Origin of the sequence: Neobacillus mesonae (assembly GCF_001636315.1) — a bacterium.
GTDB lineage: Bacteria > Bacillota > Bacilli > Bacillales > Cytobacillaceae > Neobacillus > Neobacillus mesonae.
Map to the genome: position 1 here is coordinate 1,390,076 of NZ_KV440949.1, position 115,343 is coordinate 1,505,418.

A 115,343-nucleotide genomic window follows, 5' to 3' on the forward strand; every position below is an offset into this window, starting at 1 on the left:
GTATACTTTCCATTATAACCGATAACCCATCAATTACTAAGAAAAAAAATATTGGCTTTGGTAATTCTAATAAAAGGAGGTGTTTCATTTGAAAAAAATAGCCATCACCCTAGGCTTATGTGCTATTACAGCGCTGACTGGGTGTCAAAAAAATATGGGCAACAATGATATTTATGAGGAGTCCGGCAATACCATCAATGTTAATAACAAACGGCATGAATTATATCGCGAAGGTGCCGGAGCGGGAGTTCGTAATGTCAGCAATGACTATGGCTTTGTACGTCATCAAAAAAGCCCGATTATGAATGATAATACGACAAATGATCATCGGACAGCGATTGACCGTGAACAATTAGCTCATCTCATTAGCAAATACAGTGTCAATCTCCCCAATGTCCATGATGCCGCCACACTTGTTACCGATAAAGAGGTATTGGTGGCATATGATACAGATTCAAAAGATCGGAATATGACGGCAGACCAGGTAAAAAGAACGGCGATGTCCGTTGTTCCTAGATATTTCCACGTTTATGTTACGGATAATAAGGCTTTAATTCAGGATGTGGAAAATCTCGCCAGCCTTGACTCCACTAATCGTAAAGCTCGAGACCAGGTGAATTATGTCATCAATAAAATGAAAAAATCTCCACAAGGAAACATTGTTAATACCGGCGAAGACGCTAATGGGCTTTCGAAAGAAGACCAAGGTCGTGGAATGACACGATAAACTAAACAAAAAGAAGGAGTTCAGACCCTAAATGGACTGAACTCCTTCTTTTTTTATTTTTATGCTTCCTGAGCACTTTGACTTTGTTCTCCAAGCATCTGCTTGTGTTTGGCAGCGGCATTTACCTGTTCATCAGCATGGTAAGAAGAACGAACAAGCGGACCAGCTTCACAATGGTTAAATCCTTTGCTCATAGCAATTTCCCGCAATTCATTAAATTCTTCCGGGCTGTAATATTTCTGTACCTTTAAGTGTGCTTTCGTTGGCTGTAAGTATTGACCAATGGTCATGATATTAACATGATTTGCCCTTAGGTCATCCATTACCTGAATAATTTCTTCTTTTGTTTCTCCAAGACCAACCATCAAGCTTGATTTGGTTGGAATACTTGGCTCCATTTCTTTGGCACGGCGGAGGAATTCAAGTGAGCGGTCATACTGTGCACGGGCACGAACCCTTGGTGTTAAACTCCTTACTGTTTCAATATTATGATTTAAAATATCCGGTTTTGCATCCATCAGAATTCGAAGGTTTTCTTCCTTTCCTCCCATATCAGAAGGAAGAACCTCAATGCTGGTAAATGGATTTTTACGGCGGATGGCCCGAACAGTTTCAGCAAAAACAGCTGCCCCTCCATCTTTTAAATCATCCCGGGCAACCGCAGTAACCACAACATGTTTAAGATTCATTAATTGAACAGAATCAGCGACTCTTTCCGGCTCTGCCCAGTCTAGTTCCGTTGGCAGTCCGGTTCTAACTGCACAAAAACGGCAAGCACGTGTACAGGTATCTCCAAGGATCATAAAGGTAGCTGTCCGGCGTGCTCCCCAGCATTCATGAATATTAGGACAGCGCGCTTCTTCACAAACCGTATGTAAGTTTTTTTCACGCATTAATTTTTTTAAACCTGTATAGGATTCATTCGTGTTCAATTTTATTTTTAACCAGTCCGGCTTTCTGAGAACTTCTTCCTTTTTGCTCATTTTCGTCCCCCTATTTTTCAAAATTACTGCCTCTGTTGTCACTTTATCATACTGCATCCGGAACGACAAGCAGGCATGTTCTTTTCATGAAGGAGTAAAATTTTCGGCTGAAACTTACCATTTATTAGTGATAATGAAATTTCTTATAATTCATAAACTAAACCTGTACATTAATCGGAAGGAGGATTCCTTTGCGAATTGTTCTATTTATAGGAGCCTTTCTTGTTTGTTTTATGACTGCGGTCCCCCATAGGGAGGTTCATGCCAAAGAAGCTATTCCAAATCCATATCAGGAAAGAATGAGGCTCTATGAAAAAGTTGAAGCAGTGACGCAGATCCCTTGGTATTACTTAGCAGCCATCGACCAATACGAGAGAAATATCCGCCTTGTGCGTCGTGATTTGCCGAAACCGAACGGATTACTCGGGATTTATTTTCGTCCGGAGGTATGGGCGGGGCCGGCGAATCCTAACCCGTCTAAAGAAAACCCAGCAATCATTCAATTTTTTAACGGGATCGGCGTTGATGGAGATGGAGATGGCAAGGCCAGTATAGACAACGATGAGGATGTTCTATATACCATGGCCAATTATCTGCTGTCATACGGTGTTGACCATGAGAATTTAAAAATCGGTTTATGGAATTATTATAAACGCGACCGCACTGTTGGAAGTATTTCCACCTATGCCAAACTCTACCGTCACTTCGGCCGTCTGGATTTAGACAAGAGAGTTTTCCCTGTTCCCCTTTATAGCAACCATAGCTATCGCAGCACGTGGGGGGATAGACGCGGCTGGGGCGGCCGGAGGTCTCATGAAGGAACCGATATTTTTGCGGGATATGGCGTTCCTGTCAGGGCAACTTGTTACGGAGTGGTTGAAATAAAGGGCTGGAATAAATATGGAGGATGGCGAATCGGCATCCGTGATATTAATAACACGTACCATTATTTTGCCCATCTAAGCGGTTTTGCCAAAGATATACATGTCGGACAAGTCGTTGAACCCGGCATGGTAATAGGAGGCGTTGGCAGCTCAGGCTATGGACCGCCGGGAACGTCCGGGAAATTCCCGCCCCACTTGCACTACGGCATGTATAAAGATAACGGAATTTCAGAATGGTCATTCGATCCTTATCCACACTTAGCAAGATGGAAACAGCTTGAACGAATCGAATTAAGAAAGAAAAAATAGTGATGTATATAAAAAGCGGGTGTCAGGCACCATGTGAATTTTTCACATGGTGCCTGACACCCGAGTCTTTCTATTTCTTTTTCGATTTTTTATCTCCTTTTTCGTCTGCTGGAATTTGCACCGATGGTATTAGGCCGCCGCCGCTGTTATAGAATTGTGGAACATCTCCGTATATAAGCGTACTGCCAACAGGAATACTCTGTTTTAACTTTGTAATATCAGTTGCAAACGGTGTGATAATTTGAACAGAGACTTCAATTTCGACTGAAACCTCTATCCATGTATTATTAATTCCCATCTCTTTTGTTTTGATTTTCACATCCGGCTCGACCTCACCAACTGCTTGAAATTTCACTGGGATTTTAGGTCCTAAGTTACCCAACAAGGCGATGTTTGTTGCTCTTCCCAATGGAACGTACCAAAGAATTGCATTATCGGAGGAGCTGTCTTCCGTTTCGATTTCTACATCTGTAAGCTGCTCTAAGGAGGCAAGTTGCCCTTGTTTGGCAGCTCTAATATTTTTTTGAATTTGGGCTGTTGTTTCGGCCAATACCCGGTTAATTAAGTCCGTATTCAATTGTGCATTTTGCCCAGCACCGTTTTTCCCTGCTGACACAATAATGACATCATTGTTGTCTCCAACATTCGTTGTTCGTTTGGTGATGGCCCTATTAATCACAATCGAAGCAATATTGCGCGTTTCAGATTCGGCATAACGCATTAATGTCGGTTTAATCCCTCTATCAACAAGTAATACCCCAATTGCTGTGGACAACAGAAAAAAAACGAATGATAGCAGCATGACATATCGGAATGGCAGCGTTCCTCGCCGCAGACGCTTTTTACGGAATTTAGCCAAGAATCATCACCTCTTCAAGCTATATGTATGCTTTAAAAAGGTGAACTAGCCCAAAAAACTTATTCCTACATTTTTATAAGATAATAAAAAAGCCTGCTAATCGAAGCAAGCTTTTTTAAATCATTCTAAGCAGCGCGTCTCTGCCGATCATCCCTTTATAGATTCCCAATTCTTCTGCCTCTAATGTGACAGACTCAAGCGGTGCTTCCAGCAGCTGCTCAATCGTTCTAACTCCTACTGCCCTGCCGGCAATAATTTTACGATCCTTCAGCTTTTCATTTAATAGTCCCACATCTAACGCACCGCACATAATATAGCCTTTATCACTTGAAACCGCCAGTAACGTTGTTTTAGGAAGCAAAACGGAAACCGCTAGAAACGTGTGGCCGTTTATTTCAATTGGCGATAGATCAATCAAAGGGTTCCACACTCCTTTCCTTATTAACACACTATGTTAATAAAGGAAAAATAGTGTCTTAGGCAAAGGACTAGTTTTCAAGCTTCCACTTTAAAATGTCACGCAGGAATTCAGGAAGAAAATACTTTTTTTCTTTTGCCGGCAATACATCCTTGAAAAAATGTCCAAACGTGAACATATCTGGAAGTGCTAACGTATAGGTCTTACTTTGATCTATTGCCTCGCAGCCCACAAAAATGGTGCCGGAACGGAATTCGATTTGATCATAAACGAAAATCCCCAGAACCGTTCCTCTAAAACCAAGACCTTTAATCTCCCGGTTATGTAGTGTTTCATCCAATGACTCGGTAAGGACTTTTTGTAATTCGTATCCCGTCAATTTGACCACACATGGATTGATGGGATGCGGACAAATCGATAATAAATCATACTCAGTTACTTCTCCTGACAACCGTCCTAAAAGAAGACCGGCATTGATCATCGCGCAATCCGAATCGCACCACTCTCTAACTGCCTGAGATAAAATTTGAGTAAACTTTGTTTCCTTAAATGGATCGCATTCAAGCGGCCTATCCAAGGTGGTCACTTTGTTCTGCATCAGATTTTTGCCGGCATCAAGGTATGTTTGAATCTGTTCTTCCTCGTTTTCCACTGACGGAAGCTGGTCAATTTCATATAAAATTGCCTCTTTGTTTGCAATCTCTTTTTGCCTGTTTACTTCAACCGTAATATGGCCAACATAATAACCAAATTTCCCAGCTGCCCCTAGAAGTGTATGATGAATGAGTTCTCCTTTTTCAAGCATATGATGGGTGTGGGCACCTAGAATAATGTCCAATTCCGGAAATTCCTCCGCCATTCGTTCATCATCCCCCAGCCCCAGATGTGATAGCAAAATCACTATATCTGCCTGTGCTTTTACTTCTTTAATCCACTTTTTCAACTCCAAAAAGGGATCGGTACATTCCCAGCCAAGCAATCCGTATAGATGTGAAAAGTTAGCCGTTAAGCCGATAACGCCAAGCTTTGTTCCTGCTCTAGTCTGATAAATTTTGTACGGCCGGGCCCAGTTTGGAGTTCTGCCATCTTGATGATAAAAATTTGCCACTAGCACATCAAAATGAGCACCATCATACAAATGATTCAACGCCTCATGCGGGAGATTAACTCCTTCATTATTGCCGATCGTAATGGCCGTATATTGGTTTTCATTTAGGAGATGGATATTTTCTCTCCCCATTGTGGCATCTGTTAAGGGATGCCAGCGGTCGATGAAATCGCCGATATCAAAGAGGAACACCTCTCCATCCGTCGCTGTATGCTGTTCTCTTGTTTGTTTTAAAAATTGCTGAATTCTCGGCCAATGTTCTAAATGGCTGTGAATATCATTTGTATGATAAAGATGAATTTTTTCCATATGAACACTACCCTGTAATTCCTTGATAAATAAGCCGGACTGCTACAACTATTAGAATGATCCGGATAATCAGAACAATCGTTTTGCTCTTAAGCTTTGTATTTAAGTATACCCCAACCTTCGCCCCAATCCATGCTCCTGGAATCAATGCCAGTGCATAAAGCCAATTTACATTCCCCAAGGCAATATGAGTAATCGAGCTAAGGACAGAAGTCGGTAGAATCATAAACATTGAGGTCGCGGTTGCCACATGGGGCGGGAAGAAAAATAATAAGATCATTGTCGGGACCATTAATGAGCCTCCGCCGATGCCAAAAATACCTGATAAAAAACCGACAATAAACGAAATAATCACACCTAAGACCGGACTAAAACCATATTCAAAGGTTTTGCCGCTGTTATCCGTGAAGCTTCGGACAATCCCCGTATCCTTTTTAAAAGGTAGCGGCTTTAATTTATCCTTAATGACCATAATAACGGAAACAAACAGAATAAATATACCAAAGTAAATATTAAATGAGTGCAGGTCTAATTTTTCCGTTACCCAGGCCCCTAAAATACTCCCCGGACCACTTCCAATCAGAAAGATTAATCCGCTTTTATAATCGATTGTTTTATGCTTCACATAGGCTAACGTTGATGAGAGGCCTGTAAAAATCATCGTGAACAGCGATGTCCCCACCACTACCTGCGGGGTTAAATGACTGAAGGTAGCCAGTGTCGATAAATAGAGCAAGGCAGGAACAACAATAATTCCTCCCCCCATGCCAATCAGCGAACCTAATGAACTCGCCGCGATTCCAACTAAAATTAAGATAATCCATTCCATATTTTCACCTTCTATAGTCTAAGTTGAGGTTGCATACCGTGACCCGGGGTTCCGCTTGTTAAAATAAATCAAGCTGTCTTGGCGCAAGTCCTTCGTATTCAATACGTAAAAGCTGTATCATTTGCTTTGCATTGTCAGCCGCATCGCCGCCTGAATTATTGTTAAAAAGAAGATATACATCTTTGGTAGATTCGGCTAAAGAATGTATTTGTGATGCCCACTCCTTTAGTTCCTGCTCGTTATAACGGTAAAGGTAGCGGACTTCACGCCAATTCTCTGCATTCCGCTTCTGCCAGCCGTGAACATTCCTTCCATGAAACCGAACGAGCACTTTTTCGGAAGATGTTGTTTCTAGAACTGTCGGAATCGAACCCTCGCCAGATTGAGGCTCATCACAAATACTATGGATCCATTGTTCCTCTTTCATAAAGCTTAAGGTTTGCTGCCGGTACTTCGGTATAAACCATGATTGATGGCGGAACTCGAGCGCACAAGGAATGTCGTTCATTTCCTTCTTACACCATCTTAAATAATTGACATTTTCTTTTCGTAAATCAAACCACGGCGGAAATTGAAACAATACCATTGCTAATTTATTATTCACAATATATGGTTCGAGGGATTCTTTAAATGCCTGAAACATTTCTTGGTTCGATGCAAATAGGATTTCCCCGCGCTGGTGCCCAGTCATCCCTTGATAGGCTTTCACGATAAATTGGAAGGATTCAGGCGTTTCATTGACCCATTTTAAGGCATTTCGCTGCGGCTGAATCGCGTAAAATGCGGTATCCACTTCGACAATTGGAAAATGACCAGCATATTCCTTCAGCTTATCCCGCGATGAAGTTAGATTCGGATATAAGCTATCATGGTCTCCCCATCCTGTAACACCAATGTAGATCAATAAACTCACCTCCATTTATTAATAATAGCATAACCTTTTTTTAAAAAAGGAGTTTTTTACTTATTTAAAAGAGTGTACGACAATTGGAGATGCTTATCCGACAATTAAAAGGGGGTATCCGACAGTTGGAGATGATTGGCCGACAGTTAAAAGCGGGTATCCGACAGTTGGAGATGCTTATCCGACAATTAAAAAGGGGTATCCGACAGTTGGAGATGATTGACCGACAATAGCGGAGCCATCCATACAAAAACCCGCCTGCCGAAAAGCGGCAAGCGGGTTTTTTTTCAAAAATATTAACCAATAGACCCTTCCATTTCGAACTTGATCAATCTGTTCATTTCAACAGCGTATTCCATTGGCAATTCTTTTGTAAATGGCTCGATGAAGCCCATTACGATCATTTCAGTTGCTTCCTGCTCTGAGATACCGCGGCTCATTAGGTAGAAAAGCTGCTCTTCAGAAACCTTTGAAACCTTTGCTTCGTGCTCAAGTGAGATGTTATTATTCAACACTTCGTTGTATGGAATCGTATCTGAAGTAGATTGATTATCCATAATCAACGTATCACATTCGATATTAGAGCGAGCGCCGTCTGCTTTACGGCCAAAATGTACCAAGCCGCGATAGTTTACACTTCCACCATGCTTAGAAATGGACTTCGAAACAATTGTCGAAGATGTGTTAGGTGCTAAATGGATCATTTTAGAACCTGTGTCCTGGACTTGACCTTTACCAGCGATTGCAATTGATAAAGTCATGCCGCGGGCACCTTCACCCTTCAAGATTACAGCTGGATATTTCATCGTTAATTTCGAACCGATGTTACCGTCAACCCATTCCATAGTCGCATTTTCTTCACAGACAGTACGCTTTGTTACAAGGTTGTAAACGTTGTTAGCCCAGTTTTGAATCGTTGTATAACGGCAGTAGCCGCCTTTTTTAACGATGATTTCAACTACCGCACTGTGAAGAGAGTTTGTTGTATAAACTGGTGCTGTACAGCCTTCTACATAGTGTACGCTTGCGCCTTCATCAACGATAATCAATGTTCTTTCAAATTGTCCCATGTTTTCAGAGTTGATTCGGAAATACGCCTGCAATGGAGTATCTACCTTCACACCTGGTGGAACATAGATGAAAGAGCCGCCAGACCATACTGCAGAGTTTAGTGCTGCAAATTTGTTATCAGTAGGCGGGATTACCTTTGCCCAGTGCTCACGGAAAATATCTTCATTTTCTCTTAATGCAGAATCTGTATCCTTAAAGACAATTCCTAACTCTTCAAGGTCTTCCTTCATGTTGTGGTAAACAACCTCAGACTCATACTGAGCGGAAACACCAGCAAGATACTTTTGTTCTGCTTCTGGAATTCCTAATTTATCGAAAGTTGCTTTAATTTCTTCTGGTACTTCATCCCATGATTTCTCAGACTTCTCAGACGGTTTAACATAATAAGTGATTTCGTCAAAGTTAAGCGAGCTTAAATCTCCGCCCCACATTGGCATTGGCTTGCTGTAGAAAATATCAAGAGATTTTAAGCGGAAGTCAAGCATCCACTGAGGTTCATTCTTCATCTTTGAAATCTCTTCAACAATCTCACGTGTTAGACCGCGTTTTGACCGGAATATGGAAACGTCTTTATCGGCAAAACCGTATTTATAATCACCGATTTCAGGCATTTTTTTTGCCATCGTCGTATTCCTCCATTTCATAGTCGAATCAGGAAGGGACCGCAAAAAATCCCTTTCCTGACCGTCTTATTCTTGTTCCCCTTCGTTTAACCCTTTTTCCATCGCTTTCCATGCTAATGTAGCGCATTTAATACGGGCAGGAAATTTCGAAACACCGTGCAATGCCTCGATGTCACCTAAATCAAGGTCTTCATCAACTTCCTTGCCTTGCATCATATCAGAAAAAATCTTGGACAGCTTCAATGCATCTTCCACTTTTTTTCCTTTAATCGCTTGTGTCATCATCGATGCGGATGACATCGAAATGGAACAGCCTTCACCCTCAAAGCGGCAATCCTCAACAATGCCGTCTTTCACTTTAAACGATAACTGAATACGGTCGCCGCAGGTTGGGTTATTCATATTAATCGTATGGCTGCCATCTTCTAAAATACCACGATTACGCGGTTTTTTATAATGGTCCATAATCACTCTTCGGTATAGTGCATCTAAATCTATATTAGAAGACATCGCTGAAATACTCCTTTGTTTTGACAAGCCCTTCAACGAGTTTATCAATATCCTCTTCATTATTGTACAGATAGAAGCTTGCACGAGCCGTTGCCGACTGTTTCAGCCATCTCATAAGGGGCTGAGCGCAATGGTGGCCGGCACGGACAGCAATTCCTTCTGCATCCAAAACGGTTGCCACATCATGTGGATGAACATCTGCTATATTGAACGTAACGAGTCCAGCACGCTTAGCACCATCATGCGGACCATAAATCGAAATGCCTTCAACAGAAGACAATTTATCAAGCGCGTATGCAGCAAGCTTGTGCTCATGCTCGGCAATATTGTCCAAACCGACCTCATTTAAAAAGTCAATCGCGGCGCCGAGGCCAATCGCACCAGCAATAATCGGCGTACCGCCCTCGAATTTCCACGGCAGCTCTTTCCATGTTGATTCGTATAAATGAACGAAATCAATCATTTCACCGCCAAATTCAATCGGCTCCATATTTTCAAGCAAATGCTTTTTGCCATACAGCACACCAATCCCGGTTGGCGCACACATTTTATGACCGGAGAAAGCTAGGAAATCACAATCTAAATCCTGCACATCAATTTTCATGTGCGGCGCACTTTGAGCACCGTCCACAACCATGATGGCACCATGATCGTGTGCAATTTTAGCAATTTCCTTCACAGGATTAATCGAGCCAAGAACATTTGACACCTGCATTACAGAGACAATCTTTGTGTTATCTGTAATCGTTGCACGAACATCATCCAAAGAAATTGTTCCATCTTCTTGCAGTGGAATATACTTCAGCTCAGCACCTGTTCGTTTTGCCACCTGCTGCCACGGTATGATATTACTATGATGCTCCATATAGGTGATAACAATTTCATCACCTTGTTTAAGGTTGGCTGCAGCATAGCTTGCAGCCACCGTATTTAGTGAGGTTGTCGTCCCTCTGGTAAAAATAATTTCTTGAGTTGACTTGGCATTGATAAACTTACGAACCTTTTCCCGTGCACCCTCGTAAGCATCTGTTGCCTTTGTTCCCAGCGTATGAACACCGCGATGAACATTAGAGTTGTATTCGCGGTAGTACTTAATAACCGCTTCGATTACCTGAATTGGCTTTTGTGAAGTAGCGGAGCTGTCCAGGTAAACAAGTGGCTTGCCATTCACTTCCTGGTCTAGTATCGGAAATTGACTGCGAATATCCTGGATATTCATTATCGTACTTTCCTTTCAATAACTTCGGTTAATTGTTTCTTCACTTTTTCAATTGGAAGCTGGTTAACAACCGGTGCAAGGAAACCATGAATGACCAACCGTTCTGCTTCTATTTGCGGAATACCACGGCTCATTAGGTAATATAGCTGAAGCGGATCAACGCGTCCTACTGAGGCAGCGTGCCCAGCCATAACATCGTCCTCTTCAATTAATAGGATTGGGTTCGCATCTCCGCGAGCTTTTTCGCTCAGCATTAGAACGCGAGATGTTTGCTCGGCATCAGATTTAGAAGCCCCATGCTCGATCTTCCCAATTCCATTAAAAATTGTAGTTGCACTTTCTTTTACAACACCGTGGTTTAAGATATTCCCTTGAGAGTGTTTACCAAAATGAACCACTTTCGTTGTAAAGTTTTGTGTTTGGTCGCCACGGCCAACAACAACCATTTTTGTGTCGCCGACTGAACCGTCCCCAAGCAGGTTGGTAGTATTCTCGGAAATCGTATTCCCTTCGTTCATTGAGCCAAGAGCCCAATCAATCTCAGAATCTCTGCCGGCCACACCGCGGCGGTTCACATAAGTGGTGATTCCTTTTGCAAGGTTATCAACAGCACCGTATTGAACACGTGCATTCGTATTAGCTACTACTTCAGTTAAAATATTCGCTAAAGCATTAGACTCTTCCACTGTGGAAATATAGTTTTCAACGTAAGTTAAAGAACTATTGTCATCTGCTACTACGATGACGTGGTTAAACAAATTAGCTTCCGCGTCATCTTGAACAAACACAGCTTGAATTGGTTCAGAGATTTCCACATTTTTTGGTATATAAACGAATACGCCGCCGTTTACAAGTGCCGTATGCAATGCTGTCAGTTTATGTTCATCAGCATTGATGGCCTGCGTCATATAATATTTTTTTAACAGATCGCCATGTTCTCTTGCAGCTGTGAAGATATCTGTGAAGATGATGCCTTTATTCTTCAGATCTTCTGATAAAGTTAAATATGCAGGCGTTTGATTCCGTTGAATATAAAGATTTTGATTGCCAGCCTCAACATCGACTAATGCTTTTACTTCTTCCGGAAGGTCAGCAAGAGACGAATAAGCCTGACTTTTAACTGTATGCTGTTGGAATTGTGTAAAATTCCATTTATCAATTTTAGTTTTTTCCGGTTTTGGCATTGGCAGGTGTTCGAATTGCTCTAATGCCTTCAGACGAAGCTCCGCAAACCAGGCAGGCTCGTTCGTAGCACTCGAAAAAGAGCTGACGAACGCCTTATCAAATGGTAATTTTGTTTCAGTTGTCATCTTAATCCTCCTAACCTAAAACTTAAGCTTCTTGCCCAACTGTTTCATCTTCAATGCCAAGTTCTTGCTTAATCCAGTCATAACCTTCCGCTTCTAAGCGCTGTGCAAGCTCTGGTCCGCCAGATTTCACAATACGGCCTTGCATCATGACATGCACATGGTCAGGAGTAATATAGTCTAACAGACGTTGATAGTGAGTGATAATTAAGCAGCCGAAGTCTTCACCGCGCATTTGGTTAACCCCTTTTGAAACGACCTTCAAGGCATCGATATCAAGACCAGAGTCAATTTCGTCCAAAATGGCGATCTTTGGTTCAAGCATCATTAATTGAAGAATTTCATTGCGCTTTTTCTCCCCGCCTGAGAAGCCTTCATTTAAGTAACGCTGCGCCATATCTAAATCCATTTCAAGGAATTCCATTTGCTTATCCATTTGACGGATAAATTTCATTAATGAAATTTCATTTCCCTCGCCGCGGCGGGCATTGATAGCCGAACGCAGGAAGTCAGCATTTGTCACACCATTGATTTCACTTGGATATTGCATTGCTAAAAATAGACCAGCTTGAGCGCGCTCATCTACTTCCATTTCTAATACATCTTGGTCATCTAAAGTGATACTTCCGCTTGTCACTTCATATTTTGGATGTCCCATAATAGCAGAAGATAAAGTTGACTTACCAGTTCCGTTTGGACCCATGATGGCATGAATTTCGCCGCCTTTAATTTCGAGGTTAACACCTTTTAAGATTTCTTTCCCCTCAATTGCAACATGTAGGTCCTTAATTGTTAAAGTTGATCCAGCCATATTTATACCTCCGAAAATATTTTGTATCTTGCAGACCATGAAGATCTGTACCCTTCATTCTCATTTTATTCTCATTACAATCTTATAACATATGAAAAGTATTAGCAACCTTTATGCAGTAATAACTAAAACGGCATTTTCACTGGAACTATGCCAAATGAGAATGAGGGAATATTATTTCATGAAAATTCCGAAAAGAATTATGTAAAAATAACTCGATTAAAATATTACTCTTTTTTTCGCACAAATTCCATGGGTATTCAAAATCTATTTTTTGCCAGATAATCTATTTTCATGTAACAAAAAAGTAAAAGTATAGAAGCTTCCAGCTGCTTTAATCAGATAAAAAAAGAAAGCCAGTTCATCGACTGACTTTCTTTGATGTACATGCTTATTTTGTAGGGGCAGGTACGACTGCACCTTTGTATTTCTCAAGAATAAAGTCTTGAATTTCTTTCGATTGAAGAACTTCAACAAGTGCTTTAATCGCAGGCTTGTTTTCATCCCCTTTGCGAACCGCAATGATGTTTACATATGGAGATTCTTTATCTTCAATTGCAATTGAATCTTTTACAGGGTTCAAACCGGCATCGATTGCGTAGTTAGAGTTGATTAACACGGCATCGCCTTCACCGTTATTAAAGATTTGCGGCAGCAGCTTTGCTTCATAGTTCGCATCAAATTTAAGTTTTTTAGGGTTTTCAACAACATCTTTAATTTCTGCTTTCGTTTTATCAATGCCGTCCTTTAATTTGATTAAGCCTTCTTTTTCAAGCAATGATAAAAGACGGCCGTGGTCTGCTACTGAGTTACTCATAATCAAGTGTGCACCTTTAGGAAGGTCACTTAGTTTTTTATATTTTTTTGAATAAATCCCGATTGGTTCGATATGGATACCGCCAGCATTAACAAAGTCATAGCCAAATTCTTTGATTTGTGAATTTAAGTATGGGATGTGCTGGAAGTAGTTTGCATCTAATTCTTTTGAAGCAAGAGCCTTATTTGGAAAAACATAATCGGTAAATGTTTTGATTTCTAAATCAATACCTTTTTCCTTCAAAATTGGTTTTGCTTTCTCCAAAATTTCAGCATGTGGTACAGGTGATGCTCCAACAACCAATTTTGTCGTTTCTGCAGTTTTGTCCCCATTTTTTCCTTCTGATTTTTGTTCGGATTTTTTTTCAGAAGTACCGCAGGCTGCCAATGCAAGTACAAGTGCAAATGCTAAAAGACTTCCTAGTATTTTTTTCATTTTTCCCTATCTCCTTTTTATCGTTTATCTAATTTTGAAGTGATTAAATCACCAATAAACTGGATCACAAATACGATGATGAGAATAATAACGGTTGCCACTACTGTTACGTCATTTTGATTTCGCTGAAATCCGTAGTTATACGCAAGATTTCCTAATCCTCCGGCTCCAATTGCCCCAGCCATTGCTGTATAACCTACAAGCGCGATGGCTGTTACTGTAATTCCAGAAATCAGAGCTGGCATTGATTCTGGGAGAAGTACTTTCCAGATAATTGTACCCGTTGATGCTCCCATCGATTTTGCCGCTTCAATAACACCCTTGTCAATTTCCCGTAAGCCTATTTCCACCATTCTCGCATAGAACGGAGCTGCTCCAATGATAAGTGCCGGCAGCGCTGCTTTTTCACCAATCATTGTCCCAAGGAGAAACATCGTGAATGGGATTAATAATACAATCAATATAATAAACGGAATCGAACGGAAAATATTAACGATGGCGCTGATTACCGTGTTTATCGGTTTATTTTCCCATAAATTATCTTTTGAAGTTAGGAACAGCAGCATACCAAGGATAATTCCTAGAATAAAGGTTACGATTACTGATATCCCTGTCATGTAGAGGGTTTGGCTGGTAGCCTCCCACATCACTTGCCAATCAACGTTTGGAAAATATTTAGCCATTTGAAACCACCTCCACTCCTACCTGCTGAGAACGAATAAAATCGACCGCATTGTTTACTTCCTGCTCGTCCCCATCGATATGGATGAAAAGTGTTCCGTATGAGCCGCTTTGTGTTTGCGAGATTTTCCCCTGCAAAATATTGACGCTGACATCTGAATGACGAATTAAGTTTGTAATCAGCGGTTGTTCAGCAGAGTCACCAATAAAGGTTAACTGCACAATCTGGCCCGACTTATATTGTTTAAGTAAATGCTCAACGGTTTCCTTTGTCTCCTCCGGCTCTGTTACCTGCTGGACAAACCGTTTCGTGATTGGCTGCTGCGGATTTCGGAACACCTCTAAAACTGGTCCAATCTCCACTACTTTACCGCCTTCCATAACCGCAACTCGGTGGCAAATTTTTCGAATGACGTGCATTTCGTGAGTAATCAACACAATGGTTAAACCGAGCCGTTTATTGATATCCACTAATAAGTCCAAAATAGAATCGGTTGTTTGCGGGTCAAGCGCTGAAGTCGCCTCATCACAGAGTAGAACCTTTGGATTATTGGCAAGCGCTCTAGCAATCCCGACACGCTGCTTTTGCCCGCCGCTTAGCTGCGATGGATAGGCATTTTCTCTGCCCTCAAGGCCGACAAGCTTAATCAATTCATCGACGCGTTTTTTTCTTTCCGGTCCTTTTACACCGGCAATCTCCAACGGAAAGGCGATATTTTCACTGACTGTCCTGGACCATAATAGGTTAAAGTGTTGAAAAATCATGCTGATTTCCTGACGTGCTTTCCTAAGTTCCCGGCCTTTGATTTTGGAAATGTCCCGGCCTGCCACCGTAACGGATCCTTCCGTCGGCAGCTCAAGACCATTTAACATACGGATCAACGTACTTTTCCCGGCACCGCTATAGCCAATTACTCCGAAAATTTCACCCTCATTAATTTCCAAATTAACATCATCCACGGCTTTTAACTGTCCCTGCTTGGATGGAAATATTTTTCGGACTTTTTTGATTGAAATCATCATATCACCTGCTTTTTATCCCTAATAAATATAGGGGTTGATTTTTTCTAAGGAAAGATTCTAGCTTTACGATTGGACTTGATTTTAAGCCCTTATTTTTCTATTAAAAATGCCTTTCTGCACAGGCAGAAAGGCATAAAGAATCAAACCTTTCTCCCATCTTTCAAAGCAATCGCTTTGTGTGAATTGGCACCATTTCAAATAAATTGACGGTTGCCGGGCTTCATCGGGCACATCCCTCCACCTCTCTTGATAAGAGCTTATAAGCATTCCTATATTCATTTAAGAAAGTACTATTTTTAAAATACAACTGAAATCGTAACACGGATAATAGTAAGTGTCAATGAATTTCTCTCACAATGGCCCGGTTAATTTTTAGGCGTTTGCTTTTAAAGAAGTTAAGCCGGTTGCCGCTTCAATTGCATCCTCGAGGTCCTCGATCAGATCATCCACATTTTCAATCCCAATGGACAGGCGGATCAAGTCCTCAGATACACCAGCTGCCTTTAACCCCTCTGCATCCAATTGCTGGTGGGTTGTGCTTGCCGGGTGAATAATTAAGCTCTTGGCATCGCCAACGTTAGCAACATGGGCCCAGATTTTAATGGAATCTATTAGTTTAGCCCCAGCTTCTTTACCGCCTTTAATCCCAAACACTACCATTGAACCGGCACCTTTTGGCAGATACTTCTTCGCAAGCTCGTAGTCAGGGTGCGAAGGATGCCCCGGATACGTAACCCACTCCACCGCAGGGTGATTTGTTAAATATTCTACAACCTTTTGAGTGTTTGCGACATGCTCCTTCATCCGTACATGAAGGGTTTCAAGTCCAAGGACGAATTGGAAAGCATTTTGCGGACTTAATGCCGGCCCAAGATCTCGTAACAGCTGAACGCGAGCTTTTACGATGTATGCCGCTGCTCCAATTGCTTCTGCATAAACCAGGTCATGGTAGCTGGCATCCGGTGTTGTGAAGCCCGGGAATCTTGATGAATTCCAATCGAACTTACCGCCGTCTACAATAATCCCGCCAGTTGTCGTTCCGTTGCCCAGCAGCCACTTCGTTGCAGAGTGGACTACAATATCAGCGCCATATTCAATCGGGCGGCAAAGATATGGTGTCGCAAAAGTATTATCTATAATTAATGGTACACCTGACTCATGGGCAATATCAGCGACCTTTTCAATATCAAGCACAGCCAAGCTTGGGTTTCCAATCGTCTCGGCAAAAACCGCTTTTGTTTTTTCCGTAATCGCAGCGCGGAAATTTTCCGGGTCTTTCGGGTCAACAAACTTTACATTGATGCCGTATTTAGGAAGCGTTACGGCAAATAAATTATAGGTTCCTCCGTAAAGGTTTGAGGCAGAGACAATTTCATCTCCAGCTTCTGCAATATTTAAAATGGCCAGTGTAATTGCCGACATGCCACTTGCCACCGCAAGTGCCCCAAGGCCGCCTTCAAGCAGGGCAACCCTTTCTTCAAACACAGTTGTTGTTGGGTTATGAATCCTAGTGTAAATATAACCAGGCTCGGCTAATGCAAATAGATTTGCCGCATGCTCCGTGTTTTTGAATTGGTATGCATTATTTTGATAAATCGGCACAGCACGCGCACCCGTTACCGGATCCGGTGACAAACCTCCATGAACACTCAATGTTTCAAAACGGTACTTCTTTTGATTCTCAGCCATTACACTCGCTCCTTTTGTCACAATTCTTCTAAAAGAAAGAGGCCCTTTCCTAAGAAGAGGGCCACGCTCTTCTTATCTTCCAGAGCATGCGCCCTGCTGGATGTGGCACCGTGTATAAAACCGGTTGCCGGGCATCATAGGGCCAGTTCCCTCCGCCGCTCTTGATAAGAACCTTTATTGAATTGTTGGTATTTATTGAATATTTAAAAGTATCATACACCTCGTTCAATTCCGAGTCAATAGCTTTGATTAAATTATTTTTTCTAAATAATCATCTGGTCTGGTCAGGTAAAAAATGGATTCAAGTAATAGCGTTGTCCTAAGCGGTGCGAACACCTCTAAACGGCCGGTCCGCTCCAGCATTCGCAATTTTTCCTTTCCTTCTAAAAGAAGCTTGAAAGAATCTTTGGTTCCAGAAATTTTAAATCTTGAAAGTTGATTTACTGCGTCAGGCTTTATAAATATTTCCCCATTATGGAAAACCAGTACAGCCGTTTGATCGTTTACTGCGAGATGGAGCTGCAAGTCTGTCTTCCGAATAAGCGGGAGGACATGGGCCTGATGTTCCAATGCTCGAACGAATTTGCTAAGTATCTCAATCATGATCATCACTCCGGTTCAATACTGAATTATTTAACTAATTCAGTATTGAACACGGAAATCCTTTTAGAATCCCTCGACGTTTTCCGCTGATTTCCCGAGAAATATGTCGGTTTTTAGATAAACTTGGATTTGAAAGAGGGTAAGGGGGGTTTGTATAGCACCAAATTCCACTCATTTGAACGAAAAAGTGTAATTTCCAACTGTAACCGGAGCTATTAACTTATCTTGGCGACACTCTGCCCCTTTTCCTTAAATCCTTTGAAAACGATTAAGAAATAGATAGATCCAATTAAGTATAGCCCGGCAGTAATGGTAAATACGTAGGCGTAGCCCCAGTACGAGCCGTATTGAACTACAATGCCGGTAGAAACAGGTCCCATCAACGCCCAGCCAAGATTAAACACCATCTGGTTAATGGAATTGGCCAGCCCCTTCATCGAATCGTTAACCTTTGACATCATTAACGACATTTGAATCGGGTTTCCGGCATTCATCAACGCCTGGCGGAACAGGAAACCAATGGCCGCCAGCCATATATGGTTCGTATAGGCGGTAAGCAGCAGGAACGGCAGGGAAGCTAGCTGCAGATAAACAACCGCTTTGACCTCGCCTAATCTTTTAACCACAAGCGGCCCAATGAACATCGCTAATGCTGTCGCAGCCTGCCCGAGTGAAATAATAAAGCCGATGGAAGTCGTTGACGCGCTGAACCGGTCCGCAAAGTACAGATTTAAATATGGAATAACCAGCCCCGCTCCAAAGCCAATCAGCATTTGGGCAATCGCAAATAACACAATCAGCTTCATCCCATCGTTTTGCCATTTAAACGAGACTTTCTGGGCTGCTTTTTCTACTTTTTTCGGAATCTCTTGAAATTTCGTTGTCGGGATGATCCCGGATAAATAAATCAGTGCGCCAATCATCAATGAATAGCGAATGCTGTGAAGGTCGCTAACAACAAGTGAAAATAGATCAGTCAACAGTCCCCCAAGCAGGCTGCCTATCACATTAGCTGCTGTCATCGAGGCAAAATGCAGGCTGAACAAATTAACACGCTGCTCCGCCGTTGAATTTTCAGCAAGCCAAGGAATTCCCGACACTTGGAGAAAAGCCATTGTAAGGCCGCTGGTAAAGGCTAGGGAAATTAACATACTCTGGTCGGCAAAAATACTTCTAAAAAAGAGAATCATGCCCGAAACAGCAATCCCGTAAAAGATAACCCGCTTCCTTCCAAACCGGTCACTCACCAAGCCCGCTGGCACTAAAATGATCGCTGTCGCCAGCGAGGTCATGGCAATAACCTGTCCGTTGACCGCTTCCGTGTATCCCAGCTTACGTATGTAAAAGTTGTAAATGACCATAAATATACCTAAGCCTATTTGCGTAAGGATGTTGGCCATGAAACTTAATTTAACATTTCGGTTATATGTACGAAACTGAACCGCCAAATTATGATAAAAGGCCATCGTTGTTTCTCCTTCAGGTATTTCGAATCCCTAAACATCATAATCCGGAGGGGACATTTTGTAAATATAGAAATTTTTAATTTTTCTATTGTTCATGAATTGTATAAAAATTATGCGGCCTGGAAGGGGGATTGTTTATTAAAATAGTATTGTGCTGCGTAAACGAAAGGATGTGGAGAAATGAGAAGTAAGCTGCGGATACCGCCAATCAACTTAATCAGTTTAAGGTCATTAAATGCCAGAATGATTTTAGCAGAACTAGAACGATGGAATTATAACGGGCTAGAAAAAGGCTTTGAAGGTGAACTGCCATTTGACTTATTGACGGACAAGCTTCAAAGCGACTGTATCGTTTTAAAAGGGCTGTTGCTGGAAGTAGGTGGAAGTGAATTCCAAATCGACACCACCGTAATTTTTCAGGGAATCATTTATCTTTACGATGTGAAAAATTATGAGGGCGACTATTACTATGAAGATGGCAAGCTGTATCGCATAAAGGGAAATATCGTTAAAGATTCGCTTTCACAGTTAAAAAGGTGTGAATCTTTGTTTATTAAATTGCTACAAGAACTTGGATTTGATGTTCGTGTTGAGGCCAGCCTAGTCTTCATCAACCCCGAGTTTACCCTCATGCAAGCAATTATCCAATTGTATACCCGACCCAAGTGAATCGTCTTATAAAAAAATTGGACAAGTTCCATTCAAAATTAAATAAGTCTCATGAGTGGCTCGCCCAGCAATTAATTTCACTTCATAAACCAGTGTCCTCAAATATGAAGCTTCCTTCTTATGAGTTTAATAAGATGTAAAAAAGGATGATTTGTGCAGTGTGTCTTACGCTTGAGACGGAAGAGGACGGGCAATTCATCGTTTGTAAAAAATGCGGGCATCGCGAACCGGTTGAATCCGCTGTGCTCCGACATGTGCGGGAATTGCAGCTGTTGTTTCCAGAGATGAAAATAACAACTGTTTTAGTTCACAAATCGTGTAAAGTTGTAAAATCCAAGAAAAGGATTCGGCGGATTTTGGTGAAGAATTGTAGGTCGGTGGGGAAGACAACATACAGATATTTTATATATTGAATTAATTACGTGGTTTAGGGTTCAGTTTTTTGAATAATGCTGAACCCTTTTATTATGGGGATTTTTCTTTTTACAATAGACTGACTTTTTTATCCTCTGCTGGTAATAGGGAACGGTTCTTTTTACTGTTTCACCCTTTTTTCATCTTCAACGGGCAATTGAAACCTTCTCTTTTTACCGTCTCGCCCTTTTTTCTTCTCCCGCGGGCATTAGAAACCTTTTCTTTTTACCGTTTCTCGCTTTTTCTATCCTCAACGGGCAATTGAAACCTTTTCTTTTTACCGTCTCGCCCTTTTTCATCTCCCGCGGGCAATTGAAACCTTCTCTTTTTACCGTCTCGCCCTTTTTTCCTTTCCCGCAGGCATTAGAAAACCATCTTCAGTTATACCTTTTAGCGCCATCTTCTCGAAAAAAAGCTTAACATCCCCTTTTAAACAAAAAAACAGATACCCCATCTCAGGCATCTGTTCCCATCAATTCCACCTTAATTTCCCCTAAAAGATACGGCACGGAATGGAAAGCATAGATTGTTTTAACCACTTGACCGTCGCGAACTAAAAGTAAACAAGGCACGCTTTCAATCGCAAACCTCTCGGCGAGATCCGGGTAGTAGTTCAAATCCATCTTCCCCATTTCAAGGTCAACCAAGTTTTCAACCACCTGCAGCATTTTTCCGGCAAGCTGGCAGGTGCCGCATAGCGGGGTAAAAAAATACACTAAACCCGTTCTGCCTTTTTCTATAAATAAAGTTAAATCACTTCGATTCCATTCGTTCATAAAACATTATCCCATTTCTAAAAACTCTGTGTGGACATCAATATTTGCACCTATTAAAACTGTCGCTAAATGGTGCACCGGGGCTGTCGCGACTTCGCGATACATCCGGTCTATATATAAATGCTCAGCATTTGGAAATTCACGTTTAAACAGCTTACGCAGTCTTTCACCGGCTTCATCTGCGTCAACAAGGATATATACATCCTTATCGTCCAAGAACTCGATCCATTCATCCAATTTTGTATGGCTGATGGTCCCGTTTGTGCAAATGATTTCCACCGGTTCCTTCACAATCTTTTTCACCTTATTTTTGTCCGATTTTCCCTCGACAATAAGAACTTTGTCAACATACGAATTCATCATCCATCACCTGATAGTAGTGGTTTACTGTTAACATATTCTAATGACTTAAAGAGTGCTTATGCTATGTATGTTAACAATATCATTATTGTCATTTTTAAAATAGTTTTTTGCTTACAAGCTAGTTTTCCCATTAAATACGGAGTTATCGTGGAAATTTCCCCCATAGAAAAAGCACCCGCAATACCAGAGGGTGCTTTCCATATCAAAAACTAGAATTAGTCTTCTTGTGTCATTTGATCATATTGTTCAGCAGTCATTAGCTCATCAAGCTCGCTGCTGTTTGATAATTCAACTACAATCATCCATGCCTTTTCGTATGGAGACTCGTTGACAAATTCTGGGCTGTCATTTAAGTCCTCGTTTACTTCCACAACTTTACCGCTTACAGGAGCGTAAAGTTCGGAAACTGTTTTAACAGATTCAACGCTGCCGAATGGCTCGTTCAATGTTACTTCATCGCCAACTTCTGGAAGCTCAACGAAAACGATGTCTCCAAGCTCAGATTGTGCGAAGTGAGTAATCCCTACGCGGACTTTTTCTCCTTCCACTTTTACCCATTCATGTTCTTCAGAGTAACGCAATTCCTTTGGTGTAGTCATAGCTAACAATCCCTCCATGTTTTTTCTAAAATCTATCATCGATTGTGATCGATTTCCCAAGTAAGTAAAGCCGGCTGGCTTATTTCAGCCACATTTTCTCATACTCTTCTTCTTTAAAGCCTACTGTGACATGTTCCCCGTCGGTTAATACCGGGCGTTTGATCAACATGCCATCGGATGCAAGCAGGTCAAGAAGTTCGGCTTCATCAGCAGTCTTGATTTTATCCTTGAGGCCTAATTCACGATATTTCTGACCGCTTGTATTAAAAAGCTTTTTCAATTCTAAACCGCTGTTTCGGTACAGCTTTTCCAATTCCTCACGAGACGGAGGATTATCGACAATATGTATAGCTTCATAAGAAAGATCGTGGGCATCCAGCCATTTCTTTGCATTTCGACATGTGCCGCATTTTGGATACCAATAAAACGTCAGAGACATCCATTTCACGCCCCTTTTTTTTTAAATAGTGCCACAGGACCTTCAATTGAATATTACCATATTCTTTTTCAAATTCCTAACGGTCAATAAATTATTCCAACAAACAATTTCGACATATTTCGTAAAAAATCCTTCTAGTTCAAAAAAATTTTAAAAATAATTAGGGCCCCCTCAAAGAACAGAGGAGACCCGTACTAAAAACCCTTAAACTACATAGCGTTCCGCTTCAATAAGAACGTCAGCTGCTTCGCGTTTTTTCGCGATTACATTAATTGGCGTGTGGCGCGTGAATTTGCGTAGCGATGACAGCATCATCCGCAGCATGTCGCCTTTTTCGACCGCAACCAGTGTCTCTTTGGCAATTGCTTCAATATGATTGAATGCTTCTTGACAGAAGATTTGTGTGTAGAGAAGCTTCTGGTTAGTCTTTTCAACGCCGGCTGCGGCAATTGCTTTTTCCGTACGTAATACAACGGATTCCATTGCGTATACGTCTGAGATAATATCGGCAATATTTGCTAACACTTCCTGCTCTCTTTCAAGGGCTTTGCCATATTTTTGTGCTGCTAAACCGGCTGCCAATAAGGCGATTTTCTTCGCGTTTCTGACAAGATATTTTTCTTGTGCCAATGGTTCATCACCAGGTTCTTCCGGCATCAGCATCATTAATTCCTCTTGGAGCTGAAGCGCTTTTTGGAATAATGGCAGCTCGCCCTTCATTGCTTTTTTCACAAGCGTTCCTGGAACCAGTAAACGGTTGATTTCGTTTGTACCTTCAAAAATCCGGTTAATACGGGAGTCGCGGTACGCTCTTTCAATTGGATATTCCTGCATAAAGCCGTAGCCGCCGTGTATTTGAACACCCTCATCAACGACATAATCGAGCACTTCACTTGCAAAGAATTTATTTAACGAACATTCAATGGCATATTCCGCAACAGAATTCGCCACCTTCTTAATGTCTTTCGCATCTTCAATGGAAAGCTGGCCTTGGTTGTCTTCATACAAACCAACTGTACGGTAAACCGAGCTTTCTGCCGCATAAATTTTTGACGCCATCGTTCCAAATTTTTCTTTTGTTAGATTGAATTGAGAAATAGGTGTTTTAAATTGCTGGCGGCCGTTTGCATATTTAACGGTCATTTCCAATGCACTCTTGGAACCTCCGACAGCGCCGACCGCAAGCTTATAACGGCCGATATTTAAAATATTGAAGGCAATAACATGTCCTCTGCCATATTCACCAAGCAGGTTTTCAACCGGAACTGGAACGTCTTCTAAAATTAACGTGCGAGTAGATGAGCTCTTGATTCCCATTTTCTTTTCTTCGGCACCAGTGGAAACGCCTTGGAAGTCTCTTTCCACGATAAATGCAGTGAAATGCTCGCCGTCAATCTTTGCATAAACCACAAACACATCGGCAAAGCCGGCGTTGGTGATCCACTGTTTTTCACCATTAAGGATATAATGTGTGCCTTCTGCATTTAATTTAGCTGTTGTTCTTGCGCCAAGAGCATCGGAACCTGAACCTGGCTCGGTTAAGGCATAAGCGGCAATTTTTTCACCTGAAGCAAGGGCGGGTAAATACTTTTTCTTTTGCCCCTCATTTCCAAATAAAACGATTGGCAGTGAGCCGATCCCAACGTGTGCACCATGTGAAAGTGAGAAACCGCCAGCTTTCGCCATTTTTTCAGTTAAAAGCGATGAGGTGATTTTATCCAAGCCTAAGCCGTCATATTCTTCAGGCACGTCAGCTGCCAACAGCCCAAGCTCGCCGGCTTGCTTTAATAGCTTTACAGTCCGGTCAAACTCATGTTTTTCTAAGTATTCCAGCTGCGGCAGCACTTCTTTTTCAATAAAATCATCGGCTGTTTTGGCAATCATTAAATGCTCTTCGTTAAAATCCTCCGGTGTTAGCACTTGATTAAAAGAAATATCTTCAATTAAAAAGCTCCCGCCTTTTACGATTTTTTTAGTTTCTGTCATAAAAAATTCCTCCTAATCTTTTTTCAGGGATGGGGCTTAAACTACATCCCCGAAATCATTTATTTAAAGTAATTCAAACACGCCGGCAGCACCCATGCCGCCGCCAATACACATTGTAACAACGCCAAATTGTTCGTTTCTGCGCTTTAATTCATGAATAAGTGTTAAAGTCAGCTTTGCTCCGGAACAGCCAAGCGGGTGGCCAAGTGCAATGGCTCCCCCGTTGACGTTCACCTTATCCTCATCAAGCCCAAGCTCGCGAATCACTTGGATAGATTGCGATGCGAAGGCCTCGTTTAGTTCAAATAGATTGATATCCGATAATTCAAGACCGGCAAGCTTCAATGCCTTTGGTACCGCTACAACCGGACCTACCCCCATAATTTGAGGTGGAACGCCGCCAACGGCAAATGACCTAAATTTGGCGAGTGGCTTCAGCCCAAGCGCTTCCGCTTTTTCACGATCCATCACCATTACGGCAGCCGCACCGTCACTTGTTTGCGAAGAGTTGCCCGCCGTTACGGTGCCTGACACCGAAAATGCCGGGCGAAGTTTCGCTAGCGTTTCAAGATTTGTATCCGGACGGACACCTTCGTCTTGGGTAAATTGAATCGTTTTTTCGACCAGCTTATTATCGCCTCCGACAGAGCGAAGAGTTACATCAACCGGTACGATTTCGTCGGCAAATTTTCCTTCCTGGATTGCCTTGTACGCGCGCTGATGGCTTCTTACGGCAAAGGCATCCTGTTCTTCGCGGGTAATGCCGTATTTTTTGGCTACCTCTTCAGCGGTATGGCCCATGCCCATATAATATTCCGGTGCTGATTCCACAAGCTTTATGTTTGGTCTAAGGACATGTCCGGTCATAGGCACCATACTCATGGACTCAACCCCGCCAGCAATCGCTGTGTCCGTCTGACCGAGCATGATTGATTGCGCTGCATATGCAATGGTCTGCAGGCCGGACGAACAATAACGATTGACGGTGAGGGCCGGAACCGTATGCTGCAGCCCTGCTAATCCGCCGATGTTTCTGGCTACATTCAACCCTTGCTCCGCTTCAGGAATGGCACAGCCAATAATTAAATCATCGATATTCCCTTCATAATTTCCTGCGCGCTTTAATGTTTCTTTTACTACTAATGCTCCTAAGTCGTCAGGACGAACATGGGCAAGCGTTCCCTTCTTTGCCTTCCCTACTGGAGTTCGCGCTCCAGCGACGATAACCGCTTCTCTCATGCAAGTTCCCTCGCTTTCTTTCAATTTATAAAAATATGAAAATGGATAAAGGGTTCTGACCCTACGAAATATTTTAGTAATAATACCTCTAATGTTAATGGGGGCTGGCCCCTAGATAATTAGTTTCGTAAAGGCTTGCCTTTTAAAAGCATATGCTGCATGCGCTGCTGCGATTTTGGCTCTTGGATTAGGCTTAAGAAGGCCTCTCTTTCCAAGTCCAATAAGTATTGCTCATCCACTTCAGTTCCGAATGGCACTTTGCCGCCGGAAATAACGTAAGCAATTTTCTTTGCAATTTTTAAATCATGCTCTGAGATATAGCCTGATAGTTTCATTGCTTCGGCCCCGAGCAATAATGTCGCATAGCCTGATTCCCCTGTGACTGGAACCTTGCGGCGCACTTTTGGTTTGTAGCCTTGTTCATGCAATGCCAGCACTGCCTGTTTTGCATCATATAGCTGATGATCGCCGTTTACACTGATCCCGTCGGATTTGCTTAGGAAGCCATTTTCGCGTGCTTCATCTGCTGATGTAGAAACCTTTGCCATGGCGATTGTTTCAAAAACTTTATTCGCAACCTGCTGCAGGTCAATTTGAACCCCACTTTGAATGTTTTCTAAGTGTTTCATATAAAGCTCTTTGTTTCCTCCGCCTCCAGGAAGCAGGCCGACACCTGTCTCCACAAGTCCCATATATGTTTCCGATGCTGCTTGAATATGGGAAGCAGGCAGGCAAACCTCCGCGCCGCCGCCAAGTGTCATTGCAAATGGTGCGGCAACAACCGGCTTCGAGCTGTACTTCACTTTTAATAATGCTTTATGAAGCTGGCGGACAATCAAATCCAGCTCATAAATATTGTCATCCTGAACCTCCATCAGCATCATCGCAAGGTTCGCGCCGACACAGAAATTCTTGCCTTGGTTGCCGATTACAAGTCCTTTATAATTCTTTTCCACTTCATCTACTGCAAAGTTCAGCATTTGGACGATATCCATGCCGATCGCATTATTCGGCGAGTGGAATTCAAGCAGGGCAACACCATCACCGATATCAATCAGGCTTGCGCCGCTGTTCTTTTTAATGACACCTTTTTGCTTTTTCACCTTTTTAAGGTCAATTACCTTAGGATTGAACTCTATCGGCTTGTATTCGCCTTTATGGTAGAAGTAAAGTTCTGCGTTTTCTTCCTTATAGAACGTGGTAAATCCTTTTGCGAGCATTTCCGTTACCCACGCAGGCACCGCTAAACCGGATGCTTCCAGCTTCTGTATAGATTTTTCAACACCGATGGCATCCCATGTCTCAAATGGACCCATTTCCCAGCCAAAGCCCCATTTCATTGCCTGGTCAATCGCCACAATATCGTCGGCAATTTCACCAAGCAGCTGTGCGGAGTAAACGAAAGACTTTGCAAAGGTGTTCCATAAAAATTGTCCGGCACAGTCATCAGCATAAACAAGCGCTTTCATTTTATTTCCCGTCCCTTTTTCCTGCTTCGCAAGCTCGATAGCTGGAGTCGAAAGCTTTTTACGCGGACCGTATTCGAGCGTATTTGGATCAAGTTCAAGGATTTCTTTTCCCTTTTTCAAGAAGAAGCCTTGACCGGATTTACTGCCAAGCCAGCCGTTTTCGACCATTTTCTTCATAAATGACGGTACTTCAAAGACTTCCTTCTCTTCCCCTTCAACCTTTTCATAGACGTTGCCAGCGACATGATAGAATGTATCTAATCCGACGACATCGAGAGTACGGAAGGTGGCACTTTTTGCCCGTCCAATTAATGGGCCGGTAATCGAATCTACCTCCCCGACACTTAACCCGGACTTCAGCATTTCCTGTACAGTTACTAAAAGGCCGTAAGTCCCAATGCGGTTGGCAATAAAATTTGGTGTGTCTTTGGCGACGACAACACCTTTGCCTAAAACATCCTCGCCAAACGTTTTCATGAAAGAAAGCACATCCGGGTCCGTATATTGTGTTGGGATTACCTCTAATAATTTCAAGTAACGCGGCGGGTTAAAGAAGTGCGTACCTAGAAAATGCTTTTTAAAATCATCGGAGCGCCCCTCTACCATTGCCTCTACTGATATTCCCGATGTATTGGAGCTGATAATGCTTCCTGGTTTACGGAATTGCTCTACTTTTTCAAACACCTGCTTTTTGACATTAAGGTTTTCAACCACAACTTCGATAACCCAGTCCACATCTTTTAATTTCACTAAATCGTCTTCCAGGTTTCCCGCTTCAATCAGGTCAAGGTTCTTTTTCAGTGTTAATGGCGCCGGTTTTTGTTTTAACAGCTTTTGGATAGCTGCAGTACTAATTCGATTACGCACTTGCATATCTTTTAATGTAAGGCCATTTGCCTCTTCCTGCTTCGTTAATTCACGTGGGACGATATCCAGAAGAAGTGTTGGAATTCCGATGTTCGCAAGATGTGCTGCAATCCCCGATCCCATTACTCCTGATCCTAAAACAGCCGCTTTTTTAATCAATTGGTTCAACATTGTCTCCCCCTTCTTAATTTTGAATGAATACTCATTCATTTTTTGGTTAAAAAAATTTACCCTCGAATGAGTTTCGTTACTATTAACTATAAAAGATTTCAAAAAATTGTGCAATCAGTAATCGTGGAAAATTGAAATTTTTTTGAAAAATAACTTTCCGTACTCCATTAGATAAAATTGTTTGCACAGGGCATTCTATGGATGAGGTGATAACCATGGCGAGAATGAAGAAAAATCCTTCCAAAGCAGGCGTCAGCGCCGCAAGCGTTAAAGGCAACGCCGGCCCAGGCCGTGAAGCAAGCGGCATCGACAAACAAAACAGCCAAAACAGCCAATACAAAAAGGACTAGAGTGGAGAAAAATGGAATTTGGTGTCAGGCACCATGTGAAAAATTCACATGGTGCCTGACACCGTTTACCATTTATTGTTTAGATTTCTTTAGCTGTTCATTGAGTTCCTTGATTTCCTGAATGATTTGCTTCATTTCTGCTCGAGCATCCGGGTATAGTGCGCTCCAGTGGGCGATGAGCGGGGGCATGGATTTGGCGATGTGGGAATACATGGCCCAAGCTTTTACTTTTTCTTTTGTTTCTTCATCTGTTTCTCCTACTAATAGCTCGCTGTATTTTTCAAGCAAAGCGTCGAGCTGCTGAAAAAATTCTTTCTCCATCTTAGCGTTTCCTCCTTAACATCCTTGTAATTATAGTATATCAATTTTCATTACATGAAGCATGGCAACGGTTCCTGTCTCACTGATTGAATATAAATTCTTTTCTAAAAAATGATAGACATTATTAGTTTAATAAAGGTATAATCATTGTTATATAACAAGTAATCAAATCTGATTTTGTATAGTAACAGAACACAAACAAAAATTACATATATATATTTATAACATTCCTAATATTGAAATAGTGTTTTTTATACTTTAATATATTATTAGAATTTTTTGTTTTATTGTCCTATTCGGACAACTCATTTCGAAAAAGATAAAGAAAAGGGATGGTGAATGGAATGACAGATTTTCTTAATTGGCTAAGCGGTATCGTTTGGGGGCCGCCGACGTTAATCTTAATCGTTGGTACTGGTTTATTGCTAACATTGCGGCTTGGCTTCTACCAGTTTTTTAGTTTACCTTATGCATTAAAGCTAGCTTTCTCGAAAAAAGATCAGGACCATACTTCTGAAGGCGATATTTCCCACTTCCAGTCGTTAATGACTGCGCTTGCGGCAACCATTGGTACTGGTAATATTGCCGGGGTTGCTACGGCGGTTGTTTTGGGCGGCCCTGGTGCCGTTCTTTGGATGTGGGTGACTGCCCTTGTAGGAATGGCGACTAAATATGCAGAAGCCATTTTAGCCGTTAAATATCGTACAGTTGGTAAAAACGGTCTAATGGCAGGCGGTCCGATGTACTACATAGAAAAAGGTTTAGGCTGGAAGTGGCTTGCTGTCCTATTCGCCCTTTTCGGTTCCATTGCTGCTTTTGGAATCGGCAGCTCGGTACAGTCGAACTCCGTTGCCGCTGCTGTTGAAAACAGCTTTGGCTTGAATCCATGGATTACTGGTATTATTTTAACGATTTTTACGGCACTTGTTATTTTAGGCGGTATTCAAAGTATTGGCAGAGTAACATCTATATTTGTTCCATTTATGGCAATTTTTTATGTGTTAGGCGGCCTTGCTATTATCGTGATGAATCTTGATCTTGTTCCGCATGCACTGGGACTAATCTTTTCCGATGCATTTTCAGGACAAGCAGTTGCCGGTGGGGCCATTGGTTCCGTAATCCGTTACGGGGTAGCACGCGGCGTCTTCTCAAACGAAGCTGGGATGGGTTCTGCCCCAATCGCGGCAGCTGCAGCGAAGACAGACCATCCAGGACGCCAGGCGTTGATCTCCATGACTGGTACATTCCTCGATACGATCGTTGTTTGTTCTATCACAGGAATCACTCTTGTTATGGGCGGCATGTTCATGGATGATAAGCTGACTGGTGCAGCCCTAACAACCGAAACATTTAACAAGCTGCTTCCGGGCGGCGGCTGGATTGTCACGATTGGAATTATCCTTTTTGCCTACTCTACTGTATTAGGCTGGGCTTATTACGGAGAGAAATGTTTTGAGTATCTGTTTGGAAATAAATCGATTACGATTTACCGCGTAGTGTATGTTGCCACTGTGTTAATCGGTGCAGGCATGAACTTAGGACTGGTTTGGACGATTGCCGATATCTTTAATGCCTTAATGGCAATCCCGAACTTAATTGGACTTGTCTTCTTGTCAGGCGTTGTTGTAGCGGAGACAAGATCGTTTAAACAGTTAAGAGCGAAGGAAAAATCACAGCAAAAAAACCAGCGTATTACAGCTTAAATGCAAAAAAGAGCAGGATGCCATTTAAATGGCGCCTGCTCTTTTTGTTATGAGTTGGTTGAGAACATATATTTTTTATAATGGTAGCGGATGGAAAAAACTAACCCAACCGCCATCATATTCCCCATTAACGCACTCCCCCCGTAACTGATGAACGGAAGCGGAATCCCGGTAATTGGGAGCACACCGATGGTCATGCCGATATTTTGAAACACGTGGAAGGTAATCATGCTGATGACTCCGACACAAATATACGTATAAAAGTTATTCTTTGTTTCCATGCCAACCTTAGTAATATGGTAAATTAACAAGAAAAATAAACTGATTAATATACTTGCGCCGATAAAACCGTATTCCTCTCCAACGACGCTGAAAATAAAGTCCGTCTGGCTCTCCGGCAAGTAAACTTCGCGGTTGCCGATCCCTTTACCGCTCGTCTGCCCCGAACCAATCGCGAGCATCGACTTAATCAGCTGGTAGCCAGCAGAGCTTTGGTAATTGTAAGGGTCAAGCCAGGAATAAATTCTGCCGAATTGGTATTGCTTTACCCCTAGATATTTCTCAAGAAATTCAGGATTCCATAGAACAAAATAAAATACCGTACCAATCAAAACGGCACAAGTCGAAAATATCGGAACCAGTATCTTCCAGGTTATCCCTGATATAAAAATCATCCCTAATAAAATCGCTAAAAACACAAGCCCTGTTCCCAAGTCTTCCTTGATGATAAGCACAAGCGGCACCATCGTAACGATCCCCAGCTTAATTAACAGCCAAAAATCCGTTTGTACCGTCTTTATGACGTTTTTTTGGTGATGGTCATCAATCACACGAGCCAAACCGAGTATCAGAAATATTTTCATAAACTCCGACGGCTGGATGGTCCCAACTCCAGGAAAGCGAAACCAGTTCTTTGAGCCGTTAATTCTAGGAGCGATACTTTCCGGCGCAATAATTAAGAGAATGAGCAGGAGTATTCCAAATCCAAAAGCATACCATGTCAGCTTTCGCAATTGGTCGGAATCAAAATGCATAACAATTCCAATAATGATACTGCCGACAACATACCAGGCAATTTGCATTACTAAAAAGTTACGATCATATTGTCCACTCTGCTGCGCGCTATAAATTGCCGCACAGCTGGCCAGAAACAAAAGCATTAATATAAGAACAAGACTATAGTCAAGTTTTGAAGTTGTATTTTTATTGGAAGTCATGAGAAGTGCCCACCTTGAAAAAACTTTTACATTCCTCCATTATATTTTTAAAAAAGTGAAATCACAACTTCTAACTTCCCGATGGATGAATTTACCCATACTATTACGGAGTTCCGCCCCTTTTCTATACGGTTAGCGGCACATTAAAGTAGATGCGCGACAGCTCCTCCGCCATCCATTCCAAATTGTTAGGCACCTGCGGCAGACCGTAGCCAATATAAAGCGGAGTTGTCACAAACCGCGGCACCACTTTGGCATAAATGTTTCCATTAATATGATAAAAAAACACATTATAGCTATTTGCCTTAAACGGAAAATGATTCAGGATATAATGAACCGCGATTTGTAAGTACTCGGCAAATCTTTCTTGATAGCAAGCATCAGTCATTTCGATATTAAATTCATAAAATCCCACGCGCGGCTTTGTTGATAAAGTAAACCTTGGACCATTTTCCTCTTCGGCAATAACAATTCCTTCAAACATTTCCGGATCGACGGTTTCTTTATAATCGATATCGTCTAGCCCGACAATTTGCATATGGGGATGAGCAATTGAGCCTCCCGACAATGGCCCGTGGTTTTTGAAAAAAATAACCGAACGATATATTCCCGATGCTTCCAAATCAAGCCAATGTTCGATCCCAAATCGGAATAATTTGTGCAGATGTTCCTTCGGATATGTTGAAAGGTCACCATGACAATCATCACTTTCGATTAACACGGTTTGATAAGCATTTTCTAAAACCGGATATTTATTTTTCAAGAGAATGATCGGTTCATCGACTTCAATGATATTAGTAAGTTCATCTCTGGCACAAAATGGGCAGGCAGCTTCTTTGTTGCGGATACTTTCCGGCTTCTTGGCTCCAATTGACGTATTAAAGTGAAGGTGTTTCATTTCCACTATGCTTATCTCCTCTCGAATAACTATGATTCTATTCTATGGGAGAAGGCGTTCCCATTGCACACATTTTGTTTTGTTATTTTCATAGTCCGAGAGATATTTGCATATCCATTAGGTACAGGCTTAATTACAATCGGAATGAGAGGGAAGATATGTTAACAAAACTAGAAGCACTTATTCTTGGAATTATTCAAGGGTTAACGGAATTTTTGCCTATTTCTAGTACAGGGCATCTTTATTTAGGGAGAAATTTATTTGGCTTACAGGAAGCGGGCCTCCTGCTTGATACGATGCTCCATGTCGGAACATTGATTGCTGTGTTTATTTTTTACAAGGATGAGTTTGTCAAAATCATTCGAAACCCGTTTAGCAAATTAACGTTTTTATTAATTGTCGGCACCATTCCAGCGGTGATTCTCGGACTTGCCTTTAAAGATTATATTGAGGAGATTTCAAAAACCGGGGTGACAATTGGATGGGAGTTCCTGCTGACCGGATTATTCCTTTGGATGGCTGATTCTGCAAAAAATGGGTATAAGCGGATGGACGATATCAGCTACAGGGATGCCTTTATTATTGGTACGTTTCAGGCTGTTGCGATTTTACCAGCGATTTCCCGTTCCGGAATGACCATTGTCGCCGCCCTGTGGCGCAAATTAGACCGCGAAACAGCCGCCTACTTTTCATTTCTATTGTCAACACCGGCCATTGCCGGGGCAATCGTTTTGCAAACAAAGGATTTGCTCGGCGGCGGCGGCGAAGAAATCTCCTTATCCGCCCTGCTAGTAGGCATCATCTCCTCCGCCTTCTTCGGCTACATCGCTGTCAAATGGATGATTGGCTTTTTGAAAAATCACTCCCTAAAGCCATTTGCCATTTATGTCTGGGCGTTAGGGCTGATTGTGCTTGCGTTTCAGTTTACGGGGAAGTTTTGAAACCTGGGTCTCTTTAAAATTTCACTTGCGTATAGGCGTCGGTTACTTGCACAGAGAGCGGCATTACTTGCGTTTACGCTGTGTTTACTTGCAAACGCTAATTTACTGAGGGCAAAAACATTACTAAATACAATAAAATGGCGGCTCGAACCTATGGTAGAGCCGCTCTTTTTTATAAAGTAACTGGCTTTTTTGCCATCTCCCTCGCCGCCGCCGTTGCCTCCATTTTTGCCTTCGCGATAATTTCCGGCACTAGTTTTGGAAAGTGATCCATCCCTTCTGCTATAACTGTATCCATCAAGTCGAAGCCAAGGAACTCGAGTGCCTTCCGTAAATAACGGTCACCCATTTCAAATTCCACCATTGGACCAGTGGAATAGACGCCGCCACGTGTCTGAATGTGAAGAGCCTTCCGACCTGTCAATAGCCCTTTGGGACCCTCCGGCGTGTTCGTGAACGTTTTTCCTGTTATAAACAGGCAGTCCATAAACGATTTTAAGATGGCTGGAGCACCGAGATTCCAAATTGGCGTAACAAATACATAGTAATCAGCCGCAATAAAACGGTCGGCCAAAGCATGCATTTTTTCCAATTTCGTGCGTTCAGCTTCAGGCAGCTGCTCCTTCGTGTAGCCCATAAACGACAATTTCGCGCGGCCATACAATAAATCCATATCAATTTCCGGGATATACATGCTATATAAGTGCATCTGCTCAATATCTACATCCGGCTGCACTTTTTTAAACTCCTCCAAAAATGCTTCACCGATTTGTGCACCTTTTGATAGCTTAACGTCCTTTTTGGGATTAGCTGTAATATACAAAAGCTTCGACATTAGGATCCCTTCCCTTATCCAGTAATTTTTACCCACTACTATCTTACACCCATCGACATGCTTACTATTGCACGATAGTTGAAAAATATATGAACTTTCAACATTCCCGTCTTAAGAGGCTTGAACATTCCGTGACAATTCCAAACAAAACTTAATAAAACCTAACAAAACTTAACAAAAATCACATTCTTTATGGTATGATTTTTTTAAAATTATGAAAAAAGGAGGGATGACAAATGGAGGACAAGGCCTACACTCCCGACGAGGTCGCTAAAGTATTTCAGATTTCCAAACATACTGTATATGAACTCATCAAACGCGGAGAACTTCAGGCCTTTAAAATCGGAAACAAAATGCGCATTGAACATTCAGAGATTGAAAGATTTAAAGAGAGCTCGAAAGCACCTGCCAAGAAAGGACCAATAGAACAGACCGCGGCCACAGGCAGTTTGGCTGCATCGATCCGACTATCTGGCAGTCATGACTTTCTAGTCGAACATTTTTCAAAACAAGCAGCACGAGCAATAAACTTGCAGATTCAACCATCTTACATAGGCAGTCTGGAAGGTTTAATGCTGCTATACCGCGGCCAATGCGATATCGCAGCCATCCATCTATTAGATCCTTCATCACAAGAATATAATCTTCCATTTATCCATCAGATATTTATTTACGAATCTATTTTAGTCATGCGGCTTGCCTCGAGGGAGCAAGGCTTCATTGTCTCTAAAGGCAATCCGAAAAACATTCACGATTTCACAGACCTAACAAGAAAAGATATTCAATTTATCAACCGCCAAAAAGGTTCGGGCACCCGCTTTTTACTAGACTCTAAGCTCGCAGGCTTCGGAATTGATCCACGGATGATTAACGGCTATGACAATGAGGAATGGAATCATTTGTCCGCAGCGTCATACATAAGCAGAGGAATTGTCGATGCCGCTTTTGGCATTCAATCGGCAGCCAGCCACCTGGGACTCGATTTTATTCCGGTGGCAAATGAAAATTTTGATCTTGTTTTCCGTTTTACCCATGAAAATAAGCAAAGTTTAACCGCTCTGATTAATTACCTGCAATCAGCAGGCTTCAAAGATAGCTTAACGGACCTTGAAGGCTACGATATTACAAATTTAGGAAAAATTATCTATCAAACAACCAAGACGGAGGAACTTTTATGAAGAAAAATCGTTTAGTCATCGCACTCGGTGCTCTTATGCTTTTCGTATTATCAGCCTGCGGCAGCACTGACACAAAAGATGCAGCTGCAAATAATAAAAAGGAACCAGTGAAAGCTGCACCAACGGAAATGATTCTTGCTACTACAACTAGCACCCAGGACAGCGGTTTGCTTGACGTACTGATTCCAATGTTTGAAAAGGAAAACAATGTAAAAGTAAAAACAATCGCTGTCGGAACCGGACAAGCATTGGAAATGGGTAAAAAAGGCGAAGCAGATGTGCTCCTTGTTCATGCTCCTAAAGCGGAAGAAGAAGTGGTTGCTTCAGGCGATGCCATCAACCGCAAACGCGTAATGTACAACGACTTTGTGTTAGTTGGTCCTAGTGAAAACCCTGCCGGTGTAAGCGGAAAAGATATTAAAGATGCATTGAAGAAAATTGCTGATTCAAAATCAATCTTTGTTTCCCGTGGCGATGATTCCGGTACACATAAGAAGGAACTAAGCATTTGGGAAGCGGCCGGGGTGAAGCCAGCAGGTGATTGGTATGTTTCAACAGGTCAGGGAATGGGACAAACCTTGCAGGTCGCCGCTGAGAAAAAAGGCTATGTCTTAACAGACCGCGCTACATGGCTTGCCCAAGAGAAAAATCTTGATACTCTAAAAATTGTCGTTGAAGGTGCAGACGATTTAATGAATATCTATCACGTCATGCAAGTTAATCCGGAAAAACACGATAAAGTAAACAACAAAGATGCTGAAAAGTTTGCCAACTTTATGGTAGATAAGCAAACCCAAGAAGTGATTGAAGACTTTGGTAAAAAGGAATACGGTCAATCATTGTTTATTAGTTATACAGAGTAATGGTTGACGGCGGGGTTGCGTCAATTGGAGGGCCTTATCCGACAGTTGGAGGGCGCTTTCTGACAGTTGGAGGGCCTTATCCGACAGTTGGAAGGCACTTTCCGACAATTGAATTGCAACCACTTTTTTGCGACAATTAGGGGTCAGCCTCCCAGCGCCCCAACTCTATCAACAACACCTGGTGAATCCTGGAGGGTATTATGGAATTGTTAATCGAGGGACTAAAGAAAGCGATAGAGATGATTTTCACCGGTAATCAGGAAGTATTTGCGATTACATGGCTGACGCTGAAGGTTTGTCTGATTTCCATTCTGACAAGCACCCTTTTCGGATTACCGTTTGGCATTCTTCTCGGCTTAACGAGATTTAAAGGCCGAAAAATACTTTTAATGTTTATTAATATTGGCATGGGACTGCCGCCTGTCGTCGCCGGTCTTTGGATCACGATGCTGCTGTGGCGTTCAGGTCCGTTAAGCGAGCTAACATTGCTTTACACACCAACAGCTATCGTAATGGCACAGGTATTAGTCTCACTGCCGATTGTCACCAGCTTAACCGCTACTGCTTTCCAACAAATAAACGATAAAATGCTGCTGCAAATAAAGGCATTGGGCGCGACAAAGTGGCAGACTTTAACGATTCTAATCAAGCAATCCAAAATTGCGATTATGGCAGCGATAATGGCTGGGTTTGGCAGGGTCATTGCCGAAGTGGGTGCAGCGATGATGGTCGGAGGCAATATTCAAGGAGATACCCGGATATTGACCACCTCGATTGTGATGGAGGTATCAAAGGGAAATTTTGATATCGCCCTTGCCCTATCGTTTATTCTGCTGTCGGTAGCGCTGTTCATAACGGCAGCATTAACATTTTTGCAGCAAAGGAGACGTTTTTCATGACACCGTTAATTGAGCTGAAAAATATCACGTATCAAGCCCAAAACAGGCGAATTCTCGAAATTCCTGAATTTCAGATTCAGGAAGGAGAATTTCTTGGAATAATGGGTCCAAACGGTGCAGGAAAAAGCACTTTGCTGAAGCTGCTCGCGTTTCTTAACCGCCCATCGAGCGGCGATATCCTATATCAAGGGGCAGCGGTAACACAAGGGGATGTGCCGCTTGAACTGAGACGAAAATTTTCAATTGCCTTGCAGCAATCATTACTATTAGATGGCACTGTTTTTTATAATATAGCAATTGGTTTAACATTAAGGAAAGTTCCTAAACAAGTAATAAAGGAAAAGGTCTCCCATTGGCTGGAGCTATTTGGAATTAGTCATTTAGCGAAAAAAAATGCCCTGTATTTATCGGGCGGCGAGGCACAGCGCGTCAACCTGGCTCGGGCGATGATTGTCGAGCCGGAAATTTTATTTCTAGACGAGCCTTTTTCAGCATTGGATTTTCCGACAAAAATTAAGTTAATGGAAGATTTCAAGCAAATCATTTCAGAAACAAACACTACAGCCGTGTTTGTCAGCCATGACCTCATGGAGGTTCATTATCTCACAAACCGCCTGGCCATCATCGTCAGCGGTGAAGTACAGCAATCCGGACCCACCCCTCGGGTCCTTGAATATCCCAATTCTTCTACTCAATCCTTCTTAAATGAGTGGAAGAAGTTCTATCCGATTGCACGTTAGGCTAAGGTGCCAGGCACCCTAGCCCCTTTTTTATTGATTAAAAATTCCCAGCGGCTTACAATATGATAAGTAAATCTACATACTAACTGCTTAGTCAGGGGGAGTTATTTTGAAATATGCGATTGTTACCGGTGCTTCAAAGGGTTTGGGTGAAGCGATTGCAAAGCGCTTGATTAATGAACAAATGGCGATTGTTTCTGTTTCACGGACAGAAAATGAGGATCTTAAAAAATTTGCCCTGGAAAAAGGAACATTCTACAGACACTTTTCCTGTAACCTTTCTTTGGAAAAAGAAGTGCAGGAAGTGTTTATGGAAATTGCTCATTGTATTTTCCTAAAGGAACCGACAGAAATTTTACTGTTTAATAATGCCGGCGTCATTGAGCCGATTGAGACGGTGGGAAATTTAGATTTAACCCCGACTGTCCGTAATATTAAAGTCAATGTGATTGCACCGATGATGATTACAAATATATTTTTTAAAGAAGCTGAGCTGAGCAACACAAAGATTCAGGTAATTAATGTTACCTCTGGGGCAGCGGAACGTCCGATTGAAGGCTGGAGCGTTTACTGCAGCTCAAAAGCGGCGATCAATATGTTTACCCAAACGGCCGCGCTTGAACAGATGGAAAAGAACAATAACAATAAAATAATTGCCTTCAGTCCGGGGATTATGGATACGAATATGCAGGAGACAATCCGCTCATCCTCTAAAGAAGCGTTTAAAAATTTGGAGCAATTTAAAGATTACAAGGAAAAAGGCATGCTGAGACCGGCCCATGTCGTAGCAAATGCCTTAATTGATTTAATCCTTAGCGGCGATGTTGAAAGCGGCAAGGTATACAATGTGAATGACTTACTAAAGTAACACCCGCAGGCCGTGCATTCGTTTGATGCAGCGGCCTTTACTCTTTCTTTGGGAACCACAATGTTATACTCGTTCCTTTATTCAATTTGCTCTTGACCTTAATCATTCCTTTATGGGCATCCATTAATGCCTTTACGATGGAAAGCCCGATTCCGATTCCCCCTGTTTTTCTGTCGCGCGATTTGTCACCGCGGTAGAAGCGTTCAAAAATATGCGGGATATCTTCGTCCTTCATCCCCGCGCCTTCATCCTGAATGGAAAACCCAACATATCCACCTATAGCCGTTACAACCGAAATGGTGACATTTTTTCCTGCGGGGGTATATTTCAAGGCATTGTTTAGTACATTTGAGAGAATCTGCATCAATTTATCTTTGTCTGCTTCAAATAATTCCTCCGAGGAACTCTTCTCAATGTGCAGTCGAACCCCTTTCTCTTTAAACAATGGTAAAAACATTTCACCGAGTGCGGCCAGCACACTGCCAGCTTCCATTTCAATTTTTTCAAGCTTCATTTGCGGATTTTCTGCCGCTAGCAGCTTTTCCATTTCATTAACAAGCCGGACTAACCGCATCAGTTCTTCATGGCTTGCCTCAAGGCGCTGCGGTGTCGGCTCCCATATTCCATCCTGAAACGCTTCAATTTGACTCCTTAATGTTGCAAGCGGCGTCCGCAGTTCGTGGGCAAGGTCTCCGGTAAACTGCTTGCGAAGCATTGCTTCCTTAGCTAACGACTCCGCCAGATCATTAAAGGAGATTGCAAGGTGTTTTACCTCTGTTGGCAGCCCTTTTAAAGGAATCCTAACGTTCAGGTTATGCTGTTGCAGTTCATTGGCAGCAAAAGACAGCCTCTGTAGTCCAGAAGTTAATTTTTTTGAAAAAAGCATACTGAAAACAATCGCCAGCACGATCGTTAAACAAACTGCCGCTAAAATATATAATTGAATCGTTTGAATAAAGGTATATTCGTCGTCAATCAAGCCCTCAGGATAGATGGCGACAAGCTTGCCGATAATCGCCTCGTCAACCTTGATGATATAGGTTTTCGAGTGCCATTCCTCCCCGGCTGCTGCCGGTTCTGTCAGCCCTAAACTGTTCAGCATCCCGCGAATATTGGAAGAATCCATCTGAAGCTTCCCATACCGGTCATATAACTGAAAATAAAGCTGATCGGTCATCGCATGCTCATGCAGCAGGCCAAACACCGGGTCGCTGGTAAAATGTCCATTCTTTCGATAATCCTTTTCAATTTCTGTTATGACTCTATCAATCTTCTTTTCCCGATTTCGATCTAGATAGCTGTGAAAGCTTTCTTCAAATCCGTATTGTATAAAAACACTGACAATCAAAATTCCAATCATCGAGGTTAATACAAGGTAGAAAAGGATTTTAGACCGGAGTGTTTGCAGCATCTAATACCCCTCCGAATTTGTAGCCCATTCCAAAGACGGTCATGATAAACTCTGGCTGCCGTGAATCTGTTTCAATTTTTTTTCGAAGATTTTTGACATGGGTATCAACACTGCGTTCATAGCCTTCATAATAGATTCCCTCGTCCTGAATTTTTTCCAGCAGGTCCATCCGGCTGTATACCCTTCCAGGATTCTGTGCCATATTGGTTAATAGCCTATATTCAATTGGGGTAAGCGTAATATATTGACCGTTGATCGTCACTTCTTTTTTCATTAGGTCAATCACCAGCTTCCCTCTATTAAATTCGATACGGTCGACTTTATCTGCTTTTTTTACACGTCTTAGGATCGCTTGTACCCTTACAACGACTTCCCGGGGGCTGAATGGCTTCGTTAAATAGTCATCGGCACCCATGACAATGCCATTAATCCGGTCGTCTTCCGATGATTTGGCGGTTAACATTAGAATTGGAACATCCGATTCTTTCCGAACTAAACGACATACCTCTTCCCCGGAAATGTCCGGGAGCATGAGATCCAAAATGATTAAATCAGGAATGATTGTTTTTGTCTTTTTTAACGCATCAATTCCATTATCAGCACTATGTATTTCATAGCCTTCTCTCTCAAGGTAAGCTTCAAGAACTTCTATAATTCTTCGTTCATCATCAACGATTAAAATCTTCATGTTCACCACTCCCCATAATTTTACTATATCATGGAGGAACTTGAATTTCGGCAACTTCACAAAATCATCATAACTTGCTCATATTTTCTTCAATCTTTTTCGCTAAGATGAAATAGCAGTAAGGAATTACGCTCTATACCTTCCCAAAAACTCTCTGTCAATATAAAATGCCCCGGCCGGATTTACGTCGGGGCATTCTTTTTTAAACTGTTTTTTATCGCCAGGACACCTGCTTCCATATCTTCAAAAGAGGCATAGGCATAGGATAGTCTTAACGTTGGCTGGCGATCATTATAAATATAACCAGGATTAATCACTACATTCTCAGCCAGACATTGTTTAAACAGGGTTGACATATTTATCTTTTTCTTAAAAATAACCCAGATAAAAAATCCTCCAGATGGTTTTGACCAGGTGGCGACATCACTTAAGTGAAGGCTAAGTAAACGAAGCAGCTCATCCCTTTTTTCCATTAACCTGCTGCGGACCTTTTGTAAATGCTTTTCGTACAAACCGGAAGCTAGCAGCTCTTTTACCAGCACCTGTGAAAGATAGCTTGAACCATAATCGGTCTGCATCCGGACATCACTTAACCGTTTAATAACGGCTTCCGGACCGGCCAGCCACCCTATTCTTAGCCCTGCCGCAATCGTTTTCGAAAAACTGCCGATATATAATACTTGGCCATTTTTATCTAATGCTTTTAAAGGAGCTGGCGGCGGTGCATCGATCCATAAATCTCGAAAAATATCGTCCTCAATGATTGGCATCTGGTAGAATTGGCACTTTTCCAATAATTGTTTTCGCTGGTCTACCTCCATGCTTGTACTTGTCGGATTTTGGAACGTTGGATTTAGAAATAAAACCGACGAGTTTTTAGGGAACTTTTGCTGAAATAACGCTTTTATACTTAACCCATTTGCTTCCATGGGTATTTCTCTTATCAACATTTCTTGCGGAAACAGATTAATCGAACGCAAATACGATGGGCTTTCAAGAAAAACGGTAGACCCTCTTTTTAAAATTCCGGTCGTAATCAGCTTCAGCGCCTGTAACGCTCCGGAAACGATCAAGATACTATCGGGTGCAATATTCAATCCAATGGTTTGCAGATGCCTGCTAATCTCTGTTCTTAATCCAAGGTCCCCGAGCCCGTCACCATAACCAAACTCCCGCAGCTGGAGTGTCACCTTTCCCATCGCTTCTGTTATTTCAGTATGAGGAAACATCTCGGGACCAAGTTCTCCCTTGCTTAACTGGATTAAGTCCTTTCTATTCTCCAATTCATTGATCATCTGGACGATATGTTCACTTGCAGGCTGCAAGGACCATTTCGTATAATCGCTCCAGTCCGGCGGGGAAATTGCCGATAGTAAGGACCATTGATTATTTACTACATATATTCCGCTGCCTGTTTTCCCTTCCAGCAGCCCTTCTGATTTGACGATTTCAATCGCTGTAACCACCGTACTTCTGTTCACGCCAAACTGTTTAGCGATTTCCCTTTGCGTAGGGATTTTACTGCCAATCACCCATTCCCCATGATCAATTTTTTCACGAATCCAGCGGGCGATTTGAAAATAACGAGGCATCTTTTTCATATATATCATCCATCTTTTTGTTGGTTTTTTTCGTCGCCGATTGGTTGGCGATTTCAATCCTTTTCCATCTTATTATAAATAAAAAGAACGAAATGAGGTATACCATGAACGGGAAAGTTATCGCTGCCTACACCATCATCATCGTTGCCTGGGGTTCAGCTTTTGCGGGAATTAAGGAAGCGCTTGGATCATATAGTCCGGAACACCTCGCATTGCTGAGGCTTTTGATTGGATCGACTACACTAATCATCTTTGCCGCTGTTAAAAAAATTAGACTTCCAGATGTAAAGGATATTCCGGTTATTTTATTGCTGGGCTTTTTAGGCTTTACGGTCTACCATTCGGCACTGAATTATGGTGAACAAATGGTCAGCGCTGGGATTGCTAGTTTACTAGTATCAACCGCTCCTATTTTTTCCACCGTGTTAGCCGCTGCTTTTTTAAAAGAAAAATTTACTAAGTCAGGATGGATCGGCTCGCTAATCGCATTTTCGGGGGTTGCTCTCATCTCGTTCGGGACGGGTCACACCCAAACAGCCTATTTCATCGGAATTCTTTTTATTATTACCGCAGCCTTGGGTGAAAGCTTCTATTTTGTATATCAGGCAAAGTATTTACAAAAATATGGTTTTATTGCCTTTACGGTGTACACTATTATCCCCGGAACGCTGTTTATGCTGCCGTTCTTGCCGGGATTAGGGAGGGAGGTACTTGCCGCTTCTGCTGGTTCGACAATAGCGGTGGTTTACCTTGGATTGATTCCCACCGTCCTCCCTTATTTAGCCTTAGCCTATATCACTTCAAAAGTCGGGGCTTCAGAGGCAACAAGTTCATTATATTTAACCCCAGCAGCGGCGTTAATCATTTCATGGCTGATGCTTGGTGAAATTCCTACAATGATTTCGTTAGCCGGCGGGGTTCTAACTTTGATCGGTGTAGGCGTAATCCAGCGAAAAGCTCCTAATCAAGAGCACGAAGTCCCAAAGCCAAGTAATGGCCCGGGAAATCACAGTAGAACTGGTTAACAAAAATAAAAAGGCATCCGAATCGAATTGATCTGGATGCCTCTGATTACACCTTAATTATCTTGTTTCTTGATTTCGTCGGTTAGGTCTTCGATACTTCTTTTCACATTGCCTTTACCGGAGTAGTTTTCAATCAGCTCTTTCACATCGATTCCGCTTGATGCCTTTAACGACTCCTGCAGGCTTGCCATAAGGTTAGTGGCATAGCTGGTGATTTTACCCGCGCCGCTGTTTTCCCCGGAACCGCCACCAGTATCCACAACGGTAATTTTATCAATGTTAGAAAGCGGGGCAGCCACTTGCTTCGCATATTCAGGAAGCATTTTGACGACCATGTCGAGAATCGCAGCCTGCCCGAACTGTTCGAACGCTTCGGCAATTTTTTCCTTCGCTTCCGCTTCCGCCAAACCTTTCATACGGATGACTTCAGCCTCAGAAAGACCTTGTGCTTTCTGCGCTTCGGCTTTAGCTAAACCATCGATACGGACACGTTCAGCTTCAGCCTTCGCCATTGCTTCAATACGGTATTTGTTTGCTTCCGCTTCGGCCATTTGTTTCGCTTTTTCCGCCGCAGCAGACTGTTCAACAGCATAACGGTCGGCGTCGGCCTTTTTCTTAACCTCGGAATCGTATTGACGTTCACGGCGCAGTATTTCTTTTTCTTCGAGCTCAATTTGCTTTTGTCTTTCAATAATTCTAACTTGCATTTCCTGTTCGGTAACATCCTGTTTTGCTTTTGCACTTTCAAGGTCATAGGCCATATCGGCTCGTGCCTTAGCAATGTCCTGCTCACGACGGAATTCCGCGACCTTTAATTGATTAATTTTCTCCGCTTCAGCAATTTCCGTTGAACGCTCTAATTCTGAGCGCTTCGCTTCTTTAGCTGCCTCCGCTTTTTTAATTCTGGTTTCTTTTTCTGCTTCAGCCGTAGCAATATCGGCATCACGCTTGACCTGGGCAATGCGCGGTTTTCCGAGCGCATCCAAGTAGCCATTCTTATCGCGGACATCTTTAATCGTAAACGAAACTATCACCAGACCCATTTTCGCAAGGTCTTGAGACGCAACCCGCTGTACCTCTTGGGAGAACTTATCACGGTTTTTATAAATTTCTTCGACTGTCATCGATCCAAGAATCGAACGTAAATGACCTTCAAGAACCTCTTTCGCTTCATTCTCCCGATCATCTTTCGGCTTTCCAAGGAACTGCTCTGCTGCTGTAGCAATCTCGCTGATCGAGCCGCCGATTTTAATAATCGCCACACCATCAGCCATAACTGGTACACCCTGCTCGGTGTAAACTTCTGGAGTAGTAACTTCTAGTTTGCTAGATAACAAGCTTAAAGGCTGTGCTTGTTGAAAAACCGGCAAAATAAAGCTGCCGCCGCCGCGAATGATTTTGATTTTATTACCGGATTCATCGACGTGAACATTTTTGCTGCCAAGATAGCTTCCTGTGACAATCAATGCTTCGTCAGGTCCGGCCGTTCTATACTTTGTAACAAAAACACCAATTAAAGCAATTAAAATAAGTGCAACAATACCAATGATAACCCATACTCCTAATTCCATGGTTTTAACCCCCTTCTATATAAAACTTTCATTTTCCTGGTGGACTGAAACTTGCAGCACTCCATTCTTAACCTGGACTACCAGTACTTTTGTACCATCAGGGATAGATACATCATCAAAGCTGGATGCCGGCTTGGCAATCCTGCCGCTGGCGCTTTCAATTAAAACCTCGCCAAACCCATCGGCCGGGATGGACGTGATCACTGCTCCAATCCGCCCTCGCAGATCGGATTCTTTATAAACGAGTGATTCTTCAGCTGAGGATAAAGGTGCTAAAATAAAAACATTTAATAATGTGACTAGTATTAAAGCAATAACAGCTGAAATTCCTAAAATGAGTAAATAATGAAGCGAAGATAAACGTTCAAATAAGTAGCCGCTGGCTGAAAGAATGGTAATAAAGGCAAAGACGAGAACCGGATTTAAAAAGTGGAGACCCCCGTCACCAGTGTCAAAATGCAGAACATCAGCAAATAAGACATAAATAATGGTCAAGATTCCCGAGATAATGAGTGCGTACAAATAAATCGTTGCTAATGGCAGACCGAAAAGTTCCATATGCATCACCCCTTTAAGATTTAGGTAAGACATACAACGGAAATTCTATTTTACTAGCTTAAAGAAGTATAGGCATCATCCCTTCTTTTTAAAAAGTTATGTATGGTATTAATACGGATAAAACAAGGAAAGGTTTCAAATTTTTCCTAATTATAGTATAAATGATTCATTTAACATTTGGGTATTTTTTTCTATTTAAAAATAAAAAGTGCCGCAGCACTATAGCTGCAGCAACTTACTTACATAATCATATTCAAAAACCTCTTTGTTCGTTCCTCTTTTGGACTTTCAAACATCTCTTCCGGTTTGTTCCTTTCCACCACTACGCCGCCATCCATAAAAATAACTTCGTCCGCCGCATCACGGGCAAATCGCATTTCGTGCGTCACGACGATCATCGTCATCCCTTCTTTTGCAAGGTCCTTCATCACTTTTAAAACCTCCCCCACAAGCTCAGGGTCAAGGGCAGATGTCGGTTCATCAAACAGCATGACCTGCGGTTCCATTGCCAAGGCACGGGCGATTCCTACCCGCTGCTGCTGCCCGCCTGAAAGCTGCGATGGATAAAAGTCCAATTTATCACCCAGCCCAACCTTTTCAAGCAATCCCTGTGCTCTTTTACTTGCTGCTTGCTTGCCCTCTCCCTTCACAATAACCGGACCCTCCATTACATTTTCTAAAACGGTTTTGTGGGGAAATAAGTTATAATTTTGAAATACCATTCCCGTTATCCGCCGAAACGAAGCAATATTTTTCTTCGATACGTTTTTGGAAAAATCGAGCGTCTGCTCGTCGATGGTGATGATCCCTTTCGTTGGAATCTCCAGTACATTCAAACAGCGCAGCATCGTGGTTTTGCCTGATCCGGACGGACCAATTACTACAACTACCTTCCCTTTTTCCACCTCAAGGTCTATTCCTTTTAATACCTCTAACTGTCCGAATTGCTTATGTAACCCTTTGATTGAAATCATCGAAAAACCCCTTTTTCAACGCTCGTTCTAACCATCAGTTTACACCCCATATCGGTTCAATCTCTTTTCCATTACCTGCTGCAGTACAGACAGGAAAAAACAAATGACCCAATAAATTAGGGCAGCTTCGGTGTAAACCAATAAAAATTCATAATTTCTGGAGGTAATTTCCTGGGCCCGGCGAAACATCTCGGTAATCAGTACGACAGATGCAAGAGAGGTATCTTTTACGAGACTAATGAAGGTATTGGATAATGGCGGTAAAGATACCCTGGCAGCCTGAGGCAGGATAATTCGCTTTAACACTTGGGAATAGGACATACCGATTGAATATCCAGCCTCCCACTGTCCCTTGGGAATCGACAAAATCGCAGCCCGGATTGTTTCCGAGGCATAAGCTCCAACATTAAGTGAAAAGCCAATGACCGCTGAAATAAATGGATCAAGCGTTACCCCGACATTTGGCAGGCCATAAAAGATGATGAATAATTGAACCAATAATGGCGTCCCTCGTATGGCCGATACATACACGCGGGCAATGATTTGCAGTATTTTAACATGTGAGATCCGTGCCAGCGCGGTCAAAACCGCAAGGAGCAGCCCACAAATAAACGAAATGATCGTCAGCGGAATGGTATTTGAAATAGCTCCCTCCAGCAGCGGCCAGAGGGAGGTTTTAGCAATTTCTATTAGCCTTGCCGTTCTATCGGGATCTGCGGCAACATTACTTAAGTACATCTTCACCAAACCATTTCACTGAGATTTTTTTATACGTGCCATCATCCACCATATCTTTAAGGGCTTTGTTTACGGCATCTACGAGTGTGTCACTTTTCTTTCGGAACATAAAGCCGCTTGTTGATGCATCATTACTTGTCGCAACAATCTTCACCGGTGCATCAGGCTTTTGTTTTTTAAAGTCTAAAAAGGCAATGTTATCATTAATCGTCACATCGACCCGTTTCTGTGCCAGCAGCTCTGCAGCCTGCTGGAAGCCATCAACCCCCACCAGATTGGCTCCATACTTTTTCGCCATGTCCGCATAGTTGCTTGTTAGCGATTGGGCAGAATTTAATCCTTTAATATCGTCAAATGATTTGACCTTATTATTATCCTTATTCGTAATTAAAACAGCGGTCGAGGTAATATAAGGATCGGAGAAATCATATTTTTCCTGACGGTCCGGGCGAATTCCTACTTGGTTGGCGATCATATCAAAGCGCTTGGCATCAAGTCCGGCGAATAAAGCATCCCATTGAGTCTCTTTGAATTCCGCCTTTACCCCAAGCCGTTTGGCGACCTCTTCTGCAAGTTCAACATCGAAACCGGTTAAATTTCCGCTCGTATCGTGAAACGTAAATGGCGGATATGTACCTTCCGTACCGATTAAAATTTTTCCGTCATCCTTCACTTTTGCAAGTAAATCTTGATTTGCTTTTTCAGCTGTTTTATTGTCTTTCTTATTATCCTTCTTGGCATCATCCTTGCCACATGCGGACAATACGAACATAAAGCTTAATACAAGCGTAAAGATGATTAATAATTTTTTCATCAAAAAACCTCCCTTACTAGCTTGCGATTATTTTCCCCATTTTTTCATAATAAAAACCCGCCTTGAAAAATCGGCAGGTTAAAGTGAACAAACATTTGAATTAACTGACTTCGTCTTTCATTCTTGCCACTTCGACAGGCTTAAGTCCAAAGGCTTTCAGGCCGTCATCCTTTCCTTCCCCCAAACCCAAAAAGTAAAATCCTTTCAGAATATAATAAAATCCAAGGGTCTTTAATATATGGCCCGTGAAATTGTCAATATCATAGACACTTTGATAAATCGTAAAAACTAACTCCGTTAACAGTAAAAAAACTAATGCTAATGCAATCGAAAGTTTTGCTTCACATTTTTGTTCGTGATATTGATAGAGGGTAACAATTAAACAAATAAACTGAATGAAACTAACAGCATATTCCATTACATTTTTCACAAAGGTTGTCCCTTCTCCCTCAACCATTAAGACAGGCAGACTTTGTTCAAATTGGAAGATAGTATAGCCAATTGTACAGACTATGATCATTCCAAATATAAACGAAGCGTTGTGTACATCCCTTTTTAGCTTCCTGTCCGGGAGAAGCAGGACCAATAAAATCAAGAACGCCTGAAGCATTCTTGCTGTGACCCAAAACCAAGTCGCTTTTGCTACTGAGCTTTCGGTAATAAAAAAGGGCATTCCTTTAAAGGACATCGTATGGAGCAGGTCAATCGCGCCAACAAGAAAGAAGGTAATCGACAACAGCAACATTCGGCTTGATTTCGTTTGGCGAAAAACCTTGCGTCCATAAAAGAAGATTGTGGCTGAGATGCTAATACTAATACATTCTAAAAGGGTATGAATTCCGACATAATTTTCATGGTTATAAAAGATATTAATTTGCGGCTGATTTAAATGAAAGACCATCAGGAGAATTATAGCTAGAACGGAGTAGAGTAGAAATTTCCCTTCAGTTAACTGCTTCTTCATGTGTATCACCTCTATTCTTTTACATTTTTTACTTATTATAAAACGGGTTTTAAGGTTGTGACGCTTAAGGTTGTTGCAACTTTATGAAAATTTTATGGCAGTGTTTTTCCCGATAAAAAAGAAGGCTGCACCAATGGCAAGCCCCCTTCTCCTTACTTCCACCACTGGTCAAACATTGTGGCAGGCATTCTTCGCTTATGTTCTGTTATGAGGTAACGCTGTTCGATTTTAGCGGCCGCTTCTTTAGAAACAGTTTTTCCTTCCAAGTAATCATCCAGTTCATCATAGGTGATTCCCAATTCCGTTTCGTCCGCTTGTCCAGGCTTTTGATCCAGCAAATCTGCCGTTGGAACCTTTAAATAAAGCCGTTCTTCTGCACCAAGCTTCTGTAGCAAGGCTTTTCCTTGTCTTTTCGTTAAACCCGTCAGCGGCAGAACATCCGCCCCGCCATCGCCATATTTTGTATAAAACCCTGTTACAGCTTCAGCCGCATGGTCCGTCCCGACCACCAAGAGCCCTTCCATACCGCCAACCGCGTATTGGGCAATCATTCTCATTCGAGCCTTCACATTTCCCTTTTGATAGTCGCTTAAATGCTGCCCATTGGTCGATTGATCATATTCCTTTTGGACCACGTCCACCGCCGCTTTTATATTAAACACCATTTCTTGGTCCGCTTTAATAAAGGCTAAGGCTTTTTTAGCATCGTCCTCGTCCTGCTGCAAGCCGTATGGCAGCCTGACTGCAATAAATAACGCCTCGGTTCCTTCATTGCGCAGCTCCTCGACAGCCAGTTGTGCCAGCCTTCCCGCAAGCGTGGAATCCTGACCGCCGCTAATCCCTAAGACATATCCTTTCGACTTCGTTTTCACTAAATAATTTTTTAAAAAGTCTATTCGCCTACGAATTTCTTCCTTCGGTTCTATAGTAGGAGAAACATGTAAGTCCTTCATGATCTGTGCTTGCAAACTCATTTATACCCCTCCTAGCCTTCATTACTCTTAATGTACCACAAAAATTAACTTTTCAGTAAAAAGAGACATTCAAAAATGTTAGGGTAAAATAAAGAATAGCTTAGTAAAAGTATTGGAGGGTTAATTTTGGAAGCAAAAACATGTAACGAATCAAGGGTTGTGAGAACTATGAGGGTATTTCCAAATGATGTAAATGACCATCATACATTATTTGGCGGCAAGCTGATGAGTGATGCCGATATGCTGGCATCACTCTCAGCCACACGGCATTCCAGAAAAGAGTGTGTAACAGCTTCAACTGATTCTGTTGATTTCCTAAGTCCTATTACACCAAAGGATTCTGTCTGCTTCGAATCATTTGTTACCTGGACAGGCACTTCCTCCATGGAGGTTTTCGTCAAAATTATCGCGGAAAATATGATTTCAGGCGAACGAAAAATTGCCGCAACAGCGTTCTTAACCTTTGTTGCCCTTGACGAACATGGCAGGCCGACTCAGGTTCCGGCAGTCATTCCGGAGACAGAAGAGGAGAAAAAACTTTTTGAAACCGGGAAAGCAAGAGCAGAAAGACGAAAGGAACACAGGGTACACAGTAAAGATTTAGCTGCCTACTTAACAACTAGAAAGCCTTGGGAATAATAAAGTATGACCACCAGTTTTAACACTAAAGCACAAAAGAGAAAGGTTCGCGAAATCATGATTTCAGCGAACCTATTTCACAATTTCTCATGCTTCCTTCTGTCTGGTGCTTGCGGCGGCATTTGCGCCCAGCCGCGTTCTACCATAAGTTTAACTCCTTTTGCGGAATAGGCTAACACTTCAATAATGTATTTTTGATAATAAGCAGCCAAATCTGATCTCATGGCTAATGATAAGGCATGCCCGATTAAGGTAACATCAATACCATTTAAAGAATTAAACAATGTGACAATCAGTCGGTCAGAAAATGGGGATACAGTCGAAGTTGTTACATTAACAGATGTTGTGACAATTCCTAGCAGCTGCTCCCTCTCTAAAATATCATTAAAAGTATTAATTTGTTTTTCAGAAATTTTCTTCCCGTCTGCGATGTACTGATGAATTTCTTTGTCCTTAACAACTTGCATTAAACCCATGCACAGTAAGACAGAGAAGAAATTCCGTTCTATATTAAAAAAAATCTCCGAAATTTCCGCGACATTAATGGAACGTTTTTTCCCAAATCCGCTGATATAGGAAAGTTTTTTAGCATACTCAACATCATCAGGATAAGGAATCATGGGCGGCCTGTCGTATATCCCCTTTGATAACATAAGATTTGTTGAGTCCCGATACAATTCTGAAGTATTACGTATCATCGTAACAAAAAAATCCATTATATCCTTACGGGCTACATTGGCGGTTAAAAACCCTGTGTTGATCATAGACATACGGCTCATAGAATAAACAAAACTCAATCCAAACATATCATAAAACAATGGGGGAGCTGTTAAATCAAGATCTTCTCCAGTGAATCCGTCTGGTATCGGAATACCTTCAGCATTAAAAATGCTTGTGATTTGTTCGACATGCTTAGTAGATAAATCGAAAGCATCCTGCAATAAAGGTTTGATCTCGCCATCCTTATTATGATGCATGAAGTAGGTGATCAAGCACACCGCTAAATTCTCTTGCAGATAAGTTTCCCATAACCCGGCAATTTCTGCGCTTGATAACCTAATACTCCGCTCAACCATCCGAAATCCTCCCCTAAAAAAAGTCTATAAAGTTAGATTCCCTATTTATAGGAGGATTATTCTAATAAACGGATACAATCTTTAAGAATTGTCCTTTCCATGGTCATCCTTCCAGGACATAACTCCATCCTCTTCATCAAATTCGATTGTGACATCAACAACACCTTTTTCAGTTAAAATTCTTTCCTCCAGGCGGTCTTTAATATCATCGGCAGCGGCCACTGTTAATTTCGGATCGACTTCAATTTCCAGTTCAACATGAAGGTCTTCTCCTTCTTTAATAACGGTAATGGACTGAATATCCTTGACATCCGGATCCTCCATAACGATCGTACCAATCTTATTTTCCATTTCCTCATCCGCTTGTCCGATCACACCGGCAGCATTGTCAAGGAAGACTTTCCCTACGACAAAAAACATCATTACCCCAATCAGAATAGAGGCAATCCCTTCCAATTGATGCAGCTGGGTAAAATGTGAAATGACCACGGCGATAATGGCCAGCAAGCCGCCTAAAGTGGCAACCATGTCCTCCATAAAAACAAGCTTTGTCGCCGGTTTAGCTCTGCCTAAATTAGCAAAGCTTTTAAAGAAAACATTTAGGCCATTGGCTTGAATATCAAGCTCATGCAAAATTTCCTTCATGGCTTTAAATAAGACAAAGGTTTCGAGGATAGTGGAAATTGCCAGGACGGAAATATTAATAAGAAAGCCGCCTGATTTCGTAGGATGGACAACATGATGATACCCTTCCCGAATTGTTTCAAATGCCATAATCCCAACAATTAATACAGCCCCTAATAACACTAAATTAACCAAGCGGCCAAACCCATTTGGAAACTTCTCTGTTGGAGCCTTCTTGCTAAGGGCAGAGCCGACAAAGACAAAGAATTGATTAGCCGCATCCCCTAAGCTATGCATGGTTTCCGCAAACATTGCGACATTGCCGGTAAAAAAATAAGCCGTTCCTTTAATCACCGCAATAATGGTGTTAATAATCGCGGCGAGCATCGCTGATTTATTTCCTCTCTTTAATAGCTGCAGTATTTCTCCCATCGTATCCCCTTTTCTAAAAAATTATTTTTTTATAATATACCCTTTTTCATGATTCACTGCCATTTTTAATTCGGAAAATAAAAAGGGACCTTGACGCAGGTCCCTTTAACTTATACGTTATTCAACACTAAATACAGCCGGTTATTTCGTTTGCTTTGTTCTTGTTCGTCCGCTAAATCGTATTTTTTCAACAAATGAAACACTTCATTTAATAAATCCTGTGTGTGCTCCTTTGCAAAGAACTGTTCAAATAATGGCTTCATATCCTCCGGTAAAAATTCCGCTTGTGACTCATATTTACTTTTGACATCTACATGTGAGTGGTCTAATTTACATTCGCTCATTCCCTGAACCTCCTCTATGTTCTTACCATTAAGATACCATGATTTAATAAAAAAAGCCCATGCTAGCGGGCTTTTTGATTAAACCTTTTCATTATCTGTCACTTCGAGGATATCCAGTAAGAAGACAAACACCGGAATCCCTACAATTAATCCCCAAATGCCAAAAAAGTGCTCTGAAAAAATCAAAACAATAAACGTATAAAACACTGGCAGGTTTGTTTTCGAACTCATCAAATTAGGATTCAAAATATAAGCCTCTACAGCATGGATCACGGCAATGGCAATCCCGACATAAAGCACCTTCATCATTCCGCCAATACTATAAGCAATAATAACCAGCGGAATTAATGAAATAATCACACCTGCAACAGGAATCAATCCCAACACGAAGACCATGATTGATAACCCGCCAAGCTGCGGAAAATCAAGCAGCCATAAAGAAATGGTGGTAAGTATACAGTTGACCACTGCAATAATCAATTGCGCTTCGATTACTTTTCCGAACGTTCTAACGAATTTATTGGCAAAAAATTCAATTTCAGTGTAGATAGACGAAACCTTGCTCGTTTTGAATTTTTTTGTAAACTCAATCAATCTCGGCTTTTCCAGCAGGAAAAATAAACTCAATAACAAGGCCATCAGAATTTGAATCCCTACTTTACTAATATCACTAAACGATTTTAATAAATAGGTGACACCTTGTTCTAAATAGCTGGTAACATTTATTTTTTCAATCCGTTCAACAATGTAATTCAATATAACGTTATCATGCTTTGACGTGTAAAAGGCTGTTAACTGCTTAATTAATGTTGAAATTTCACCTGCAATCATTGGCAGGTACATAACCAATCCATACGAAAGCAATCCTACAATACTTGAATATGAAATAACCACAAGCAGTTTTCGATTAAGGGGAATTTTTCCCTCAATGAATTGGACTAACCGATCCATTAAAAAAGTAAAAATAAAAGTAAGTAATATTAAGTTAATCATCGACTTCATTGCATATAAAATAATCGCAATGAACACAAAAATTAAAATTCGTTTAAAGGAGCTGCTTTGCATAAATTTATTGATCATAGGCCATTATCGATCCCCATTATTTTCAGAATAAAAAGTAATCAAATCACACGTCAATTATATCAAACAATTAGGTAATTTGTCCTTAACAAAGTATTACCTTGCATGGAATTGATATGGTGTCATCGAGCTGTCAATCGCTTGGCTTACATAACCATGCTTGCTTAAATAATCAAGCAGTTTTGGCAGATGCGCAAGCGTTTCATTCCGTTCATGCAGAAGAATCACGATCGGTCCCTGATGATGATTCATTCTGTTCAATTGCTCGATTACACTGTTCACATATCGTCCGTCTTTATAATACCAATCCTTACTATCAATATTCCAGTCCCACATTAAATACCCAGCTTCATCCACTGCTTTCCGGTATTCCGGTTTCATCCCAGGTATACTGCCATAAGGCGTCCTGATTAAGTAGGTTTCAACACCGGAAGCCTCCTTTAACGTATGTTGATTTTGTGTTAATTCGCCTAAAACCGAATGAGCTGAAGCATAAAATCGTTTTACATCATGTGATACGCTATGAAGTCCCACTGCTTCACCGGACTTTACCATTAATTTAGCAGCCTCAGGATAGCGGTGGATATTTCCATCAATCATAAAGAATGTTGCTTTAAAAGAATGCTTTTCTAAAAGCGAAATAATATCTCCTGTGATGGCAGACGGTCCATCATCAAATGTTAAATAAACTGTTTTTTTGTTTTTACCGCTATTTGCCGGTTTTGTCGTTTCTTGTTTAGACTTGCCTGGTTTGGATGTTTTTTTCACTGGTAATGCTGGAGTAGTTTTATCTTTTTTGGCAGGCGGTGCCGTGGCTATATCTTTAGCTGGTTTTGCTGGCTTTGTTGGCTTTGCCGGTGATTGACTAATCTCGTTCATGTTTCTCCACGCAAATGCTTTTTCTTGCTGTTTGTGGATCCATTCTTTTTCCAGCTTAAAATCCTTGGTGTACTGTTTAATCATTTCTGACGTAATATGTGTTGCTTTTGTTTGATTACGATATTCATTTTTTGATTGATTAATAGGTTTTACCGCCGCTTTTGCCTGAAAATAACTAGTCGCCGACAGTCCGGCAAAAAAACCTCCAATCAGAACGACCAGAATTAAAGACCAAAACGGCCAACCGCGCCTAAATTTCCTCATTGTTCTATCCCTCACAGCTGTTTTAATTTCCCTTTCCCCATTATAGACGATATTCCACTCAAATTGTTTCTATTATATTAAAAATATTACATTTCTATTAAAAAGTCGATATATTAATAGATATTTAGACAAGTTCTTACAAAATCTCCTATCTTTATTCTAACTGAAATGGGAAGAAAAGGTAACAATTAAATATTAAATTTCCAAAAATCTAGACAGGCAATTTTACACCATGTCTTACATACATTTCATTGAGCAAGAAATTTTCCTTTTTGAATTGATGCTGTGTGATCGGTCGGTGCTGTAAATGGCAGGTAGCCGCTGTTAATTGGCGGATAACTGCTCGCAACTGGCGCATTGCCGCTGCCAACTGGCGGATACACGCTGCCAACTGGCGGATAGTCGCTCCCAACTGGCGGATACACGCTGCCAACTGGCGGATAGCCGCTCCCAACTGGCGGATAAGTGTCTTCAATTAGCGGAAAGTGATTCATGGAGGTGATTGTATGTCAGGTGGACTCAAATTTTTGCTTTACCTGGTATCATTTTTTATTCCAATTGTTGGAATTATATTAGGGATCATCTGGATGAATGACCAAGAACTTGATAAAAAAGCTGTCGGCAAGAATTGTTTAATCGTCGCCATTGTTTCGATTGTTCTTAGCTGTGTATGTTGGTTTGCACTATCGGCAATGTCTGTCTTGCCGGCATTTTCGGGGTATTAATATTAGGGGTTGGTTTGGTATCCGCGGGATTTTTGTGAGATTCCGCGGGTTTTTGAATTTATTTCGCGGATTTTGTGCGGAATTTCGCGGGCTTTTGATTTTATTTCGCTGATTTTGCATGAGTTTTCGCCGACTTTTCATTTTATTTCGCCGAATTCAAACAGGATTTCGCCAACTCAGATTTTTGGGGCAAAGGAGTGTTCAAAATGTTGCAGGAGATTCTCCACTTTTTTGGCAGGGCGATCTGTCACCAAATCGAAGAACGTTCACTCCTTGCTTCGGGCGAAACACTATCCGTCTGCGCCCGAGACACCGGCATCTATATCGGGATCTTTTCTTCCCTTTTTTATTTACATATGACTAAACGAAAAACAAACATCACCATCCCGACAATCAGAACAAGCTTTTTTCTTCTATTATTGATGGCGCCGATGATAATGGATGGTTTGGGCTCCTATACCCATGTATTTGAAAGCTCAAATGTGCGGAGGCTCGTTACGGGGATTTGCTTTGGTTTAGTACTGCCGTATTTTCTTTATCCGATGGTTTTAGGAAAGGCACTTAAACAGAATGCACAGCCGGTTATTACGAGAGCAGCGGACTTTCTTATACCACTTTTAATTAGCTGTAGCTTGGGAGGACTAGTTTATTGGGGAGAACTGCCTTTCATTGTCATTGATAGCTTCCTTATTTTAGTGCTCCTCTGCTGGGGTGGTCTATTAGTTTCATTTCTTTTTTCAAAGATTCAACATAATCTACTTAAATGGACTTTCTCCATCGCAGGGAGTTTAACAGTACTTAGCTTCCTTTCAATCCTCCACAAGATTATAATTTCATAATTAAAAAAGAGAACATCGAAACTGTTCTCTTTACTCTGTATTAATTACATTTATTAATTGTTGAATTTGTTTTAACTTTTGTGGGCTTAGCTGGTCCTCCGATAACTCAATCTCCACTTTTAATGTACTTTTGACGGAGGTCCTTTTTTTTCTTAAAGGTTCAGTGTTATTTATGAAATAGTCAACTTCTACCTCTAACACTTTCGAAATTTTTTCTATTATATCTAAACTAGGGTTTGTTTGAATATCCCGTTCAATTAAACTTAGGTAGGACTTTGAAATAGCCGTAAGTTCACTTAATTTGGTTAAAGAAAAACCTTTTTCTTCGCGTAATTGTTTAAGTTTACTACCATCCATCGTATCTCTCCTTCAAATTCAACTCCCGACATTCGGTTCAAGCCCAACTATCCTCCAAGTCCTTTCGTTACCAAATAAATGACCAAAGGGCCTAAAATAACGATAAATAGGGAAGGAAAGATAAAAAACACCATTGGGAACAGCATTTTTACCGGGGCTTTCATGGCTTGCTCCCGGGCTGCTTCTCGTCGCTGTTCACGAATTCGAATGGTTAAATTCCCCAATACCTTCGCCATCCCAATCCCCAGCTGATCCGCTTGAATTAGTGCAGTAATGATGCTTTGAAAGGAATCTGAGGGAACTCGTTTACGAAGATCGTAAAATGCTTCCCTTCTTGATTTTCCAAGCTTCATTTCCTCTAATGTTTGTAAAAATTCATCTGCCAAGGGGCCTTTAATTTTTTGCGAGACTTCCGCCAAGGCTAAATCCAGCCCCATCCCGGCCTCCAATAAAAGATTGACGGTATCGAAATAATCCGGCATCGCCGTATTTATCGATTTAATTCTCGCCGTTTTCCTCTTTCCTAGAAAAAATACCGGCAGACGGAACCCTAACATTGCCAAGGTAAAGATCATTATCCAGACTAATAGTTTATTTTCGGCTAAAGGCAATATGAAGAAGAAAGTGGGCAGGCTGATTCCTGCGCTTAGAACAATTTGAAACAATCTAAAATCAATCGGCGATTTAAACGGATAGCCCGCATCCCGCAACAGCATATCCAGTTTCTTTCTTTCGTTCAGTGACAGACGTTTATTTAAAACTTTAGTTCCTTTGCTCCAGTAAACACCGAAGAGCTCTTTTAACCGGCCGCCTTTTCTTTCCTTTAAAGGGTTTTCCTTTGATATTACCGTTTCGCCAAAATACTTGTGAATTCGTACTTGAAAGGCCAACTGCTTTTTAAAAACAGTTGCTAAAACAGCGGCTAAAAATGTGGTAAAAAATCCTGCCATTAAAAACAATAAAATTACATTCAGCATTTTCTACACCTCAATTTGGATGATTTTCCGGATGAATACCCAGCCGATAATATTGGCCGCTGCGCCTACAAAAAGCATCATCCAGCCTAATGGGTGCTGAAACATCGGGGAAAAATATTCCCAGTTTACCAGAGTTAAATACAAACCAAGCGCCACCGGAAGCAAGGTGATGATCCATGATGACATCCTCCCTTGTGAGGTTAATGTCCGTAGTTCTTCTAAAATCCGAACCCTGCCGCGGATCGTATCCTCCATCGTTTCCAGCAGCTGAGCTAAATTCCCGCCGCTTTTCCGCTGTGCTAGAATAGCCCTTACGACCACCTCAAGCTCTTTATTTGGCAATCTCTCAACCATTTCTTGAAATACATTATCCAACGGTACCCCCAGGCCAACCTGACGAACAACTCGATCAAATTCCGGCCCAAGCGGATCTGGGACTTCCCTTCCGACCAGCTGCATCGCCTGCATAAAGCTAAAGCCCGCTCTCATGGAATTCGCTGTCATGCCTAATACTTCAATTAATTGATAATTGATTCGCGCCAAGCGTTTTTTCCTTTTTTGTTTCATGATCTCTTTTGGTAAAATAAAGCCGATGACTACCACGAAAATTAACGAATACCACGGTAGTCCAAGAAAACCGATAAACAGTGCTAAACCCACAGCTGTTAAAATTCGAAAAGCAAAAAATTCTTCAGGTTTCAGAGGACTGCCAGCTTCTGCTAAAATCTTTTCGGTACTTTCACTAAACCGAACATTTTTGAAAACATTGGCAACAGATAGTAAGAAACGTTTTAAAAACGATGGCTTTTTTTCATGGAGTCCTATATCTTTCGTAACTTCCGGTGAGGGTAAAAATTCTTTGATGCGATTGGAGATTCTTATTTTATATGAATAACTTTTTAAAAGTATAAACATTAATATCGTAGTGGCAATAAAAATGATGGTTATTTCTAAGGCGATTTTCATAGCTGCCACTCTCCGGCAAACCATGAGGCTGGTATTTTGTAGCCATTTACCTCCAGCTGCTCGCTAAAGCTTGGACGAATGCCGGTGCTGATGAATTTCCCTTCAATATGGCCATCAGAGGTGTAACCTGTTTCTTTAAAGACGAACAGATCCTGGAGGACGATTGTTTCGCCTTCGAGACCCAATACCTCAGTAATATGGGTGATCTTTCTCGTACCATCCTTCATTCTCGATTGATGGACAATGATATCGAGGGCATTAGCTATTTGCTCACGGATGGCCTTAACCGGCAAATCAAATCCCGCCATTAACACCATCGTTTCCAAACGGGATAGAATATCTCTTGGGGAATTGGCGTGGCCGGTACTTAAACCGCCATCATGACCAGTATTCATCGCTTGCAGCATATCCAGCGCCTCCGCACCACGGACCTCACCTACGACAATTCGATCCGGTCGCATCCGCAGTGAGTTCCGGACTAAGTCCCGGATGGTGATTTCGCCTTTTCCTTCGATATTCGGCGGCCGGGATTCCAGTGACACAATATGATCCTGATAAAGCCTAAGTTCAGCAGCATCCTCAATCGTCACAATTCGGTCCGAGTTCGGAATGAATGAAGATAACACATTTAAGGTAGAGGTTTTCCCTGAACCTGTACCCCCGCTAATAAAGACATTTAGCTTCGATTTAACACAAACCTCCAGAAACTCGGCCATCATTTCGTTTAACGTGCCAAAGTGGATTAAATCCCTGATTGTAAAAGGAGTTTCGGAGAATTTACGAATCGTCAGGCTTGGTCCTTTCAGCGCAAGTGGAGGGATAATTGCATTCACACGCGAACCGTCCGGCAGGCGGGCATCCACCATTGGTGAGCTTTCATCAATACGGCGGCCAATTGGAGATACAATCCGCTCGATTACACGCATGACATGCTGATTATCCATGAAATTCACTTGGCTCTTATAAACCTTCCCGTTTTTCTCATAATAAACCTCATCGAAATGGTTGACCATCACTTCACTAACATGCGGGTTTTCTAGTAAGGGAGTAATCGGTCCATATGCCAGCAATTCATCTTTTACATAGGCCAAAGCCTCTTGTTTTTCTTCAAACGTCAGCCTTGTGCCTTCCTGCTCAAAAAAAGCCTCCGATAATTCTTCAATCTTCTTGTTCTCGGTTTGTTTATCCTGACTTGGAAACTTTTTTAATTCTGCCAGCAGGTAATTATAAAGGTCGTTTTCTACCTCCCAAAATTCTTGGGACTTTTTTGAAACAGGCTTTTCCACATGATTTTTAACCGCAGTTACCGTGTTAGCCTCATCTAAATATCGTTTAAATAAGCTCACGTTTTCGTTCACCTACTTTCCAACTTTAAACCATTTTTTCTCTTTCTTTCCTGGTGTTGCTCCGTCGTCTTTTGGAGCAAGCTTTTCGGACAAATTCAAAACAGATTTTCCGATATTGCTTCTGGCATTTGACAGAATAAATGGCTGTCCTGCTTTGATCGAGGGGGCAACAATTTTCACATGCTCAGGTAAGATGTGAAAAACTTCTTTCGCTAAAATTTCTTCAATTCTTTTTTGCTCAAGAGCCTGCCCTTTCACGAAACGATTCAGGATGAGCTTTACTTTATCTTTTAGATTAATAGTTTCTAATGTTTCTAAATAAAGCTGGGCAAGACGCAGACTAGACAGTTCATTAAGGGTAAGCAGCACGATTTCGTCCGCCATATCCAAACAACGCAAATGAATCTCGGATAAATAGACGGGCATATCGATTATAATAATGTCATAAAACTTTTTAGCCTCTTCAATCGCCTCTCTGATATGTTTTTCTGTAATCCCTTCAAAGAATTCCGGCCTTGGCGGGGCCGCAAGCACAGCGACATTTCCTTCTACTTGGGTCATATATTGAGTAATGGAAAAATGATCTCGGCCATATCCTTCCTTGACCCATTCATATATCGACCGCTTTGGTTTCACATTATTGTAAATGGCCACTTCGCCAAACTGCAGGTTTGCATCAACCACGGCAACTTTTTTGCCCATTCTAGTAAACGATACCGCCAGATTAACCGATAGAACCGTTCTACCCACTCCACCCTTTGGACTAGCAACGGCAATGACTCTACTTTTTTCTTTTGAGATTTGGTTTAAGTTAGTATGATCCATCTTTGCCCGATGCTGCATGAATTTCTTTGCATGGGATATCGCCTCAGACAGTTCACTTAGCTCATAGGATGAACGAAGCGTATCCGAAGCCCCCATCAGCATCGCTTTTCTAAGATTCTCGAGGTTATCAGGAACAATTAAAATGATATAAACATGCGGGTAAAGCGCTGAAATTTCCTGGCAAAGCTCGTACACATTAAACAGTGTATGCGCTTTTAAAAATAACACCGTCTGATGGTTGCCGATCACAAGGGAATGCAGCTTGTTAATTTCATTTGTTGATACCAATTGGAAATGCTGTTTTTCTAAATAAGTTTGGATTTCCCCCGGCGGAGAATTCGTATCAGAAAAGTAAACCCAGTTTATGTTCATTACTTATCATCCTCCTTAATGATTTCTCTTGTTTGCTTGTACCATTCTTTTCCGGTTTTTGTGTCCTCAGAATTTCTTAGCATTAAGTAGAATCCATTCTTATCCCTGGAAGCCAAACTAAGCATGACGCCCTGTTCTGGAGTAACCTCCAATGTGACTGTTTCATAGTTAAGTGCGCTTTCCTTAGGATCAGACGACTTACCAGAAGAAAGCACCTTCACATTTTCAAGCACAAGGACTGCCGATAAAAATTTTTTATCCTTTTTTTCATCTTTGGTAGTTTCATAGGCTACGACGTCAACCATGGAATTTGGAGCAACGTATCCGGAAACACCCGTTTCTAAGCCAACCTTGATTGATATAGCTCGTTTTCCTTTTTCTACATCGACAATAGGATTAGCGAAGTCCCTTTGTAGGGCTTTTTCTTTTTCTGATTTTTTGGCTTTTTCAAGCTCCTCGGCGGCTTTTTTTTCTTTTTCTTTTTCTTCTTTTGTCTCTTGGCTTGCAGAGGCATTTACTGGAGTTGATGAGGTATTTTTTGCGAAAACAGATATGTAAACAAAGCCTGCTACTGCTAAGCCTAGGACTAGTGAAACTAGCCAGATTTTTTTTGTGTTCATAGTGTGCCTCCTACTTTACAACTAGAGCTGATTTTTTTATTCAATGAGTTTGACGCCATATAGGGCGTATTCTCCAATTCCTGTTCCTGTTCCACTTTCAATCTCTCCTGAACCTACCCTTTTTATAAATTCTCCTATAATTTCATCTCCTTTAATTTCCTTTATCCAATAAGATGCTAAATAAATTACATCTCGTTCACATTGTCCTTTACAACCTTCCCAGTTTTTAATCACAACTACTGTAATTACCCTATCGCAAGAATTATCAGCAGTTTCTGCCTTTTGACACTGTATTTTGCCTTTGTCATTATTAATTAGCGTTTGGAATGCATTCTTGATTGTTTCACCCATTCCACCTGGCTCCGTGTCAACGGGTTGGCCTGATTGGTATGTTCCTCCATTTAATATTGCATTTGCAAGGTCGCTGTTCCCTTTATTGTCTCCTAACCTAATAAATCCACAATTCCCATGCTTATTGCCCGGATTTGTACAATTTAAACTTGTCACACCAGGGATCACTTTTTCCTCCACCACTATTGGAGCGACGCCACTAGCCTTTTTTAAAGGAGCGACTTTAGCTGTTGCTGTTGCGCCGACGGTTGCGTAATTGATTCCTATTACTCTAGCAAATGTCATAGGAACATTTACTTCTTTTGCCGCCTTTATTGAATCTCCGGTGGGAAAGGTTACATCAGTAGTGGAAACTTTAAAACCATTTTCTTCAGAAACTTCCTCAGCTATCTCTCTAGCCCTAGCTTCGCTTGTACGGAGTCCTTGAGCACCTGCTAGAACTGTAGCATCCATTGCCTTTTGGAGCTTACTCTTTTCTGAATAAAGCCTTCCGCCATCTATTGTTAAAGTAGCAAAACCCATAAGTGCAACCATCGATAGGGCCACAATCACCAGGGTCGCACCGCTTTCATCTCTCAAATTTAATAATTTTAATAATATTTTCATTCATTCTACCCTCATTACTGTGGTGTCCGTTAATGTAATTTCTCCGACTATATTTTTAATGATTGGTGTAAGGAAAGTGATCGGATACGTGATTACAACTGTAGCATTTTTACCAGATGATGCTGCAGTTACTGTTACATTTGTTAAATTAATGCTACTCCCTGCATTTTTCCCGATTTGTTCCGCTTCGTCTTTTGATTTACCAACACTAGCTGCTCGTGCAGCTTCCCGTCCAGCATGATCGATTGTTAAATATGCATGAAAAATGCGACCAAAGTCCACAATTCCGAATAATAACATTGCGAGGACCGGTAAAATAAGAGCAAACTCTACTAGTGATTGACCGTTTTCGGATTTCATTAAAACCCACCCCATACCAGGGTACATAGTGTTCCTAAGACAATAGCTATTCCATACGGGAATGAAATACTTGAATGTTTTTCCTTTGGTATTAGAATCGACCCGAGATTACTGCGTAGAAAAATTACAGAATAAAAAAAGGATTTCATTGAGTTTATACAACCTCTTTGTTTAATAATGAGGACTATAGCAATAGCTCCGCCAATTAAAGCAGTATAAATAAACGAATAAAAAACAAAATTTACGCCCATTAATGTACCAATTGCTGTCATCAGTTTTACATCACCAGCACCCATTCCACCTAGTAAATAAGGGATTAGTAAAAGTCCGATACCGACTAAAAATCCTTTACCACCGAAGAGAAAGCCTTCCATACCCATGTTATAAATGTTATAAACAATTCCAAATAAAATGGTAGGTAGGGTGACAATATTTAGTATTTTTCTTGATTTTAAATCGGTATAAAGACTTATAAAAAGAACAATTAGCAAAAGAATAATTTTCATTTATTTCCTCACCTCTTCTTAAAAGTAAACCCTGCTTTAATAAACTAAAAGCAGGGCATTTATTATTTTTTTATAAATATAAAATTTTTAAGAAGTTAACTTCGTAACAATTTCTTGAAATTTAGTATTTAAATTTGTTCCCAATGTAGCAATTGTCCCCATTACCACAACTGCAATTAATGCAATAATCAACCCATACTCTGTCATTGCTTGTCCTTCTTCTTTTACTACTAGATCCTTCATTTTCTTGAACATGTGTTTTTCCTCCTATTAATTGGTTTATTGTTTTTTAGTTTTGTTCAATTAATAGAACAACATCTTCCACATGCCGTTCTATCACATCGTCTTTTGTTCTATTTAATGAACAACCCTTGAGATAATAATAGGCTGTTAATACTAAAAAGTAAATAGATTTATAGTAATTTTGTTCTAAAAAGCGTACGACAAAGTTCTACAAAGTTTATTATTGAGAACATTCCAACAAAATAGTATATTCAATATATAGAACAAATCAACGATAGGAGTTAATAAGATGAACTCATTAATAAGAACAATTCCTTACTCTATTGAACTGGCGGATTCATTTTTTAAGAGATTGAGAGGGCTTATGTTTCGAAAGGTGGAGCTAAAAGAGGAAGGGTTGTGGATTATTCCTTGTAATTCGATTCATATGTGCTTTATGAATTTTTCTATTGATGCTGTGTTTTTATCCAAAGAAGGACGGATCGTCAGAATGGTTGAAGATCTTAAACCTTGGAGATTTGTAAAGCCAATTAAAAATGCTTACTCTGTTATCGAACTTCCCTCTGGAACCATCAAAAGGCATGATTTAAAAATCGGAGAAATTATTAAACTTTAAGGTAAAAAGCCGCATTCAATTCAGATTGCGGTCTTTTTTATTTGTTGAAAATTTAAACTTTAAATTGCGGTACTTTTTATTGATGTCCCCCAACACGAAATAGTGTAGTATGGATAATGCTGGTTTTAGCTAACATAAGGTTAACACTGATATTTATTCTTTTACTTAGAAGGATGGTTAGTATGGACAACAAAGATCATAAACTTGGGATATTTGCTTTAATCGCCTTGGTAATTGGGTCGCAGATTGGCGGCGGCGGGTTTAATGTTGCCACCGATATGGCTGCGGGCGCAAATGCCGGGGCGATTATTTTGGGATGGATTATTACCGGTATCGGGATGCTGGCGTTAGTGTTTTCTTTTCAAAATTTAACGAATAAACGACCCGATTTGGAAGGCGGGATTTACAGTTTTGCAAAAGCTGGTTTTGGCAGCTACTTTGGGTTTAACTCCGCCTGGGGGTATTGGCTGTCTGTCTGGCTTGGAAATGTCGCTTTTCTTACCTTGCTATTTAGTTCAATCGGCTATTTTCTGCCGATGTTCAATGGCGCGAATTTAGCTTCCGTAATTGGGGCCTCCATCTTCCTTTGGCTGTTGATTTTCTTTGTTTCAAAAGGGATTCACACTGCAGCCATCATGAATATAGTGGTCACTATAGCGAAGTTGATCCCAATTATTCTATTTATCATTATTGCCATTTTTGCCTTTCATACTGATATATTTACGAAAGATTTTTGGGGCGGCAAGATATTTAACTTTAAAGATGTTATGACGCAAACGAAAAGCACGATGCTGGTCACACTATGGGTGTTCACCGGAGTAGAAGGTGCCATTGTACTCTCACGCCGGGCACAAAAGAAGAGGGATGTCGGCAAAGCGACTGTAATTGGGGTGATTTCCACCTTAACCATTTACGTTTTAATTTCGCTGCTTTCTTTAGGGGTGATGACGCGCGAGGAGCTGGCAGCGTTAAAAAGCCCTTCAATGGCGTATGTATTAGAAAGCATTGTCGGTCCATGGGGGGCCGCGTTTGTAAATCTCGGCTTAATTGTCTCCCTATTGGGCGCCTTGCTGGGCTGGACGTTATTTTCCGCAGAGGTTCCGTATTTAGCAGGTAAAGATGGAACGTTTCCGAAGTTTTTTACAAAAGAAAATAAGCATAACGTGCCAATCAATTCGCTTATTTTCACAGGAGTTTTGATTCAAATCTTCCTGTTGACCCTTTTGGTTTCCGATAAGCCATACAGATTCGCTTTTTCCATGGCGAGTTCGACTATTTTAGTACCATATCTATTTTCTGCCTTATATCAAGCTAAATACAGCTGGCAGAAAAGAGAAACGGGACAAATGGTTGTTGGTATCATCGCTTCAATCTATGGTATTTGGATCTTGTATGCGGCTGGGGTCGGTTATTTATTACTTACATCTATTTTGTATTCACTTGGTATTCTGATTTTCTTGTTTGCCGCGAAGGAAAAGGGGCAAAAGGCATTTAAACCGTTTGAATTAGTATGGGCTTGTATTTTTGTGTTGCTGGCGTTTTTAGCGATTGTTATGCTGGCGATGGGTAAAATTGTGATTTAAGAAGGGCTGGGAGACCAGCTCTTTTTTTGATGAGTTTTTGGAATTCCTCGGAATTAGTGTGTGATTTCGCGGAATTCTTCATTTATTTCGCCACCACCTTCATAGTTACCTCTTCTAGAGCACACTTACCAGAGTTTGTATTCACTGTGAGATTAGCGCTCAGGCTGGATTCCGGCGGTTAACAATGGGGTTTCGCCGGTTTTCCGAATTATTTCGCCGAATTTTCTTTTTATTTCGCGGACCTCGGTATTTATTTCGCCGATTTTAACAAGAATTTCGCGGAATTCTCCATTAATTTCGCCAACCCTTTATAATTACTTCTTCTAGTGTGTACTCTCCAAAGTTTGTGCACACTTTGCGATTTGCACTCAAGCTGGATTCCATTCGAGTTCGTAATGGAATTTCGCGGAGTTTCAAAATTATTTCGCCGGCTTTACTTTTTATTTCGCGGAATTCTCAATGGATTTCGCCAATATCAAGTTTTCCTTTATTTAAACCTGAACCCTGCAAACCAATGTTTAGGATGAGCTCATTAATAGGAAATATATCCCGTTATGAAACAAACCAATCCTAGTATATCTTTTCGAAGGGGTCACATAATATCATTGGCAAGTCAATTTCCCACTAGGAGGTAACAGAATATGATGCAAAATCAACAGGGGCAAATGCACCAAAATATGCATACTGGGGCTGTACCACCGCAATTGAATCACGGCGGTCATGAGGTATTTGATGTACATGAAGTGTTGTCCGGTTCCATCGGTACGATGAATCAATACTTAATGCTTCGTCCGCAAATCAAGGATCAAGAGTTGCTTGCCATTTTGGATCGTCAATATAAGTTTATGCAGGATGAATATAACATCACGCTGGACTGTTTCCAAACAGGACAGGACCCAGCACATCGGACACAGAGCTATAATATGACTCAAGGAAATGACTTCGTTTATGGATTGAAGCCATCTCAGCCGAAAAAGCCGATGCAGTCCATGACTGAAATCTCGGATGAGTTTATTTCAGGCTGTATGCTTGCTGCTTGTAAATCTGGGGCATCTCAAAAGACAATGGCGGCACTTGAAACCACCAACCCGGTTGTCCGCCGTGTACTCGCTGATTCTGTACCGAACTGCATTGAAATGGCTTATGAGATTTCGGTTTATCAAAATAAAAATCATTATTACCAGGTACCTCAGCTGTCTGAGCAGGATACGCAGCAAATTCTTAATTCCTTTGCCCCTGCACAGGGATCTCCGCAAACTCAGAACATGAATATGAACACGAATGCAGGAATGAACGCCGGGATGAACAACATGTATCCAAACAACAATATGAAGCATTAAAACCGAACAAAATAAGCTATCCTCTCGTTTGTAGAGGGATAGCTTATTTTTAAGAAGATTACATAGTTTTTTGGACATTCACCTGACGATTCCGAATCGAATGAAATGCTTTATATAGTCTCATCGTTAACATTCCCGCAAGGACTGTCAAGATAATGTCCCCGCCAATACCATAGACAAAACCGACCAACAAAATATGTCCCCAGCTGCTGGCAACCCCCATCCATATATTCAGTGCCAGGTATAAATAAGGGACACCGATTAAATACACGACAAATATACCCGCTAAGTTCGCAAGGATGAAATGAATCGTTTTTGGATTTTGAATCCGTTCAATAATAAAGCCAACAACATAGGCAGCTGCAATAAAGCCGAGCAAGTAACCGAATGTCGGCTGAAGAAAATAACCAATACCGCCTCCTTGTGTAAAAACAGGTACACCGGCTAAGCCGATGCCAACATACACTAACTGGCTCAGCATTCCTTTTTTACTCCCCAAGAGGCTGCCGGCTAAATAGACGAACAGCACCTGCAGGGTAAACGGAACATATGGCAGAGGAATTTTGATAAAAGCACCAATGGCAGTTAAGGCGGCAAACAACGATACGGCTGCTAAATTCGACGTTTTAATACTCCAGCACCGCCTTGCTGAAATATTCCTGGACCGCCTCATTTGTCAGATCGATCATCGTTTTGATTTCTTCTTTTGTAATCACATATGGCGGCATGAAATAAAGGATGTTTCCTAACGGACGTAAAAGCAGGCCATTTTCTAAAGCAATCTGATAAATTTTATAGCCGACCCGTTCCGCACTTGGAAAAGGTTCTTTTGTCGCTTTATCTTTTACCAATTCAATCGCTCCGACCATACCTGTTTGCCGATATTCACCCACATACGGCAGGTGGCTGAAGGTTTGAACGGCCAGCTCCCTCATGTAGGCACTTTTTTCTTGATTGACTTTGATATACTGCTCATCTTCAAAAATTCGCAATACCTCAAGTGCCACCCGGCATGCCAACGGATTACCTGTATAGCTATGCGAATGGAGGAAGGCTTTCATTGTCTCATAGTCATCGTAAAATGCCTGATAAACTTCATCTGTCGTTAATACGACTGACATTGGTAAATAACCGCCTGTTAAGCCTTTGGACAAACACATAAAATCCGGGGTAATTCCCGCCTGCTCGCAAGCAAACATCGTCCCTGTCCTCCCAAATCCAACTGCTACCTCATCGGCGATTAGGTGGACATCATATTTCAAGCACAGCTCCTTTAGGTTCTTTAAGTACGCAGGCGGGTACATCTTCATCCCCGCTGCCGCTTGGATGAGCGGCTCAATGATAATTGCACTAATTTCCTCGTGGTGCTGCTTTAATTTTTCCTCGATAAAAGAAATACATGGTGTACTGCAGCTTTCAGGCCTCTCATTAAATGGACATCTAAAGCAATCCGGTCCCTGAGCCCGAACTGTATCCAATAAAAGCGGTTGAAAAACTTCATTATACAGCCCGACCCCTCCGACGGATAACGCACCGAGAGTTTCACCATGATAGGCATCTGTTAAGGCAAGGAATCGCTTTTTATTTGGTTTATTTTTTTGTGCATGATATTGAAAGCTCATTTTTAACGCGACTTCAATTGCGGATGAACCGTTATCAGCAAAGAAGACTTTCGTCAGACCCTTAGGCGTAAGCGCCGCAAGTTTTTCCGCTAATAAGATCCCGGGCTCGTGAGTGAAATTTGCAAATATAACATGCTCCAGCTGAAATGCCTGCTGGGACAGCGCACTGCCGATCCGTTCATTGGCATGTCCAAATAAATTCACCCACCAGGAGGAAACAGCGTCAATGTACTGCTTACCGTTTTCATCATATAAATAAATCCCCTTCCCGGTTTTGATGACAATCGGCGGGAATTCTTCGTAATCCTTCATTTGTGAACATGGGTGCCAAACATGTGCTAAGTCCCGTTTTTGCAAATGTGAGATCATACATGCATCACCCTTTCAAAAAACAAATCATCTTCCAGTTCCAGCGTTTTTAACTCTGCTAGACTTTTTAATTTTGGAATGACTAATGTTGGCAGTTGTGTAATTTGCTTAATTGTTTGGATATTATCCTGTTCAAGCTCGGTGCCTTCGAATCCATTAAAGACAATCCCAGCTACTGGAATATCATTCATTTTTAAAACTTTAAAAGTCAGTAATGTATGGTTGATAGTACCTAATGTAGTGCGGGCAACTACTACTGCAGGCAGCCGCGATTCTTTGATCAAGTCTAGAAAATGATAGTTTCGCCGCTCATCAATGGGAACGTATAGGCCCCCTGCCCCTTCACATATGACACGGTTGTACTTTGACTTTAGCTCCTCGAGATGGTCTAAGATCACCTCTTCGTTAATTTGTGCTCCCTCTAATCTAGCAGAGTAATGAGGCGAGGCTGGTTCTACAAAAGAATAGCTGTTCAAATCCTCAGCCGCTAACGGTGTTTCAGTGAATTTTTGATAGAATTCAGTATCGCCGTAGTATTGCTTTGAATCTTCAACAATCAAACCGGTTTGAATTGGCTTATACGGTATGACTTTTTCTCCCTTTGATTGAAAATAGCGCATGAAGTATGTAGTAACTAATGTTTTACCGACGTCAGTATCTGTTCCTGTAATCCAAAAATGGTTTGACAATTTGTTCCCTCCTAAAATATATGTTAACTAATATATAAAATAAGTTAACATATATTATTCGATCTTGTAAATCTACTTTTCGAAAAAGAGGAGGAAAAAACCAAAGGCAATTGCTATACCTTTGGTTTTGACTCCGTATATTTAACTTTTCACACCTAAGCGCTCACGAACTATATGTGTCGCTGTCACCATATTGGCTAAAGAGCGAACGGTTTCTTCCATCCCTCTAGTTTTTAATCCACAATCGGGGTTAATCCAGAATTGGTCCTTTTCAAGAGCCTTTAAACCATGTTCAATCACTTCGTTGATTTCTTCACATGACGGCACCCGCGGACTATGGATATCATAGACGCCAAGCCCGATTCCTTTATGGTAGGCATTGTGATGGAAGGCGGAAACAAGCTCCCCATGACTTCGCGATGTTTCAATCGAGATGACATCGGCATCCAACTGGTCAATAGCTCCAATAAAATCATGGAATTCGCAATAGCACATATGGGTATGGATTTGCGTCATATCCGCAACGGAAGAGTTTGTCACCCGAAAGGCCTTTATCGCCCACTGTAAATAATCATCCCATGCTGATTTCTTCAACGGCAGGCCTTCTCTCAATGCCGGTTCATCCACCTGAATCATTTTAATCCCTGCTGTCTCAAGAGCCTCCACTTCGTTTCTTAAAGCAAGGGCGATTTGAAAAGCTACATGCGACCGAGGCAAATCATCCCGGACAAAAGACCAGTTTAGAATTGTCACCGGACCAGTAATCATGCCCTTAACAGGTTTGTTAGTTAGAGACTGTGCGAAGACACTTTCCTTAACCGTCATTGGCTGAAGAAACTGAACATCCCCATAAATGACTGGCGGCTTTACACAGCGAGAGCCGTAGGATTGCACCCAGCCGTTCTTGGTAAACGCAAATCCGCCTAATTTTTCACCGAAAAACTCAACCATATCCGTCCGTTCAAATTCACCATGAACGAATACATCAAGGCCGATATCCTCTTGAATTTCAATCCATTTCCGAATTTCTTTTTGAATAAATTGATCATATTCTTCTGTCGTCAATTCGCCTTGCCGCCATTTTCTTCGCGCCTGCCGAACCTCTAACGTTTGCGGAAAACTACCAATAGTTGTGGTCGGAAGGAGCGGCAGGTTCCACGCTTTTTGTATTTCCTGACGTTGTTCAAAGGAGGAACTACGCTGAACATCCTGAGAAATGAAAGCGGCAGCTGCTTCTTGAATTTCTTTTCTATTTCTATCCGCTGATTGGTTCAAGCGGGCAAGTGCTGTTTTAGATTGAGCAAATGGCTCTTCTCCCCCGTTCACAACGTTTTCCGCTAAGGAAACTATTTCTACTATTTTTTCATCAGCAAAAGCCAATACTTCTTTTACCGTCGGATTCAGCTCGTTTTCATAACGGACTGTAACAGGCACATGCAGCAGGCTGGATGAAGGCTGCAGCCATAAACTTTCCTTTGGTACGATGCTCTTGAGAGTCTCGACAAGTTCCCTTTTTACCGATAAATCGGAGCGCCAAATATTCCGCCCATCAATTACACCAGCTCCAAGCACTTTATCCGTAGGAAATCCATGTTCTTTTACTGCTTGCAGATTCCCTTCCAAACCATGGACAAAATCTAAGCCAACCCCAGCAACCGGTAAATTCACAACATCTTCATAATGCTCAACTGCGTCAAAATAGGTTTGCAGCATGATTCTAAGCTTCGGCACCGCTTCGTTCAACTGTTTATAGATATAGAGGACTGTTCTCATTTCATCTTTTGTAACTGATGTAACGAGAATCGGTTCATCAATTTGCACCCATTGTACTCCCTCTGCCGCTAGCTCTTGTAAAACTTGAATGTAAAGGGGAACAATTTGCAAAATAAGTGCCGGTAATTCTTTTGGTCCAAACCCTTTGGACAGCTTTAAAAACGTATAAGGACCCACGATGACGGGCTTTCCATCAATCCCTAGCTTTTCTTTTGCTTCACGATAGGCATGCAGCGGCTTGTTTTCAGTCAGTGTTGGTTTCCGGTCACCCAGTTCCGGGACAATATAATGGTAATTCGTGTTAAACCATTTGGTCATTTCACAGGCAACTGCCCTATCACTGCCACGCGCCATCGCAAAATAGGTTGAAAGCGGCACAGCACCATCCTCGTACTCATATCTTTTAGGAACAAAGCCAAACATCACGGCCAAGTCAAGTATATGGTCATAAAAAGTAAAATCCCCTACCGGAATCAGATCAATGCCCGCATCCTTTTGTTTTTGTAAGTGGTTAAGGCGAATTTGTTCCATTTGTACTAGAAAATGGGACTCTGTTATTTTCCCTGCCCAATATCCTTCCAAAGCTTTCTTCCATTCGCGGTTTTCCCCAATCCTTGGGTACCCTAAATTACTGCTCTTCATCTCTCAAGTTCCTCCTATTTTTTCAAATAAAAAAGGCATTCCTAACGTTTCAATAGAAAGTTAGAAAAGCCTAATATCGATCACGGCATACGCCGCCCTTGTATTATTAGCAGTCAATCTAACACCTCCCTATCTCCCGTAGGTTTACAGCGTTGTCGAAACAGGCAGGTCTCCTGACTTAAGGATCATTACCAGCCGCATACCTTCCCAATCATCCCGATTAGTGGTTTAAACATGCGTTGATTTCCCTTTTACAGTGGCGGGACCGTGTCGGATTTACACCGAGCTTCCCTTTTCATCCTTGAACATAAGCATCCAAGGAACCTGTTCCCACTTATTCTATTAGGTATACCATCTCTTTGATAGTATAATGCTATCATACTGCAAAGTAATAAAAAGTTCCAATTTTATTTCAACTCTAATTTTTAAAAAATGAAAAATCGCTTTGCTTTATCTATTTCCCGGCGCAGGTTTGTCTACCCCTGTGACACGATGATTGTGGCCGTCATCCTCACTAGTAAAAAAATCATAGTAATGAACATGCATGCCGTTTCCTACTGGGATCGCCGGCCCCGAGTAGGCCTTATAGTGATGGCTATGACCGTTTTCAAACATCACATACCCTTCCGTATAATGAATGTGGCTTCCATCCTGAGTTTGGATTGGTGGTGATGTAACATCTAAACATTGATGAACGTGCTCTGAACTCATCGATGTATAATCAACCGAGCCATGATTATGGTGCGGAACAAAACCGTTAACAAAATCGTCTTTACCTACCCTTGCCATATTCCCCCACCCCTTATGCAGCTTTATTACCCATGATATTTTCATAAAAAAGGGAATATGCTTAGTTGGGGTGGGAAATTTATCAATTATCCTTCCCAGGCTTATAGTAATTAGGGTCACTATTATGATTATGTTGGATTTTGTTATTATCAATAAACAGCTTTCTATTTTCTAAAAATACGGCCAGCATAATGTCCTCTACCTTTTCTCCCTTTTTTTTCACCTCTTTCATAAGCCACTCAATGTCTAACTCAAGGTATTTTAAATTATGAGAAATGATTTGACCGTCCATGATTAGTGGAATCGGCAAATATTCCTTTTTTACTTTTAATTTTAAATCCTTCGGCTGAACCGGGCGATATTCCGCTTTGGGAATTACACTTATCTCGCCGGTCTCCTCCATTACGGCAATGGCAATATTTTGCGTATCCGTATACCCTTTTACACGTAAGTGTGCCAATAATTCATTTATGGGCATTCTGCCCTTCTTCAGCCCTTTACGATCAATATCACCGTTCCGAATTAGGACTGTAGGGCTTCCATATAAGAGCCATCTTAATTTGTTATGTAACGATAAACGGACGATAATTTTATAAATAATGACCGTGATTGCGGAATAGATGATGGCTTTTCCAAGGTTCTCTACTTCCACAGGAGTACTGATAATATTCGTAAGCACAAAGATATACAATAAATCGAACGAGTGCATTTCTGCGACAGCCTTTTTTCCTGTCAGCCTTAAAAACAAAAATCCAACTAAAAAGACGACCACCGCACGGTAAATGAGTTCCAAATGCTTCACCTCTGGGGAATTCGGCTATTCTATCGATAGTATTAGAAGATTCGAGCGGAACTAAACTAGAATATAAAAAATTGAGTACCGTTGATGTACTCAATTTTTGTTATAGTACGGCGGTAAACTTCCCTTTCCGCCGATACCTGATAGGCTGCCACGTTCTACTTTATAAGCTAATTGCCATTTTCCCTTTTCGGTTCCTTTTTTCCAGCTTTCTGAAAAAGTGACGATATATATTTCGTTTTCAATTTCTTTTGCAGTTGTCTCTTTAGTTATTAGGTAACCGTTAATGTTTTCTTCCCATTTGCCGATTTTTTTCGGAAACTCGTTGATAACCGTCCCTTCCCCGGAAGTAGCAAATGCCACCGCATCCTCTTTTGTGAATGGCGGCATCGGCGGGGAAGTGAGATGGAAATAACCCCAAATTAATAAAAGTAAGGCTATTGGTAAAAGAACTATGACACCTCTCCTTTTTTTCCTGGATAGCCACTTATCGATTACTCCATATAAAACCGCTGCAAGCATGCCATAAATGGCAAGTGTTCTTTCTTGAAAAAACACACCATTTGCCAAGCCAAAAAGCCCGACAATCACTATATAAAGCAGGTCGTTTTGCTGAAAATACCTTCTTTGAATGTATTCAATTCCAATAGAAACCAAATTTCCATAAATTAAAATAATTGCACCAATGTACATAAAAAAAATGAAGAACCAGCCAACAAAATGCTCGCCTTTGTTATAGACAATTTCGGCAGTTGTGTTAACCGTTATAATACTGAAAAGCATTGAAATAAATGTTGTTGTGAAGAAGGTAGCTGTGAGTTTTCTTATAATTAAATTACTCAATTTAGATCCCCCCCTTTAGATAATTTTACCATTAGTGTTTTATAAAAGGGGGATAATTTGGGTTTTTAAATATAAAAAAGACCAGCATTTTGAATGCTAGTCTTGTATTCCACCTTATGTATGGTGGAGACGGTGGGACGTGCTCTTCCATGCTTTCGTCATGGCACTGACTATATCTTGAACCTGCTATCAATCAGGCAGGTCCCCCGGCGTCTTATGCGAAATATATATTTACCTTTTTCGGCAGGATTTCGCATCCTAGTACTACCATTTAGAATGGCAGCCTATAAGTCGATACACGGCTGTTGGATTACTCCACATACCGCTCGGCATTGCCTTATCGCATTTTTTGCGACTTAGGTTTCACCGATAAAGCCGGATTTTCACTTGTATGTTACCATACAAGGCGACTAAGTTATTAATCGAACCCACGTCCAAAGATATCGGCACTTAAGCTTCTACGAGTGTAGTCGATATATTCGTGTTTCGCTGAGCCTTTTGCCTATCGACGGGCGGCCGGTCAGCTAGCCTGGTTGTTCTCTTCCTTCATCCTCAGGCGGTGGAATCCGGCGTAGCCTGCTAAAAGTGAGTCCGCTACCCTACCACACAGGCGATGGAGGGGCGAACCGCTTAGTGCTTAATTAGGCAGCTAAAGCGAAGTTGTTGTTAGTTTTGCCAGTTATTGGCTTTGACGTTTTAACGAGGCCGATCCCCTCGACTCGCAACCCAAGCTCGAACTACCCCTGTCGAATCCGTAGCGTCCCCATTATAAAAGTGCTGATGATCAGCAAGAACGTTAGGAAACTGGCAAGTTGTTTGAGCAAAAGTTTCTATCGCTTATCTCAGCGACAAACTTATTATAACATACTCAGTGAATTTTGCAATTGTAAGTAATTGTAAGATAAACCAAATTACATTTTCTGACGCTCGCGGAAGGCACGTTCAATTTCACGCTTCGCTTCCTTCTTCTTCAGGTCTTCACGCTTGTCATAGTTTTTCTTACCCCTTGCAAGACCAATTAAAACCTTACAGAAGCCATTTTTTAAATAAAGCTTTAATGGAATAAGTGCATAGCCGGATTCTTTAGCTTCTCCATATAGCTTATTAATTTCCTTTTTATGAAGCAGCAGTTTCCGTGTTCGTAATGGATCATGATTATATCGGTTTCCCTGCTCATATGGGCTGATATGCATTCCGAATAAATCGGCTTCTCCATTTTGAATCCTGACATAAGAATCCTTTAAATTAACTCGCCCGGCACGAATGGACTTGATTTCGGTCCCTTGGAGGACGATGCCGGCTTCGTACGTTTCTTCGATAAAATAATCATGCGTCGCCTTTTTATTTTGGGCAACTACCTTTCCTACTCCTCTTGGCATAAAAGTTTCACCTCATCTCTGGATTTTATTGTAACAGAAACGCGGAGTTCAGTACAACGAAAAGAGAGCTCGTATGGAGCCCTCTCATTAGTGCTGTCTCGCTTGTTCATACACACAAGATTACTTTTACGTGACCTTGCACTGCTTTTTTATGCTCGTCCGGGCACGTAGAACACTTCTAAATGACCTTATACTGCTATTTCATGCTCGTTCGGGCACGTAGAACACTTCTATGTGACCTGACGCTGCTTTTTCATGCCTGTTCGGGCACGTAGACCGCTTCTATGTGACCTTGCGCTGATTGTTCATGCCTGTTCGGGCACGTAGACCCATTATACGTGACCTTACACCACTTTTTTATGCTCTTTCGGGCACGTAGAACCCTTATACGTGGCCTTACACCACTTTTTTATGCTCGTTTGGTCACGTAGAACCCTTCTACTTGACCTTGCGCTGCTTTTTCATGCCTGTTCGGTCACGTAGAACCCTTCTACGTGACCTTGCACTGCTTTTTTATGCTCGTTCCTGCACGTAGACACCTATAAAACTTAATCTACCTCTTCTTTTTCCGTTTCGTGCTCTTAGACACTGGGACATTCTCATAAAATTTACGTTTCTTTTTTGGCTTTTTCCCTTCACCCGAGGCATTCGGCTTTTGATTATTGCCGCCTTCCTTGTTTTTCCGCGGTTTATGTGTTTCGCTGCCTGTTTTAAAAACCTTCGGTGTATCAGGACGTTCGCGGCGGCGTGTGCCTTTCATGCCGACAATCTCGAAATCAATGGAATGCTCTTCCTTATTTACTTTTACCACGCGGACGGTGATTTCATCGCCGATACGGAAGACATTCCCGGTGCGTTCGCCGATCATCGCGTAATGGCGCTCATCGAAACGGTAATAATCATCGGTCATATAGCTGACATGGACAAGGCCTTCAATCGTATTCGGCAGCTCGACAAACATCCCGAAGTTTGTTACCGAACTGATAATACCATCGTACTCTTCACCAATCTTATCCTCCATATACTCGGCCTTCTTCAATTCATCGGTATCCCGCTCCGCATCTACTGCACGGCGTTCCATTTTTGAAGAATGCTCGGCAATGTCAGGCAGGTCGACATTCCATTTTTCCCGCGTTGCCTCATCCAGCTTGCCTTCAATGATGTAAGTCCGAATTAATCGGTGCACAATCGTATCTGGATAACGGCGGATTGGAGAAGTGAAGTGGGTATAGAACTGCGTCGATAACCCAAAGTGCCCAATGCTTTCAGGATAGTACTTGGCCTGCTGCATCGAGCGCAGCATTACAGTGGAAACGACCATTTCCTCCGGTTTACCCTGCACCTCTTCAATAATTTCCTGCAAGGCCCTTGGGTGCACTTGATTGGCCGTCCCTTTTACGATATAGCCAAAGTTTGTAATAAACTCGAAAAACTTTCGCAGCTTATCTTCTTTTGGATCTTCGTGAATTCGGTAAATGAACGGCACTTCCATCCAGTGGAAATGCTCCGCAACGGTTTCGTTGGCAGCTAGCATGAACTCTTCAATCAGCCGCTCCGCCACTGAACGTTCACGTATAATGACATCAGTCGGCTTGCCTTCTTCGTCGACAAGTACTTTTGACTCTTTGAAATCAAAATCAATCGCACCGCGCGTCATCCGCTTATTACGAAGGATGGCTGCCAGTTCCTCCATTAATTCAAACATCGGCACCAGCGGCTCGTAGCGGGCTCTCGTTTCCTCATCCTTATCTATAAGGATTCTGTTCACATCGTGATAGGTCATCCGCTCGGTTGTTTTAATCACACTTTGAAAAATCTCATGGGAAACCACATGGCCCACTGAGTCGATTTCCATTTCGCACGATAACACAAGCCGGTCAACCTGTGGATTCAAGGAACAAATCCCATTCGACAGGCGATGTGGAATCATCGGAATAACGCGGTCAACTAAATAAACACTCGTCGCCCTGTCGGCTGCTTCAAGGTCAATCGGTGACCCTTCCTTTACATAATAGCTGACATCGGCAATATGAACGCCAAGCTTGTAATTGCCGTTCTCAAGCTTAGTCACCGTAACCGCATCGTCAAGGTCCTTCGCATCGGCCCCATCAATCGTGACAATCGTCTCACCGCGAAGATCACGCCGGTTCGTCAATTCACTTTCGTCGATGGTGTCAGGCACGGCATTCGCCTGCTGTAAAACCTCATCAGGAAAGGCCATTGGCAGCCCGTGCTTATGTATAATTGAAAGGATATCAACACCGGGGTCGTTTTTGTGGCCAAGGATCGTGACTACTTCCCCTTCGGCACTTTTTCTTCCTTCAGGGTACGTGGTTAATTTAACAACCACCTTATGCCCCTCAACCGCCCCTTTGGATGCCTCTTTCGGGATGAAGATATCACTAGCGAATTTTTTATCATCGGGAATCACAAAGCCAAAGTTTTTGCTTTCAACATAGGTGCCAACAATCTGCTGCACCCCCCGTTCAATAATTCGAATAACGCTCCCTTCACGGCGCTGTCCGGCGCTCTCTGAGGACACGCGGACTAATACCGTGTCCCCATGCATCGCGTTATTTGTTTCTGTCGGCGGGATAAAAATATCGTCCATACCAGGTTCATCAGGAACCACAAAGGCAAACCCTTTGGCATGGCCCGTCAGCTTTCCGCGTACAAGGTTCATTTTTTCCGGCAGTCCGTAACGATTAGCTCTAGTACGGACGACTAATCCTTTTTCCTCCATATTAACGAGCGCTTTAACAAATTCCTTAAAGTCGCCCGAATCCTGTATGCCAAAGGCTTCCTCCAGTTCCTGAACAGTTAATGGTTTATAGGCCTCGTCCTTCATATATTGCAAAAGCCTGTTGATGTGCTTTTGAATGTTTTCTTCCATGGCAATCCCTCCTCAATCGGATTTCTAATCGTGCCAGTCCAGTTTTTCTAAAAAGGCGTACACATCCTCGTGCAGCTTGTCTCTTTCCCTGTCAAGCGTGATCACATGACCTGATTCTTCGTACCACTTGATTTCTTTTGTTGTTGATTCGATTTCGTTATAGATGATATTAGCACTTTCAGGGTTGATCATATGGTCATGGCGGGCTTGAACCACAAAGGTTGGCGCATAAATCATGTCAATATTTTTCCGGACTTCTGAGATTAATCCTTGAAGTGCTTTTAACGTGTTCATCGGTGTTTTTTGAAACTCGTTCATTTCCAATTCGATTTGCTCGTCCGATTTTCCTTCTCGCTTTTTAAATTCCCGGGCATATTCGAGGACCCCTTCGTACATAACTTGTTCGCTTTTTATATACATCGGCGCACACATTGGCACAATTCCTTTTATAGGTACAGTGTATCCTAATTTTAAGGAAAATACGCCGCCTAAGGAAAGTCCTGCCACCGCAATTTCCTCGTGACCGTTATTTTTTAAAAAATTGTACCCGTTTAAGACGTCCTGCCACCACTCTTCAGGGCCAGTATGGACCAGCTCCTCCGGCGGCACACCATGTCCTTTATAATGCGGCGCATGGCAAGTATAGCCTCTTTTCTCAAGATAACGTCCCAGCATTCGCACATCAGATGAATTACCGGTAAAGCCATGCAGCAGGAGAACGGCCCTCTTCCCGCCTTGAAAGGTAAATGGTTTTGGTAATGTAATTTTCATGTAAAAAACTCCTTTGATGCAAATATTGCTATTCTTTAGTTTAAGCAATGGTGTCGCTAACAATCCAGAAAAAAGGCTTGATAGATGTGGAAGTGAGCTTTTTATCCGGGATATTCTTATATCGATTCCGCGCAAGCTGGATCGTATTTCGCGAAGTTTTATGTTTATTTCGCGGGTTTCTGGATTTATTTCGCCGATTTTCACAATAATTTCGGGAACTTCTGCATTATTTTCGCCAATCTACCCTTTTTAGTTTAGATACCACCCAGATTTTAAGTTTATTCCACCGATTTTGATGGTATTCCGCGGTTTTTCTGATTTATTCCACTGATTTTCACGTTTATTCCGCCAACTATAACCATATATTCCGTGAAACATTTTCAGGCAGACACAAAAACCCGGCACAATGGCCGGGTTTCGATCATTTCATATTAAATTTTAAAGTAAGTAACGGCAAGTGCTAGTAAGATAAATAAAACGGCTAATACAACCGTAATTCGATGAAGAATCAAATCAATTCCCCGTGCTTTTTGCTTACCGAATAATGATTCTGCACCACCGGAAATGGCACCGGATAGTCCAGCGCTTTTGCCTGATTGAAGTAGTACAACTGCAATTAATCCGATACTTACAATTACTAATAATACGACTAAAAATGTATGCATGAAGGCCACCTCCTGTAGACACATAACACAGTACATTAAATTTACCATAAAAATTCCCGTTTCACAATAGAATATTGCGACAACTTTTGGTAATTATCTTGAAATAGAAGAGGCCATTCTCACATATGTATGGCGTTTCCCTCTCACGACAACCGAATAGGCCATAATATTTTCCGGTATGGACATTCCCGATGCACCGGCGTCGCCAATGTGGAAGAGGTCTGCACCTGCCATTTTGCTGTTTAAGGCAATTTGCTTAATCGTTGCTTCGTCGGCACCTTCTTGGCTTGTTCCTGTTGTAAGGATCGCCAGTGCACCCTTTTCATGAACGGCATCAACTAATTTTGCTGTTTTTTCAACAGTGAATCCTGGAACGGTTCCTGGAGAAGGAATGAGTATAATGTCAGCGCCTGCTTCGATAAACGAATGCAAGGTGTCAGTTGACATCAAGCTACCGCCTGCTTCACCGGCCACACCGGCACTATGCATTTTTCCAGCAATAATTAAACCATCTTCTCCAAAAACCTTACGGGCTACTTGAATCGCTTTGGTGATCGCCGTGTTGGATACACCTGTCTTTGGATTTCCTGTAAGACAGACAAAATCAAAGCCTAATTCCTTCGCCTTCCGCAGCGACTTTTCCGTTGCCATCCGCCCCTCTGGCAACTCATGTAAAGTCTCCATTTGAACCGCATCCATATCTACAGGCTCCAAATTCAACCCAATCGGCCTGCCGACAAGTTTTTTCAACTCTTTCACAATGGTGTCAGGCGCCGTTGTGGATAACCCCTCAAAATGTGGATTAAAGACATCAAAGAAGTTGAGCAGGATGAGGTCGGCGCCAAAGGCTGCGGCCATTTCGGCGTTGGTGACAGCTGGGTAGTACGGGGTGACGGCTCCGATGACTTCGGCGACCATTGTCCGGCCCTCTGATGCTAGAATGGCCTGCTTAAGCTCTTTTCCCGACATTTTGGCAAAATCAGATGCAGTACAGTCTAATAGACGTTTCATGAAACATTACCTCCTTTGTGAGAAAAGGCACCCACAAATCATGGATGCCTTAACTTTAAAAAGTTATTATTTTTTCAAGTTATAGAAGGATTTTATTCCATGGTACTGAGCAGTTTCGCCAAGCAGGTCTTCGATGCGAAGTAATTGATTGTACTTAGCAATACGGTCTGTACGGGATGGTGCACCTGTTTTAATTTGTCCGGCATTAGTTGCTACCGCGATGTCGGCAATGGTGCTGTCTTCTGTTTCACCAGAACGGTGAGAGATAACTGCAGTGTAGCCAGCACGCTTAGCCATTTCGATAGCATCGAAAGTTTCTGTTAGTGTACCAATTTGGTTCACTTTGATAAGGATGGCATTGCCAATACCTTTTTCGATACCTTCAGCAAGCTTCTTTGTATTCGTTACAAATAGGTCGTCACCAACTAATTGAACTTTGCCGCCGATGCGCTCAGTTAATAGCTTGTGGCCTTCCCAGTCGTTTTCATCAAGGCCGTCTTCGATTGAGATGATTGGGTATTTAGAAACAAGCTCTTCGTACCAAGCAACCATTTCTTCAGAAGTCTTGACAACACCTTCACCAGAAAGATGGTATTTGCCGTCTTCTTTGCTGTAGAACTCAGAAGATGCAGCGTCCATTGCAAGCATAACTTCTTCGCCTGGCTTATAGCCGGCTTTTTCAATTGCTTCTACAATGGTTTGAAGGGCTTCTTCGTTTGAACCTAAGTTTGGTGCAAAACCGCCTTCGTCACCAACAGCTGTGTTAAGGCCTTTGCCTTTTAGAACTGTTTTTAATGTATGAAAAATTTCCGCACCCATGCGCAGTGCTTCTTTAAAGCTTGGAGCACCTACAGGCATGATCATAAATTCTTGGATATCAACGTTATTATCAGCATGCTCGCCGCCATTTACGATGTTCATCATTGGGACTGGAAGCTGCTTAGAGTTAAACCCGCCAAGGTATTGGTATAAAGGAAGTCCTAAATAGTCAGCAGCAGCACGGGCAACAGCCATAGAAACACCTAGAATTGCGTTCGCACCTAATTTTCCTTTGTTTTCTGTACCGTCGAGCTCGATTAACGCTTTGTCCACGCCGACTTGGTCAAGAACGCTGTACTCTTCGCTTATTAGCATTGGAGCAATAATATCATTAACATTTTCAACCGCTTTAAGAACACCTTTGCCAAGGTAACGGCTCTTGTCTCCGTCACGTAGTTCAACTGCTTCATATTCACCGGTAGAAGCACCGCTTGGAACTAATGCGCGGCCAAAAGCGCCAGATTCAGTGTATACTTCCACTTCAACTGTTGGGTTACCGCGGGAGTCCAATACTTCACGAGCATATACTTCAGTAATAAATGGCATGTCTTTCTCTCCTTAAAAAAATTATTTATTTTTGCATCAATACGAGTTTACTTTATAATCGATGTTCCTGTCATTTCTGCAGGCTTTTCAACATTCAAAAGATCCAGCACAGTTGGCGCCAAATCACCGAGAATGCCGCCTTCGCGTAATTCGATCCCAGGTTTTGTGACAATGACCGGCACAGGATTTGTAGTGTGGGCAGTCATTGGATTGCCTTCAAGTGTTACCACTTCATCAGCATTCCCATGGTCGGCGGTAATAATCGTTGCTCCGCCTTTTTCGAGAATTAAATCAACAACTTTACCCAAACACTCGTCCACCGCTTCAATCGCTTTGATCGTAGGCTCAAGTTTACCTGAGTGACCGACCATATCCGGGTTAGCGTAGTTTAAAATAATTGCATCGAATTTGTCAGCCTTGATTTCATTTAACAGCGCATCAGTTACTTCGTAGACGCTCATTTCCGGTTTCAGATCATAGGTTGCAACTTTTGGTGAGTTAATTAAAATCCGCTCTTCTCCAGGGAACTTCGCTTCACGACCGCCGCTCATAAAGAAGGTGACATGCGGATATTTTTCGGTCTCAGCAATCCGCAATTGTTTCAAATTATTTTGCGACAAGACTTCACCTAATGTGTTGTCAAGGTTTGTTGGTTTAAACGCCACATAACCGTCAACCGTTTCGCTGAAGTGGGTTAAGCACACGAAATGTAAATGCTTCGGATGCTTTGGTCCTCTGTCAAACGAACGGAAGTCTTCGTTTGTAAAGGTGTTCGAGATTTGAATTGCCCGGTCCGGACGGAAGTTATAGAAAATCACAGCATCGTTATCTTGAATTGTTGCTACAGGCTCGCCGTCTTCTTTCACCATCACGGATGGAATGACGAATTCATCAAAAATCCCATGTGAGTAGGAATCTTCTACAAGCTCTAACGGATTCGAGTAGGTTGGACCTTCTCCGTACACCATAGCACGGTAAGATTTTTCAACACGCTCCCAGCGCTTATCACGATCCATAGAATAATAGCGCCCGGAAATCGTTGCAAATTCACCGACACCATACTCTTTCATTTTGTCCAGTGTTTGCTGAATATATGTTGGTGCTGTTTGTGGTCCTACATCACGACCGTCAAGGAAGGCATGAATATAGACTTTTTCAACACCTTCGTCTTTAGCAAGCTTTAACAGCGCAAACATATGATCAATATGGCTGTGCACCCCGCCGTCAGACAATAAGCCAAACAAGTGAAGGCTTGTGCCATGCTTTTTCACGTGCTTCATGGCACCAAGAAAAGTATCATTTTTTTCAAATTCGTGTTCGCGGATAGCAATGTTGACCCGCGTTAAGCTCTGGTAAACAATCCGGCCGGCACCAATATTTAAGTGACCGACTTCTGAGTTACCCATTTGTCCTTCTGGAAGACCGACTGCCTCACCGCTCGCAGTTAGATGGGAGTGCGGATAGGTGCTCCAGAAACGGTCGAAGTTCGGTTTCTTCGCATGAGCAACGGCATTTCCTTTTGTTTCATTGCGGCATCCGAAACCATCTAAGATGATTAGGGCTACTGGGGCTTTACTCATTTTTGCCCGCCTCCAATAGCTGCATGAATGATTGTGGCTCTAGGCTTGCACCGCCGACTAAAGCACCGTCGATATCCGGCTCTGCCATATATTCTTTAATGTTCGCAGGCTTCACGCTGCCGCCGTATTGAATGCGGACCGCCTGTGCCACTTCGTCGGAAAATTGCTTAGTAATTGTTTGACGGATATGCGCACATACTTCATTGGCATCCTTTGAAGTAGAAGACTTCCCGGTTCCGATTGCCCAGATTGGCTCATAGGCAATAACGGTTTGTTTCACTTGCTCTTCGGTTAATCCGGCTAATGCCTTCTCAATTTGTCCGCCAACAAACTCCATTGTTTCGCCGTTTTCCCGCTGCTCTAATGTTTCACCGCAGCAAACGATTGGAGTTAAATTGTATTGGAAAGCTGCTAATGTCTTTTTATTCACGGTTTCGTCCGTTTCATTCAACATTTCACGGCGCTCTGAGTGTCCGATGATGACATACTCTACGCCAAGGTCCTCAAGTGCTTTCGGGCTGATTTCACCGGTAAAAGCACCGCTTTCTTCAAAGTGCATATTTTGTGCACCAATTTTTACATTTGTACCTTTTACAGCTTCTACTAGGCTTTGTAAAAATAATGCTGGAGCACAAATAATGGAATCCACTTGTTCTGAAGCAGGTACAAGTCCTTTCACTTCTTCAGCAAAGCTTTTCGCTTCAGAAAGTGTTTTATGCATTTTCCAGTTTCCTGCAATAATCGGTTTACGCATGCTGGACATCCCTTTCCATTTGGCAAGGGTCGGAGCGTCGCATAAAGCGTATTGGATCACCTATTTAAAGCTTCAATAATTTAATATTTCACTTTAAATTTGTGAAGCTTAGCTCTGCTTACACCGCCTTTGCCAACAATAAAATTTGTTAAGCTTATATTACTGAATTAGAGTCAATTTACTTATCGTTTAAAGCAACAACACCTGGAAGTGCTTTTCCTTCCATAAACTCAAGTGAGGCGCCACCGCCAGTTGAAATATGGCTCATTTGATCGGCTAACCCAAACTTTTCAACCGCCGCCGCTGAGTCACCGCCGCCGATGACAGAATACGTATCTTTCGCAGCAGCAAGCGCTTCGGCAACTGCCTTAGTTCCGCCTGCAAATTTATCGATTTCAAATACACCCATTGGTCCGTTCCAAATAACAAGCTTTGATTTTTCAATTACATCACGATAGATAGCCGCTGTCTTTGGACCGATATCAAGTGCTTCCCAGTCAGCCGGAATTTCCTCAATCGCAACCACCTTCGTATTGGCATCTGCCGAAAAATCATCAGCAACAATCGCATCAACCGGCATATAGAAGTTAACGCCCTTTGCTTTTGCTTTTTCCATGAAGGATTTGGCAAGTTCGATTTTGTCTTCTTCAAGCAATGATTTGCCGATTTCATGCCCTTGCGCTTTGACGAATGTATAAGCAAGACCGCCGCCGATAATAAGATTGTCTACTAACTCAAGCAGATTTTCAATAACACCGATCTTGTCCTTTACTTTCGCGCCGCCTATGATTGCGGTAAATGGACGCTCTGGATTCGAAAGAGCTTTACCGAGTACATCCAATTCTTTTTCCATTAAGAAGCCGCTGACAGCCGGAAGATGGTGAGCAATTCCCTCAGTAGAGGCATGTGCCCGGTGTGCCGCACCAAAGGCATCATTCACATAAATATCGGCAAGCTCAGCAAATGCTTTTGCAAGCTCTGAATCATTCTTTTCCTCACCTGGGTAAAAGCGAACATTTTCAAGCAGCAAAACATCGCCTTCGTGCATCGTGTCAATTAATGCCTTAACAGAATCACCGTATGCTTCGTCAGCCTTTTTTACTTCTTTGCCAAGATGCTCAGAAAGCCTTACTGCCACTGGGGTTAAGCGCATTTCTTCGACCACTTTCCCCTTTGGGCGGCCGAGGTGGCTGGCTAAAATCACTTTTGCACCTTGTTCCACCAAATATTGAATAGTTGGCAGTGCTGCACGGATCCGGGTTTCATCTGTTATTTTTCCATCCTGCATTGGCACGTTGAAGTCTACCCGGCAAAACACGCGTTTCCCTTTGACATCGACATCTTTTAACGTTTTCTTGTTCATCGAAAGGACCTCCTATGTATGGCTTTTATGCTTTAAAGTCGTTAAAGCAAATTACATTAAAAAAGGAGAGGGGGAATCCCCCCTACTCCCCATGGAATACCATAAATATTATAAACAGTTTGCCTTAAAAATACCAATGCTAACCAAAAATTATAGTCCTTTTTGAGCGATGTAATCAACAAGGTCTACAACGCGGTTGGAGTAACCAACTTCGTTATCGTACCAAGATAATACTTTTACCATGTTTCCTTCAATTACCATTGTTGAAAGTGCATCAATAGTAGAAGAAACAGTTGCACCGTTAAAGTCACGTGATACTAATGGAAGTTCAGTGTAAGCTAAAATGCCTTTTAATTCGCCTTCTGCAGCAGCTTTTAATGCAGCATTTACTTCTTCAACAGTAACGTCCTTTTCTAATTCAGCTACAAGGTCAACAACAGAAACGTTTGGAGTTGGTACGCGCATTGCCATACCGTTTAATTTACCTTTTAACTCAGGCAATACAAGAGCAACAGCCTTTGCAGCACCAGTAGTTGTTGGGATCATATTTTCCGCAGCTGCACGGGCACGGCGGTAATCTTTGTGCGGTAAGTCAAGGATTTGCTGGTCGTTAGTATAAGAGTGAACAGTTGTCATCATACCGCGTTTGATTCCGAATTGGTCATTTAACACTTTAGCAAATGGAGCTAAACAGTTTGTTGTACAAGAAGCGTTAGAAATGACATGATGGTTTGCTGCATCATATTTATCTTGGTTAACACCCATAACGATGGTGATATCTTCGTTATTTGCCGGAGCAGAAATGACAACCTTTTTAGCGCCTGCTTCTAAGTGCTTCGCAGCATCTTCACGCTTTGTGAAACGGCCGGTTGATTCAACAACAACTTCTACACCAAGGTCGCCCCAGCCAAGCTGTGCAGGGTCGCGTTCAGCAAGAACTTTTACTTTATGACCGCCAACCACTAAGTATTCGCCATCAACTGTTACATCTTCTGTAAGAGTTCCATGTACAGTGTCATATTTTAAAAGATGGGCAAGCATGTTTGCATCTGTTAAATCGTTGATTGCCACGATTTCCACATTATCGTTATTTAACGCTGCACGAAATACGTTACGTCCAATACGACCAAATCCATTAATACCAACTTTAACTGTCATGATAAATTTCCTCCTTTATTTGGGTAAAGCATTTATTTAAAAAATTTTATAAACTACCATTTAACTAATGATCCCGCTGCACCTTCATCCGTGATGAGGATGGTAGATGCGGGTGCCTGTTTCATATAAGCTTTGATTGCCTTAGCCTTTGAAGTCCCTCCGGCAACAGCCAGCACATTCGGGATTCCTTCAAGTGTTTCCAATTGCATGCCAATGGTTGACACCTTATGGACAATCTCGCCGCTTTCGTTAAAGTAATAGCCAAACGCTTCTCCTACAGCGTCTGCCTCTTCAAGCTTCTTTAAGATTTCCGAGGAACTTTTTCGGCGCCCAGCCATTTTAATAGCGTCTCCAATCCCATGAAGAACCATGTTAGCGGATTGTATCAGCTTTAAATTTTCATGTATGTCAGGCTCTTTAATCAAGGAATGATAAATTTCCGGACTAACCTGATCTGGCACATAGAAAACTCGATGCTTTCCATGGGTGTTGTTTGCCATAATTGCGCAAATGGTATTCGCTTGATTTTGCACATCTTCACCAACACCGCCACGTGCCGGAACAAATAATAATTTCTTATCACCGCATTCAGGAGTTAATTGTTCAGCAACTGCGGCCATGGTTGAACCGCCGGTCACAGCGATGATATTTTCCCCTTGAAGAAGCTTTTTCATACAAACAGCAGCGGCTTTGCCAAGCTCGCGTTTAACAAGTGGCGACTCATCTCCATCACCAGGTACGATGATTACCTTTTTGATTCCTAAACGATGCTTAAGCTCCAATTCTAGGACATCAATTCCTTTAAGTTCACGCATCAAGCCTTCCAAATCCTCCAGCAGATTTCGTCCTTCCAGCGTCAAACTCATCCCGATATTATTTGCGGTAATAAGATTTTGATCTTTGAGGAAGTCTACTTCACTACGAAGAACTCTTTCGGTTAAACCAAGACTTGCCGCTAAGCTTCTGCGCCCTACCGGCTGCATAAATCCGATTGAACGAAGAATGGAATACCTTTTTTGCAGAACTGGCAGGAAATCAGGCAATAATCTTTTTGTGATATCGATGAAGGACTGCATAAGTGTTTACTCCTTTATAATATGTTGTTGGTCAAAAAATGTCCACCATAGACATATTATGTCCCACTAGCCGCAAAAAAAATCACTCTTGCTACGTTTTTTATTGTAACAGGAGTGAAAACTTATTTCAAACATTTAGATTTCCTTTTTTTGCTGTAAACGATTACTTATGTCAAATTTATTTACAAATCCATAGGCTGCCTCTTCACCGTCGATATGAACAACCGGGATCATCAACCCATAACGCTCCGTCAATTCATCACTCGATTCAATATCCACTTCTTCAAGATCAAAATCATACTCCTCTTTAAGCTCAAGCAGCAACGCCAATGCCTTATCACACAAAGGACAACGGCTGCGAGAATAAATCGTAACAATCGTCTGCGGCATAAAATTATGTTCCTTTCTTAACACTAGTTAAACCGTTTCCGTTTTGAGGAGGACGGGATGCCAAGCTGGTCGCGGTATTTGGCGATGGTTCGGCGTGATACAACGATTCCTTCTGCTGTTTTTAGTTGTTCCACGATGTCCTGATCGGATAATGGCTTTTCTTTGTTTTCGTTGTCAATCAGCTTGCTGATGGCGTTTTTCACCTGAGTGGATGAGGTATTTTCATCCCCCGAGACGGTTTGGATTGTGCTTGTAAAAAACGACTTCAATGTGAAGGTGCCAATTGGTGTCTGCACGTACTTTTCACGGACAGCCCGGCTCACGGTTGATTCGTGGATATCCAGCTCAGCAGCCAGCTCCTTCATTGTCATCGGCACTAAATTTTGCGGCCCCTTTTGGAAAAAGGCCGTTTGCTTCTCGACAATTTTAGCGACGACCCTCGTTAATGTTTCCCTGCGCTGTTCAATACTTTTTAAGATCCATTGGTAATCCTGCAGCTTATCTTGTAAAAAACGGCTTACCTGCTGGTCCTTGTCCTTAAATTTATTAAAATATTGGTCATTAAATGTAATTTTAGGAATCGTATCGTCAAACATACGGACGGTCAAGCCCTCAACGGTTTGTTCAATAATCACATCTGGAATAATGTAAGCAGATGTTTCACGGCCTAACATGGCGCCCGGTTTTGGATTTAATAATTGGATTTCATCGAATACAGTTTGAATATCCTTTAATGACACCTGCAGCTCCTTGGCGATTTGCTTCCACTTCTTCTCAGCAAACGGGACGAAATAGTCTGTAAGAATTCTTTTTGCCAGCTCATTATCGGGATCTTCATATTCTACTTGGATGAGCAGACACTCCTGCAAATTTCGTGCTCCAATCCCTACTGGCTCGAGCGATTGAATCATTAGTAAACAATTTTCGGCCAGCTCGCTGCTAATTTTCAGCTTTGACGCAATCTCATGCAGATCATCAGCAAGGTAACCGTTTTCATCCAAATGCTGGATTAAATAGCGAATAACTCGTAATTGTTCCCTAGATAAAGCTTTTATATTTAATTGTGATAGTAATTGCTCTTCAAGTGAAAATGATTTTGCAGCGATTTGTTCAATCCAATTCTTTTCCGCCTTTTGATGCTTTTTCCGATTTCGGTCAATCAGGGGATTCATTGGCTGCACATTGACATTCTCTATTTGTAATAAAGGATTCTCGAGTGCTTTATTTTCCAAAAACTCACTCAATTCTTGAGCTGAGTATTGCAATAAAGCAATTGCCTGAGACAGCTCCTGGGTCATCGCCAGCTTGAGCGTCTGCTGCTGCCATAAACCTGCTTTTAAATTCATTTCTCTCCCCCCTACGACTATTTTACATGAAAGAGGCGGTTTGGTGTATCGGAAAATTCGTTTTGGATAGTTTTGTCTGAATTACTGCTTTAGTAGAAGTTAGAGGAAACAGGGAGGTATCGATAAAAATAAAAACCTCCTGTCATTAAATGATCAGGAGATTTTCATAACGCCCTCGGAGGGAATCGAACCCCCAGTACAAGAACCGGAATCTTGCGTGTTATCCGTTACACCACGAGGGCAAAATATTAGCGACTCACATATTATATGACATTATCTCTATCTTTGCAAGAGGGGAATAGGTTTTAAATAACGAAAGACTGGATATCCTTGTTAGAGGGAAAGTTGTCGAACAAAAATAAAGGTGTATTGTTTGACCTTTATTGACCATCAGTGTATGATAACTATACATAGTTTTAAGCCTTTTCAATCCAAAGGAGGAAAGAAAATGAATTTAATTCCTACAGTTATTGAACAAACAAACCGCGGCGAAAGAGCTTATGACATTTATTCTCGTCTGTTAAAAGACCGAATCATCATGCTCGGCAGCGCCATCGACGATAATGTTTCCAACAGTATTGTCGCACAGTTACTTTTCTTGGAGGCAGAAAACCCAGAAAAGGATATCACCCTTTATATTAACAGCCCTGGCGGCAGCATTACAGCCGGTATGGCGATCTATGATACGATGCAATATATTCGCCCTAACGTATCAACTGTTTGTATCGGTATGGCCGCATCCATGGGTGCTTTCTTACTGGCAGCAGGCGAAAAAGGCAAACGTTTTGCCCTGCCAAATGCCGAGGTTATGATTCACCAGCCACTTGGCGGTGCTCAAGGGCAGGCTACAGAAATCGAAATTGCCGCAAAGCGCATTCTATTCCTGCGTGAAAAATTAAACGGCATTTTAGCTGAACGCACAGGCCAGCCAATTGAAGTGATCCAGCGCGACACTGACCGCGACAACTTCATGACAGCTGATAAAGCAAAAGAATACGGACTAATTGATAACATCATCAGCCGTAATATCCTTGATAAAAAAGAAAAGTAATAAATCTCAAAACAATCGGCAGCCTTTTGCCGGTTGTTTTTTTGTAACGCAAAAAGGGCTGGTCCCTTTGGCCATACCCTGCTGCATACTGTTACAAAATCAATGTTCCTTTTCGATGAAATCACTCAACTCATTAATGGCCGTTTCTTCATCATCGCCATCTGCAATAATCGTAATTTCAACACCTGAACCTACTGCTAAGCTCATTAACCCCATAATACTTTTAGCGTTAACCTTTTTGCCGTCCTTCTCTAAGAAAATATCCGCGGAGAAGCGATTCGCCTCCTGAACAAAAAGAGCAGCCGGCCGTGCCTGTAACCCCGTTTTTAATTTTACTTCCACTTGTTTCTCCATCATAATCTGAAATCCTCCTCAATATCTATCTATTTTGTTTATTTTTTCACAAAGATGAATGAATTATTTCTTAATGGGCATATCCCCAGCTCGAAGCTTTTCGGCAATTTCATCTATTTTTCGCAAACGATGATTAATGCCCGATTTACTAATCGAACCACCGGAAACCATTTCCCCCAGTTCCTTTAACGTGACATCCGTATACTGCAAACGCAGCTCCGCAATCTCCCGCAGCTTATCTGGTAAAATTTGCAGCCCAACCGTCTGGTTAATAAAACGAATATTTTCTACCTGCCGGATTGAGGCACCAATTGTTTTATTTAGATTAGCCGTTTCACAGTTGACCAAACGGTTCACAGAATTGCGCATATCCCTGACAATTCTAACATCTTCAAAACGAAGCAAAGCATTATGAGCGCCAATTATGTTCAAAAACTCGGTAATTTTCTCTGCTTCCTTTAAGTATGTGATAAACCCTTTTTTGCGCTCAAGCGTTTTGCTGTTCAGCCCGAAGGTATTCATCAGCTCACATAAAGAATCGTTATGTTCTTTGTAAAGCGATGCTATTTCCAAATGATAGGATGACGTTTCCGGATTATTCACCGACCCCCCTGCCAGAAAGGCGCCGCGTAAATAAGACCGCTTACAGCATTTCTTATTCACAAGCATAGGAGATATATCATGAATAAACGTAAAGCCTTCACCTAAAATGAATGTATCTTCCAGAATTTCTTTTGCTTGCTGGGTGAGACGGACAATGTACACATTATTCTTTTTCAAGCGCATTTTCTTTCTTACCAATAATTCTACTTGAACATCATACCTTTTTTTCAATAAAGTATAAATTCTCCTGGCAATCGCTGCATTTTCGGTCTGAATATCGACAACTATTCCGCGATTTGAAAAGGAAAGGGAACCGTTCATTCGAATAAGAGCTGATAACTCTGCACGAATACAGCAGCTTTTCACTTCCAGATTAGTTAATTCCTTTTTCGTTTCCGAAGCGAAAGACATCTCCCTCACCTCCATTAACAACAGTTTTAAAAATGTTTTCAAAAATATTTATATTTTCATAATTCTATAACATATTTACGCTTTATAACGCTTTTTGGTTTCATTAATCAGCAAGTTATATAAAATTTTTGCCACCTTTTTTGGATCATGTCGGAGCGCACCATTTTCCAGGTTTGCGATATCTGCATGAACGACCTCAAGATCCAGTTCAAACAGCTGCGGCATATCATAAGCAACTGGGCTGGCCAGCTCTTCTTTATAACGGAGCTGTACGTCCTGCGGAATTTCCTTATTATTCACAAGAATTGTATTAATAAAAGCACAATCCATATGTTCGTAAAACGCTTTAATATGATCACTTGCGGAAAATCCATGTGTCTCTCCAGCCTGTGTCATCAAATTACAAATATACACCTTTTTAGCGGACGAACGGCATACCTCGTCACCAAGCTTGGGAACGAGAAGATTCGGCAATATACTCGTATAAAGACTTCCTGGGCCGAGGATAATTAAATCAGCCTGGCGGATTGCCTGCAGCGTTTCCGGTAATGGACGAATATCTTCCGGTGTCAAAAATACCCTTTTTATTTTTTTCCCGGAATAAGGTATCTTTGATTCACCCGAAACGACAGTCCCATCCTCCATTTCCGCATGCAAAACAACGCTTTGATTGGCAGCCGGCAAAACCTTGCCTCTGACATTCAATACCTTGCTCATTTCCTGAATCGCATAAACAAAATTGCCGGTTATAGAGGTCATGGCTGCTAAAATGAGGTTGCCAAGCGAGTGTCCTGATAGCTCATTCGATGTTTTAAAGCGGTGTTGAAACATTTCCTCCACTAATGGTTCAACATCCGAAAGGGCCGCTAACACATTACGGATATCACCGGGCGGCGGAATATTCAGGTCTTCACGGATTCTGCCGGAACTGCCGCCATCATCGGCAACCGTCACAATGGCAGTTATTTCAACAGGAAACTGTTTCAAGCCCCTGAGCAAAACAGGAAGCCCTGTTCCCCCGCCGATGACGACAATTCGTGGCTGACCATAATCGCTCATGTTGTTTTTTCCTTTCTCCTCTCAATGTCACGGTGCGAAATGACGGTTTTGTAATCCTTTTGGAAATACTTCCCGATATACTCCGCTAATGTTACCGAACGGTGCTGCCCGCCGGTACAGCCAATGGCAATGACCAGCTGCGCCTTTCCTTCCCGTTTGTAATGCGGAAGCATAAATGTGAGCAAATCCGTCACTTTTTCAATAAACTTTTGCGTTTCATTCCATTTCAGAACATAACTGGAAACTTCCTCCTCCAGCCCTGTTTTCGGACGCATATGTTCAATATAATGTGGATTTGGCAAAAAGCGTACATCAAACACTAGATCCGCATCGATTGGGATACCATATTTAAAGCCAAATGACATGACATTGACGGTAAAGATCGATTGTTTATTCGCAGTGAATTCCTCTACAATCTTCTCACGTAATTCGCGTGGTTTCATCTGGGAAGTGTTGTAAATTAATTGAGCTCTCCCCTTTAATTCCTCTAACAGCTCTCTTTCAAGAGTGATACCCTCAAGCGGCAGCCCTGATTTGGCCAGCGGATGGGATCTTCTAGTCTCTTTGTATCGTCTGACCAATGAAGCATCATCGGCATCTAAAAATAGTATCCTTGGCGTCACCCATGAGGTTTCCGCCAATTCATCTAATGACTTAAACAGATGATCAAAGAATTCCCGTCCCCTGAGGTCCATGACAAGGGCAACTTTATTCATTTTATTCCCGGATTCCTTCATTAGTTCTAGAAATTTTGGAAGCAATGTAGGGGGCAGATTGTCAACACAGAAAAACCCTAAATCTTCAAAGCTTTGGACGGCAACAGTTTTTCCGGCGCCGGACATTCCGGTAATTATCACGATTTGAACATCACTTGTCGAACCGGTACTCATTATTCAATTCCTCCTAAATATTCTAGCTCGGATCTAATCGGTAACTAATTAGCTGAAAGTCTTTTGTATAGGTAAAAGTGCCATAAATGATTCCTTTTCCATGGATCATATAGTCAATAATATGATGATCACCTGCAGCCATTGGCAGATTTTTGATATCGTCGAACGGGTGCCACGCAAGCTTTCCTTCCTCAGATTCATCAAGGTCGACACCATCTGATTCTGTCGCAATAAACGTAAACATCATCCATTCCGAAAGAAGCTGATCCCCTTCCTTCATAATCATCGTAAAAATCCCTTTTAACTGCGGATTTTTTAAGTATACACCTGTTTCTTCACGGTATTCCCTGATACACGAATCACGTACCGATTCGCCCGGCTCCATTTTCCCGCCAGGAGCTACCCACCAGCCTCTGCGCGGTTTTTGCAGCAATAATACTTTTTGATCCTTGACCAAGACACAATTGGTAACACGCTGCACCCTATTCACCTTCTTTAAAAGAGCAAATCGCTCTTATATCCTGTATAATTTATTCTACTCATTATACTATTTTTAAGAAACAGTCACAATGAATACAAATTTGATAATTCTGTTAAAACAGAAAAGCGCAAGCGCCCGTAGAAAAGACAAAAAAAAGCACAGGCTGCTGGACCTGCGCACAAAAAAGTATATAAATTAAAGGGGGTCAATTTCTCTAATCATACCTTATTTTTATTTCACTACTGTTACAGTTAAATGAAAAAAGAGTTAAGTTTTATTTCTTTAATTTCATTTCCTCTTTTAATTCTTCAACATAGTGCTGTGCAGTTTGTGCAGCAATACTGCCGTCGCCTGTTGCCGTAACAATTTGGCGCAGTGTTTTTTCGCGAACGTCACCGGCAGCAAAGATTCCAGGTACTTTCGTTTCCATCTTTTCATTTGTTTCAATATAACCATTTTCATTGGTGATACCGAGAGCTTCGAATGGCTTTGTTAACGGGACCATGCCGATGTAAATAAATACACCATCTGCTGGCAGTTCTTGCTCCTCGCCATTTTGCGTTGATACAAGTGTAACACTGCCTACTTTTCCGTCTTTTTCATTAATGGACTTAATGGTATGATTCCAAATGAAGTCGACCTTCTCGTTCGCAAATGCACGGTCTTGCAGAATTTTTTGTGCCCGCAGCTGATCGCGGCGGTGTACAATCGTTACCTTAGAGGCAAAACGAGTCAAATACACTCCTTCTTCCACCGCTGAGTCGCCGCCGCCGATAACATAAAGCTCTTTCCCTTTAAAAAAGGCTCCATCACAAACGGCACAATAGGAAACTCCGCGTCCGCCAAGCTCCTGCTCGCCAGGAACACCGACTTTCTTATACTCGGCACCTGTTGAAATAATCACAGAATAGGCTTTATATTGCTTTGAACCAGCCGTTACAACTTTGTAATCGCCATGGTCGACAATATCTTTAATATCACCGTATGCGTATTCGGCACCAAACTTTTTCGCATGCTCAAACATTTTGGTAGATAAATCAGGACCCAAAATGCTTTCAAAGCCCGGATAGTTTTCGACATCTTCCGTGTTGGCCATTTGCCCGCCAGGCATACCCCGTTCAATCATTAGCGTTGAAAGGCTAGCACGTGATGTATAAACAGCTGCTGTCATCCCTGCAGGACCAGCTCCGGCAATTATGACATCGTAAATTTTTTCTTCTGTCATGAATTTTCCACTCCTTATTTCAAACAGCAAAAGCGCTTGTTTATGAACGCTGCAGCTGGATTATATAAAAAAACGATTAAGCTTAGTATTACCACTTAATCGTAATAAACAATTGTTATATAGTCCAAAAATCTGCTCGGATTTTTAATTTAAAAATTCATTGACCAGTTTTACATATTTTCCGACGGTGGCAGAGGAGATTTCGTAGCGGCTGGCTACCTCCTGCTGTGATACTTTTTCACTGCGGAGCTTGTGCCAGACATACTCAACCGCTCCCGCCCAGGCGCGTTTGTTTTTCAAGGCGACGCCAGCTTTTGCCGCTTCAACAAACACCGAAAACCACATTAAATAAAGACCTGCTTCAATCGTCCCAATCGGCTGGTAGTTTTGATAAAAAAGTTCGGCGATTTCCTGAGCATCCGCTGTTGCCGACGGCTTGCCGGAACGAATGAGCGAAATATATTCTTTCTCCAAGGCGGTAAATTTATGGTTTTGGAACAGCCTTTTCGAAGTGATGATTTCATCCTTTTTACTTGAAACAGATGTCAAAAATAACGCAAACAGTCGTTCTTCAACATAGTCACTTTCCAGCTTTTGAAAAATCGAACCAGAAATATCTTCAAACCCGTTTGCCTGCTCCTGATCCTCTGCCCAAGGTTCGCTGCCTTCCTTTTCCGGATTCATCTCAAGAAGCCTTTTCCAGATGGCCCTAGCAAAATTCTCGTAACCTACATGATAGGAGGAATAAGATAGCCAATAATAGAATGGGCCGTCCCCATCAAAGCCGGTTTTATATAGTTTTTTCAACCATAAATAAGCGAGTTCATATTCGCCGACCAGGGCGAAAGAGGTTCCAAGCTTAAACTGCTGCTCACTCAACAGAGGCTGAATTTTTTTCAAAGAATCAATCATCTGTTTCACATATTTTATGCGCCCTTGATAGTGGGCAAACACCATTTTATTGCACAGTGCATGAAGATTCCCCGGATTCCGTTCCAGCACCTCGTTAAGGATGTCTTCGGCTTTTTCCGCCTGGCCAAGGTAAAAATAGGCAAGCGCTAAGTTGTTATAAGCGGACCAGTATTCCGGATATTCTTCAACAACTTCCTTTAACAGCTCTATCGCTTTTGGAAAATAACCTGATTCCAACAGGTCGCGGGCCTGCTCCTGTTTGATGATTAAATCATCCTGTCCGTATAGCTCATCCTCAAGCTCCTCCGATTCAAACGAGAGAAGCTCCAATAGTTCCTCGGCATCTTCCGCAAAATCACCATCAGGATCCATTTGTAAGTAAAGCGTCGCATGATGGTATGCATCTTTAAAAAATCCCAAATGGGCATAATTATTCGCTAAAAAATAATGGCATTCAGTCATTTCGTGGTCTAAATCTTCAAGGATGAGGTGTAAGAGTCGGTTGGAATGTTCAAATTCGCCCAGTTCGGTTGACACAATCGCCAACTGGCATGCAATCATCGGTTCACCCGGCTCAAGCTGCAGCGCCCGTCCCAGATATTTTTTTGCTTTTAAGAAATCACGTCGATGGTATGCCTTGATCCCCTTCTTAAAGTAATATTCCCCCGTAGGTACAAATGAAACAATTTTCCCCTTTTGCATTCTTGCTTTTGCGTCTTTCCTCATGAAGTCCTCCATCATCCTTTTAATAACCTATGTAGTATAACACATTTAAGGGCTGAACGAGAAGGGATTTAGGCAGGGTGTCGATGGAAAATGTTTATGGAGGCTATTTTTCAACACAAATCGAAAAAAAAAGACCAGCATTAAGACCGGTCTCTTCCTTTGTGTCTTTCTTCTAACGTTTTCAACACTTCTTTGAACGGCAGCCCCTGTTCCACCAGCAGCACCTGCAAGTGATAGAGCAGGTCGGCCGCTTCCCACTTCAACTCTTCAGGATCGCGATTTTTCGCTGCAATAATTACTTCGGCGGACTCTTCACCGACTTTTTTCAATATTTTATCGACGCCTTTTTCAAAAAGATAGGTGGTGTAGGCGCCTTCCGGACGCTCTTTCTCACGTTGCTGGATGACCGTTTCTAGCGATTGTAAAATCTGATACTCTCCTAAGTGTGTTTTCCGCTCCGTCACTTCTTGGGAAAAACAACTGACAGCACCTGTGTGGCAAGCCGGACCTTTAGGTTTTACGAGCACAAGCAGCGCATCCTTGTCACAATCATATTTCATCTCCACGATAGTTTGGGTATTGCCGCTAGTCTCTCCTTTATGCCATAACTCTTGGCGTGATCTGCTGTAAAACCATGTTTCACCGGTTTCCAACGTTTTTTCAAGCGATTCTTTATTCATATAAGCAAGCGTCAATACTTCCAATGTTTCAGCGTCTTGGATGATCGCCGGAAGTAGTCCTTTTTCATCAAATTTGATTTCGTTCGAATTCATCGAACCGTCACTCCCTTTTCACTCAAATAGCTTTTCACTTCTTGGACAGAGGTTTCTTTATAGTGAAAAATCGAAGCAGCCAAAGCTGCATCCGCCTTTCCTTCGTTGAACGCTTCAGCAAAGTGTTCGGCATTTCCAGCACCTCCGGAAGCAATGACCGGTATGGTTACCGCATCGCTAACCGCTCTCGTCAGCTTTAAGTCAAAGCCATTTTTTTCACCGTCGCTGTCCATGCTCGTTAACAAAATTTCTCCAGCGCCAAGCTCCATTGCTTCCCTGGCCCAGTCGATTACCTTTTTATCAGTAGGTTTGCGGCCGCCATGGGTGTAGACGCGCCATGTGTTGATGTCTGGGTCGAATTTCGCATCAATCGCGACTACGATGCACTGCGAGCCGAAAAAGTCTGAGCCTTCTTTTATTAACGCCGGATTTTGAACCGCTGCTGTGTTCAGCGACACTTTATCGGCGCCGGCTCGGAGGATTTTTTTCATATCTTCGAGAGAATTGATGCCGCCGCCGACGGTGAATGGAATAGCAAGCTCAGAGGCTACCGCTTTAACTACCTCGACCATTGTCTTCCGGCCTTCCACCGAGGCGGAAATATCTAAAAACACCAATTCGTCTGCACCCTGCTCATCATATACTCGTGCAAGCTCCACCGGGTCACCGGCATCGCGCAGCTCGACGAACTGAATCCCTTTGACAACACGGCCATCTTTTACGTCAAGACAGGGGATGATCCTTTTTGTAAGTGTCATTTCGAGCTCCCCTCTTTCAACGCTTCTTTTAATGTAAACCGTTTTTCATATAGGGCTTTTCCTATAATAGCACCGCTGATGATTTGTGCCTCTGCAAGTTCTTTGAGATCATCTAGACTGCTGACCCCACCTGAAGCAATGACGTTCTTACCGGTTACCTCAGCCAAATCGCAGACTGCGGCAATGTTGGGGCCTGACAGCATTCCATCTGTCGCGATATCGGTAAAGATAAACGTCTCCGCTCCTGCCTCAGCAAAGCGTTTGCCAAGCTCAGTGGCCTTCACTTCGGATGTTTCCAGCCAGCCGTGGGTCGCGACAAAACCATTCTTGGCATCAATGCCAATTGCGATTTTTTCGCCGTACTTTTTAATCATTTCTATGGCAAACTTCGGATTGTTAACGGCGATACTGCCAATAATTACGCGGTCGACCTCATTTTCCAAGTAGTGCACAATATCTGCTTCGGTACGAATTCCGCCACCGATTTGAATATTTACGTTTGGCAGTTTTTTGGCCGCCTCAATCACAAAACGGTCATTTACCCGCCTGCCGTCCTTGGCACCATCGAGATCAACCATATGGATCCATTCTGCACCATCATTTGCAAATTGGGCGGCCATATCAAACGGTGAATCCCCATATACGGTTTCCTTATCATAATCCCCCTGCAGCAGGCGGACACATTTTCCGCCCCGCATATCAATAGCCGGATATATCGTTAAACTCATCGAACCGCGTTCCTTTCTGCAGCTATTTTTAAAAAGTTATCAAGCAGCGCCATCCCAAGCTTACTGCTTTTCTCAGGATGGAATTGCATGCCAAAAATATTATCTCTCCCAACAACCGCCGCCACTTGTTCATGATAGTTTGTCTTTGCGATGGTGACCGGCGAGTTTTCAGCATTTATAAAATAAGAATGAACGAAATACACGTAATCTTCATTTAGGTTTGCTGTTAACGGTGATGGTTTTACAAACTTAAGCTGGTTCCAGCCCATATGCGGTACTTTGTATGCTGTGCTGCTGTCGTTTGTTGTTCCAGGAAAACGGCGGACACTGCCCGGGAGCAGCCCCAACCCTTTCGTAAAACCATTCTCCTCACTGCTTTCAAACAGTAGCTGCATACCAAGGCAAATGCCAAGCAGCGGCTTTCCTGAAGCGGCAAATTCCTTAATCGTTGCTGCCGGCAGCAATTTCATTGCATCGCGGAAGGAACCCACCCCCGGAAGGATTAACGCATCCGCTTGCAGCAGTTTGTCTTTATCAGAAGTTATAAAATAATCGGCGTTGAGCCGTTCAAGCGCTTTGCTTACACTGAACAGGTTTCCCATGCCGTAGTCTACGATTCCTATCATGGTGCCTGACACCGCCTTGAATTTTTTGGATAATGTTGCTGTATATGTGTGTGCCGTTCGTTTTAAAGCATCCCTTTTGTCGATGGAACACCTTTGATGCGCGGGTCAATTGTTGTTGCTTCGTCGAGCGCGCGTCCCAGAGCTTTAAAAACTGCTTCGATCATATGGTGTGTGTTTTTTCCATAATGAACAATGACATGTAGATTCATCCTGGCTTCAAGTGCCAGTTTCCAGAGAAATTCGTGTACAAGCTCCGTATCGAAGGTGCCGACCTTTTGTGCAGGAAACTCGGCGCGCATTTCGAGATGCGGGCGGTTGCTAAGGTCTACAACAACCTGCGCCAGCGCTTCATCCATTGGAACAAATGCGTTCCCGTAACGCTTAATGCCCTTTTTGTCCCCTAACGCTTCACGAAGTGCCTGTCCTAAACAAATGCCTATATCTTCAGTTGTGTGGTGGCCATCCACTTCAACATCGCCATTGGCATCTACTGTTAAGTTGAATTGGCCATGCTTGGTGAACAAATCGAGCATGTGAGTAAGGAATGGGACTCCGGTTTCGAGGGTTGATTGCCCTTCACCGTCTATATCTAATGCTAGCTTTATATTGGTTTCGTTTGTTTTGCGTTCTATACTTGCGATTCTTTCCATGAGGGTGAATACCTCCTTTGATTTCGAATATTATTTCGGGTTGTCTTTATTAAAGACACTTTTACCCGTTTTTCGATGTGTTTTGTCCTAAAGAAGCCTTATTAAAGACACTTTCACCTTTTTTCCAATGCGTTTTGTCTTTAAGAAGCCTTATTAAATACATTTTCACTAATTTTTGGATGCGTTTTGTCCTTAAGAAGCCCTATTTAAGACACTTTCACCTTTTTTCGATGCGTTTTGTCTTTAAGAACAAACTTAGTCGTTCTTAAGCCGCGATTCCACAGCTCGGGCGTGGGCTTCGAGTCCTTCCATGCGTGCAAACGCGGCAATTTTTTCGGCATTCTCCATAAAAGCCTTCTTGCTGTAAACAATCACACTAGATTTTTTTTGAAAATCATCAACATTTAGCGGGCTGGAGAACCTTGCTGTGCCGTTTGTCGGAAGTACGTGGTTCGGCCCGGCAAAATAATCGCCGACAGGCTCCGAGCTATAGCGGCCAATAAAAATCGCGCCGGCGTGGCGGATTTTTCCCAGCAGCTCCATGGCATTGGCTGTGATCACCTCAAGATGCTCCGGTGCCAGCTGGTTCACAACCTCAACCGCCTCTTCCAAATCAGCGGTAACGTAAATGGCACCATAATCAGCAATCGAACGCTCTGCAATCTCTCGTCGTGGCAGCACGGTAAGCTGCTTTTCAACCTCCGCCGAAACTGCTTCCGCAAGCGCCATTGAAGGTGTGACCAATACACTGCAGGCCCTTGGATCGTGCTCCGCCTGCGACAGTAAATCAGCAGCAACCTCATCGGCCAAGGCCGTTTCATCTGCTAAAATGGCAATCTCACTTGGTCCGGCAATCATATCAATATCAACATCGCCATAAACCTCACGCTTAGCCAAAGCGACAAAAATATTTCCCGGACCGGTAATTTTATCTACCGATGCAATCGATTCCGTTCCGTAAGCAAGCGCGGCAATTGCCTGGGCTCCGCCAACCTTATAAATCTTTTCCACACCTGCTTCCTTCGCTGCTACTAGCACAGCCGCAGGCATGCAGCCTTGACGGTCAGGAGGCGACACCATAACAATCCGCTTAACCCCTGCAACCTTTGCCGGCAACACATTCATCAGCACGGATGATGGGTAGGCCGCTGTTCCGCCTGGTACATATACACCGACTGAATCTAAAGGGATAATTTTTTGCCCTAAAATCGTTCCGTTCTCTTCTGTTGTCATCCACGATGGACGGAGCTGTTTCTCATGAAAGGAGCGGATATTTGCCGCTGCTTCGCGCACAATCGCAACAAATTCTTCGGAAACTTTGCCATATGCTTCTTCGATTTCTTGTTCCGTTACTGAAAAAGAAGATAACTGTACCTGATCAAATTTTTCCGTCAGCTCTCGTATCGCCTCATCTCCACGGGTACGGACATCAGCAATAATCGTCTTCACGGCAGCCTGCTGTTCAGAAGTTCCGGCTTCCACCGAACGTTTTATTGAAATAAGATCATTCACTTTTAGTATTTTCATTTTTAACCCACCCACCTTAAACAACTCCATAAAGCCGTGTGACTAACTCGTCAATTTGCTCGTCTTTAATTCGGTAACTGACTGGATTAACAATCAGCCGTGAGGTCACATCGACAATTCTTTCATATTCGACGAGTCCGTTTTCTCTCATCGTCCGGCCGGTTGAGACAATGTCGACAATACGGTCGGACAAACCGATGATCGGGGCAAGTTCGATGGAGCCGTTTAATTTGATTATCTCCACCTGTTCGCCTTGTTCACGGAAATAGGCTTCGGCCACATTCGGGTACTTTGTTGCTACCCTTGGCGTTACATCATTCATTTTGGTATCTGGCAGCCCAGCAACCGCCAAATAGCAGTGGCTAATTTTTAAATCAAGCAATTCGTAAACATCGCGCTCTTCCTCTAATAAAACGTCTTTACCAGCAATGCCAACATCGGCGACGCCGTGCTCCACGTATGTGGCAACATCCATCGGCTTAGCTAAAATAAACCGCAAGTTCTCTTCTGGGACATCAATAATCAATTTCCGTGAATCGTCAAACTCCGGCGGCAGACTGTATCCCGCTTTCCGAAGCAATTCCACCGCTTCCTCAAAAATCCGCCCCTTTGGCATGGCCATAGTCAGAATCTCACTCATAGGAACACCTCTATTCATTACTTCGTCCACCAATTAAAAAGGTAGTTTCAGCAAATTTCTTCGTAAAGGCATCAAGATTGTTTACCCCGGTTATATCTTGAAGAACAGCCTTTTGACCTTGCTCTCGCATTTTGCCTGCTAGTTGAAACGCTTCGCTGCGCCGCTCCTGGCTGAAAAAAATGCAATGCGTATCGTTTTCAAGCTGATTGCTGCCCAATGCCTCCAGCAGCATATCAAGTCTGACAGCAAAGCCTGTGGCACTAGCATTTTTTCCAAATTTCTCAATTAAACTGTAACGGCCGCCATTCCCGATTGGAAAGCCGACATTCCCAGCATAGACCTCATATAGAATACCGGAATAATAGCTCATATGGCTGACGATCGAGAAATCAAATTTCACATGGTCTTGGGCGCCATAGTCCTTGATTACTTCCCAAAGTTCCTGCAGCTCGCTAATCGCCTTTTTTCCTTGGCCGTTTTCAATAATGTCTGCGGCATATTGCAGTACTTCTTCCCCGCCGCGAAGCTGCAGCAGCTTGAGCAGCCTTTGTTTATCAATCGACGAAAGGTTTAATGACTGAACATGCTCGCGGTAGCCGACATAATTTTTTTCATATAAAAATTTCCGTAAGACGCTAGCCCTGCCGTTTGTTCCTAAAATTTGGACAAACAATTCCTGGGCAAAACCGACATGGCCGATTGAGACTTGGAATTGATCCAAACCTGCTTTTTTGAGGGAGGAAATCAATAAGGCAATGACCTCGCCATCACAGGATATGGTTTCTTCGTTGATGCACTCAATGCCGATTTGTTCGAACTCCGCCGGGCGTCCGCCCTCTCTTTGCTGAGCCCGGAAAACGTTAGCTGAATAAGCTAACCTGACTGGAAGGTCTTCCTGAAGCAGCTTTGATGCCGCAACTCGGGCAATAGGTGTTGTCATTTCCGGTCTTAACACCAGCGTGTGCCCTTCTTTATCCAATAATTTAAACAGCTGGGCGTCGTGAATCGCCGAGGCTGTGCCAACCGTTTCATAATATTCTAGAGTTGGGGTTTCAATAAATTGATAGCCCCAAAGCTTAAACGTCTCCGCCAAATGCATGCGTACCCGGTATTTTTTTTCGTATAATTCCGGCAGGGTATCGCGCATCCCTAACGGCTTTTCAAACATAAACAAGCGGCTCATTTTGCTCATCCTTTTCGTTTCACTTTAGTCTGCTAATATATTAGAGAGTTAAAGATAATTAATTAGTAGTTTATACCTTGAGGTGATTTTCGTCAACGAAAAAGTTTGGCTGATATTGGATTTTGCGGGTTTTGGCGTTATTTTCGCGGAGTTTGCATAAGATTTCGCTGTTTTCCGTAATTATTTCGCGGACTTTGGACGGAATTTCGCCGATTTCCTCATTTATTTCGCCGACTTCAACCAGAATTTCGCCGATTCCTCATTTATATCGCAAACCCTACACAAGATTTCCACTGACTTCCACATATATCCGCCAAACATATTTTTCCCATCTTTTTATAAAAAAAAGCCCGGTCGTTCAGACCAGACTTTTCATCTTTTTCCATATATCTCATCGTCAGCCCAGCGTTCGGCGAGCTGCTCTTTTGTATAGATAACCCGCATAGGGTTGCCGCCTACAAAGCTGCCGGGCGGGACATCCTTATGCACGAGGGTGCCGGCTGAGACGATTGCCCCGTCGCCGATCGTGATACCCGGCATGATGGTGGAGTTAGCGCCAATCATAACTTCGTCGCCAATGATTACATCGCCGAGACGGTATTCTTTAATTAAATATTCGTGTGCCAAAATCGTGGTGTTATAACCAATGACCGTATTGCGGCCGACAGAAATCTTTTCCGGAAACATGACATCGAGCATGACCATTAGCGCGAATGACGTGTGTTCTCCAACTTTCATGCCAAGAAGTGTACGGTAAAGCCAATTTTTCATTCCTAAAAACGGTGTATAGCGAGCCATTTGGATCACGATGAAATTTTTGACGACCTTCCAAAAAGGAACGGTTTTATAGACATGCCAGAGAGAATTGGCGCCTTCAACGCGGTAGCGGGTTGTCCTCCTCATCTTTTCATACCCCGAGGATGGTTAATAAATCAGGCATCTCGGCCAAAATGTAATCAGGCTCATATTTTGCCAGAAAATCACGGCCTTTAAGTGACCAAGCCACTGCAGCTGTCAGTGTGCCGGCATTTTTCCCGCCTAAAATATCATGATAATTGTCACCGACCATGATTGCTTCAGAAGGAGCCGATTCCAGCTGTTCCAGTGCTTTTAACAGCGGTTCGGGATCCGGCTTTACTTTTTCCACATGATCCATCGCTACCACCACATCGAAAAAAGCATCAAGCTTCATTAAGCGAAGGCCCTTTATAGCCACATCCTCACGTTTTGTCGTCACAATCGCAAGCTTGTAGCCTTTTTCCTTTAATGTTTTTATTGTTTCATATACACCGGGAAATTCTCTAACAAGTACATCATGCTGAGAGAGATTAAATGCCCGGTATTCCGCAACCATTTCCTCTACACGCTCCGGATCCACGCTGCCAAACGCCTCATGAAGGGTTGGTCCCATAAACGGCAGAACATCCTCGCGTCCATATTTACCCGGATAATATTTTTCAAGTGTATGCAGGTACGTTGCGATGATTAATTCATTTGTATCAATTAAGGTTCCATCTAAATCAAATAACAGCGTCGTAATTTTATTATCCATTTATTGTTTCCTTTCTTTGAATCAGGCCCGTTCGTTGCCAGATCGTACCGACAATTAAAGTTAGAGCAACAGCCACCCCGAGCCTTATTAAAAATAGAGGCCATACCGGAATACCTAGTGGCACAAAGATGAGCGTGTCCTCGACTACAGCATGACAGGCGACTAGAAAAATAAAGGCCAAGGTTACATCCTTTTTGCTGACCCCGTCCTCTTCTACTGCCTGAATCATAACACCGGCACCGTAAGCTAACCCAAACACAAGCCCAGCCGCCATGGTCGTCGAAGTGTTCTCCTTCATCCCTAGTGAGCGAGTAATCGGAGCCATCATCTTTGAAAACTTTTGAAGCCACTGCAAGTCTTTTAAAATTTGAATCACGACCATTAAAGGGACGACAATCATTGCCAGCTGCAGGATGCCAAGCCCGGCTTTTTCCAAACCTTCCAGGAACATCCCCGCAAACGTATCCGCCGGCGCGGCCTTCGCTTCTATCAGCCCGTATTTGGCAGGCTCACTGCCGCCGCTCCAGACTAGATTAATGACGGCAGCGGACACGAACGCCAAGCCGAGCCTTGTAGTGAGAATGACCCACAGTTTAACACCGGCTTTCATGGCTACCCCAGACTCAATAAATAAATTATGTGAAAATGACATCATGACAGCTAAAATAAAAACCTCTTTGACGGAAAAGTCTAGTGACAGGATGGCGCCAATTCCGGCATAAAGGTTCAGGAAATTTCCTAGAACGAGCGGGATGGCAGCGTCTCCTGACAAGCCAATCAGTTTCATCACCGGAGTTAGCAGCTTAATAATCCACGGTAAAACCGGTGTGTACTGGAGCATGGCAACGATGAGAGTAACTGGAAAAATTATTTTCCCCAATGTCCAAGTTGTTTTTAAGCCAACCATGAACCCTTTTTTGACAGAACTAAGAAGCATTTCCCCAAAACTCCCTTTTATATATTACTTTCATCTAAATAACGGACATCTGAATGTCCCTTTTTGCGGCGGTAATAGATAATCGCAATTGCAACAATAATCAATGCAATTGAAATTGTTTGGGCCATTCGCAGACTGCCAAGCATTAGGCTGTCTGTCCGCATGCCTTCTACAAAGAAGCGGCCGATTGAATACCAAATGACATAACTAAGGAACATTTCCCCGCGGCGTAAATTTACCCGGCGGAGCAAGATGAGTAAAATAAATCCGGCAAAGTTCCAAAGTGATTCATATAAAAAAGTAGGATGATAGTAAACTCCGTCTATCTCCATTTGATTAATAATAAAATCAGGTAAATGTAGTCCTTCTAGGAAGGAGCGGCTGACTTCTCTGCCGTGTGCCTCCTGGTTCATGAAATTTCCCCAGCGGCCAATCGCCTGCCCCAAAATAATACTGGGTGCTGCAATATCAGCCAGCTTCCAAAACGATATTCCACGTTTCCTTGTAAAAATAATCGCTGTAATGACCGCACCAATCAGCGCCCCGTGAATCGCAATCCCGCCGCCCCAGATTTTAGGGATGTCGGCCGGGTGCTGGGAATAGTAATCCCATTCAAAAATAACATAATAAATCCTGGCGGAAATAATGGCAATTGGAATGGCCCACAGCATTAAATCAGCAAACGTATCCTGGGGCAGCTTTCTTCGATTGGCTTCCCGGATGGCAATATACAACGCTAGAGCAAGACCAGAGCCGATGATGACTCCGTACCAATGCACCGGGATTGGGCCAAGGTTAAAGGCAATCGGGTCCAATGCCGGATATTGATCGATTGGTGGATTTTGACTGTTGTTCATCTAAATCTCCTCTTCCTATTCCATATCTTCATGTTCATGATCATGATCATGGTCGGCCTCTTCAATCACGTCGGAGAGACGCTCCGTAAATTGCTGCGCCGCATTGACACCCATCCGTTTTAACCGGTAATTCATTGCCGCAACCTCAATAATAACGGCCAGGTTTCGTCCAGGGCGGACCGGAACCGTCAGTTTGGTCACATCGGTATCAATAATTTTCATTTTCTCTTCATCTAATCCAAGGCGGTCATACTGCTTCTTCGGATCCCAAAGCTCCAGGTTAATCACCAGGGTAATCCGTTTATTGCTGCGGACAGCACCGGCGCCAAACAGGGTCATTACATTGATAATACCCAGGCCGCGGATTTCGAGTAAATGTTCAATTAGCTCCGGTGAGGTTCCAATTAGTGTATCTTGGTCTTCCTGGCGTATCTCGACACAGTCATCAGCAACCAGCCTGTGGCCCCGTTTCACTAATTCCAGCGCTGTTTCACTTTTTCCGACACCGCTTTTTCCGGTAATTAATACACCGATTCCGTATACATCGACCAAAACTCCATGAACTGCCGTGGTAGGCGCCAGTTTACTCTCCAAATAATTGGTCAGCCGGCTTGAGAAACGAGTGGTTTTCATGTTTGTTCTTAGCACTGGAACGGATTCCCGTTCAGACGCTTCGATTAACTCAGGAGGCACCTCTAATCCTCTGGTGATAATAATCGCAGGTGTGATGTCCGTGCATAAGCGTTCCATTCTTGACACCTTTTCTCTTTGAGAGAGTTCTGCAAAAAAGGACAGTTCCGTCATTCCTAGAAACTGAATGCGTTCAGCGGGATAAAATTCAAAATAACCAGCCATCTCGATTCCAGGGCGAGAAATATCGCTCATGGTGATGGGGCGGTTAATTCCCTCTTCGCCGCTGATTAATTCAAGTTTAAATTTTTCCAATATATCTTTAGTGCGTACTTTTGGCAAGAAAATTTTCCTCCTTAACAGCCTCTCTATTTTTCAAAAAAATATATTTTTTTCATTTTACCATTTTTCGAGCGAGAACCATACTTTCGGAGATTAAAAAAGGTGCGCACCATTTTTAAATGGATACGCACCTTTCATTATTTTTTCCTAGAGGACCTTGATGGTTCCAGAATGGTTTTTTGAATGACCAGGTTTACGAGTGACATCAGCACCGCGAAAAACAGTGCCATGCCAAAGCCATCAATCTCAAAGGCATCGCCCATCAAGTAATCCGTCAGTTCCAGCGTCATCGCGTTGATCACAAACAAGAATAATCCCATTGTCAACACGGTGACCGGCAATGTGAACAGAATCAGCAGCGGACGGACCAGCACATTTAAGATTGATAACAAAACGCTTGCCTGAAGGGCTGCTGTAAATCCTGACAAATAAAAGCTTTCATGGAAATAACCGGCTAGTGCCATGAACAAAACTGCATTAATGATACATCCAATGAGCCATCTCATGTAAAAATCCCCTATATTTTAAAATTTACTCTGTTGCTTTTTCCAAACTAATCGTACCTGTTTTTGTTTCTGCATAGATCTTCAACATTTTATCAGGATGATTGACGGATTGGAAGCGAAGCAGCTTCTGAATCATCTCACTCTTCTCCTCCAGAATCTGCACACCAGTGAGCTTCAAATTAAAGCCGCCAAGATTCGTTTTCAGCTCACCATTGATCGGCAATGCTTCCGGCACAAATAGATCAACTGCGCCTGACGTTGTTTTCGCATGTATCCATTCACAACGATCGCCGCTGAGGTTATAATTGATATTTCCATTGAACGATTGGGCTTCCGTCTTTTTAAAATCACCCTCCAGATTGATTGCACCATTGATAGTTTCTGCTTCGAGCTCATCGATTTGACTGGTCAGAATGCTAATTTTACCATTTGCTGTTTCAATTTCTCCCCTTTTTCCATGTACATGGTCCAGGGCGATTTGGCCATTCGCCGTTTTTACGCGGAGGTCGTCGACGTTCATCTCACTGCCGGAAATCGGTCCGTTGAACAGTCTCACTCTAATCCGCTCGTATTGTGCTTTCGGTACAAACACAACGGCTTCGACCTTCATCCATTTTTGCTGCGTATTAAATTTTAGCTTTTGACCCTCTACTGTAAAAATAACATCACGTAAAAAGTTTTGTCGCGCTTGTTCCTGATTTTCCACACGGTACACCTTCGCCTGACATTCCACGCGCACATCCGGTTGGTCCCACGCGGCTAGTTTGACTGACCCGTTTGCAACATCAATATCAATATCCTTGAGATCAACATCCCCGTGATGAAAAATATGCGAAATATCCACGGATTGGCCAAAATTTAAATCGAAATCAAATTCCTTAATTTTTTTCAAAGCCGAATCGACAAATTCAAAAATCTTCTCCTTCGTTGATTGATACTTCGCTTGGAAAGGGTCTTCTTTCTTGGCCTCTTCAAATTGCACAACGGTTGAAAGTTCGTTAATCATTTGCTCTTTTTTCTGGTCGGCCGATTTTTGTGCATTTTCTAATTCCTCTAATAAGGTTAACGCTTGGTCCACCGTCAGTTTTCCATCTTCCACCAATTTTAAAATCCGTTTCCGTTCCTCTTTCATTTTACCCACCTCAAACTATAGTTATTTTTCCCCATTCCATCTTATTCTGTGATTAGTACCTTTACGCCTTTAATAATGTTATAAATCACAACTACAATCCAAACGAGCCCTGTGACGATAGCCGCGATGATTGTAAAAATCGGAAGTTCATTTTGATAATTGACCATTTCATATACAACCGCAATGACGACAAAGATCGTTGGAATGATCGGAATCAAATGCGATATCAACGACTTTTTCGCATGCTGCTTTGTTTCGGGATCGCTGCTAGCCAGCCAGACTATAAATGGAAAAATAAACCCCGCAAAAAATATACTAAAGTAACACAAACTTGACAGTACTTTTCTCGTTTCCATCTCGTCCCACCATCCTCTATCTATATGTACGATTTGTGAAGATGAAAGTTTCGTGTTTTTTTACAACGACTGGAAAATTACATGCTTGTCCTATTTGTGAGGTGGGTGTTGATGGGGATTTCGCGGACCTCTTAATTTATTTCGCGGATTTGTGCATTTATTTCGCGAACTTTCGCAATTATTTCGCCGGTTTCCGCATTTATTTCGCTGACTTTCGCATTTATTTCGCCGTTTTTCAAAAGTTTTCGCTGAACGCATTCGATTTCGCGGGTTTTGCCGATAATTTCGCCAAATTCCATTTCAAAAGCATAAAAAAAGAGCTGAAACCAATATAATCAAGTTTCAGCTCTTTTTTTATGCTTTGATCGCACTTTTGTCTTCGATTTGCTGTTTCATCCTTAAACGGTCGCGTTCAAGAATTGGCTTTAAATATTTTCCGGTGTACGAACCAGAAACTTCAGCGACCTTTTCCGGCGTTCCGGTTGCGATAATGGTACCGCCTTTATCGCCGCCCTCTGGTCCGAGGTCAATCAGATAATCTGCAGCCTTAATGACATCAAGGTTGTGCTCGATGACTAGAACCGTGTCGCCATTTTCAACCAGCCGCTGCAACACAACTAGTAAACGGGAAATATCATCGACGTGAAGGCCTGTTGTCGGTTCATCCAAAATATAGAACGATTTACCGTTTGAACGTTTGTGCAGTTCAGAAGCGAGCTTCACGCGCTGGGCTTCCCCGCCTGATAACGTTGTTGCCGGCTGCCCGAGCTTGATATAGCCAAGTCCGACATCATAGATTGTCTGCAGCTTACGACTAATTTTAGGAATGTTTTCGAAAAACTTTAACGCATCCTCAACTGTCATTTCAAGAACATCAGATATATTTTTACCCTTATACTTTACTTCCAGCGTTTCGCGGTTATAACGTTTCCCGTGGCATACTTCACAAGGAACATAAACATCAGGCAAAAAGTGCATTTCAATTTTTATAATCCCGTCGCCGCGGCAGGCTTCACAACGGCCGCCTTTTACGTTAAAACTGAAGCGGCCTTTTTTGTATCCGCGGACCTTTGCTTCGTTTGTGGACGCGAATACATCACGGACATCGTCAAACATGCCGGTATAGGTTGCCGGATTGGAACGAGGTGTCCGACCAATTGGCGATTGGTCAATATTAATGACCTTTTCCAGATGTTCAATCCCTTTAATGCTTTTATGCTGGCCTGGCTTGGTTTTAGCCTTATTTAGTTTTTGAGCCAGGGACTTCAGCAGAATTTCATTAATGAGTGTACTTTTTCCAGAACCTGAAACACCCGTAACTGCAATAAACATTCCCAGCGGAATTTTGACATTGACATTTTTTAAATTATTCTCGGCAGCACCCTTTATTTCCACGTAACGGCCATCCGCTGTACGGCGTTCCAATGGCAGCGGGATAAACTTCTTCCCGGAAAGGTATTGGCCTGTCAGCGAGTTAGGGTCAGCCATTACTTCAGCAGGCGTCCCGGCAGACACTACTTCCCCGCCGTGAACTCCAGCACCTGGACCAATATCAATTAAATAATCGGCAGCGAGCATCGTATCCTCGTCATGTTCAACGACTATCAATGTATTGCCAATATCGCGCATGTTTTGCAACGTGCCAATTAGGCGGTCATTATCCCGCTGATGGAGACCAATAGACGGCTCGTCTAAAATATATAAAACGCCGGTTAAACGGGAACCGATTTGGGTTGCTAGGCGAATCCTCTGTGCTTCACCGCCGGAAAGCGTCCCAGCTTTACGACTTAGGGTTAAATAATCGAGCCCAACGTTCACTAAGAAACCAAGCCGTTCATTTATTTCTCGTAAAATCAATCTGGCAATCTGGGTTTCTTTTTCAGACAGCACTAGGTTTGAAAAGAAGTCGCGTGCCTCTTCAATCGAAAGGTCGGTTACTTGAGCAATATGGCGGCCATTAATAAGAACGGCCAGCGTTTCCTTTTTCAAACGGTACCCTTTACATGCCGGGCAAGGCTGCTCCGCCATGTATTTCTCCATTTGTTCACGGATGAAGTCAGAGCTTGTTTCCTTATAACGGCGCTCGACATTGCGGATGACGCCTTCAAATTCGATATAGCCTTCACGGATTTGGCCGAAATCGTTCTCATAGCGGAAATAAATTTTTTCACCCTTAGAACCGTAAAGAACTTTTTCTAGCAAATGCTCGGGAATGTCCTTTACAGGGATATCCATATCAATTCCGTAATGATTGCAAACCGCTTCCAACAGCTGCGGGTAATACTGCGAGCTTGTCGGCTCCCACGGGGCAATGGCATGCTGCTTAAGTGTTAAATCCTTATTTGGAATCACCAAATCGACGTCTACTTCAAGCTTGGAGCCAAGTCCGTCACATTCCGGACAGGCGCCAAACGGGCTGTTAAAGGAAAACATCCGCGGTTCTAGCTCCCCGATGGAAAAACCACAGAGTGGACAAGCG

117 protein-coding genes, 1 tRNA gene, 1 other RNA gene and 3 riboswitches (1 of these 122 cut by a window edge) are annotated in these 115,343 nt (G+C 42.3%); of the genes, 19 read left to right on the forward strand and 100 right to left on the reverse strand.

Annotated elements, in window-relative coordinates; all coding sequences use genetic code 11:
- Nucleotides 1-88 precede the first annotated feature (88 nt).
- Nucleotides 89-727, forward strand: coding sequence for a YhcN/YlaJ family sporulation lipoprotein (locus A6749_RS06980; RefSeq protein WP_066386806.1), 639 nt, complete (start codon nt 89-91; stop codon nt 725-727).
- A gap of 59 nt (nt 728-786) precedes the next feature.
- Here A6749_RS06980 and lipA read toward each other — a convergent pair whose 3' ends face one another.
- Nucleotides 787-1,767 carry a lipoyl synthase gene (gene lipA / locus A6749_RS06985; protein ID WP_269085689.1) on the reverse strand — a complete coding sequence of 327 codons (981 nt, stop codon included), beginning with the start codon at nt 1,765-1,767 and terminating at the stop codon, nt 787-789.
- A gap of 176 nt (nt 1,768-1,943) precedes the next feature.
- Here lipA and A6749_RS06990 point away from each other — a divergent pair, with 176 nt between their 5' ends.
- Nucleotides 1,944-2,903 (forward strand): M23 family metallopeptidase, encoded by a 960-nt coding sequence (locus A6749_RS06990; protein WP_127490033.1) that lies wholly within the window; start codon nt 1,944-1,946, stop codon nt 2,901-2,903.
- Nucleotides 2,904-2,973: 70 nt separating this feature from the next.
- On the opposite strand, the gene yunB is transcribed toward A6749_RS06990, so the two are convergent.
- The 16 genes from yunB to A6749_RS07070 all read right to left on the reverse strand — a co-directional run bounded on the left by yunB (nt 2,974) and on the right by A6749_RS07070 (nt 19,585).
- A complete protein-coding gene (yunB, locus tag A6749_RS06995) occupies nt 2,974-3,762 on the reverse strand; it encodes a sporulation protein YunB (protein ID WP_066386814.1) in 789 nt (262 codons plus the stop codon).
- A gap of 115 nt (nt 3,763-3,877) precedes the next feature.
- The gene (locus A6749_RS07000) at nt 3,878-4,180 is read right to left on the reverse strand and encodes a YunC family protein (RefSeq protein WP_066386816.1); all 303 of its coding nucleotides are present in this window, start codon (nt 4,178-4,180) and stop codon (nt 3,878-3,880) included.
- Nucleotides 4,181-4,250: 70 nt separating this feature from the next.
- A complete protein-coding gene (locus tag A6749_RS07005) occupies nt 4,251-5,597 on the reverse strand; it encodes a bifunctional metallophosphatase/5'-nucleotidase (RefSeq protein ID WP_066386818.1) in 1,347 nt (448 codons plus the stop codon).
- A gap of 7 nt (nt 5,598-5,604) precedes the next feature.
- Entirely contained in the window at nt 5,605-6,426 is an 822-nt protein-coding gene (locus A6749_RS07010; protein ID WP_066386820.1) for a sulfite exporter TauE/SafE family protein, read from the reverse strand.
- Nucleotides 6,427-6,484: 58 nt separating this feature from the next.
- Complete coding sequence (locus A6749_RS07015) at nt 6,485-7,330, reverse strand: DUF72 domain-containing protein (RefSeq protein ID WP_066386822.1); 846 nt, start codon at nt 7,328-7,330, stop codon at nt 6,485-6,487.
- Nucleotides 7,331-7,626: 296 nt separating this feature from the next.
- Nucleotides 7,627-9,024: a Fe-S cluster assembly protein SufB gene (gene sufB, locus A6749_RS07020; RefSeq protein ID WP_066386833.1), complete on the reverse strand. Its 1,398-nt coding sequence runs from the start codon at nt 9,022-9,024 to the stop codon at nt 7,627-7,629.
- A 66-nt stretch (nt 9,025-9,090) separates the two neighbouring features.
- Nucleotides 9,091-9,534, reverse strand: a complete 444-nt coding sequence (gene sufU, locus A6749_RS07025) for a Fe-S cluster assembly sulfur transfer protein SufU (RefSeq protein ID WP_066386847.1) — start codon at nt 9,532-9,534, stop codon at nt 9,091-9,093.
- Nucleotides 9,524-10,753, reverse strand: coding sequence for a cysteine desulfurase (locus tag A6749_RS07030; protein ID WP_066386850.1), 1,230 nt, complete (start codon nt 10,751-10,753; stop codon nt 9,524-9,526). Before A6749_RS07030 ends, sufU begins: the two co-directional genes overlap by 11 nt.
- Nucleotides 10,753-12,063 (reverse strand): Fe-S cluster assembly protein SufD, encoded by a 1,311-nt coding sequence (gene sufD, locus A6749_RS07035; RefSeq protein WP_066386852.1) that lies wholly within the window; start codon nt 12,061-12,063, stop codon nt 10,753-10,755. The genes A6749_RS07030 and sufD overlap by 1 nt, the downstream gene beginning before the upstream one ends.
- A gap of 22 nt (nt 12,064-12,085) precedes the next feature.
- Nucleotides 12,086-12,871 (reverse strand): Fe-S cluster assembly ATPase SufC, encoded by a 786-nt coding sequence (sufC, locus tag A6749_RS07040; RefSeq protein ID WP_066386855.1) that lies wholly within the window; start codon nt 12,869-12,871, stop codon nt 12,086-12,088.
- A 391-nt stretch (nt 12,872-13,262) separates the two neighbouring features.
- Nucleotides 13,263-14,123 carry a MetQ/NlpA family ABC transporter substrate-binding protein gene (locus tag A6749_RS07045; RefSeq protein ID WP_066386858.1) on the reverse strand — a complete coding sequence of 287 codons (861 nt, stop codon included), beginning with the start codon at nt 14,121-14,123 and terminating at the stop codon, nt 13,263-13,265.
- Nucleotides 14,124-14,140: 17 nt separating this feature from the next.
- A complete protein-coding gene (locus tag A6749_RS07050) occupies nt 14,141-14,806 on the reverse strand; it encodes a methionine ABC transporter permease (RefSeq protein WP_066386860.1) in 666 nt (221 codons plus the stop codon).
- A complete protein-coding gene (locus A6749_RS07055) occupies nt 14,799-15,824 on the reverse strand; it encodes a methionine ABC transporter ATP-binding protein (RefSeq protein WP_066386868.1) in 1,026 nt (341 codons plus the stop codon). The genes A6749_RS07050 and A6749_RS07055 overlap by 8 nt, the downstream gene beginning before the upstream one ends.
- A 153-nt stretch (nt 15,825-15,977) precedes the next feature.
- Nucleotides 15,978-16,083, reverse strand: a riboswitch (SAM riboswitch).
- 116 nt (nt 16,084-16,199) lie between these two features.
- Nucleotides 16,200-17,516 carry an O-acetylhomoserine aminocarboxypropyltransferase/cysteine synthase family protein gene (locus A6749_RS07060; RefSeq protein ID WP_066386878.1) on the reverse strand — a complete coding sequence of 439 codons (1,317 nt, stop codon included), beginning with the start codon at nt 17,514-17,516 and terminating at the stop codon, nt 16,200-16,202.
- A 69-nt stretch (nt 17,517-17,585) separates the two neighbouring features.
- Nucleotides 17,586-17,687: riboswitch (SAM riboswitch) on the reverse strand.
- A gap of 78 nt (nt 17,688-17,765) precedes the next feature.
- Nucleotides 17,766-18,119, reverse strand: coding sequence for an SCP2 sterol-binding domain-containing protein (locus A6749_RS07065; RefSeq protein ID WP_066386887.1), 354 nt, complete (start codon nt 18,117-18,119; stop codon nt 17,766-17,768).
- A gap of 215 nt (nt 18,120-18,334) precedes the next feature.
- Nucleotides 18,335-19,585, reverse strand: coding sequence for an MFS transporter (locus A6749_RS07070; RefSeq protein ID WP_066386889.1), 1,251 nt, complete (start codon nt 19,583-19,585; stop codon nt 18,335-18,337).
- Nucleotides 19,586-19,765: 180 nt separating this feature from the next.
- Here A6749_RS07070 and A6749_RS27560 point away from each other — a divergent pair, with 180 nt between their 5' ends.
- A complete protein-coding gene (locus A6749_RS27560) occupies nt 19,766-20,254 on the forward strand; it encodes a nuclease-related domain-containing protein (protein WP_084797674.1) in 489 nt (162 codons plus the stop codon).
- Nucleotides 20,255-21,123: 869 nt separating this feature from the next.
- Here the strand turns inward: A6749_RS27560 and A6749_RS07080 are convergent.
- The 7 genes from A6749_RS07080 to A6749_RS07110 all read right to left on the reverse strand — a co-directional run bounded on the left by A6749_RS07080 (nt 21,124) and on the right by A6749_RS07110 (nt 28,577).
- Nucleotides 21,124-21,444: a thioredoxin family protein gene (locus A6749_RS07080; protein WP_066386893.1), complete on the reverse strand. Its 321-nt coding sequence runs from the start codon at nt 21,442-21,444 to the stop codon at nt 21,124-21,126.
- 6 nt (nt 21,445-21,450) lie between these two features.
- Entirely contained in the window at nt 21,451-21,807 is a 357-nt protein-coding gene (locus tag A6749_RS07085) for a toprim domain-containing protein (protein ID WP_066386899.1), read from the reverse strand.
- Nucleotides 21,808-22,022: 215 nt separating this feature from the next.
- The gene (gcvH, locus tag A6749_RS07090; protein WP_066386903.1) at nt 22,023-22,406 is read right to left on the reverse strand and encodes a glycine cleavage system protein GcvH; all 384 of its coding nucleotides are present in this window, start codon (nt 22,404-22,406) and stop codon (nt 22,023-22,025) included.
- Between the two features lie 79 nt (nt 22,407-22,485).
- Nucleotides 22,486-22,845: an arsenate reductase family protein gene (locus A6749_RS07095; protein ID WP_066386905.1), complete on the reverse strand. Its 360-nt coding sequence runs from the start codon at nt 22,843-22,845 to the stop codon at nt 22,486-22,488.
- 204 nt (nt 22,846-23,049) lie between these two features.
- The gene (locus A6749_RS07100; RefSeq protein WP_066386911.1) at nt 23,050-24,831 is read right to left on the reverse strand and encodes an acyl-CoA dehydrogenase family protein; all 1,782 of its coding nucleotides are present in this window, start codon (nt 24,829-24,831) and stop codon (nt 23,050-23,052) included.
- A 63-nt stretch (nt 24,832-24,894) separates the two neighbouring features.
- Nucleotides 24,895-26,070, reverse strand: a complete 1,176-nt coding sequence (locus A6749_RS07105) for an acetyl-CoA C-acetyltransferase (protein ID WP_066386918.1) — start codon at nt 26,068-26,070, stop codon at nt 24,895-24,897.
- A gap of 119 nt (nt 26,071-26,189) precedes the next feature.
- Nucleotides 26,190-28,577 carry a 3-hydroxyacyl-CoA dehydrogenase/enoyl-CoA hydratase family protein gene (locus tag A6749_RS07110; RefSeq protein WP_407937503.1) on the reverse strand — a complete coding sequence of 796 codons (2,388 nt, stop codon included), beginning with the start codon at nt 28,575-28,577 and terminating at the stop codon, nt 26,190-26,192.
- 215 nt (nt 28,578-28,792) lie between these two features.
- On the opposite strand from A6749_RS07110, the gene A6749_RS27565 reads away from it, so the two are divergent.
- Nucleotides 28,793-28,927: a YuzL family protein gene (locus tag A6749_RS27565; protein WP_084797676.1), complete on the forward strand. Its 135-nt coding sequence runs from the start codon at nt 28,793-28,795 to the stop codon at nt 28,925-28,927.
- Between the two features lie 72 nt (nt 28,928-28,999).
- Here A6749_RS27565 and A6749_RS07115 read toward each other — a convergent pair whose 3' ends face one another.
- The gene (locus A6749_RS07115; RefSeq protein WP_066386920.1) at nt 29,000-29,248 is read right to left on the reverse strand and encodes a DUF2573 family protein; all 249 of its coding nucleotides are present in this window, start codon (nt 29,246-29,248) and stop codon (nt 29,000-29,002) included.
- Nucleotides 29,249-29,592: 344 nt separating this feature from the next.
- Here A6749_RS07115 and A6749_RS07120 point away from each other — a divergent pair, with 344 nt between their 5' ends.
- Nucleotides 29,593-30,951, forward strand: coding sequence for an alanine/glycine:cation symporter family protein (locus tag A6749_RS07120; protein WP_066386929.1), 1,359 nt, complete (start codon nt 29,593-29,595; stop codon nt 30,949-30,951).
- A 47-nt stretch (nt 30,952-30,998) separates the two neighbouring features.
- Here A6749_RS07120 and A6749_RS07125 read toward each other — a convergent pair whose 3' ends face one another.
- Both A6749_RS07125 and A6749_RS07130 read right to left on the reverse strand, forming a co-directional pair.
- Entirely contained in the window at nt 30,999-32,168 is a 1,170-nt protein-coding gene (locus A6749_RS07125) for an FtsW/RodA/SpoVE family cell cycle protein (protein ID WP_066386933.1), read from the reverse strand.
- A 124-nt stretch (nt 32,169-32,292) separates the two neighbouring features.
- Nucleotides 32,293-33,072, reverse strand: a complete 780-nt coding sequence (locus A6749_RS07130) for a DUF4931 domain-containing protein (RefSeq protein ID WP_066386935.1) — start codon at nt 33,070-33,072, stop codon at nt 32,293-32,295.
- 152 nt (nt 33,073-33,224) lie between these two features.
- Here A6749_RS07130 and A6749_RS07135 point away from each other — a divergent pair, with 152 nt between their 5' ends.
- Complete coding sequence (locus tag A6749_RS07135; RefSeq protein WP_066386937.1) at nt 33,225-34,007, forward strand: undecaprenyl-diphosphate phosphatase; 783 nt, start codon at nt 33,225-33,227, stop codon at nt 34,005-34,007.
- A 172-nt stretch (nt 34,008-34,179) separates the two neighbouring features.
- On the opposite strand, the gene A6749_RS07140 is transcribed toward A6749_RS07135, so the two are convergent.
- Complete coding sequence (locus tag A6749_RS07140) at nt 34,180-34,842, reverse strand: FMN-dependent NADH-azoreductase (RefSeq protein WP_066386939.1); 663 nt, start codon at nt 34,840-34,842, stop codon at nt 34,180-34,182.
- Nucleotides 34,843-35,078: 236 nt separating this feature from the next.
- Here A6749_RS07140 and A6749_RS07145 point away from each other — a divergent pair, with 236 nt between their 5' ends.
- From A6749_RS07145 to A6749_RS07165, 5 genes are all read left to right on the forward strand, one after another.
- Nucleotides 35,079-36,020: a substrate-binding domain-containing protein gene (locus tag A6749_RS07145; protein ID WP_066386941.1), complete on the forward strand. Its 942-nt coding sequence runs from the start codon at nt 35,079-35,081 to the stop codon at nt 36,018-36,020.
- Nucleotides 36,017-36,883, forward strand: a complete 867-nt coding sequence (locus A6749_RS07150; RefSeq protein WP_066386943.1) for an ABC transporter substrate-binding protein — start codon at nt 36,017-36,019, stop codon at nt 36,881-36,883. The genes A6749_RS07145 and A6749_RS07150 overlap by 4 nt, the downstream gene beginning before the upstream one ends.
- A 200-nt stretch (nt 36,884-37,083) precedes the next feature.
- Nucleotides 37,084-37,782, forward strand: coding sequence for an ABC transporter permease (locus tag A6749_RS07155; RefSeq protein ID WP_066386946.1), 699 nt, complete (start codon nt 37,084-37,086; stop codon nt 37,780-37,782).
- Nucleotides 37,779-38,522, forward strand: coding sequence for an ABC transporter ATP-binding protein (locus tag A6749_RS07160; protein ID WP_066386950.1), 744 nt, complete (start codon nt 37,779-37,781; stop codon nt 38,520-38,522). The genes A6749_RS07155 and A6749_RS07160 overlap by 4 nt, the downstream gene beginning before the upstream one ends.
- Nucleotides 38,523-38,631: 109 nt before the next feature.
- Nucleotides 38,632-39,390, forward strand: a complete 759-nt coding sequence (locus A6749_RS07165; RefSeq protein WP_066386956.1) for a (S)-benzoin forming benzil reductase — start codon at nt 38,632-38,634, stop codon at nt 39,388-39,390.
- A gap of 37 nt (nt 39,391-39,427) precedes the next feature.
- On the opposite strand, the gene A6749_RS07170 is transcribed toward A6749_RS07165, so the two are convergent.
- The 3 genes from A6749_RS07170 to A6749_RS07180 all read right to left on the reverse strand — a co-directional run bounded on the left by A6749_RS07170 (nt 39,428) and on the right by A6749_RS07180 (nt 43,090).
- Nucleotides 39,428-40,801: a sensor histidine kinase gene (locus tag A6749_RS07170; RefSeq protein WP_066386960.1), complete on the reverse strand. Its 1,374-nt coding sequence runs from the start codon at nt 40,799-40,801 to the stop codon at nt 39,428-39,430.
- A complete protein-coding gene (locus tag A6749_RS07175) occupies nt 40,779-41,489 on the reverse strand; it encodes a response regulator transcription factor (protein WP_066386962.1) in 711 nt (236 codons plus the stop codon). Before A6749_RS07175 ends, A6749_RS07170 begins: the two co-directional genes overlap by 23 nt.
- A 182-nt stretch (nt 41,490-41,671) precedes the next feature.
- On the reverse strand, nt 41,672-43,090 hold the full coding sequence (locus A6749_RS07180; protein ID WP_153043009.1) for an aminotransferase-like domain-containing protein: 1,419 nt from the start codon (nt 43,088-43,090) through the stop codon (nt 41,672-41,674).
- Between the two features lie 104 nt (nt 43,091-43,194).
- On the opposite strand from A6749_RS07180, the gene A6749_RS07185 reads away from it, so the two are divergent.
- Nucleotides 43,195-44,115 carry a DMT family transporter gene (locus tag A6749_RS07185; protein ID WP_066386964.1) on the forward strand — a complete coding sequence of 307 codons (921 nt, stop codon included), beginning with the start codon at nt 43,195-43,197 and terminating at the stop codon, nt 44,113-44,115.
- A gap of 53 nt (nt 44,116-44,168) precedes the next feature.
- Here A6749_RS07185 and A6749_RS07190 read toward each other — a convergent pair whose 3' ends face one another.
- The 7 genes from A6749_RS07190 to nadE form a co-directional block, all read right to left on the reverse strand.
- The gene (locus A6749_RS07190; RefSeq protein WP_066386972.1) at nt 44,169-45,686 is read right to left on the reverse strand and encodes a flotillin family protein; all 1,518 of its coding nucleotides are present in this window, start codon (nt 45,684-45,686) and stop codon (nt 44,169-44,171) included.
- Between the two features lie 15 nt (nt 45,687-45,701).
- A complete protein-coding gene (locus tag A6749_RS07195) occupies nt 45,702-46,244 on the reverse strand; it encodes an NfeD family protein (RefSeq protein ID WP_066386982.1) in 543 nt (180 codons plus the stop codon).
- Between the two features lie 239 nt (nt 46,245-46,483).
- On the reverse strand, nt 46,484-47,218 hold the full coding sequence (locus tag A6749_RS07200; RefSeq protein ID WP_066386985.1) for an amino acid ABC transporter ATP-binding protein: 735 nt from the start codon (nt 47,216-47,218) through the stop codon (nt 46,484-46,486).
- Between the two features lie 39 nt (nt 47,219-47,257).
- Nucleotides 47,258-47,956 carry an amino acid ABC transporter permease gene (locus tag A6749_RS07205; protein WP_066386993.1) on the reverse strand — a complete coding sequence of 233 codons (699 nt, stop codon included), beginning with the start codon at nt 47,954-47,956 and terminating at the stop codon, nt 47,258-47,260.
- Nucleotides 47,943-48,770: an amino acid ABC transporter substrate-binding protein gene (locus A6749_RS07210; protein WP_066386996.1), complete on the reverse strand. Its 828-nt coding sequence runs from the start codon at nt 48,768-48,770 to the stop codon at nt 47,943-47,945. Before A6749_RS07210 ends, A6749_RS07205 begins: the two co-directional genes overlap by 14 nt.
- A gap of 100 nt (nt 48,771-48,870) precedes the next feature.
- Entirely contained in the window at nt 48,871-49,734 is an 864-nt protein-coding gene (locus tag A6749_RS07215; RefSeq protein ID WP_066387006.1) for an MASE3 domain-containing protein, read from the reverse strand.
- 152 nt (nt 49,735-49,886) lie between these two features.
- Nucleotides 49,887-50,708, reverse strand: a complete 822-nt coding sequence (nadE, locus tag A6749_RS07220) for an ammonia-dependent NAD(+) synthetase (RefSeq protein WP_066387016.1) — start codon at nt 50,706-50,708, stop codon at nt 49,887-49,889.
- Nucleotides 50,709-50,834: 126 nt separating this feature from the next.
- Here nadE and A6749_RS07225 point away from each other — a divergent pair, with 126 nt between their 5' ends.
- Nucleotides 50,835-51,347 carry an acyl-CoA thioesterase gene (locus A6749_RS07225; protein ID WP_066387019.1) on the forward strand — a complete coding sequence of 171 codons (513 nt, stop codon included), beginning with the start codon at nt 50,835-50,837 and terminating at the stop codon, nt 51,345-51,347.
- Nucleotides 51,348-51,424: 77 nt separating this feature from the next.
- On the opposite strand, the gene A6749_RS07230 is transcribed toward A6749_RS07225, so the two are convergent.
- From A6749_RS07230 to A6749_RS07255, 6 genes are all read right to left on the reverse strand, one after another.
- Nucleotides 51,425-52,423: a DUF3231 family protein gene (locus A6749_RS07230; RefSeq protein WP_066387026.1), complete on the reverse strand. Its 999-nt coding sequence runs from the start codon at nt 52,421-52,423 to the stop codon at nt 51,425-51,427.
- 81 nt (nt 52,424-52,504) lie between these two features.
- A complete protein-coding gene (locus A6749_RS07235; protein WP_066387031.1) occupies nt 52,505-53,479 on the reverse strand; it encodes a cation diffusion facilitator family transporter in 975 nt (324 codons plus the stop codon).
- Nucleotides 53,480-53,589: 110 nt separating this feature from the next.
- Nucleotides 53,590-53,823, reverse strand: a complete 234-nt coding sequence (locus tag A6749_RS07240) for a group-specific protein (RefSeq protein ID WP_066387037.1) — start codon at nt 53,821-53,823, stop codon at nt 53,590-53,592.
- Between the two features lie 78 nt (nt 53,824-53,901).
- Nucleotides 53,902-54,903, reverse strand: coding sequence for an AI-2E family transporter (locus A6749_RS07245; protein WP_066387040.1), 1,002 nt, complete (start codon nt 54,901-54,903; stop codon nt 53,902-53,904).
- A 96-nt stretch (nt 54,904-54,999) separates the two neighbouring features.
- Nucleotides 55,000-56,046 carry a polysaccharide deacetylase family protein gene (locus tag A6749_RS27570; RefSeq protein WP_084797679.1) on the reverse strand — a complete coding sequence of 349 codons (1,047 nt, stop codon included), beginning with the start codon at nt 56,044-56,046 and terminating at the stop codon, nt 55,000-55,002.
- Between the two features lie 248 nt (nt 56,047-56,294).
- Nucleotides 56,295-56,540, reverse strand: a complete 246-nt coding sequence (locus tag A6749_RS07255) for a hypothetical protein (RefSeq protein ID WP_066387052.1) — start codon at nt 56,538-56,540, stop codon at nt 56,295-56,297.
- 12 nt (nt 56,541-56,552) lie between these two features.
- Between A6749_RS07255 and A6749_RS07260 the strand changes: the two genes are divergently transcribed.
- Both A6749_RS07260 and A6749_RS07265 read left to right on the forward strand, forming a co-directional pair.
- Nucleotides 56,553-56,771, forward strand: a complete 219-nt coding sequence (locus tag A6749_RS07260; protein ID WP_066387054.1) for a hypothetical protein — start codon at nt 56,553-56,555, stop codon at nt 56,769-56,771.
- 206 nt (nt 56,772-56,977) lie between these two features.
- On the forward strand, nt 56,978-57,610 hold the full coding sequence (locus tag A6749_RS07265) for a DUF2085 domain-containing protein (RefSeq protein ID WP_066387056.1): 633 nt from the start codon (nt 56,978-56,980) through the stop codon (nt 57,608-57,610).
- A gap of 30 nt (nt 57,611-57,640) precedes the next feature.
- Here A6749_RS07265 and A6749_RS07270 read toward each other — a convergent pair whose 3' ends face one another.
- From A6749_RS07270 to A6749_RS07315, 10 genes are all read right to left on the reverse strand, one after another.
- The gene (locus tag A6749_RS07270; protein WP_066387063.1) at nt 57,641-57,967 is read right to left on the reverse strand and encodes a helix-turn-helix domain-containing protein; all 327 of its coding nucleotides are present in this window, start codon (nt 57,965-57,967) and stop codon (nt 57,641-57,643) included.
- Between the two features lie 47 nt (nt 57,968-58,014).
- On the reverse strand, nt 58,015-58,944 hold the full coding sequence (locus tag A6749_RS07275; RefSeq protein ID WP_066387071.1) for a type II secretion system F family protein: 930 nt from the start codon (nt 58,942-58,944) through the stop codon (nt 58,015-58,017).
- A gap of 3 nt (nt 58,945-58,947) precedes the next feature.
- Nucleotides 58,948-59,910 (reverse strand): type II secretion system F family protein, encoded by a 963-nt coding sequence (locus A6749_RS07280; protein ID WP_066387073.1) that lies wholly within the window; start codon nt 59,908-59,910, stop codon nt 58,948-58,950.
- Nucleotides 59,907-61,256: a CpaF family protein gene (locus A6749_RS07285; protein WP_066387081.1), complete on the reverse strand. Its 1,350-nt coding sequence runs from the start codon at nt 61,254-61,256 to the stop codon at nt 59,907-59,909. The genes A6749_RS07280 and A6749_RS07285 overlap by 4 nt, the downstream gene beginning before the upstream one ends.
- A gap of 12 nt (nt 61,257-61,268) precedes the next feature.
- Nucleotides 61,269-62,453 carry an AAA family ATPase gene (locus A6749_RS07290; protein WP_066387095.1) on the reverse strand — a complete coding sequence of 395 codons (1,185 nt, stop codon included), beginning with the start codon at nt 62,451-62,453 and terminating at the stop codon, nt 61,269-61,271.
- The gene (gene cpaB, locus A6749_RS07295; protein ID WP_066387100.1) at nt 62,453-63,073 is read right to left on the reverse strand and encodes a Flp pilus assembly protein CpaB; all 621 of its coding nucleotides are present in this window, start codon (nt 63,071-63,073) and stop codon (nt 62,453-62,455) included. Before cpaB ends, A6749_RS07290 begins: the two co-directional genes overlap by 1 nt.
- 36 nt (nt 63,074-63,109) lie before the next feature.
- Nucleotides 63,110-64,030, reverse strand: coding sequence for a TadE/TadG family type IV pilus assembly protein (locus tag A6749_RS07300; RefSeq protein ID WP_066387110.1), 921 nt, complete (start codon nt 64,028-64,030; stop codon nt 63,110-63,112).
- Complete coding sequence (locus A6749_RS07305; protein ID WP_161487119.1) at nt 64,031-64,390, reverse strand: TadE/TadG family type IV pilus assembly protein; 360 nt, start codon at nt 64,388-64,390, stop codon at nt 64,031-64,033.
- The gene (locus A6749_RS07310) at nt 64,390-64,896 is read right to left on the reverse strand and encodes an A24 family peptidase (RefSeq protein ID WP_066387117.1); all 507 of its coding nucleotides are present in this window, start codon (nt 64,894-64,896) and stop codon (nt 64,390-64,392) included. The genes A6749_RS07305 and A6749_RS07310 overlap by 1 nt, the downstream gene beginning before the upstream one ends.
- A gap of 87 nt (nt 64,897-64,983) precedes the next feature.
- Entirely contained in the window at nt 64,984-65,151 is a 168-nt protein-coding gene (locus A6749_RS07315) for a Flp family type IVb pilin (protein ID WP_066387120.1), read from the reverse strand.
- Nucleotides 65,152-65,428: 277 nt separating this feature from the next.
- Here A6749_RS07315 and A6749_RS07320 point away from each other — a divergent pair, with 277 nt between their 5' ends.
- The 3 genes from A6749_RS07320 to A6749_RS07330 all read left to right on the forward strand — a co-directional run bounded on the left by A6749_RS07320 (nt 65,429) and on the right by A6749_RS07330 (nt 68,678).
- Nucleotides 65,429-65,755: a DUF192 domain-containing protein gene (locus tag A6749_RS07320; protein WP_066387123.1), complete on the forward strand. Its 327-nt coding sequence runs from the start codon at nt 65,429-65,431 to the stop codon at nt 65,753-65,755.
- A 182-nt stretch (nt 65,756-65,937) separates the two neighbouring features.
- Nucleotides 65,938-67,338, forward strand: a complete 1,401-nt coding sequence (arcD, locus tag A6749_RS07325) for an arginine-ornithine antiporter (protein WP_066387125.1) — start codon at nt 65,938-65,940, stop codon at nt 67,336-67,338.
- A gap of 644 nt (nt 67,339-67,982) precedes the next feature.
- Entirely contained in the window at nt 67,983-68,678 is a 696-nt protein-coding gene (locus A6749_RS07330; RefSeq protein WP_084798042.1) for a spore coat protein, read from the forward strand.
- A 58-nt stretch (nt 68,679-68,736) separates the two neighbouring features.
- On the opposite strand, the gene A6749_RS07335 is transcribed toward A6749_RS07330, so the two are convergent.
- The 22 genes from A6749_RS07335 to A6749_RS07440 form a co-directional block, all read right to left on the reverse strand.
- Nucleotides 68,737-69,351: a biotin transporter BioY gene (locus A6749_RS07335; RefSeq protein WP_066387128.1), complete on the reverse strand. Its 615-nt coding sequence runs from the start codon at nt 69,349-69,351 to the stop codon at nt 68,737-68,739.
- On the reverse strand, nt 69,305-70,669 hold the full coding sequence (gene bioA / locus A6749_RS07340; RefSeq protein WP_066387133.1) for an adenosylmethionine--8-amino-7-oxononanoate transaminase: 1,365 nt from the start codon (nt 70,667-70,669) through the stop codon (nt 69,305-69,307). The genes A6749_RS07335 and bioA overlap by 47 nt, the downstream gene beginning before the upstream one ends.
- Nucleotides 70,666-71,358, reverse strand: coding sequence for a dethiobiotin synthase (bioD, locus tag A6749_RS07345; protein WP_066387140.1), 693 nt, complete (start codon nt 71,356-71,358; stop codon nt 70,666-70,668). Before bioD ends, bioA begins: the two co-directional genes overlap by 4 nt.
- Before the next feature lie 141 nt (nt 71,359-71,499).
- Nucleotides 71,500-73,773: a 5-methyltetrahydropteroyltriglutamate--homocysteine S-methyltransferase gene (metE, locus tag A6749_RS07350; RefSeq protein ID WP_066387157.1), complete on the reverse strand. Its 2,274-nt coding sequence runs from the start codon at nt 73,771-73,773 to the stop codon at nt 71,500-71,502.
- A 146-nt stretch (nt 73,774-73,919) separates the two neighbouring features.
- A riboswitch (cobalamin riboswitch) is annotated at nt 73,920-74,116 on the reverse strand.
- A gap of 107 nt (nt 74,117-74,223) precedes the next feature.
- Nucleotides 74,224-74,562 (reverse strand): YmaF family protein, encoded by a 339-nt coding sequence (locus A6749_RS07355; protein WP_066387166.1) that lies wholly within the window; start codon nt 74,560-74,562, stop codon nt 74,224-74,226.
- An 82-nt stretch (nt 74,563-74,644) separates the two neighbouring features.
- Nucleotides 74,645-75,355: a DUF421 domain-containing protein gene (locus A6749_RS07360; RefSeq protein WP_084797686.1), complete on the reverse strand. Its 711-nt coding sequence runs from the start codon at nt 75,353-75,355 to the stop codon at nt 74,645-74,647.
- 99 nt (nt 75,356-75,454) lie between these two features.
- Nucleotides 75,455-76,204 carry a hypothetical protein gene (locus tag A6749_RS07365; protein ID WP_066387185.1) on the reverse strand — a complete coding sequence of 250 codons (750 nt, stop codon included), beginning with the start codon at nt 76,202-76,204 and terminating at the stop codon, nt 75,455-75,457.
- A gap of 419 nt (nt 76,205-76,623) precedes the next feature.
- Nucleotides 76,624-76,961, reverse strand: a transfer-messenger RNA (tmRNA) gene (gene ssrA, locus A6749_RS07370).
- A 154-nt stretch (nt 76,962-77,115) separates the two neighbouring features.
- Nucleotides 77,116-77,583 (reverse strand): SsrA-binding protein SmpB, encoded by a 468-nt coding sequence (smpB, locus tag A6749_RS07375; protein WP_066387188.1) that lies wholly within the window; start codon nt 77,581-77,583, stop codon nt 77,116-77,118.
- Nucleotides 77,584-78,136: 553 nt separating this feature from the next.
- Complete coding sequence (gene rnr / locus A6749_RS07380) at nt 78,137-80,476, reverse strand: ribonuclease R (protein ID WP_066387191.1); 2,340 nt, start codon at nt 80,474-80,476, stop codon at nt 78,137-78,139.
- Nucleotides 80,477-80,500: 24 nt separating this feature from the next.
- The gene (locus A6749_RS07385; protein ID WP_066387196.1) at nt 80,501-81,247 is read right to left on the reverse strand and encodes an alpha/beta hydrolase; all 747 of its coding nucleotides are present in this window, start codon (nt 81,245-81,247) and stop codon (nt 80,501-80,503) included.
- 431 nt (nt 81,248-81,678) lie between these two features.
- A complete protein-coding gene (gene secG / locus A6749_RS07390) occupies nt 81,679-81,912 on the reverse strand; it encodes a preprotein translocase subunit SecG (RefSeq protein WP_066387199.1) in 234 nt (77 codons plus the stop codon).
- 93 nt (nt 81,913-82,005) lie between these two features.
- On the reverse strand, nt 82,006-82,923 hold the full coding sequence (locus A6749_RS07395; protein ID WP_066387204.1) for a DUF7916 family protein: 918 nt from the start codon (nt 82,921-82,923) through the stop codon (nt 82,006-82,008).
- Nucleotides 82,924-82,989: 66 nt separating this feature from the next.
- Nucleotides 82,990-84,288, reverse strand: a complete 1,299-nt coding sequence (gene eno, locus A6749_RS07400) for a phosphopyruvate hydratase (protein WP_066387209.1) — start codon at nt 84,286-84,288, stop codon at nt 82,990-82,992.
- A 47-nt stretch (nt 84,289-84,335) separates the two neighbouring features.
- Nucleotides 84,336-85,868 carry a 2,3-bisphosphoglycerate-independent phosphoglycerate mutase gene (gene gpmI, locus A6749_RS07405; protein WP_066387211.1) on the reverse strand — a complete coding sequence of 511 codons (1,533 nt, stop codon included), beginning with the start codon at nt 85,866-85,868 and terminating at the stop codon, nt 84,336-84,338.
- Nucleotides 85,861-86,622, reverse strand: coding sequence for a triose-phosphate isomerase (tpiA, locus tag A6749_RS07410; protein ID WP_066387219.1), 762 nt, complete (start codon nt 86,620-86,622; stop codon nt 85,861-85,863). The genes gpmI and tpiA overlap by 8 nt, the downstream gene beginning before the upstream one ends.
- Before the next feature lie 178 nt (nt 86,623-86,800).
- A complete protein-coding gene (locus A6749_RS07415) occupies nt 86,801-87,985 on the reverse strand; it encodes a phosphoglycerate kinase (RefSeq protein WP_066387222.1) in 1,185 nt (394 codons plus the stop codon).
- Nucleotides 87,986-88,135: 150 nt separating this feature from the next.
- Nucleotides 88,136-89,143: a type I glyceraldehyde-3-phosphate dehydrogenase gene (gene gap, locus A6749_RS07420; protein ID WP_066387225.1), complete on the reverse strand. Its 1,008-nt coding sequence runs from the start codon at nt 89,141-89,143 to the stop codon at nt 88,136-88,138.
- Between the two features lie 53 nt (nt 89,144-89,196).
- A complete protein-coding gene (locus A6749_RS07425; RefSeq protein WP_066387231.1) occupies nt 89,197-90,219 on the reverse strand; it encodes a sugar-binding transcriptional regulator in 1,023 nt (340 codons plus the stop codon).
- Between the two features lie 135 nt (nt 90,220-90,354).
- Entirely contained in the window at nt 90,355-90,609 is a 255-nt protein-coding gene (locus tag A6749_RS07430; protein WP_066387243.1) for a glutaredoxin family protein, read from the reverse strand.
- A 23-nt stretch (nt 90,610-90,632) separates the two neighbouring features.
- Complete coding sequence (rpoN, locus tag A6749_RS07435) at nt 90,633-91,955, reverse strand: RNA polymerase factor sigma-54 (protein WP_066387248.1); 1,323 nt, start codon at nt 91,953-91,955, stop codon at nt 90,633-90,635.
- Nucleotides 91,956-92,125: 170 nt separating this feature from the next.
- Nucleotides 92,126-92,197: transfer RNA gene (locus A6749_RS07440), tRNA-Arg, on the reverse strand.
- A 206-nt stretch (nt 92,198-92,403) separates the two neighbouring features.
- Between A6749_RS07440 and clpP the strand changes: the two genes are divergently transcribed.
- Nucleotides 92,404-93,006, forward strand: coding sequence for an ATP-dependent Clp endopeptidase proteolytic subunit ClpP (gene clpP, locus A6749_RS07445; RefSeq protein WP_066387250.1), 603 nt, complete (start codon nt 92,404-92,406; stop codon nt 93,004-93,006).
- A 99-nt stretch (nt 93,007-93,105) separates the two neighbouring features.
- On the opposite strand, the gene A6749_RS07450 is transcribed toward clpP, so the two are convergent.
- The 24 genes from A6749_RS07450 to uvrA form a co-directional block, all read right to left on the reverse strand.
- Nucleotides 93,106-93,363 carry an HPr family phosphocarrier protein gene (locus A6749_RS07450; RefSeq protein ID WP_066387255.1) on the reverse strand — a complete coding sequence of 86 codons (258 nt, stop codon included), beginning with the start codon at nt 93,361-93,363 and terminating at the stop codon, nt 93,106-93,108.
- Nucleotides 93,364-93,423: 60 nt separating this feature from the next.
- Nucleotides 93,424-94,374, reverse strand: coding sequence for a DNA-binding protein WhiA (gene whiA, locus A6749_RS07455; RefSeq protein WP_066387256.1), 951 nt, complete (start codon nt 94,372-94,374; stop codon nt 93,424-93,426).
- 75 nt (nt 94,375-94,449) lie between these two features.
- Nucleotides 94,450-95,433: a gluconeogenesis factor YvcK family protein gene (locus A6749_RS07460; protein ID WP_066387257.1), complete on the reverse strand. Its 984-nt coding sequence runs from the start codon at nt 95,431-95,433 to the stop codon at nt 94,450-94,452.
- Nucleotides 95,430-96,323, reverse strand: coding sequence for an RNase adapter RapZ (gene rapZ / locus A6749_RS07465; RefSeq protein WP_066387258.1), 894 nt, complete (start codon nt 96,321-96,323; stop codon nt 95,430-95,432). The genes A6749_RS07460 and rapZ overlap by 4 nt, the downstream gene beginning before the upstream one ends.
- A 22-nt stretch (nt 96,324-96,345) precedes the next feature.
- Complete coding sequence (locus tag A6749_RS07470; protein ID WP_066387262.1) at nt 96,346-96,804, reverse strand: 8-oxo-dGTP diphosphatase; 459 nt, start codon at nt 96,802-96,804, stop codon at nt 96,346-96,348.
- Between the two features lie 274 nt (nt 96,805-97,078).
- Nucleotides 97,079-98,029, reverse strand: a complete 951-nt coding sequence (gene trxB / locus A6749_RS07475) for a thioredoxin-disulfide reductase (RefSeq protein ID WP_066387266.1) — start codon at nt 98,027-98,029, stop codon at nt 97,079-97,081.
- 144 nt (nt 98,030-98,173) lie between these two features.
- Nucleotides 98,174-99,667, reverse strand: a complete 1,494-nt coding sequence (locus A6749_RS07480) for a tetratricopeptide repeat protein (protein WP_066387270.1) — start codon at nt 99,665-99,667, stop codon at nt 98,174-98,176.
- 140 nt (nt 99,668-99,807) lie between these two features.
- Entirely contained in the window at nt 99,808-100,440 is a 633-nt protein-coding gene (gene hisIE, locus A6749_RS07485; RefSeq protein ID WP_066387271.1) for a bifunctional phosphoribosyl-AMP cyclohydrolase/phosphoribosyl-ATP diphosphatase HisIE, read from the reverse strand.
- Entirely contained in the window at nt 100,437-101,198 is a 762-nt protein-coding gene (hisF, locus tag A6749_RS07490; RefSeq protein WP_066387278.1) for an imidazole glycerol phosphate synthase subunit HisF, read from the reverse strand. The genes hisIE and hisF overlap by 4 nt, the downstream gene beginning before the upstream one ends.
- Nucleotides 101,195-101,926, reverse strand: a complete 732-nt coding sequence (hisA, locus tag A6749_RS07495) for a 1-(5-phosphoribosyl)-5-[(5-phosphoribosylamino)methylideneamino]imidazole-4-carboxamide isomerase (RefSeq protein ID WP_066387284.1) — start codon at nt 101,924-101,926, stop codon at nt 101,195-101,197. Before hisA ends, hisF begins: the two co-directional genes overlap by 4 nt.
- Nucleotides 101,923-102,552, reverse strand: a complete 630-nt coding sequence (hisH, locus tag A6749_RS07500; protein ID WP_066387287.1) for an imidazole glycerol phosphate synthase subunit HisH — start codon at nt 102,550-102,552, stop codon at nt 101,923-101,925. The genes hisA and hisH overlap by 4 nt, the downstream gene beginning before the upstream one ends.
- Nucleotides 102,553-102,614: 62 nt before the next feature.
- Nucleotides 102,615-103,202 carry an imidazoleglycerol-phosphate dehydratase HisB gene (gene hisB, locus A6749_RS07505; protein WP_066387291.1) on the reverse strand — a complete coding sequence of 196 codons (588 nt, stop codon included), beginning with the start codon at nt 103,200-103,202 and terminating at the stop codon, nt 102,615-102,617.
- 255 nt (nt 103,203-103,457) lie between these two features.
- Complete coding sequence (gene hisD, locus A6749_RS07510) at nt 103,458-104,729, reverse strand: histidinol dehydrogenase (protein ID WP_066400869.1); 1,272 nt, start codon at nt 104,727-104,729, stop codon at nt 103,458-103,460.
- 16 nt (nt 104,730-104,745) lie between these two features.
- On the reverse strand, nt 104,746-105,369 hold the full coding sequence (hisG, locus tag A6749_RS07515) for an ATP phosphoribosyltransferase (protein ID WP_066400870.1): 624 nt from the start codon (nt 105,367-105,369) through the stop codon (nt 104,746-104,748).
- A gap of 10 nt (nt 105,370-105,379) precedes the next feature.
- On the reverse strand, nt 105,380-106,552 hold the full coding sequence (locus tag A6749_RS07520) for an ATP phosphoribosyltransferase regulatory subunit (protein ID WP_066387294.1): 1,173 nt from the start codon (nt 106,550-106,552) through the stop codon (nt 105,380-105,382).
- Nucleotides 106,553-106,924: 372 nt separating this feature from the next.
- Nucleotides 106,925-107,455 (reverse strand): acyltransferase, encoded by a 531-nt coding sequence (locus A6749_RS07525; RefSeq protein WP_066387297.1) that lies wholly within the window; start codon nt 107,453-107,455, stop codon nt 106,925-106,927.
- Nucleotides 107,456-107,459: 4 nt separating this feature from the next.
- Nucleotides 107,460-108,104, reverse strand: coding sequence for a pyrophosphatase PpaX (ppaX, locus tag A6749_RS07530; protein WP_066387299.1), 645 nt, complete (start codon nt 108,102-108,104; stop codon nt 107,460-107,462).
- Nucleotides 108,097-109,041 (reverse strand): nucleoside recognition domain-containing protein, encoded by a 945-nt coding sequence (locus A6749_RS07535; RefSeq protein ID WP_066387302.1) that lies wholly within the window; start codon nt 109,039-109,041, stop codon nt 108,097-108,099. Before A6749_RS07535 ends, ppaX begins: the two co-directional genes overlap by 8 nt.
- A 17-nt stretch (nt 109,042-109,058) precedes the next feature.
- Nucleotides 109,059-109,898 (reverse strand): prolipoprotein diacylglyceryl transferase, encoded by an 840-nt coding sequence (lgt, locus tag A6749_RS07540; RefSeq protein WP_066387312.1) that lies wholly within the window; start codon nt 109,896-109,898, stop codon nt 109,059-109,061.
- Nucleotides 109,899-109,913: 15 nt separating this feature from the next.
- Nucleotides 109,914-110,870, reverse strand: a complete 957-nt coding sequence (gene hprK, locus A6749_RS07545; RefSeq protein ID WP_066387313.1) for an HPr(Ser) kinase/phosphatase — start codon at nt 110,868-110,870, stop codon at nt 109,914-109,916.
- 137 nt (nt 110,871-111,007) lie between these two features.
- The gene (locus A6749_RS07550) at nt 111,008-111,376 is read right to left on the reverse strand and encodes a phage holin family protein (RefSeq protein ID WP_066387320.1); all 369 of its coding nucleotides are present in this window, start codon (nt 111,374-111,376) and stop codon (nt 111,008-111,010) included.
- 25 nt (nt 111,377-111,401) lie between these two features.
- Complete coding sequence (locus A6749_RS07555) at nt 111,402-112,508, reverse strand: DUF4097 family beta strand repeat-containing protein (RefSeq protein WP_066387328.1); 1,107 nt, start codon at nt 112,506-112,508, stop codon at nt 111,402-111,404.
- A gap of 41 nt (nt 112,509-112,549) precedes the next feature.
- Nucleotides 112,550-112,864, reverse strand: a complete 315-nt coding sequence (locus tag A6749_RS07560; protein WP_066387335.1) for a magnetosome magnetite crystal formation protein family — start codon at nt 112,862-112,864, stop codon at nt 112,550-112,552.
- A gap of 354 nt (nt 112,865-113,218) precedes the next feature.
- On the reverse strand, nt 113,219-115,343 hold the 3' portion of the coding sequence (uvrA, locus tag A6749_RS07565; RefSeq protein ID WP_066387341.1) for an excinuclease ABC subunit UvrA. It continues 749 nt past the right edge of the window; the window shows 2,125 of its 2,874 coding nt (coding positions 750-2,874); the start codon falls outside the window, past its right edge; the stop codon is at nt 113,219-113,221.

Excerpts from the sequence above, each read along its gene's own strand:
- lipA (WP_269085689.1), bottom strand. The coding sequence starts at position 1,767 with ATGCAGTATGATAAAGTGACAACAGAGGCAGTAATTTTGAAAAATAGG.
- A6749_RS06990 (WP_127490033.1), top strand. The coding sequence starts at position 1,944 with ATGACTGCGGTCCCCCATAGGGAGGTTCATGCCAAAGAAGCTATTCCA.
- A6749_RS07005 (WP_066386818.1), bottom strand. The coding sequence starts at position 5,597 with ATGGAAAAAATTCATCTTTATCATACAAATGATATTCACAGCCATTTA.
- A6749_RS07010 (WP_066386820.1), bottom strand. The coding sequence starts at position 6,426 with ATGGAATGGATTATCTTAATTTTAGTTGGAATCGCGGCGAGTTCATTA.
- sufB (WP_066386833.1), bottom strand. The coding sequence starts at position 9,024 with ATGGCAAAAAAAATGCCTGAAATCGGTGATTATAAATACGGTTTTGCC.
- sufU (WP_066386847.1), bottom strand. The coding sequence starts at position 9,534 with ATGTCTTCTAATATAGATTTAGATGCACTATACCGAAGAGTGATTATG.
- A6749_RS07030 (WP_066386850.1), bottom strand. The coding sequence starts at position 10,753 with ATGAATATCCAGGATATTCGCAGTCAATTTCCGATACTAGACCAGGAA.
- sufD (WP_066386852.1), bottom strand. The coding sequence starts at position 12,063 with ATGACAACTGAAACAAAATTACCATTTGATAAGGCGTTCGTCAGCTCT.
- sufC (WP_066386855.1), bottom strand. The coding sequence starts at position 12,871 with ATGGCTGGATCAACTTTAACAATTAAGGACCTACATGTTGCAATTGAG.
- A6749_RS07045 (WP_066386858.1), bottom strand. The coding sequence starts at position 14,123 with ATGAAAAAAATACTAGGAAGTCTTTTAGCATTTGCACTTGTACTTGCA.
- A6749_RS07050 (WP_066386860.1), bottom strand. The coding sequence starts at position 14,806 with ATGGCTAAATATTTTCCAAACGTTGATTGGCAAGTGATGTGGGAGGCT.
- A6749_RS07055 (WP_066386868.1), bottom strand. The coding sequence starts at position 15,824 with ATGATTTCAATCAAAAAAGTCCGAAAAATATTTCCATCCAAGCAGGGA.
- A6749_RS07060 (WP_066386878.1), bottom strand. The coding sequence starts at position 17,516 with ATGGCTGAGAATCAAAAGAAGTACCGTTTTGAAACATTGAGTGTTCAT.
- A6749_RS07065 (WP_066386887.1), bottom strand. The coding sequence starts at position 18,119 with ATGATTGAGATACTTAGCAAATTCGTTCGAGCATTGGAACATCAGGCC.
- A6749_RS07070 (WP_066386889.1), bottom strand. The coding sequence starts at position 19,585 with ATGGCCTTTTATCATAATTTGGCGGTTCAGTTTCGTACATATAACCGA.
- A6749_RS27560 (WP_084797674.1), top strand. The coding sequence starts at position 19,766 with ATGAGAAGTAAGCTGCGGATACCGCCAATCAACTTAATCAGTTTAAGG.
- A6749_RS07080 (WP_066386893.1), bottom strand. The coding sequence starts at position 21,444 with ATGAACGAATGGAATCGAAGTGATTTAACTTTATTTATAGAAAAAGGC.
- A6749_RS07085 (WP_066386899.1), bottom strand. The coding sequence starts at position 21,807 with ATGATGAATTCGTATGTTGACAAAGTTCTTATTGTCGAGGGAAAATCG.
- gcvH (WP_066386903.1), bottom strand. The coding sequence starts at position 22,406 with ATGACTACACCAAAGGAATTGCGTTACTCTGAAGAACATGAATGGGTA.
- A6749_RS07095 (WP_066386905.1), bottom strand. The coding sequence starts at position 22,845 with ATGTCTCTGACGTTTTATTGGTATCCAAAATGCGGCACATGTCGAAAT.
- A6749_RS07100 (WP_066386911.1), bottom strand. The coding sequence starts at position 24,831 with ATGACAGAAACTAAAAAAATCGTAAAAGGCGGGAGCTTTTTAATTGAA.
- A6749_RS07105 (WP_066386918.1), bottom strand. The coding sequence starts at position 26,070 with ATGAGAGAAGCGGTTATCGTCGCTGGAGCGCGAACTCCAGTAGGGAAG.
- A6749_RS07110 (WP_407937503.1), bottom strand. The coding sequence starts at position 28,577 with ATGTTGAACCAATTGATTAAAAAAGCGGCTGTTTTAGGATCAGGAGTA.
- A6749_RS27565 (WP_084797676.1), top strand. The coding sequence starts at position 28,793 with ATGGCGAGAATGAAGAAAAATCCTTCCAAAGCAGGCGTCAGCGCCGCA.
- A6749_RS07115 (WP_066386920.1), bottom strand. The coding sequence starts at position 29,248 with ATGGAGAAAGAATTTTTTCAGCAGCTCGACGCTTTGCTTGAAAAATAC.
- A6749_RS07120 (WP_066386929.1), top strand. The coding sequence starts at position 29,593 with ATGACAGATTTTCTTAATTGGCTAAGCGGTATCGTTTGGGGGCCGCCG.
- A6749_RS07125 (WP_066386933.1), bottom strand. The coding sequence starts at position 32,168 with ATGACTTCCAATAAAAATACAACTTCAAAACTTGACTATAGTCTTGTT.
- A6749_RS07135 (WP_066386937.1), top strand. The coding sequence starts at position 33,225 with ATGTTAACAAAACTAGAAGCACTTATTCTTGGAATTATTCAAGGGTTA.
- A6749_RS07140 (WP_066386939.1), bottom strand. The coding sequence starts at position 34,842 with ATGTCGAAGCTTTTGTATATTACAGCTAATCCCAAAAAGGACGTTAAG.
- A6749_RS07145 (WP_066386941.1), top strand. The coding sequence starts at position 35,079 with ATGGAGGACAAGGCCTACACTCCCGACGAGGTCGCTAAAGTATTTCAG.
- A6749_RS07150 (WP_066386943.1), top strand. The coding sequence starts at position 36,017 with ATGAAGAAAAATCGTTTAGTCATCGCACTCGGTGCTCTTATGCTTTTC.
- A6749_RS07155 (WP_066386946.1), top strand. The coding sequence starts at position 37,084 with ATGGAATTGTTAATCGAGGGACTAAAGAAAGCGATAGAGATGATTTTC.
- A6749_RS07160 (WP_066386950.1), top strand. The coding sequence starts at position 37,779 with ATGACACCGTTAATTGAGCTGAAAAATATCACGTATCAAGCCCAAAAC.
- A6749_RS07170 (WP_066386960.1), bottom strand. The coding sequence starts at position 40,801 with ATGCTGCAAACACTCCGGTCTAAAATCCTTTTCTACCTTGTATTAACC.
- A6749_RS07175 (WP_066386962.1), bottom strand. The coding sequence starts at position 41,489 with ATGAAGATTTTAATCGTTGATGATGAACGAAGAATTATAGAAGTTCTT.
- A6749_RS07180 (WP_153043009.1), bottom strand. The coding sequence starts at position 43,090 with ATGAAAAAGATGCCTCGTTATTTTCAAATCGCCCGCTGGATTCGTGAA.
- A6749_RS07185 (WP_066386964.1), top strand. The coding sequence starts at position 43,195 with ATGAACGGGAAAGTTATCGCTGCCTACACCATCATCATCGTTGCCTGG.
- A6749_RS07190 (WP_066386972.1), bottom strand. The coding sequence starts at position 45,686 with ATGGAATTAGGAGTATGGGTTATCATTGGTATTGTTGCACTTATTTTA.
- A6749_RS07195 (WP_066386982.1), bottom strand. The coding sequence starts at position 46,244 with ATGGAACTTTTCGGTCTGCCATTAGCAACGATTTATTTGTACGCACTC.
- A6749_RS07200 (WP_066386985.1), bottom strand. The coding sequence starts at position 47,218 with ATGATTTCAATCAAAGGGTTACATAAGCAATTCGGACAGTTAGAGGTA.
- A6749_RS07205 (WP_066386993.1), bottom strand. The coding sequence starts at position 47,956 with ATGTACTTAAGTAATGTTGCCGCAGATCCCGATAGAACGGCAAGGCTA.
- A6749_RS07210 (WP_066386996.1), bottom strand. The coding sequence starts at position 48,770 with ATGAAAAAATTATTAATCATCTTTACGCTTGTATTAAGCTTTATGTTC.
- A6749_RS07215 (WP_066387006.1), bottom strand. The coding sequence starts at position 49,734 with ATGAAGAAGCAGTTAACTGAAGGGAAATTTCTACTCTACTCCGTTCTA.
- nadE (WP_066387016.1), bottom strand. The coding sequence starts at position 50,708 with ATGAGTTTGCAAGCACAGATCATGAAGGACTTACATGTTTCTCCTACT.
- A6749_RS07230 (WP_066387026.1), bottom strand. The coding sequence starts at position 52,423 with ATGGTTGAGCGGAGTATTAGGTTATCAAGCGCAGAAATTGCCGGGTTA.
- A6749_RS07235 (WP_066387031.1), bottom strand. The coding sequence starts at position 53,479 with ATGGGAGAAATACTGCAGCTATTAAAGAGAGGAAATAAATCAGCGATG.
- A6749_RS07240 (WP_066387037.1), bottom strand. The coding sequence starts at position 53,823 with ATGAGCGAATGTAAATTAGACCACTCACATGTAGATGTCAAAAGTAAA.
- A6749_RS07245 (WP_066387040.1), bottom strand. The coding sequence starts at position 54,903 with ATGATCAATAAATTTATGCAAAGCAGCTCCTTTAAACGAATTTTAATT.
- A6749_RS27570 (WP_084797679.1), bottom strand. The coding sequence starts at position 56,046 with ATGAGGAAATTTAGGCGCGGTTGGCCGTTTTGGTCTTTAATTCTGGTC.
- A6749_RS07255 (WP_066387052.1), bottom strand. The coding sequence starts at position 56,540 with ATGAATCACTTTCCGCTAATTGAAGACACTTATCCGCCAGTTGGGAGC.
- A6749_RS07260 (WP_066387054.1), top strand. The coding sequence starts at position 56,553 with ATGTCAGGTGGACTCAAATTTTTGCTTTACCTGGTATCATTTTTTATT.
- A6749_RS07265 (WP_066387056.1), top strand. The coding sequence starts at position 56,978 with ATGTTGCAGGAGATTCTCCACTTTTTTGGCAGGGCGATCTGTCACCAA.
- A6749_RS07270 (WP_066387063.1), bottom strand. The coding sequence starts at position 57,967 with ATGGATGGTAGTAAACTTAAACAATTACGCGAAGAAAAAGGTTTTTCT.
- A6749_RS07275 (WP_066387071.1), bottom strand. The coding sequence starts at position 58,944 with ATGCTGAATGTAATTTTATTGTTTTTAATGGCAGGATTTTTTACCACA.
- A6749_RS07280 (WP_066387073.1), bottom strand. The coding sequence starts at position 59,910 with ATGAAAATCGCCTTAGAAATAACCATCATTTTTATTGCCACTACGATA.
- A6749_RS07290 (WP_066387095.1), bottom strand. The coding sequence starts at position 62,453 with ATGAACATAAACTGGGTTTACTTTTCTGATACGAATTCTCCGCCGGGG.
- cpaB (WP_066387100.1), bottom strand. The coding sequence starts at position 63,073 with ATGAACACAAAAAAAATCTGGCTAGTTTCACTAGTCCTAGGCTTAGCA.
- A6749_RS07300 (WP_066387110.1), bottom strand. The coding sequence starts at position 64,030 with ATGAAAATATTATTAAAATTATTAAATTTGAGAGATGAAAGCGGTGCG.
- A6749_RS07305 (WP_161487119.1), bottom strand. The coding sequence starts at position 64,390 with ATGAAATCCGAAAACGGTCAATCACTAGTAGAGTTTGCTCTTATTTTA.
- A6749_RS07310 (WP_066387117.1), bottom strand. The coding sequence starts at position 64,896 with ATGAAAATTATTCTTTTGCTAATTGTTCTTTTTATAAGTCTTTATACC.
- A6749_RS07315 (WP_066387120.1), bottom strand. The coding sequence starts at position 65,151 with ATGTTCAAGAAAATGAAGGATCTAGTAGTAAAAGAAGAAGGACAAGCA.
- A6749_RS07320 (WP_066387123.1), top strand. The coding sequence starts at position 65,429 with ATGAACTCATTAATAAGAACAATTCCTTACTCTATTGAACTGGCGGAT.
- arcD (WP_066387125.1), top strand. The coding sequence starts at position 65,938 with ATGGACAACAAAGATCATAAACTTGGGATATTTGCTTTAATCGCCTTG.
- A6749_RS07330 (WP_084798042.1), top strand. The coding sequence starts at position 67,983 with ATGCAAAATCAACAGGGGCAAATGCACCAAAATATGCATACTGGGGCT.
- A6749_RS07335 (WP_066387128.1), bottom strand. The coding sequence starts at position 69,351 with ATGAGGCGGTCCAGGAATATTTCAGCAAGGCGGTGCTGGAGTATTAAA.
- bioA (WP_066387133.1), bottom strand. The coding sequence starts at position 70,669 with ATGATCTCACATTTGCAAAAACGGGACTTAGCACATGTTTGGCACCCA.
- metE (WP_066387157.1), bottom strand. The coding sequence starts at position 73,773 with ATGAAGAGCAGTAATTTAGGGTACCCAAGGATTGGGGAAAACCGCGAA.
- A6749_RS07355 (WP_066387166.1), bottom strand. The coding sequence starts at position 74,562 with ATGGCAAGGGTAGGTAAAGACGATTTTGTTAACGGTTTTGTTCCGCAC.
- smpB (WP_066387188.1), bottom strand. The coding sequence starts at position 77,583 with ATGCCAAGAGGAGTAGGAAAGGTAGTTGCCCAAAATAAAAAGGCGACG.
- rnr (WP_066387191.1), bottom strand. The coding sequence starts at position 80,476 with ATGGAAGAAAACATTCAAAAGCACATCAACAGGCTTTTGCAATATATG.
- A6749_RS07385 (WP_066387196.1), bottom strand. The coding sequence starts at position 81,247 with ATGAAAATTACATTACCAAAACCATTTACCTTTCAAGGCGGGAAGAGG.
- secG (WP_066387199.1), bottom strand. The coding sequence starts at position 81,912 with ATGCATACATTTTTAGTCGTATTATTAGTAATTGTAAGTATCGGATTA.
- A6749_RS07395 (WP_066387204.1), bottom strand. The coding sequence starts at position 82,923 with ATGAAACGTCTATTAGACTGTACTGCATCTGATTTTGCCAAAATGTCG.
- eno (WP_066387209.1), bottom strand. The coding sequence starts at position 84,288 with ATGCCATTTATTACTGAAGTATATGCTCGTGAAGTATTGGACTCCCGC.
- gpmI (WP_066387211.1), bottom strand. The coding sequence starts at position 85,868 with ATGAGTAAAGCCCCAGTAGCCCTAATCATCTTAGATGGTTTCGGATGC.
- tpiA (WP_066387219.1), bottom strand. The coding sequence starts at position 86,622 with ATGCGTAAACCGATTATTGCAGGAAACTGGAAAATGCATAAAACACTT.
- A6749_RS07415 (WP_066387222.1), bottom strand. The coding sequence starts at position 87,985 with ATGAACAAGAAAACGTTAAAAGATGTCGATGTCAAAGGGAAACGCGTG.
- gap (WP_066387225.1), bottom strand. The coding sequence starts at position 89,143 with ATGACAGTTAAAGTTGGTATTAATGGATTTGGTCGTATTGGACGTAAC.
- A6749_RS07425 (WP_066387231.1), bottom strand. The coding sequence starts at position 90,219 with ATGCAGTCCTTCATCGATATCACAAAAAGATTATTGCCTGATTTCCTG.
- A6749_RS07430 (WP_066387243.1), bottom strand. The coding sequence starts at position 90,609 with ATGCCGCAGACGATTGTTACGATTTATTCTCGCAGCCGTTGTCCTTTG.
- rpoN (WP_066387248.1), bottom strand. The coding sequence starts at position 91,955 with ATGAATTTAAAAGCAGGTTTATGGCAGCAGCAGACGCTCAAGCTGGCG.
- clpP (WP_066387250.1), top strand. The coding sequence starts at position 92,404 with ATGAATTTAATTCCTACAGTTATTGAACAAACAAACCGCGGCGAAAGA.
- A6749_RS07450 (WP_066387255.1), bottom strand. The coding sequence starts at position 93,363 with ATGATGGAGAAACAAGTGGAAGTAAAATTAAAAACGGGGTTACAGGCA.
- whiA (WP_066387256.1), bottom strand. The coding sequence starts at position 94,374 with ATGTCTTTCGCTTCGGAAACGAAAAAGGAATTAACTAATCTGGAAGTG.
- A6749_RS07460 (WP_066387257.1), bottom strand. The coding sequence starts at position 95,433 with ATGAGCGATTATGGTCAGCCACGAATTGTCGTCATCGGCGGGGGAACA.
- rapZ (WP_066387258.1), bottom strand. The coding sequence starts at position 96,323 with ATGAGTACCGGTTCGACAAGTGATGTTCAAATCGTGATAATTACCGGA.
- trxB (WP_066387266.1), bottom strand. The coding sequence starts at position 98,029 with ATGACAGAAGAAAAAATTTACGATGTCATAATTGCCGGAGCTGGTCCT.
- A6749_RS07480 (WP_066387270.1), bottom strand. The coding sequence starts at position 99,667 with ATGAGGAAAGACGCAAAAGCAAGAATGCAAAAGGGGAAAATTGTTTCA.
- hisIE (WP_066387271.1), bottom strand. The coding sequence starts at position 100,440 with ATGAATTCGAACGAAATCAAATTTGATGAAAAAGGACTACTTCCGGCG.
- hisF (WP_066387278.1), bottom strand. The coding sequence starts at position 101,198 with ATGACACTTACAAAAAGGATCATCCCCTGTCTTGACGTAAAAGATGGC.
- hisA (WP_066387284.1), bottom strand. The coding sequence starts at position 101,926 with ATGAGTTTAACGATATATCCGGCTATTGATATGCGGGGCGGAAAATGT.
- hisH (WP_066387287.1), bottom strand. The coding sequence starts at position 102,552 with ATGATAGGAATCGTAGACTACGGCATGGGAAACCTGTTCAGTGTAAGC.
- hisB (WP_066387291.1), bottom strand. The coding sequence starts at position 103,202 with ATGGAAAGAATCGCAAGTATAGAACGCAAAACAAACGAAACCAATATA.
- hisD (WP_066400869.1), bottom strand. The coding sequence starts at position 104,729 with ATGAAAATACTAAAAGTGAATGATCTTATTTCAATAAAACGTTCGGTG.
- hisG (WP_066400870.1), bottom strand. The coding sequence starts at position 105,369 with ATGAGTGAGATTCTGACTATGGCCATGCCAAAGGGGCGGATTTTTGAG.
- A6749_RS07520 (WP_066387294.1), bottom strand. The coding sequence starts at position 106,552 with ATGAGCCGCTTGTTTATGTTTGAAAAGCCGTTAGGGATGCGCGATACC.
- A6749_RS07525 (WP_066387297.1), bottom strand. The coding sequence starts at position 107,455 with ATGAGGAGGACAACCCGCTACCGCGTTGAAGGCGCCAATTCTCTCTGG.
- ppaX (WP_066387299.1), bottom strand. The coding sequence starts at position 108,104 with ATGGATAATAAAATTACGACGCTGTTATTTGATTTAGATGGAACCTTA.
- A6749_RS07535 (WP_066387302.1), bottom strand. The coding sequence starts at position 109,041 with ATGCTTCTTAGTTCTGTCAAAAAAGGGTTCATGGTTGGCTTAAAAACA.
- lgt (WP_066387312.1), bottom strand. The coding sequence starts at position 109,898 with ATGAACAACAGTCAAAATCCACCAATCGATCAATATCCGGCATTGGAC.
- A6749_RS07550 (WP_066387320.1), bottom strand. The coding sequence starts at position 111,376 with ATGAGATGGCTCATTGGATGTATCATTAATGCAGTTTTGTTCATGGCA.
- A6749_RS07555 (WP_066387328.1), bottom strand. The coding sequence starts at position 112,508 with ATGAAAGAGGAACGGAAACGGATTTTAAAATTGGTGGAAGATGGAAAA.
- A6749_RS07560 (WP_066387335.1), bottom strand. The coding sequence starts at position 112,864 with ATGGAAACGAGAAAAGTACTGTCAAGTTTGTGTTACTTTAGTATATTT.